This is a genomic window from Bacteroidota bacterium (genome assembly GCA_018266835.1).
Classification (GTDB): domain Bacteria; phylum Bacteroidota; class Ignavibacteria; order Tepidaquicellales; family Tepidaquicellaceae; genus JAFDZO01.
This window is the reverse complement of the sequence record JAFDZP010000003.1, coordinates 104,824-220,166: the sequence shown is the minus strand read 5'-3', so window position 1 is coordinate 220,166 and position 115,343 is coordinate 104,824. Positions and strand designations below refer to the sequence as shown.

At 34.9% G+C, this 115,343-nt stretch carries 92 protein-coding genes and 1 tRNA gene (1 of these 93 running past the window's edge); 57 read left to right on the top strand and 36 right to left on the bottom strand.

Translation table 11 applies throughout. The features are described from left to right. Positions 1 to 375 carry the beginning of an electron transfer flavoprotein subunit beta/FixA family protein gene (locus tag JST55_10370; GenBank protein ID MBS1493908.1) on the bottom strand. 375 nt of this gene lie to the left of the window's left edge, so only the first 375 of its 750 coding nucleotides appear in the window; its start codon is at positions 373 to 375; its stop codon lies beyond the left edge, outside the window. A gap of 205 nt (positions 376 to 580) precedes the next feature. Next, positions 581 to 1,132 carry a ferritin gene (locus JST55_10365; protein MBS1493907.1) on the bottom strand — a complete coding sequence of 184 codons (552 nt, stop codon included), beginning with the start codon at positions 1,130 to 1,132 and terminating at the stop codon, positions 581 to 583. A 281-nt stretch (positions 1,133 to 1,413) separates the two neighbouring features. Here JST55_10365 and JST55_10360 point away from each other — a divergent pair, with 281 nt between their 5' ends. The 4 genes from JST55_10360 to JST55_10345 all read left to right on the top strand — a co-directional run bounded on the left by JST55_10360 (position 1,414) and on the right by JST55_10345 (position 5,157). Beyond that, complete coding sequence (locus JST55_10360) at positions 1,414 to 3,216, top strand: aryl-sulfate sulfotransferase (protein MBS1493906.1); 1,803 nt, start codon at positions 1,414 to 1,416, stop codon at positions 3,214 to 3,216. Positions 3,217 to 3,350: 134 nt separating this feature from the next. Further along, positions 3,351 to 3,423, top strand: a tRNA-Met gene (locus JST55_10355). A gap of 52 nt (positions 3,424 to 3,475) precedes the next feature. Further along, on the top strand, positions 3,476 to 3,721 hold the full coding sequence (locus JST55_10350; GenBank protein ID MBS1493905.1) for a GIY-YIG nuclease family protein: 246 nt from the start codon (positions 3,476 to 3,478) through the stop codon (positions 3,719 to 3,721). Positions 3,722 to 4,299: 578 nt separating this feature from the next. Beyond that, a complete protein-coding gene (locus JST55_10345; GenBank protein ID MBS1493904.1) occupies positions 4,300 to 5,157 on the top strand; it encodes a hypothetical protein in 858 nt (285 codons plus the stop codon). A 126-nt stretch (positions 5,158 to 5,283) separates the two neighbouring features. Here JST55_10345 and JST55_10340 read toward each other — a convergent pair whose 3' ends face one another. Beyond that, complete coding sequence (locus JST55_10340) at positions 5,284 to 5,736, bottom strand: DUF4870 domain-containing protein (GenBank protein ID MBS1493903.1); 453 nt, start codon at positions 5,734 to 5,736, stop codon at positions 5,284 to 5,286. A 57-nt stretch (positions 5,737 to 5,793) separates the two neighbouring features. Here JST55_10340 and JST55_10335 point away from each other — a divergent pair, with 57 nt between their 5' ends. Then, a complete protein-coding gene (locus JST55_10335; GenBank protein ID MBS1493902.1) occupies positions 5,794 to 7,248 on the top strand; it encodes a PQQ-dependent sugar dehydrogenase in 1,455 nt (484 codons plus the stop codon). 7 nt (positions 7,249 to 7,255) lie between these two features. Here the strand turns inward: JST55_10335 and JST55_10330 are convergent, their stop codons facing one another. From JST55_10330 to JST55_10300, 7 genes are all read right to left on the bottom strand, one after another. Next, a complete protein-coding gene (locus JST55_10330; GenBank protein MBS1493901.1) occupies positions 7,256 to 7,873 on the bottom strand; it encodes an HAD family phosphatase in 618 nt (205 codons plus the stop codon). A 13-nt stretch (positions 7,874 to 7,886) separates the two neighbouring features. Then, positions 7,887 to 8,738 (bottom strand): ABC transporter permease, encoded by an 852-nt coding sequence (locus JST55_10325; protein MBS1493900.1) that lies wholly within the window; start codon positions 8,736 to 8,738, stop codon positions 7,887 to 7,889. A gap of 56 nt (positions 8,739 to 8,794) precedes the next feature. Beyond that, a complete protein-coding gene (locus JST55_10320) occupies positions 8,795 to 9,844 on the bottom strand; it encodes an ABC transporter permease (protein ID MBS1493899.1) in 1,050 nt (349 codons plus the stop codon). Continuing rightward, on the bottom strand, positions 9,834 to 11,315 hold the full coding sequence (locus JST55_10315; protein MBS1493898.1) for an ABC transporter ATP-binding protein: 1,482 nt from the start codon (positions 11,313 to 11,315) through the stop codon (positions 9,834 to 9,836). Before JST55_10315 ends, JST55_10320 begins: the two co-directional genes overlap by 11 nt. A gap of 27 nt (positions 11,316 to 11,342) precedes the next feature. After that, entirely contained in the window at positions 11,343 to 12,263 is a 921-nt protein-coding gene (gene xerD / locus JST55_10310; protein ID MBS1493897.1) for a site-specific tyrosine recombinase XerD, read from the bottom strand. A gap of 14 nt (positions 12,264 to 12,277) precedes the next feature. Further along, positions 12,278 to 14,539, bottom strand: coding sequence for an HDIG domain-containing protein (locus JST55_10305; protein ID MBS1493896.1), 2,262 nt, complete (start codon positions 14,537 to 14,539; stop codon positions 12,278 to 12,280). Between the two features lie 86 nt (positions 14,540 to 14,625). Beyond that, positions 14,626 to 14,925, bottom strand: a complete 300-nt coding sequence (locus tag JST55_10300) for a hypothetical protein (protein MBS1493895.1) — start codon at positions 14,923 to 14,925, stop codon at positions 14,626 to 14,628. Between the two features lie 213 nt (positions 14,926 to 15,138). Between JST55_10300 and JST55_10295 the strand changes: the two genes are divergently transcribed. The 3 genes from JST55_10295 to JST55_10285 all read left to right on the top strand — a co-directional run bounded on the left by JST55_10295 (position 15,139) and on the right by JST55_10285 (position 19,636). After that, positions 15,139 to 15,981: a hypothetical protein gene (locus JST55_10295; GenBank protein MBS1493894.1), complete on the top strand. Its 843-nt coding sequence runs from the start codon at positions 15,139 to 15,141 to the stop codon at positions 15,979 to 15,981. Between the two features lie 140 nt (positions 15,982 to 16,121). Further along, positions 16,122 to 18,560: a TonB-dependent receptor gene (locus tag JST55_10290; protein MBS1493893.1), complete on the top strand. Its 2,439-nt coding sequence runs from the start codon at positions 16,122 to 16,124 to the stop codon at positions 18,558 to 18,560. A gap of 164 nt (positions 18,561 to 18,724) precedes the next feature. Then, positions 18,725 to 19,636 (top strand): DUF3298 domain-containing protein, encoded by a 912-nt coding sequence (locus JST55_10285; protein ID MBS1493892.1) that lies wholly within the window; start codon positions 18,725 to 18,727, stop codon positions 19,634 to 19,636. A gap of 6 nt (positions 19,637 to 19,642) precedes the next feature. On the opposite strand, the gene JST55_10280 is transcribed toward JST55_10285, so the two are convergent. From JST55_10280 to JST55_10250, 7 genes are all read right to left on the bottom strand, one after another. Beyond that, a complete protein-coding gene (locus JST55_10280; protein MBS1493891.1) occupies positions 19,643 to 21,565 on the bottom strand; it encodes a tetratricopeptide repeat-containing sensor histidine kinase in 1,923 nt (640 codons plus the stop codon). A 77-nt stretch (positions 21,566 to 21,642) separates the two neighbouring features. Then, positions 21,643 to 22,287 carry a sterol desaturase family protein gene (locus JST55_10275; protein MBS1493890.1) on the bottom strand — a complete coding sequence of 215 codons (645 nt, stop codon included), beginning with the start codon at positions 22,285 to 22,287 and terminating at the stop codon, positions 21,643 to 21,645. A 105-nt stretch (positions 22,288 to 22,392) separates the two neighbouring features. Next, on the bottom strand, positions 22,393 to 23,148 hold the full coding sequence (locus JST55_10270; GenBank protein MBS1493889.1) for an SDR family oxidoreductase: 756 nt from the start codon (positions 23,146 to 23,148) through the stop codon (positions 22,393 to 22,395). 454 nt (positions 23,149 to 23,602) lie between these two features. After that, positions 23,603 to 24,919 (bottom strand): TolC family protein, encoded by a 1,317-nt coding sequence (locus tag JST55_10265; protein ID MBS1493888.1) that lies wholly within the window; start codon positions 24,917 to 24,919, stop codon positions 23,603 to 23,605. Between the two features lie 28 nt (positions 24,920 to 24,947). Next, positions 24,948 to 28,103 carry an efflux RND transporter permease subunit gene (locus tag JST55_10260; GenBank protein ID MBS1493887.1) on the bottom strand — a complete coding sequence of 1,052 codons (3,156 nt, stop codon included), beginning with the start codon at positions 28,101 to 28,103 and terminating at the stop codon, positions 24,948 to 24,950. 31 nt (positions 28,104 to 28,134) lie between these two features. Further along, the gene (locus tag JST55_10255) at positions 28,135 to 29,190 is read right to left on the bottom strand and encodes an efflux RND transporter periplasmic adaptor subunit (GenBank protein MBS1493886.1); all 1,056 of its coding nucleotides are present in this window, start codon (positions 29,188 to 29,190) and stop codon (positions 28,135 to 28,137) included. Between the two features lie 14 nt (positions 29,191 to 29,204). Then, positions 29,205 to 29,882, bottom strand: a complete 678-nt coding sequence (locus JST55_10250) for a TetR/AcrR family transcriptional regulator (protein ID MBS1493885.1) — start codon at positions 29,880 to 29,882, stop codon at positions 29,205 to 29,207. Positions 29,883 to 30,269: 387 nt separating this feature from the next. Between JST55_10250 and JST55_10245 the strand changes: the two genes are divergently transcribed. From JST55_10245 to JST55_10235, 3 genes are all read left to right on the top strand, one after another. Continuing rightward, a complete protein-coding gene (locus JST55_10245; GenBank protein ID MBS1493884.1) occupies positions 30,270 to 31,496 on the top strand; it encodes a T9SS type A sorting domain-containing protein in 1,227 nt (408 codons plus the stop codon). Positions 31,497 to 31,596: 100 nt separating this feature from the next. Beyond that, entirely contained in the window at positions 31,597 to 32,328 is a 732-nt protein-coding gene (locus JST55_10240; protein ID MBS1493883.1) for a hypothetical protein, read from the top strand. Between the two features lie 106 nt (positions 32,329 to 32,434). Continuing rightward, entirely contained in the window at positions 32,435 to 34,099 is a 1,665-nt protein-coding gene (locus JST55_10235) for a T9SS type A sorting domain-containing protein (GenBank protein MBS1493882.1), read from the top strand. Positions 34,100 to 34,662: 563 nt separating this feature from the next. On the opposite strand, the gene JST55_10230 is transcribed toward JST55_10235, so the two are convergent. Next, complete coding sequence (locus JST55_10230; protein MBS1493881.1) at positions 34,663 to 36,045, bottom strand: T9SS type A sorting domain-containing protein; 1,383 nt, start codon at positions 36,043 to 36,045, stop codon at positions 34,663 to 34,665. 321 nt (positions 36,046 to 36,366) lie between these two features. On the opposite strand from JST55_10230, the gene JST55_10225 reads away from it, so the two are divergent. The 7 genes from JST55_10225 (at position 36,367) to JST55_10195 (ending at position 51,394) form a co-directional block, all read left to right on the top strand. Then, positions 36,367 to 37,668, top strand: a complete 1,302-nt coding sequence (locus tag JST55_10225; GenBank protein MBS1493880.1) for a T9SS type A sorting domain-containing protein — start codon at positions 36,367 to 36,369, stop codon at positions 37,666 to 37,668. Between the two features lie 393 nt (positions 37,669 to 38,061). Then, entirely contained in the window at positions 38,062 to 40,203 is a 2,142-nt protein-coding gene (locus JST55_10220; GenBank protein MBS1493879.1) for a T9SS type A sorting domain-containing protein, read from the top strand. 21 nt (positions 40,204 to 40,224) lie between these two features. Further along, the gene (locus JST55_10215) at positions 40,225 to 41,838 is read left to right on the top strand and encodes a hypothetical protein (GenBank protein ID MBS1493878.1); all 1,614 of its coding nucleotides are present in this window, start codon (positions 40,225 to 40,227) and stop codon (positions 41,836 to 41,838) included. Positions 41,839 to 42,250: 412 nt separating this feature from the next. Beyond that, on the top strand, positions 42,251 to 42,715 hold the full coding sequence (locus JST55_10210; protein MBS1493877.1) for a hypothetical protein: 465 nt from the start codon (positions 42,251 to 42,253) through the stop codon (positions 42,713 to 42,715). Between the two features lie 237 nt (positions 42,716 to 42,952). Further along, positions 42,953 to 46,021: an LruC domain-containing protein gene (locus JST55_10205; GenBank protein ID MBS1493876.1), complete on the top strand. Its 3,069-nt coding sequence runs from the start codon at positions 42,953 to 42,955 to the stop codon at positions 46,019 to 46,021. 234 nt (positions 46,022 to 46,255) lie between these two features. Next, a complete protein-coding gene (locus JST55_10200; GenBank protein ID MBS1493875.1) occupies positions 46,256 to 49,315 on the top strand; it encodes an LruC domain-containing protein in 3,060 nt (1,019 codons plus the stop codon). A 267-nt stretch (positions 49,316 to 49,582) separates the two neighbouring features. Beyond that, positions 49,583 to 51,394 (top strand): LruC domain-containing protein, encoded by a 1,812-nt coding sequence (locus JST55_10195; GenBank protein MBS1493874.1) that lies wholly within the window; start codon positions 49,583 to 49,585, stop codon positions 51,392 to 51,394. 255 nt (positions 51,395 to 51,649) lie between these two features. Here the strand turns inward: JST55_10195 and pucL are convergent, their stop codons facing one another. Then, positions 51,650 to 52,519, bottom strand: a complete 870-nt coding sequence (gene pucL / locus JST55_10190; protein MBS1493873.1) for a urate oxidase — start codon at positions 52,517 to 52,519, stop codon at positions 51,650 to 51,652. Between the two features lie 236 nt (positions 52,520 to 52,755). Between pucL and JST55_10185 the strand changes: the two genes are divergently transcribed. The 8 genes from JST55_10185 to JST55_10150 all read left to right on the top strand — a co-directional run bounded on the left by JST55_10185 (position 52,756) and on the right by JST55_10150 (position 64,619). Further along, complete coding sequence (locus tag JST55_10185; protein MBS1493872.1) at positions 52,756 to 53,820, top strand: hypothetical protein; 1,065 nt, start codon at positions 52,756 to 52,758, stop codon at positions 53,818 to 53,820. A gap of 3 nt (positions 53,821 to 53,823) precedes the next feature. Then, complete coding sequence (gene allB, locus JST55_10180) at positions 53,824 to 55,128, top strand: allantoinase AllB (GenBank protein MBS1493871.1); 1,305 nt, start codon at positions 53,824 to 53,826, stop codon at positions 55,126 to 55,128. Further along, entirely contained in the window at positions 55,128 to 56,144 is a 1,017-nt protein-coding gene (gene alc, locus JST55_10175; protein ID MBS1493870.1) for an allantoicase, read from the top strand. The genes allB and alc overlap by 1 nt, the downstream gene beginning before the upstream one ends. Next, positions 56,141 to 56,686, top strand: coding sequence for a 2-oxo-4-hydroxy-4-carboxy-5-ureidoimidazoline decarboxylase (gene uraD / locus JST55_10170; GenBank protein ID MBS1493869.1), 546 nt, complete (start codon positions 56,141 to 56,143; stop codon positions 56,684 to 56,686). Before alc ends, uraD begins: the two co-directional genes overlap by 4 nt. Next, positions 56,683 to 57,024, top strand: a complete 342-nt coding sequence (uraH, locus tag JST55_10165; GenBank protein ID MBS1493868.1) for a hydroxyisourate hydrolase — start codon at positions 56,683 to 56,685, stop codon at positions 57,022 to 57,024. The genes uraD and uraH overlap by 4 nt, the downstream gene beginning before the upstream one ends. A 29-nt stretch (positions 57,025 to 57,053) precedes the next feature. Next, on the top strand, positions 57,054 to 58,403 hold the full coding sequence (locus tag JST55_10160; GenBank protein ID MBS1493867.1) for a phosphoenolpyruvate kinase: 1,350 nt from the start codon (positions 57,054 to 57,056) through the stop codon (positions 58,401 to 58,403). Between the two features lie 152 nt (positions 58,404 to 58,555). Beyond that, complete coding sequence (locus tag JST55_10155; GenBank protein ID MBS1493866.1) at positions 58,556 to 61,090, top strand: T9SS type A sorting domain-containing protein; 2,535 nt, start codon at positions 58,556 to 58,558, stop codon at positions 61,088 to 61,090. 142 nt (positions 61,091 to 61,232) lie between these two features. Then, positions 61,233 to 64,619: a S8 family serine peptidase gene (locus JST55_10150; GenBank protein MBS1493865.1), complete on the top strand. Its 3,387-nt coding sequence runs from the start codon at positions 61,233 to 61,235 to the stop codon at positions 64,617 to 64,619. A 31-nt stretch (positions 64,620 to 64,650) separates the two neighbouring features. On the opposite strand, the gene JST55_10145 is transcribed toward JST55_10150, so the two are convergent. From JST55_10145 to JST55_10130, 4 genes are read right to left on the bottom strand one after another with little or no spacing between them, the layout of a single operon-like run. Further along, positions 64,651 to 65,592: a DUF475 domain-containing protein gene (locus tag JST55_10145; GenBank protein MBS1493864.1), complete on the bottom strand. Its 942-nt coding sequence runs from the start codon at positions 65,590 to 65,592 to the stop codon at positions 64,651 to 64,653. 8 nt (positions 65,593 to 65,600) lie between these two features. Beyond that, positions 65,601 to 66,767 carry a tRNA 2-selenouridine(34) synthase MnmH gene (gene mnmH, locus JST55_10140; GenBank protein ID MBS1493863.1) on the bottom strand — a complete coding sequence of 389 codons (1,167 nt, stop codon included), beginning with the start codon at positions 66,765 to 66,767 and terminating at the stop codon, positions 65,601 to 65,603. Positions 66,768 to 66,778: 11 nt separating this feature from the next. Next, positions 66,779 to 67,831, bottom strand: coding sequence for a selenide, water dikinase SelD (selD, locus tag JST55_10135; GenBank protein ID MBS1493862.1), 1,053 nt, complete (start codon positions 67,829 to 67,831; stop codon positions 66,779 to 66,781). Between the two features lie 15 nt (positions 67,832 to 67,846). Beyond that, a complete protein-coding gene (locus JST55_10130) occupies positions 67,847 to 68,509 on the bottom strand; it encodes a DUF2569 family protein (GenBank protein ID MBS1493861.1) in 663 nt (220 codons plus the stop codon). 260 nt (positions 68,510 to 68,769) lie between these two features. On the opposite strand from JST55_10130, the gene JST55_10125 reads away from it, so the two are divergent. The 5 genes from JST55_10125 (at position 68,770) to JST55_10105 (ending at position 72,889) form a co-directional block, all read left to right on the top strand. Next, positions 68,770 to 68,958, top strand: a complete 189-nt coding sequence (locus JST55_10125) for a hypothetical protein (GenBank protein ID MBS1493860.1) — start codon at positions 68,770 to 68,772, stop codon at positions 68,956 to 68,958. An 81-nt stretch (positions 68,959 to 69,039) separates the two neighbouring features. Next, positions 69,040 to 69,993 carry a transketolase family protein gene (locus tag JST55_10120; protein ID MBS1493859.1) on the top strand — a complete coding sequence of 318 codons (954 nt, stop codon included), beginning with the start codon at positions 69,040 to 69,042 and terminating at the stop codon, positions 69,991 to 69,993. A gap of 76 nt (positions 69,994 to 70,069) precedes the next feature. Next, a complete protein-coding gene (locus tag JST55_10115) occupies positions 70,070 to 71,260 on the top strand; it encodes a trypsin-like peptidase domain-containing protein (GenBank protein ID MBS1493858.1) in 1,191 nt (396 codons plus the stop codon). Positions 71,261 to 71,326: 66 nt separating this feature from the next. Then, positions 71,327 to 71,710: a hypothetical protein gene (locus JST55_10110; protein ID MBS1493857.1), complete on the top strand. Its 384-nt coding sequence runs from the start codon at positions 71,327 to 71,329 to the stop codon at positions 71,708 to 71,710. Between the two features lie 12 nt (positions 71,711 to 71,722). Further along, a complete protein-coding gene (locus JST55_10105; protein MBS1493856.1) occupies positions 71,723 to 72,889 on the top strand; it encodes an aminotransferase class I/II-fold pyridoxal phosphate-dependent enzyme in 1,167 nt (388 codons plus the stop codon). 75 nt (positions 72,890 to 72,964) lie between these two features. Here the strand turns inward: JST55_10105 and JST55_10100 are convergent, their stop codons facing one another. After that, positions 72,965 to 73,330, bottom strand: a complete 366-nt coding sequence (locus JST55_10100) for a hypothetical protein (protein MBS1493855.1) — start codon at positions 73,328 to 73,330, stop codon at positions 72,965 to 72,967. A gap of 175 nt (positions 73,331 to 73,505) precedes the next feature. On the opposite strand from JST55_10100, the gene JST55_10095 reads away from it, so the two are divergent. Together JST55_10095 and JST55_10090 are read left to right on the top strand one after the other, a co-directional pair. Next, the gene (locus JST55_10095; protein MBS1493854.1) at positions 73,506 to 75,758 is read left to right on the top strand and encodes a PAS domain S-box protein; all 2,253 of its coding nucleotides are present in this window, start codon (positions 73,506 to 73,508) and stop codon (positions 75,756 to 75,758) included. Between the two features lie 11 nt (positions 75,759 to 75,769). Next, positions 75,770 to 76,180 carry a response regulator gene (locus JST55_10090; protein ID MBS1493853.1) on the top strand — a complete coding sequence of 137 codons (411 nt, stop codon included), beginning with the start codon at positions 75,770 to 75,772 and terminating at the stop codon, positions 76,178 to 76,180. Positions 76,181 to 76,182: 2 nt separating this feature from the next. On the opposite strand, the gene JST55_10085 is transcribed toward JST55_10090, so the two are convergent. Then, the gene (locus JST55_10085; protein ID MBS1493852.1) at positions 76,183 to 77,484 is read right to left on the bottom strand and encodes a hypothetical protein; all 1,302 of its coding nucleotides are present in this window, start codon (positions 77,482 to 77,484) and stop codon (positions 76,183 to 76,185) included. Positions 77,485 to 77,597: 113 nt separating this feature from the next. Here JST55_10085 and JST55_10080 point away from each other — a divergent pair, with 113 nt between their 5' ends. The 12 genes from JST55_10080 (at position 77,598) to JST55_10025 (ending at position 91,022) form a co-directional block, all read left to right on the top strand. Beyond that, entirely contained in the window at positions 77,598 to 78,995 is a 1,398-nt protein-coding gene (locus JST55_10080; protein MBS1493851.1) for an FAD-binding protein, read from the top strand. Between the two features lie 10 nt (positions 78,996 to 79,005). Next, on the top strand, positions 79,006 to 79,413 hold the full coding sequence (locus JST55_10075) for an acyl-CoA thioesterase (GenBank protein MBS1493850.1): 408 nt from the start codon (positions 79,006 to 79,008) through the stop codon (positions 79,411 to 79,413). Then, positions 79,413 to 79,583, top strand: coding sequence for a Trm112 family protein (locus JST55_10070; protein ID MBS1493849.1), 171 nt, complete (start codon positions 79,413 to 79,415; stop codon positions 79,581 to 79,583). The genes JST55_10075 and JST55_10070 overlap by 1 nt, the downstream gene beginning before the upstream one ends. A 23-nt stretch (positions 79,584 to 79,606) precedes the next feature. Beyond that, the gene (nadC, locus tag JST55_10065) at positions 79,607 to 80,443 is read left to right on the top strand and encodes a carboxylating nicotinate-nucleotide diphosphorylase (protein ID MBS1493848.1); all 837 of its coding nucleotides are present in this window, start codon (positions 79,607 to 79,609) and stop codon (positions 80,441 to 80,443) included. Between the two features lie 82 nt (positions 80,444 to 80,525). After that, positions 80,526 to 81,065 (top strand): hypothetical protein, encoded by a 540-nt coding sequence (locus tag JST55_10060; GenBank protein ID MBS1493847.1) that lies wholly within the window; start codon positions 80,526 to 80,528, stop codon positions 81,063 to 81,065. A gap of 77 nt (positions 81,066 to 81,142) precedes the next feature. Next, complete coding sequence (locus tag JST55_10055; GenBank protein MBS1493846.1) at positions 81,143 to 81,559, top strand: hypothetical protein; 417 nt, start codon at positions 81,143 to 81,145, stop codon at positions 81,557 to 81,559. Between the two features lie 108 nt (positions 81,560 to 81,667). After that, complete coding sequence (locus tag JST55_10050) at positions 81,668 to 83,155, top strand: oligosaccharide flippase family protein (GenBank protein MBS1493845.1); 1,488 nt, start codon at positions 81,668 to 81,670, stop codon at positions 83,153 to 83,155. Then, entirely contained in the window at positions 83,145 to 84,038 is an 894-nt protein-coding gene (locus tag JST55_10045) for a tyrosine recombinase XerC (GenBank protein ID MBS1493844.1), read from the top strand. Before JST55_10050 ends, JST55_10045 begins: the two co-directional genes overlap by 11 nt. A 587-nt stretch (positions 84,039 to 84,625) precedes the next feature. Then, a complete protein-coding gene (gene hutH, locus JST55_10040; protein ID MBS1493843.1) occupies positions 84,626 to 86,158 on the top strand; it encodes a histidine ammonia-lyase in 1,533 nt (510 codons plus the stop codon). Between the two features lie 7 nt (positions 86,159 to 86,165). Further along, entirely contained in the window at positions 86,166 to 87,077 is a 912-nt protein-coding gene (locus tag JST55_10035) for a YihY/virulence factor BrkB family protein (protein MBS1493842.1), read from the top strand. 28 nt (positions 87,078 to 87,105) lie between these two features. Beyond that, positions 87,106 to 88,353, top strand: coding sequence for a PP2C family protein-serine/threonine phosphatase (locus JST55_10030; GenBank protein ID MBS1493841.1), 1,248 nt, complete (start codon positions 87,106 to 87,108; stop codon positions 88,351 to 88,353). Between the two features lie 275 nt (positions 88,354 to 88,628). Beyond that, a complete protein-coding gene (locus tag JST55_10025; protein ID MBS1493840.1) occupies positions 88,629 to 91,022 on the top strand; it encodes a T9SS type A sorting domain-containing protein in 2,394 nt (797 codons plus the stop codon). A 74-nt stretch (positions 91,023 to 91,096) separates the two neighbouring features. Here the strand turns inward: JST55_10025 and JST55_10020 are convergent, their stop codons facing one another. Next, entirely contained in the window at positions 91,097 to 92,554 is a 1,458-nt protein-coding gene (locus JST55_10020) for a hypothetical protein (GenBank protein ID MBS1493839.1), read from the bottom strand. A 169-nt stretch (positions 92,555 to 92,723) separates the two neighbouring features. On the opposite strand from JST55_10020, the gene JST55_10015 reads away from it, so the two are divergent. The 5 genes from JST55_10015 (at position 92,724) to JST55_09995 (ending at position 102,295) form a co-directional block, all read left to right on the top strand. Beyond that, positions 92,724 to 95,123: a T9SS type A sorting domain-containing protein gene (locus tag JST55_10015; GenBank protein ID MBS1493838.1), complete on the top strand. Its 2,400-nt coding sequence runs from the start codon at positions 92,724 to 92,726 to the stop codon at positions 95,121 to 95,123. Positions 95,124 to 95,287: 164 nt separating this feature from the next. Next, a complete protein-coding gene (locus JST55_10010; GenBank protein MBS1493837.1) occupies positions 95,288 to 96,298 on the top strand; it encodes a hypothetical protein in 1,011 nt (336 codons plus the stop codon). Between the two features lie 269 nt (positions 96,299 to 96,567). After that, positions 96,568 to 97,989, top strand: coding sequence for a choice-of-anchor B family protein (locus tag JST55_10005; GenBank protein ID MBS1493836.1), 1,422 nt, complete (start codon positions 96,568 to 96,570; stop codon positions 97,987 to 97,989). A 130-nt stretch (positions 97,990 to 98,119) separates the two neighbouring features. Next, entirely contained in the window at positions 98,120 to 100,126 is a 2,007-nt protein-coding gene (locus JST55_10000; protein MBS1493835.1) for a T9SS type A sorting domain-containing protein, read from the top strand. Positions 100,127 to 100,282: 156 nt separating this feature from the next. Continuing rightward, positions 100,283 to 102,295 carry a T9SS type A sorting domain-containing protein gene (locus JST55_09995; GenBank protein ID MBS1493834.1) on the top strand — a complete coding sequence of 671 codons (2,013 nt, stop codon included), beginning with the start codon at positions 100,283 to 100,285 and terminating at the stop codon, positions 102,293 to 102,295. Between the two features lie 106 nt (positions 102,296 to 102,401). Here the strand turns inward: JST55_09995 and JST55_09990 are convergent, their stop codons facing one another. Continuing rightward, positions 102,402 to 103,841 (bottom strand): serine hydrolase, encoded by a 1,440-nt coding sequence (locus tag JST55_09990; GenBank protein ID MBS1493833.1) that lies wholly within the window; start codon positions 103,839 to 103,841, stop codon positions 102,402 to 102,404. 182 nt (positions 103,842 to 104,023) lie between these two features. Here JST55_09990 and pstS point away from each other — a divergent pair, with 182 nt between their 5' ends. From pstS to pstB, 4 genes are all read left to right on the top strand, one after another. Then, entirely contained in the window at positions 104,024 to 105,085 is a 1,062-nt protein-coding gene (gene pstS / locus JST55_09985; GenBank protein ID MBS1493832.1) for a phosphate ABC transporter substrate-binding protein PstS, read from the top strand. A gap of 23 nt (positions 105,086 to 105,108) precedes the next feature. Next, entirely contained in the window at positions 105,109 to 106,041 is a 933-nt protein-coding gene (gene pstC / locus JST55_09980) for a phosphate ABC transporter permease subunit PstC (protein MBS1493831.1), read from the top strand. 104 nt (positions 106,042 to 106,145) lie between these two features. Then, positions 106,146 to 106,952, top strand: coding sequence for a phosphate ABC transporter permease PstA (gene pstA / locus JST55_09975; protein ID MBS1493830.1), 807 nt, complete (start codon positions 106,146 to 106,148; stop codon positions 106,950 to 106,952). A 61-nt stretch (positions 106,953 to 107,013) separates the two neighbouring features. Continuing rightward, entirely contained in the window at positions 107,014 to 107,793 is a 780-nt protein-coding gene (gene pstB / locus JST55_09970; protein ID MBS1493829.1) for a phosphate ABC transporter ATP-binding protein, read from the top strand. Positions 107,794 to 108,013: 220 nt separating this feature from the next. Here pstB and JST55_09965 read toward each other — a convergent pair whose 3' ends face one another. The 6 genes from JST55_09965 to JST55_09940 all read right to left on the bottom strand — a co-directional run bounded on the left by JST55_09965 (position 108,014) and on the right by JST55_09940 (position 111,379). Then, the gene (locus JST55_09965) at positions 108,014 to 108,736 is read right to left on the bottom strand and encodes a 2-phosphosulfolactate phosphatase (GenBank protein MBS1493828.1); all 723 of its coding nucleotides are present in this window, start codon (positions 108,734 to 108,736) and stop codon (positions 108,014 to 108,016) included. 193 nt (positions 108,737 to 108,929) lie between these two features. After that, positions 108,930 to 109,775, bottom strand: coding sequence for an aldo/keto reductase (locus JST55_09960; protein ID MBS1493827.1), 846 nt, complete (start codon positions 109,773 to 109,775; stop codon positions 108,930 to 108,932). 101 nt (positions 109,776 to 109,876) lie between these two features. Next, positions 109,877 to 110,311: a DUF421 domain-containing protein gene (locus JST55_09955; GenBank protein MBS1493826.1), complete on the bottom strand. Its 435-nt coding sequence runs from the start codon at positions 110,309 to 110,311 to the stop codon at positions 109,877 to 109,879. A 17-nt stretch (positions 110,312 to 110,328) separates the two neighbouring features. Then, on the bottom strand, positions 110,329 to 110,706 hold the full coding sequence (locus JST55_09950; protein ID MBS1493825.1) for a hypothetical protein: 378 nt from the start codon (positions 110,704 to 110,706) through the stop codon (positions 110,329 to 110,331). A 31-nt stretch (positions 110,707 to 110,737) separates the two neighbouring features. Beyond that, positions 110,738 to 110,935: a hypothetical protein gene (locus JST55_09945; protein MBS1493824.1), complete on the bottom strand. Its 198-nt coding sequence runs from the start codon at positions 110,933 to 110,935 to the stop codon at positions 110,738 to 110,740. 126 nt (positions 110,936 to 111,061) lie between these two features. Beyond that, the gene (locus JST55_09940; GenBank protein MBS1493823.1) at positions 111,062 to 111,379 is read right to left on the bottom strand and encodes a hypothetical protein; all 318 of its coding nucleotides are present in this window, start codon (positions 111,377 to 111,379) and stop codon (positions 111,062 to 111,064) included. 154 nt (positions 111,380 to 111,533) lie between these two features. Here JST55_09940 and JST55_09935 point away from each other — a divergent pair, with 154 nt between their 5' ends. Continuing rightward, entirely contained in the window at positions 111,534 to 111,875 is a 342-nt protein-coding gene (locus JST55_09935) for a hypothetical protein (protein MBS1493822.1), read from the top strand. Positions 111,876 to 112,043: 168 nt separating this feature from the next. Here the strand turns inward: JST55_09935 and JST55_09930 are convergent, their stop codons facing one another. The 3 genes from JST55_09930 to JST55_09920 all read right to left on the bottom strand — a co-directional run bounded on the left by JST55_09930 (position 112,044) and on the right by JST55_09920 (position 113,476). Next, positions 112,044 to 112,244, bottom strand: a complete 201-nt coding sequence (locus tag JST55_09930) for a hypothetical protein (protein MBS1493821.1) — start codon at positions 112,242 to 112,244, stop codon at positions 112,044 to 112,046. Positions 112,245 to 112,780: 536 nt separating this feature from the next. Continuing rightward, the gene (locus JST55_09925; protein MBS1493820.1) at positions 112,781 to 112,999 is read right to left on the bottom strand and encodes a helix-turn-helix transcriptional regulator; all 219 of its coding nucleotides are present in this window, start codon (positions 112,997 to 112,999) and stop codon (positions 112,781 to 112,783) included. Between the two features lie 282 nt (positions 113,000 to 113,281). Next, positions 113,282 to 113,476: a hypothetical protein gene (locus tag JST55_09920; GenBank protein ID MBS1493819.1), complete on the bottom strand. Its 195-nt coding sequence runs from the start codon at positions 113,474 to 113,476 to the stop codon at positions 113,282 to 113,284. Positions 113,477 to 113,652: 176 nt separating this feature from the next. Between JST55_09920 and JST55_09915 the strand changes: the two genes are divergently transcribed. Beyond that, positions 113,653 to 114,786, top strand: a complete 1,134-nt coding sequence (locus tag JST55_09915) for a L,D-transpeptidase (GenBank protein MBS1493818.1) — start codon at positions 113,653 to 113,655, stop codon at positions 114,784 to 114,786. A gap of 30 nt (positions 114,787 to 114,816) precedes the next feature. Further along, positions 114,817 to 115,116 carry an EthD family reductase gene (locus JST55_09910; protein ID MBS1493817.1) on the top strand — a complete coding sequence of 100 codons (300 nt, stop codon included), beginning with the start codon at positions 114,817 to 114,819 and terminating at the stop codon, positions 115,114 to 115,116. Positions 115,117 to 115,343: the final 227 nt, after the last annotated feature.

Genomic DNA, 115,343 nt, shown 5'->3' with positions numbered 1-115,343 from the left:
AAGTCCGTCGAAGTCGATAGATGTTTTTCCGAATAATACTAAATCAGGACTTTGCCCTTTTATATAGTCTGCAAGATTTTTTGCAGCAGTGTAGGTATCAAAATCTGCTGTTGCCGATTTTATAAGAACGCCTTTTTCAGCGCCCATCTGGAAAGCTTTTTTGATAGCTTCTTTTGCTTTATCTGTTCCGTAGGAGATTGCAATAACTTCTCCGCCGTTTTTTTCTTTCAATTGAAGGGCTTCTTCAACTGCAAATTCATCATAAGGATTTAAAATATAGCTCACACCTGCTTCATCAATTGATTTTTTATCTGCGCCAATTTTCACTTTAGTCGTGCTATCCGGCACCAGTGATACGCCAACAATAATTTTCATTATATTATTAAAGTAATTTAAGATTTGTGTAATTATGCAAAATAATTTTTATAGCCAAGACATTCAATTTAAAAAGGAAGGGACTTTAATGTCAAAATGTTTGTAAAGTCAAAAGTTTACGATGAGACATGTTTTGGAAATGACAGAATTTAGATAAAGGGGAGGAAATTTAAAATCTTCCTCCCTGTAAAAAGCTTATTAAGTTTTACGGATTTTCAACAGTAACATCCTGCGCTAAAGTTGCATCATCCGGCTCAGTTGATAAATCCTTATCCAGTGTGTAAAGCGCTTCATTAGGAGCTTTATCACCGCCTGCGATTTTAATCTTATCCAGTAATTCCAAGGCAAGTGTTTCTTCTTCTGTCTGTTCTTTTACAAACCATTGCATAAAATTCCAGGTTGCCCAGTCTTTTTCTTCAAAGCTCATTTCAACTACTTTATAAATCGACTCAGTATTGCTTACTTCCTGTTTGAATACTTTTTCGAAGCAGTCATTTACGCTTTTGGGTTCATCACCCGGTTCAGGGATTGCAGTTACTTTAACTTTTGCGCCTCTTTTTAAGATATATTCAAGAATTTTCATCATATGATTTCTCTCTTCGTTGGCATGCCTGAAAAGAAAGTTTGCTATTCCTCCATATCCGTTACTATCAGCCCAGGCAGCATATGATAAATAAATTTGAGCTGCGTGCGCTTCTTTAGTCATTTGATTATTGAGTGCTTCGGAAATTTTGGATGATAATCTGTTTGTGTCCATTTTAAGATTTGATTTGAGTTACGGGGTTACACTAATATATTTCATTTACATTAAATAATCTCAACAAATACTTGTGCCAATTAGTGCCTGTTATATAACTCATAACATATCGTATAAATTAAGTGAATAATACATATGTAATTAGCATTGAATTAATTTCCTTATAATTCTATATTTAGACTCAGTGAGATTTTAGCGAAAAACTTCCATTAAACCTTCTCAGGTTTCACTTGTCTAAATCTATTGCCCCATAGTAGGAAATTTAAAAAGTATTCACCTTTATGAGAACAAAATTACTAGTATTCATTTTCTTTGTCTTTTCACAAGTTATTCTGGCTAAATCAGATGTTCAGTTTCTTTCACCCGTTCCAAATTCAAAATATGTAAAAGTTTCGTCTTCAATAATACTCAGGTTAAATTCTCTACCGGATAAAAGTTATCTGAAGAAGGATTTAATACAAGTAACAGGAAGTAAATCCGGATTACATGAATGTAATGTAACTCTTGGAACTGACGGTACAACAATAATTTTTAGCCCTGTAACAAATTTTCAGTTTGATGAAAAGGTTGAAGTAAAAATTAATTCTATAAAAACCAAATCCGATTATTCCGAAGTAATAAACTATTATTTTGAAACTGAGAAAGAAAATATTCTCCCTGCGTCAGTTAATGTATTTGAAAATGAATTTTCGGGTAATGATAATTTTAAATTTAAAACCTCTGCTCCTTTCATAAATAAAAAATCTATTGATTTGCCGTCCGACTTTCCTGTAGTGAATGTAAATAAATCTGTTAATCCCGGCCCGGGGTATGTATTTATAAGTAACTTTTCTCTGGCACCAATGAACACTGGATATTATTTAATGATTCTGGATAATTCAGGCTCTCCGGTATTTTACAAAAAGCTGGATACAGCAGCATATGATTTTAAAAAACAACCGAATGGAAATTTAACTTATTTTTCAGGTAAAGCTTTAAAGTTTTATGAAATGAATACCTATTATCAAATTATAGATAGCTTTGCCTGCGGAAATGGTTATTCAACTGACCTGCATGATTTAAGAGTTTACCCCAATGGTCATTCTCTTTTAATGAGCTATGACCCGCAAAGAGTTAATATGGCTGAATTAACTCCGCGGGGAGATCCCAATGCAATTGTTATTGGACTTGTTATACAGGAACTGGATGAAAATAAAAATGTAATCTTTCAGTGGAGAAGCTGGGACCACTTCAATATTCTTGATGCAACCCATGAGAATTTTACACTGCCGGTTATAGATTGCGTACATGGAAATTCTATCGAGATGTGCAAAGATGGCAATATATTAATTTCATCAAGACACTTAGATGAAGTTACAAAAATTAACAGAAACACCGGTAGTATAATCTGGAGATTAGGCGGGATTCGCAATCAGTTCAGATTTGAAAACGAAACTGTTACTTTTTCTCACCAACATGCAGTCCGGGAGCTTCCAAACGGAAATATAACTTTATTTGACAACGGTAATTACCCGTCAACTATAGTTCCTATTCATGAACAGGTACCTTTATCAAGAGCAGTTGAATACAAAATTAACGAAACTACAAAAATAGCTACTTTAGTTTGGCAGTATTCACAAGGAATATTTGGATTTGCAATGGGATACGCTGAACGCCTGCCTAACGGAAACACAATAATCGGATGGGGGATGGGAAGTCCTTCTGTTACTGAAGTAGATCCCAATGGTGAAAAAGTGTTTGAAATGACTTTACCGGACGGGCAGGTCAGTTACCGCGCACTTAAAGATTCATGGGATCCCCTTCCTAATAACGGAGTTCCTGCAACATACAAAGTATATCAGAATTACCCGAACCCATTTAATCCGAATACAACCATCAGATACGATTTGCCGGACCAGAGTGATGTCAAAATTACCGTATTCAATATGTTAGGTCAAAATGTTCAGGAAGTTGTGAAAACAAATCAAACTCCGGGAATTTATGAATACGTTTTTAACGGTTCAGGGTTAACAAGCGGAGTTTATTTCTATCGTATCAAAACCAATACATTTACTGATACAAAACGAATGGTACTGGTAAAATAAAAACAAAATTTCACTATTATAACACAAACGATAGCTTACTTCAGTAATGAAGTGAGCTATTGTTTTTTATATCAAAAATTAGCTGAAAATCGCCATTGAAGGTCTCATAAAAAATGACTATATTGTAAATACATCGCGGGATGGAGCAGTTGGTAGCTCGTCGGGCTCATAACCCGAAGGTCACAGGTTCAAGTCCTGTTCCCGCTACAAAAAGCAAAAACGGGTCAATAGACCCGTTTTTCATTTATAGAAGTTTTCTATGAAGTTTTTCTTATACCATATCAAGAGTGAAGAAGGCTATATTTATACTGGCCAAACTTCAAGCCTCGAGCAAAGATTAATTCAGCACAATTCTGGTAAATCCTTTTATACAAAACGAGGCACAAATTGGAAATTGGTTCATTTTGAAGAATTTTCAAGCCGAACTGAAGCAATGAAAAAAGAAAAATATTATAAAACAGGTAAAGGAAGAGATGAATTGCAAAAGTTACTGTCGGGCTCATAATTCGCCGCGGCGAATTCAAGTCCTGTTCCCGCTACTACGAAAGGGATTCAATGCAAATTGAGTCCCTTTTTTCATTTATATACATGCCTCTCGCTCCGACGCTCCAGCTTCGGAATGTAAAACACTCGGCATGTCATTCGTGTGAAGACGGGGTACCCTTTTGAGTCATCCAATCTGTTTAGCAACCTCTGCTGAATTTTCACTCTCGATGTTGTTTTTACAATACCCAAAATTTTATTTGATTTGAATTGACGGATTTTTGACGGATTCCTGCAAAATAAGAGTATCAAATTGTCATCCAGCACTTGATTCGGGATCCAATAAAGTAACATTATTGTCACATTCTGAGCTAATCTCAGTCTGGATTCAGAAAAATAATCTTTCACAAACTCATTGCCTAATTTAAGTAGATTATTATACAAAAAAAAGAAAATGTTTCCTGTTAGTACTAATAGGTAGAAAATATAAAATTCTTCTTGACATAAATTCATTCCTTTCTTCCTCCCAAATACGAAACCTTTCACTTAAATTGTGAGTTGAAACAAATAAGTAATATTTTTTATAAATTAACAAATGACATGTTATTAAAATCCAAGACCTTTTATGCAATTTGCCTTTCTCTGTTCTCGTTTTTTGTTTTAACTCTTTCTTCATGCAATAACACTGTTGAAAATATAATTAACACTGTTACAACTGTAGAAGTAAAAGCCACAGATAGATTAGACAGCGCTAATGCTCAGGCAACAAGAAAATACGGCGCGAGCACAAAGCTTGTCCTGATAATGGGAAGAAACGTTAATGCAAACGGTAAAACATCGCTTTCAGTCCTGAATTCATTAGCTAACCCCGATACTATAAGCGCATGGCTTTATGTTTACAGAGTGCCTTCCGATACTTCACTGAGAATTTATACTCCGAATCCGTTGATAACTGCAAATGACTGCATTGAGCTTACCGCATTCTTCAATCCGAACCAACTTATAAATCTTATACAGGATACAACTGCAAGAAATATTGTTTCGGGAGCATTAAGTGTAGTAACATCAGCTAATGTAGGAATAACAACGCCGTCATCTGTTTTAATCAATAGTGATGTTTCTTTGAATTTAGCAAACTCTACAAATCCGATCATAAAATTTAACTCAAGCTTCGTTCCCGATACCAGTCACATGAACGGAAGCGTATTTTTATCAAGCGGTACAAATCAGTCACGAAATATGTTTTTGATTCCGGCTGCAGGAACACTAAATCTGCCGGCATACATTACAAATCTTACAGGATTTCCTGCTGACTTGTGGATAGTACAATACAAGAAAACAACTACTGTTCAGCAGAGTTTGATACTTGGTACGATTGTACAGACAGGTCAGCTGATGGGAGTTCCGATAGGAATTCAGAGTGCAGTTATAAATCTTTCTAAAGATGCTAGTGAATAGTTAATTTTAAAAATAAAGTATAAAAACAAAAAGGGGTCTTTAAGACCCCTTCTTTTTTTACGATTAAATTTTTATCGTTAATTTTATCCCGAATAGAAAGTTACTCATTACCCAATACTGAGTAAATCATCTTCCATAGACTTTTCTATAAGCCCATTCGCCTACAAGAAAATATTTTTTCATTCCGCCTTCATTAGCTTTTATTCCCATATAAATCCCGTATGATATTGCAAGTATTGCGCTTGCACCTATACCCATATAAAACATTATCATCCCCATGAAAAATCCGGCACCGGAATGATTCAAGTCGTGTGAGTGGTGGATTGAAAATACTCCTGTTAATAGCATTACTATAATTAAAAAGAATACTAAAGCAAAAATGATAATCAGATACATGAGGTGAAAAAAGATTGACTGCAGCGCATGGAAGGCTACAAATTTCGATTTATCCTTCTTCACAAAATACATTATTATCGGGAGAATTATTCCTCCCAGAAATATTGAAAAATGTGAGAACATTGCAAGCAGTCTTTCATCGCTTGTCGGAACTTCCTGAGTAATTTCTGTGGTATTTTCCATAGTTTAAATTTAATAGAAAAATATTATTTTGTAAACATAACTAAAAATCCTTCCAAAATGAAAAAGTTATTACTGATTACACCCGTAATCTTCTTTCTTACTTTCTCTCTAAGTTATTCGCAGTATACGCTGCAAAATGTTTTTAGTTCTACATCTTTTGTAAACCCGCTTGAAGCAGCAATCCCGACTGACGGTACGGACAGGCTCTTTATAGTGGGGCAGCGAGGCGTAATAAAAGTTGTTTATCCGTCTTCACCTTCAACTCCGGGAAAAACATTTCTGGATATATCTGATAAAGTATATCCTTCAACTCTGGAGCCGGGGCTTCTAGGACTGGCATTTCATCCGAACTATGCAAGCAACGGTTATTTTTATGTTTACTACAATCCCGCAAGCAGCAATACAACTGAAATTATTGCGCGCTATCAGGTAAGCCCGACAAATCCTGATTCTGCATTAAAGTCATCTGAGTTTATCGTTTTGACAAATACAATGTCAGCATCATCGCATTTCGGCGGCAAGATTGCATTCGGAAGAGATAACTATCTGTATATTGCATGGGGAATGGGCACGGGACAGAATGATCCGCCGAACAATGCGCAGAACCTGGCTCTTCTTCTCGGAAAAATTTTAAGAATAAATGTTGACGTTCCTTCGGGAGGACTAAATTATTCTATTCCGCCTGATAATCCTTTTGTGGATAGCACCGGAACTCAGCGAAAAGAAATTTATGCATGGGGATTCCGCAATCCCTGGAAATTTAATTTTGATTCCACCGGAAGAATGTGGTGCGCCGATGTAGGGCAGGGTTCTTATGAGGAAATTGACATTGTGAACAAAGGAAAGAATTACGGATGGAGAATTATGGAAGGTAATCATTGCTTTAATCCCGCAACTAACTGCGATACTAACGGACTTGTAAAACCGATTTTCGAATATCCGCACAGCGACGGACTATCAATCAACGGCGGATATGTAAGCTATGGAAACTCGCTGCCTAACTTGAAAGGAAAATATATTTATGGAGACTGGAGCAGCAAAAAAGTCTGGGCGCTTACCTATGATGGCATAAATCCGACAACTACTCAATTGCTCACTACTGCGGCTGCAAATATTGCGTCATTCGGAATGGATAAAAATAAAAATATTTATGTGCTTTGTACGGGTGACAGCAAAGTGTATAAACTTGTTGATAACACTGTAAGTGCAGAGCCGTATGAGACAAATTTACCTTCGGAATATTTATTAAAACAAAATTATCCGAATCCATTTAATCCTGTCACATATATTCAGTTTAACCTTAAAGAAAAATCTTATATCAGACTGGAAGTATTTAATCTGGAAGGAAAACAAGTTGGAGTAATTTTAAATGAAAACAAAGATGCAGGGGAGTATGGAGTGAGATTCGACGCCGCTAATTATCCAAGCGGAATTTATTATTATAAACTTACTGCGCAGGGTACTTCAGGCAGCAGTTTTGTCTCAACCAAAAAGATGGTGCTTTTAAAATAAAATAGTCTTAAATTTTCATTATTTGATTTAACTCAATTCTCAATTCATTTTTCATTTGAGCCGGTGATTTAACAGTGATGGTTTTCATACCTAGCTGTTTAGCCGGCTCGATATTTTCTTCCTTATCATCTAAAAAAATTACTTCTTCAGGCTTCATTTTTAAATAAGCCAGAGCAATTAAGTATGGTTTCAACTCCGGCTTTCTCGTATTTATTTCATGGGAGGAAAATATCTTTTCAAACTGGTCCATAGTATCTTTATATTTTTTACGCCAGACTCTTTTATGAATTATATTCGTATTGGATAGAGCAATTATCCTATAATTTTTCTTCAGCTCTTTTAAAAGAGAATTTATATCATCACATTCATTTAAATATAATGCAGTAAGACCTTCATCAAAGTCTTTATCGGATAAGTTCATTCCTAAATTTTTCTGAGTGATGTTTCTGTATTCTTCTGCAGAAATATCACCACGTTCAAGCATATCAAAATGCTTATCGTTTTCAAAATATTTTTTTATTTTAGAAAAGGAGATGCCTGATAACTCTGACCAGTGTTTATAAATTAAACTGAAGTCAACATTGAATACAACGTTACCTAAATCGAATATCAGCGCTTTATACATTTTTTATCAGAAACTAATACGGCACGCCGTCAGCTGCAGGCGGTTTTGTTTTTCCTATTAATCCTATCAATACTAAAATAGTAATTAAGTAAGGAAGCATCTGAATTATCTGAGAAGGTATCGGAGTTCCCGATATCTGAATTGAGATTTGCAAAGCTTCAAAGAAAGCAAATATTAACGAAGCGAAGAATATATTTACGGGTTTCCATTTACCTATAATCATTGCGGCAAGGGCAATGTAACCACGCCCTGCTATCATTCCGTCGCTAAAAGATTTCTGCTCCGAAGCTAGCCAGATGCCCGCAAGCGATGCAAGAAATCCGCTGATTAAAATTCCGTAAACTTTGTAGTGTCTTACTTTTATCCCGAGGGATTCAGCTGCTTCGGGATTTTCACCCACGCTTCTTAATCTTAATCCGAAAGTAGTTTTGAATAAGACAAAGCTTGAAATGAATATTAAAATAATTGCAAATAAAACTATGTAGTCCGAAAGAATAGCGCCAATAACGGGTATCTGCCCTATGAAAGCATTGTCCTGAATTCCTTCGAATCTGTCCGTATTGCTTGAGCTGTGGAAAATAATCATCATTAAAAATTTCGTGAGTCCTGCAATGAGAATATTAAATCCGACACCTGTTACAATCTGATTTATTTTTAATTTCACTGTGAAGAGTGAATATAGTAGCGCGAATGCCAGATTAATTATTATTGCTAAAAAAATAGAAAGAGTTGTGTTGTTAGTAATGATGCTGAACATTGCAAATGAGAATGCGGAGAGAGTCATAAAACCTTCGATAGCAATATTTATTACGCCGCCACGCTCGGAAAAATTTGCTGCAGATGCCCCAAGATAATATGGTGTCATTAATCTGAATACCTGAGTAAGAAACGCAACCGTTAATATTGATTTTATAAGCTCCACTACCTCTTTAAATTATATTTTTTATCTACAATAGTATTGATTGAAAGTATTGTAAGAATTATCACTCCTTGCACAACTAAAACAATTTCCTTAGGCACCATATCGTTCACAGCAAGACCGCCGAAATCCAGCACTCCAAATAAAATTGAAGAGAAAATAATTCCAATGGGATTATTTCTTGCAAGCAGCGCTACGGCAATTGCAGTAAAGCCAACGTTGTTTGAAAATCCATATTCATAAAATCCCTTATATCCCATCACGAAATTTAATCCTGTTAAACTTGTTATCCCTGCGCCTATTATGAAAGTGAGAATGATTATTCTATCGGAAGATGTACCGATGTATTTAGATGCTGAAGGATTAAAACCCACAGCTCTTATTTCGTAGCCGAATTTTGTTTTATAAATTATAATATATGAAATGAATGCAAGCGCAAGCGCGATTAAGAAACAGATATTCAGAGATGAACCCTGGAAGAATGAAAACATTGAAGAAAATTTCATGAGCATTAAGTTATCTGAAATTTTCTCAGTATGCATAGATGACTTTGCTGCAAAAAAATCAACGAGGAAATAATTTATCAGAGCCATTATAATGAAGTTCATCATTATAGTAGTTATAACTTCACTAACACTTTTTTTGATTTTTATAATTGCAGGAATTAATCCGAAGAAAGCGCTTACTCCGAATGAAACAATGATGCAAACTATAATAGTTAGATACCATGGAAGCCAATCCAGCTTTAATGCAATAAGCGCCATTGTAAAGGCACCTGCGTTTAACTGGCCTTCTGCGCCGATATTAAAAATTGCTGCGTGAAAACAGAATGCAAGTCCGCATCCGCAGATTATTAACGGCGTCGCTTTAAAAAGTGTCTGACCTATACCATACCCGCTGAAAAAAACTTCGGAGAACATTGTACCAAATACAGGCAGGGGATTTTTACCTATGAGTAAAATCAAAATTACCGTTATCAGAAATGTTGCAAGAAGTGATAAAGAGATGGAAATAATATTTGCCCTGGCAGAAATTGAAAATTTACTTAGCATGCGTGTATCCTATCATTAATTGTCCGATTTCTTCCAGCAGATTATTTCTGTTATCAGTTATTAATTCGGTTTCACTGAAAGTCTTAATAAATTTTCCTTTATGCATTACACTTAACCTGTCGGATAACTTTAAGAGCTCATCCAGATCTGATGAAATGAGCAATATTGCCTTACCTGAGTTTCTTAAATTAATTATTTCCGAGTGAATAAAAGCAGTTGCATTGATATCAACCCCTCTTGTGGGATGATAAAATATCATTGTGCCTTGCTGCACTTCAATTTCCCGTGCAATGATTGCCTTCTGCTGATTGCCGCCGGATAAAGAACCAAGCGGGGTTTCAGGTGAAGGTGCGCGTACATCATACTTTTTCATTATATACTGTGATGCAGAGTCAACTGTATTTTTTGTAATTAGCCCGTTCTTTTTCTTCTTTAAAATAAGATTTTCTCCAATGGTAAATTCTTTTATCATTCCTCTCTTATATCTGTCATCAGGTACAATAGAAACTTTTTCGTCTTTCATAATTACGACGCCGTCAAAATCTTTTTCAAACTGCATAATGACATCTACCAATTCCTGCTGACCGTTGCCTTCAACTCCGCATATTCCATGAATCTCATATCGCTTCACAGATATAGAAACATCATCCAGCACCGTCACATTGTCTTTTATCAAAGACACATCTTTCAACTCGATATAATTTTTCTTGTTCTTTTCGTTGGTGAATAACTTAGGAGCTGATTCCGTTATTTCAATGTTCCCTATAATTTCATTTCCTAATTTTTGCACATCGATATTATCTTTGTCTGTTTCGTAAACTAACTGACCTCTTCTCAAAACTGAAACTTTATCAGCTAGCTCTTTAACTTCGTTGAGCTTGTGAGTGATGAAAATAATTGTCTTTCCGTCAGCCTTAAACTTCTCAACAATTTTAAAAAACTCTTTCACCTCTACAGGTGAAAGCACTGCTGTGGGTTCATCAAATATTAAAATCTCTGAGTTTCTGTAAAGTAATTTCAAAAGCTCAACTTTCTGCTCTTCACTTATGCTTATATCACAGATCTTTTTATTTATATCTAATCCAAGATTGTAATTATCTATAATTTCATTAAGGCGCGCTTTGATTTTTTTATAATCAAGTTTTCCTGCCGAACTTAATTCATTTCCTATGACAACATTCTCCCATATGGTAAAATCATCTATCAGCATGAAATGCTGATACAGCATTCCGATTTTTTCATCAATTGCATCAAGAGGGGATTTGAAATTAACTTCCTTCCCTCTGATCTTAATAGTGCCCTCATCCTGCTTATAGCTCCCGAATAAAATTTTCATCAATGTGGATTTTCCTGCGCCGTTCTCACCAAGGAGGCAATGCACAGTGTTCTCTTCCACCGAAAATGTAATTCTATCGTTAACGGTAAGCTGCCCGAAACTTTTTGTAATATTATTAAACTCTACTGCTTTCAATATTAGTTATATTTTTCTATCCTAAGGTTATCCTCTCGGATGAAAAGTTTTATGCACTTCAATTAAATAATCTCTGTTAGTATGTGTGTATATTTGTGTTGTTGCAATATCGGCGTGCCCCAGCATCTCCTGAATAATTCTTATATCTGCGCCTCCCTGTAAAAGGTGTGTTGCAAACGAATGCCTTAATGTATGCGGATGAACATCTTTCTCAATTTCTGCTTCGCGTGAGTATCTTTTTACAATATCATAAATTCCCATGCGTGAAAGCTTCTTTCCTCTGAAGTTCAGGAATAAAAAATTTTCTGAATGTGAATTTCTCAGTGATGCTCTGCTTTCGTTTATGTACTTATCGATAAATTTTAATCCCGTCTGTCCTATCGGAATAATTCTTTCTTTATTTCCTTTTCCGAAAACCCGTATAAATTCGTCTTTAAAAAAAACATTTGAAACAGTTAAATTTATCGCCTCACTTACACGCAAACCTGAGCCGTACATAGTTTCAAGCAGCGCTTTATCACGCAGCCCGAGTTTATTCGATAAATCAGGCTTACTTAAAATTTTATCAACCTCTTCAATTGAAAGATATTCAGGAATTATTCTTGCAATCTTGGGAGAGTCTATATTCTCAACAGGATTTGAATCAATATTTTTTTCCGCTTCTAGAAATTTAAAGAACGAACGAAACGTAGAAAGATATCTGCTCATTGTACGGATTGCAAATTTCTCCTCTGAATCTTCTTTGGAAGAATTTGCAAACTTGAAGAAATCAATTAAATCATCCTCACGGGTTTTTTTTACTTCTTCTATGAGCTTTACATTTATTAAATAATCAAATAATTTTTCTAAGTCTAATTTGTATGACTTAATTGTATTTTCGGATAAAGATTTTTCGTGCTTAAGATAATTTACAAACAGCTTGCGTGAAAGTTCAAAGTCCTGCGTCATTTAGTGTTATACTATTAATAAACTTTTGATTTAAACTCTAATTTCTTCTGCTCGGGATATTTTATTCTGTGATGATGAATACCCACTAATATTTTAATGAATGCCTGCTTTATTTTTGTTAAGTCTTTGAAAGTGAGTTCACATTCATCAAGCTCGCCTTCCATGAATCTTGCTTTTATCACATCGTCAATTCTATTCTCAATTTTCTGGGGAGTCGGTTCTTCAATTGCTCGTGTACTCGCTTCAATTGCATCTGCAAGCATTACAATTCCCGTTTCCTTCGTCTGCGGCTTTGGTCCGGGGTATCGGTATATATAATCTGAAATTTCCTCTGACTTTGCATTAAACTTTGCCTTATGAAAAAAATATGAAACTAATGTTGTGCCGTGATGCATTGGAATAAAATCAACTATCTCCTGAGGGAGATTATATTTTTTCGCAAGCTCAATGCCATCCTTTACGTGAGAGATAATAAGCTTAGTGCTTATATTCGGATTTAAATTCTCGTGCTTATTATGGTCAAGCTGGTTCTCTATAAAATACTGTGGCTTTAATGTTTTGCCGATATCGTGATAATAACATCCTACTCTTGCAAGGGTTGAGTTTGCTCCGATTGCCTCAGCAGCAGCTTCAGATAAATTTCCCATAACAATACTGTGATGGAACGTTCCGGGAGCTTTAGACGATAACTCTTTTAATAAGGGATGATTGAAATCGGATAATTCAAGTAATGTTAAGTCAGTTGTAATTTTAAAAGTACGCTCATAGAAAATCAAAAGTCCGTATGCAATAATAGGGGATAGCATTGAATTTATTCCGCCGAATAAAAGCTGAAGTAAAATTTTTGATGTGTCTTCTGTCTTATCAAGTCCCACTGCGAGAATGGAAATGGAATATCCTATCAGCATAAAGTAAACGGAGCGGAAAATCTGCGACCTGTTCTTTATATTCTGTACGCTGAAAATTGCAAGAACGCATCCGCAGAACGAAACGAATGCAATTGTGTAATCACCGCCGCGGATTGATGCAACAAGGAAGCAGTTAATAATTGTCATATAGAATGACAATCTTGAATCAAATAAAATTGTAAGAAGAATAGATGCAACAGATACGAAGATGAGATATTCAACCGGAGCGTTTACAGTAATTTTTAAACTTATGAATGCAAGGAAACAAACCAGAATAATAAGCGACGATAACAAAATAAGCATATTGTTATTATCGTAAATATTCTTTCGTATATAATAAAGAAAGAATGCAGTTAGTAACGCAAGAATAAGTACAGTGAGAACTTTACCTATGTACTGAACGAAATAATCTTCGACACCCAGCTTTTCAACGCGGACTTTCTTATACGAGTCCAGCTTTAACTTTGTGTTTTTATTTATCGGGTCGTGCTTGCTTACTATTCTTTCGTTTCCTTTTACGATACCGATTGTGTTCGGAATTTTTTCAATCTTGTTCTGAATCTCTAAATCGGTCAGCTCTTTATTGTAAATCAAATTTTCCCTTACAAAGGCAGAGAGTATTTTTTTTGCAATGACAGTATATGCAGAGTCTTTTACAGAATTTCTTAATCTCTCCGACATCATGTTCATCAGTTCTTTTTTATCGATGACGTTAGATTTATCCTCTGAAAGCTGAACTTTGACATTTTCTTTTTTTACTGATAACCTTGATGAACGTAGCGAATCCTTACTGATATTAATTACATTGTTGTAATAATTTTCCTGAGCGGCGTTTTCTACTGCATTTCGGAATGCATCGAATGTAATAGTCGTATTTGAATTTTCTTTTTTGTAGAGAAGATAGAGCCATGTAACATCTTCGGGAGATAAGACGGCGCTTATTTCTGCCAGCGGCTTTTCTAGTCGCGAAGATTTCAGTCCGCCCTGATTATTTTTTTCAAGCTCACTTGCATCACGGAATATGTTTGAAAGACTTCTGAAGAAAATTGATAAGCTGTCTGCAGTTGTATTGTTTTTATTCTGTTCATCGAAGACGGGATTAACACTCTGCCGTGCTTCCTGTTTTTCTTTTTCGTAATCGGCTTCATCTTTGTAAATAGGGAAGGAGAACGGCGCAATAAGATCTTCTTTAGACCAGATAGTTCCGACTTCGTATTCAGTATCAATATTTTTATAGCTTGGCAGCATGAGGGAGATAATGATAATAGTAATAATCCCAATGATGAGCTTTGCAGTTTTGCTCGTCTTGAAATTAAACCCCTCGGGTAGATGAAAAAAATTATTTCTGTTTTCGTTTATGCTTGCCATTAAATAAAAAAGGAGCATCCCATATGAGATACTCCTTGAAAATTATATCATTTTTAAATTTATAACAATTCTTTACAAAAGGCGGATTATAATTCGTATTTTGTAGAGTAAGTCACTTTTTTATCCACGATAAAGCTTTGGAAGAGTTTATCTGTCAAAGCTGTTACTTCATCGTTTTCGTTATCGTCTATTGCTTCAAACTCAATTTCAGATTCACAAAGGTAAATCTCGCTGAAATTGTTTGAGCCTTTTTTGTTTTCGTAAATTGAATAATTTTTTGTGGAGGTAGATTGTATTATCTCCGTCATTTTTTTTGCTATCTCAAGATATTCATCTCTTTTCTCAGGATAAATACTGTAATTTAACTCAAGGATTATCTTAGGCATTTAAAATATTTGATTTAGTAATTTAGATTATTAAATTTTACAAATATATTAACAGGAATTGCTAAAATAAAGATAAAATAAAAACATTTTTTAAAATATTTATAATAGCTTTTTTTATTTGGAAAGTATTTTTACATTAGGATAATGAGGAAATTGTTATTAATATTATTTTTTATAATTTTACCATTGAGTAAAAATTTTGCTAGGAATGATTTGAATTTAGAGCAAATTCAGAACCTAATTTCCGATGTAAATGATATGCTTAATTCTGATAGCATTGAAACAGGAGTTAAACTCGACTCGATAGTAAATTCACACAAACTTCATTCAGGTTATCGCGAGGAATCTTCACCTTGGTTCATCTCAAATTTTGATTTAGGCAACTATTTAGCATATAGATCACATCACTTGGACTCACGTCTTATTGTAAGCTATTCTTCATTCAGGGTAGAACCTCAAGTAGTTGAAGTCAAATTCACTTTATATTCCTACGAATCTGAAATTGATACTTCCGAATTGATTGCTTTTGCAAAAACATTAAATTTAGAAGTCTGGGGAGATTATTCTCAAATTAGCATATTTAAAACCGTTCCTAGGATACAAAATTTTTTGAGTTCATATTTTCCTAAGATTAATTTTAAAGTGAAAACAAAAAAGAAAGAGCTAATTTTTCAGACAGACTATATTAATAATTCCGTTAACCACCTTGTATATGGAATAGCTTGCAGTATCGATGGTGAAGCCCCATATGGATTATATGTTATGGCAAATTTAAATCACTATAAAGAGTATGATACTATTGAGAAACTTCTTTTCTCACCTAATCCTGTAACAAGGTTATATGCTGCTGTAACTTTAGAATATCTTGATAGAAAAAGTATTTATAAGTGGAAAGAAGATTCAAATATTCAAATGAAGTCGATTTTCGATGAAAATATTAAGATTGAAATTTGCAACGGCTGTTCCTACTCAAATATGAGTATGAAAGATGCCAAAATATTACTTCAAAGAGGTATGGAAAATCCGTTTGATTCCTTTCTTTTTTTTGATAATTAATTCCCCTGCAACCTTTTGTAAAAATACCAGTCTAATTCCTCAAGCCCCTCAATCCTTCTCTCAATTTTTTCACAACTTTTTACATTTAATAACGTACACAAACCAAAATTAAACTTTAAAAGATTTTATAAAATCCTTCAATGAGAAAAATTCTTCAATTACTGGTAATTCTCTCTTTGTTTTTTGCAGTTTACACACCCTCACAGGCGCAAAGCGATAATGGAAAGATTTCGGGAAAAGTGACCGATAAAGATAATAATAATGCTATACAGTCAGCGACTGTAAAATTGCTGAACAGCAAGGATTCTTCTTTAGTGAAAGGCACTGAAACCGATGCTAACGGCGAATTTACAATTGCTAACGTTCCTTACGGCAAATACTCGGTATTAGTTGAGCTTACAGGCTATTCAAAATCGTATGCGCGCGGTATTACAATCGATGGCAGCAATACAAGCCAGACTTTGGATTTGAAATTAAAATCTGGCACGACTACAACAGAAGAAATTGTGGTTGAATCAGAAAAAAGTGATATCGAGCTTAAACCGGATAGAAGAGTTTTCAATGTTGAAAAGAATATGAATGTCACGGGCGGTTCTGCAGTTGACGTGTTGAAAAATATTCCATCTGTTTCAGTTGATGTTGACGGAAATGTGACGCTGAGAGGAAATTCGAATGTAAAAATTATTATAGATGGCAAGCCGTTTGGAATGAACGGTTCAAACCAGAATACAATGCTTGAGCAAATCCCTGCTAACCAGATTTCTTCTGTTGAACTTATTACAAATCCCGGTGCAAAGTTTGACGCAGAAGGCGCATCAGGTATAATTAATATTGTATTGAAGAAAAATGAAGGATTCGGATACAACGGCAGCGCGACTTTAAATGCAGGAACGAAAGATAAATATAACGGCTCATTTAATCTTAATGTAAAGAATAAAGGATTAAATCTTTTCGGAAGTTATGATTACAGGCTGAATAATTTTTTTATAGAAGGCAGCAGCTTAAGAGATAATTTTCTGAATCCTGCTTATGAGTTTACAAATCAGGCAACAGACGGTAACTTCAGAAATTACTCACACTTCGGAAAAGGCGGCTTTGATTATACAATCGACGACAGAAATTCTTTAAGTCTTTCAGGAAATTATAACGACAGAAGAAGACAGCGTTCCGAAACGGGGACAGTAATTCAAACAAGTTCACAGAATGTTCAGACAGGAAACTATGTCACTTCACTTTTTGAAAAGGGTGATGGTTACAGCTACAATTTATCAGGCAACTATTCGTTAAAATTTAAAAATCCCAAGCAGAATTTATCCAGCGATATTTCATTTTTGAGATGGACAGATAATTTTACCGATAACAATATTAACAATTATTATATAAACTCGGGTATTCCACAGACAAAACGCAACCAGTATAATAATGAAGTTAACGATGAATTTAACTGGCAGGTAGACTATACTCATCCCTTCTCGGAAAATACAAAATTAGAATTGGGTTCTAAAGAAGTTTACAGAAATACCGATAAAGATTTCAGAAGCGAGGACTATAATTATACAACTAATACATTTCAGGATAATCCAAACCTGACTAACAGATTTAAATATTCTGATAACATTGTTTCAGGTTACCTGACATTTTCTTCCAAGATAAACAATACAAGCTTTATTCTTGGATTAAGAGGGGAGCAGACAAATACTGACGGCAATCTTGTTACAAACAATACGACTTTCAAAACAAATTATTTCGATTTATTCCCGAGTGCAAGCATTACACAAAAACTTGGTACGACTGAAGAGCTTTCTGCAAGCTACAGCAGAAGAATTTACAGACCGGGCACCTGGGACTTGAATCCTTTTATAAATGCAACTGACCCGCTGAATTATTTCTCGGGAAATCCTTCAGTGAAACCTGAATATACAAATTCATACGAACTCTCTTTTATAAAATATTTTTCACAGACAACCGTAACTCCGACTTTATTCTACAGAGATACATATGATAAAATTACAAGAACAAGAACACTTATTGACAGCAACAGAACTTTAACTACCGTTGATAACCTTGATAGAAGCAAATCATACGGTGCAGAGTTTGTATTGAATACAACACTATTCCAGTTCTGGAATATTAACGGAAGCGTTAGCTATTTCAAGAATGAAGTTACATCAAGCATTCCGAATACAGCTGCGCAGAACTCAACGTATTCATGGAGCGGCAGAGCAACATCATTTATGAGACTGCCGAATATACTGGATGTACAAATTTCATATTTCTATTCAGGAAAACAAATTACTACTCAGGGAAGCGTTGAACCTTTTACATCAATGGATGTTTCACTTAAAAAAGATTTTTTGGATAACCATTTAAGCGTAAGTTTCAGAGTGCAGGATGTATTCAACAATTTAAAATTCAAAGTGCTTCTTGATGACCCTAATTTCACTGAAAACTTTTTCAGGAAGAGAGATACAAGAGCAGCATTTTTAACATTAACATATAAGTTCGGCAAGGAAGATAAAAATCAAAAAAGAAGAAAGAATGACAGCGCACCGCCATCAAATGACGGAATGGGCTTCTGATTCTTTTTTATAATTATCTTATTTATTAAAATGCCAATGAAGGCGAATTCATTGGCATTTTTTTTATCACAAACAAACAATTTCGTATTGGTAAGGGGTTACTTTGAAACTTGTAAATTATTTTTATTAATAAGATTTTTATTTTTTATTAATAACCCTATCTCATGAAAAAAATAGTCTATATTACCCTTGTTTTATTTTCGGTTTCATTAGCGGCATGCACAAGAGAGTCATCAAAAACCACAGATACTAAAACCACTCCTTCTACTACTGATAAAAAGCAGGAAGATGTAAAAAACAATACAACCTCTACCGATAAAAAAACATCTGAATCAGGACAAAACTCATCAAATGAAGCTGCAGGAAATAACGGAAGTGACCTGCCGAAATTTACACAGAAAGTTTTCACCAAAAATTATAAGAATTGCATCGATACGGCTGAAGGGTGCACATATATTCAGGTTTATTATCCTGAAATGACCGACGGAAAATACAAAGATAAAGTTAACGCTTTAGTTAAAGATATGGCTTTGAGCTGTTACTCAACTGATGATGTTCACTATGCTGATTTTGATAAACTGATTAGCCAGTTTATGAAAGATTATGAAGATTTCAGAAAAGACGTTCCTGATTTCCCGGGAGGATGGACTCTAAAAGACTCTACAAGTATTGTTACTAATACAACCGATATTCTATGTTTACAGAATACTTCTGAAAGCTATTTAGGCGGTGCGCACGGCGCTTATAATGTTGCTTATACAAATTTTGATATGAGAAATGGAAACATTCTGAAGACGAAAGATATTTTTATCAAAGGATATGAAAAAACTTTGAATAAACTTATCGAGGAAAGAATAAGAAAACATTTTGAAATGAAACCGAATGAGAATTTAGTAGAAGGAGGTTTGTTCGAAAACAAGGTTTCCTTCAATGATAATTTTGCAATTAAGAAAGACGGAATAGAATTTTTATATAATCAGTATGAAATAGCGCCTTATGCAATGGGTGTTATAGAAATTAAACTTTCTTATAAAGATCTGGATGCAATATTAAATAAGGACGTTATAAAGTTTTAATAACACTTACGCTTTATTGAATTCCAGTGTGAACTTAGTTCCTTTGCCGGGTTCCGATTCCACTGCAATTGTTCCCTTCATAATCTCGGTAAGTTTTTTTACGATTGAAAGTCCGAGACCGGTTGAAAGCTCTCCTCCGGTCGGCTTAGAGCTTATCTTCGCAAATTTCTCAAACAATTTATTTAGTTCAGTAGGCTTTACTCCCTGGCCTTCATCTTCAATCTGTAATTTTATTTTCTTGTCGTTCTCAGTTATTCGCACATATACTTTCTTCCCCGGGTAAGTAAATTTTATGCCGTTGGAAATTAAGTTGCTCAAAATCTGCTCTATTGAATATTCATCAGCCTTAATATTTGCAGCCTTTGCAGAGCGCTCAAGAAGTACCTCAATATTTTTTTCTTCCGCGCTGCCTTTATACTGCCTTACAATTTCTTCTGCGATGATGTTAAGATTAACAGTATTGAAAGTGTAATTATAGCTGCCAGATTCAATTCTGTTTACGTTCAGTAAATTTTTAAGAAGTCCGAGAAGTTTTTCAGAGAGCTTAATTATTCCGTCTGAATACTCTACTATCTCACTTTCATTCAGCTTTATATTTTCTTCCCGTAGTATTTCTGCAATAGCATGGATTGAAGAAATCGGGTCTCGTAAATCATGTGAAGCAATCCCTAGAAATTCATTCTTCTGATTATTAATATCCTCAAGCCTGTCATTAAGTTTTGTAAGCTCAATGGATTTCTGCCTGTAGAATTCGGATAGTGTTCTTTCATTCTCTGTCTCGTAAACAATCTGCAGATTTTTTATTCTGGCATCGGAGTTATCAATTAAAAGCTCTTCTTTTATTTTCAGATGTTCACTCAAAAAATTATAAGCTTTTTCAAATTCCCCGGTTTTGAAATATACTTTGGAAAGAAATAAATAACATATTTCCTGCTGCGTTTTAAAATCAAATTCGTCGGCTATCTTTTTACTTTTGTCCAGGTAATCAAGTGCATCATCATATTTTTCTGATTTGAAACAAAACTCAGCTATTTCAGAAAGCGTCTCTGAAATTCCAAAGTTATACCCAAGCTCCTTCTGGATCTTTAAACATTTTCTTAAATACTTCATCGATTCCGTAAGTCCTTTTGTTGCATAAAGACTTACTCCAATGTTGTTCAGTACAAGCGCCATTCCATGTTTATCTTCCATTTCCTGACGTATCTTAAGGCACCTTTTATAGTATTCCAGCGCTTTTTCGTGCTCATCCATTTTTGAATGGGCAACACCTAAGTTCATCAGCACGTTTCCTTCAACATATTTATCTTTTGTTCTCTCTGATAAGTCCAACGCTTTTTTATAATTTTCAATGGCTATATTATAATTAGATAGACGTATATGAACAGTACCTATATTGCTGTGCGTGTTACCAATTCCATTCTCATCTTTAAGTTCAATTTTTATATTTAAGCTTTTTATATAGTACTCAAGAGCTTTGTATGACTCGCCAAGCTGCAGATAAATATTACCAATATTATTTGCTGCAATAGATTCTGCGCGATTATCTTTTAATTCTTCCGATACTGATAAAGCCTTCTGATAGAACTCCAGTGATTTTTTAAAATCACTTTTATAAAGATAAACACCACCGTAATTATTATAGCAGTGACCTACTCCGCTTTTATCTCCGATATTTTCATATACTGATAATGCTTCGTCAGTAACATTTTTTGCTTCATCATATTTGCTTGTTCTTAAATAATAATAACCGTAGATATAAAGATTTCGGGCAAGACCTTTTTTGTAAGAGATTTCTTTGGAGAGGGTATTTGCTTTATCAAGCAATTCTTTTGCAAGGTGTACATCGAAGTTTGCTGCTTTCAGAGCGTCTTCATTCAGCTTGTCAATTTCTTTGTGCAGCTCGGTATTATTGTGTTCGTTATTTTTCATTCCCCGGATAAACTAAAAAAGGTTTTCAAACACTGTGTTTAAAAACCTTTTCAAATTAAAATTATTTTAATATAAAATCAATTAGTATCGTTGCTTTCTTCAGCTTTTACATGAGGCGGTACGGTTGAAAAAATATAATCCCAGAGAGGATTACTTACTCCGTAAGCTGTATGCTCATCGTTATAATGGTGTCTAAGGTGGTACTCCTTCAAATATTTTCCTATCTTTCCTTTCATAGGCATGTGATGTGTAGCGTAGTGAATAGAATCATATGCAATATAGCCTATGATAAATCCTGAAAATGCTGCATAACTGAATGCGCCGAATGTCCATTTATAAATAAAGAAAAAGAGCAATGCAAGAGGTGCGCTGACAAGCAGCGGCATTACCAGTCTTGTCCTGTCCCGCGGATAGTCGTGGTGGATGCCATGAACTAAAAAGTGAATCCTTTTGCCCATATCGGATTTAGGATGATAATGAAATGCCCATCTGTGAAAGGCATATTCGAATATCGTCCATATAAGTACACCCGTTACGAAAAGTAAAAGAGTATTGAAAACACTTATTGTTGTGACAGAAAGATAAATGCATACAAGTGCTATCGGCAAGTAAACAACAACCGGTGTGATGGGGTGTATATGAGAGAAGTATTCAAGAAAAGAATTCTTGAACAACCTTACAGTCTCATCCCTGTTGGAAACAAATTTCCCTTTTGATCTCATTAAATTCATAGGTACAAAATAAGAAACTAATTTGAAAAAAATAATTTATAAAATTTTCCCTATTCTAATTTTTAATTAGATTACGTACAAATACTTATTTCAGATTTAAAGGTTTATGCCGCCTGAAACTTCGATTCTCTGCCCGTTTATCCAGCCTGCGTCCTCTGAGCATAAAAACGCAACAACTCCGCCGATATCTGACGCCTCTCCGACTCTTCCAAGCGCAGTTACTGTACCCAGAAAATTCTTTACATTAGGATTATTGCGTATAGCTGCGCTGTTAAAATCTGTTTCCACGGGCCCCGGAGCTACTATATTTACCGTAATGCCTCTTGCTCCGACTTCCTTTGCTACGTATCTGGTCAAAACTTCCATTGCCCCTTTCATAGATGCATAAATTGAGTATCCGGGGTTGGCAAAGCGTGTAGTTCCGCTGGATAAATTTATAATTCTTCCGCCGTCGTTCATTAAACCTAAACTTTTTTGAGTAAGGAAGTAAACACCTTTGAAGTGCACGTTCATAAATCTGTCAAAGTCATCTTCAGTAACATGAAGGAAGGGGATTGTCTGCCCCATGCCGGCATTGTTTATTAAGAAATCAAATTTATCGGTGTTCCATTTTGTTCGTAAAACAGTTTTTATTTCGGTTAAAAAATTATCAATGGATTTTATATCTCCGGCATCAAATCTTAATGCATGAGCCTTTCTTCCCATTGATTCAATTTCTTTTACAACTTCATTCGCTTCATCCTGTTTTGTAAGATAAGTTATGATTACGTCATTTCCTTTTTCGGCTAAACGCAGAGCCATGTTTTTTCCAAGCCCTCTGCTTCCGCCTGTAATAAGTGCGAGTTTTGTCATTTGCGAGATTATGTTATGTTTTTGGGAGAGGTAAAAAAGAGAGGTGCCGCTTTCCGGTTGAACCGGCATTCCACTCATCTCTCCTTTCGCAGATTTTAGTAATCCCAATCGATGTGATTAAACTTGGTCTGCTTGAGTGGAACCTGCTCATGTAAAAGAACAGAAGGGCACCTCTTGTAAATTTTACTAAATATTTTTTGTACTCATTCCCAATTAATGGGACAGTGTAAAAACTAAAGCTCCTCCCTTGAGGGAGGTGGCTCGCTGAAAGCGAGACGGTGGGTGTTTATTCAAACACCCCTCCCCGACCTCCGGTCGGACTCCCCTCAAGGGGAGAATAACGTTTATTATACTCTTCTCAATTCGTCTAGCTGAAATAGGATTTTGAAAACTTATTCCCCCTCCTTTTCAAGGAGGGGGTTAGGGGGTGGTTTTATACTTACCCCGGTATTATTTATTTTTCACTGTTCATCAATTCTTCCAAGTCAGTTCTTGCAATCAGGTAATCATAAATTGCCTGAAGGTATGCAAGTCTCGCCTGGCTTACCTGTAAGTTAGCATCAAGGACATCTATCTGATTCAAAACTCCGTTCTTAAAGCTTACGTTTGCAAGTTCAAGGCCTCTTTCAGAAAGTTTTACTGTTTCATACTGCGAACGGATTCTTTTTTTTGCATCTTCTATTCTTAATAAAACGCTTTGTGCCTGAATTTTTAATTTACTCTGAGTATCTGAAATTTGCTCAACTGTTTTTCTAACTTCAATTTCACTCTGATGAACTTTGAAATCGTTCTTGAAGAAGTTAAGACTCCATGAAAGACCTATTCCTAAATTCAGAGTATTAAAAAATCTGTACTGTCCTATTGGTCTGCCGTCATCTTCATTGGATGTAATGCCCCATTGCGCAAATCCGTAAAGCTTAGGAAGATAATTTGCCTTATCAACTTTAACCAGTTCTTCGTTAATCAGTCTGTTTACATTCAATTGCTTAATGACAATATTTTCTTTAGCAATTGTATTTAATAAGTTATCAGTTGTGCCGAAAACTTCAAGTGAATCATAAGTCAAACTTCCTGCTGCATCGTAATCTTCATCAGTTTTTGTGCCGATTGCATACTTAAGATTCTTTTTGCTAAGCAATAAATTGCTTTGTGAATTTGAAAGCGCAGGGATAAGGTTATCCACTCTTACTCTTGCTCTTAAATAATCGAACTCAGTCGCAATTCCGTTTCTGTAACGTGATTCCACCACAGTCAAGTTAGACTGCGCGTTTTCAAGACTCGCCTGATTCACGTCAATTACCTGCTTGGAAAGCAGAACTGCGTAGTAAGATTTTTTTACATTCGAAGTAACTTTTATTTCCTTTGCTTTGGTATTTTTTGCAGAAAGGTCAGAGTAATACTTCGCAATCTGAATCCCTGAAAATACCGGAGTTCCTAAAATTGGAATAGGTTCGTTCAGATCAAATGTGTTCGTAAGCGAATTATCCGTTCCGAGAAAAACCGATTGTCCTGCAAAGTTAAGAACCTGCTTCTTTATATTTCTTGTGTAGCGTGAATTTAAAGTCAGGTTCGGAACTAAGTTATCGCTGTACACCTGCGATACATATTCATTGGCTTTCATCTCATCAAGCTTTGCAATAGTCAGCTCGGAATTATTTGTCTTTGCAAGCGTAACCGCTTCAGGCAAAGTAATAGTTCTCGTCTGAGAAAAACCTGATGCAGTCATTACTGCCATCGAAACCATTACTAAAAATATTTTTAATTTATTCATGATAGATATCTATAAATATTTAAAATTGTTATGAGTTTGTTATAAGTGCTTTAGCTTCCATCTTTGCTGCTCTTTTTTCTGCTCTTCTTGCTCTGAAATTTGTAACCCAGTCTTTCCATTTATCAACTTTTACGAATATCACAGGCACTACAACCAATGTTAAGAACATAGAGCTTGTTAAACCTCCGATAATTGCCCATGCAAGACCTGATTTCCATTCGGAACCGGAATCATGTGAAAGCGCAATCGGCATCATACCGATAACCATCGAAATCGTTGTCATAAGAATCGGTCTTAATCTTGTATCACCCGCTTCAATAATTGCTTCTATAGAAGTCATTCCGTGAAGCTTTCTATCGTTAGCTCTATCCACAAGAAGAATAGCATTCTTTGCTACAAGACCCATAAGCATAATCAAACCTAAGATAGAAAATATATTCAGTGTCTTCATTGTTATAGCAAGAGCAAGCAATGCGCCGATCATAGCAACAGGCAGTGAGAACATAACTACGAACGGATAAATGAACGAGTCATACAATGCCACCATGATTAAGTACATAAATATAATAGCTGCTAAGAGAGCAAATCCAAGGCTTGAGAAACCTTCTGACTGGTTTCTTAAGTCACCGTCGTATCCGATTATAATTTCCGGCGGAAGCTTTGCAGTTGTCTTCAAAGCTGTCTGGAAGTCAGCGCCGATAGAACCTGATGGTCTTCCGTTCACCTGTGCATAAACATAGATAGTCGGGTTTCTGTCTTTACGTGTTAATTTAGTCGGACCTGTTGTCTGATAAATTTTTGCAAACTGATTCAGCTGTATCGCTCTTCCCTGAGAATTGAAAAATACCATGGAAGAAAGGTCGTGCATCTGTGACCTGTCTATCTGGTCGAATGCAATTCTTATAGTGTACTCTGTATTATTTTTGTTGTCTCTGAATTTAGAATCATCATCGCCTGAAAGTCCTATTCTTAATGCTGTACCGACTTCCGCAATTGAAAGTCCGAACGAAGCAAGCTTATCTCTGTCAATCTCAACTCTTGTTTCCGGTTTACCGTCTTCAGTGGAAAGCCTCACGTCAGCAGTACCGGGAATTCTTTTTAAAATATTAAATACTGTATCAGCCGATGTTTTTACTACGTCCATGTTTGGTCCGCTGACAATAACCTGAATAGGTGTCTGGTTAGCAACACCGAAAATACCGATGGGGTTAACTCTGATTTTTGCTCCGGGGATATCCTGAAGCTTTTTCTTTATCTGGTTTCCTACTTCATCTGTTGACATTAATCTCTCTTCTTTAGGAATAAGAGATACGTTAATTTCCGATGAGTTATTTGAAGCCTGTGAGAACAACCCTTCTGCCGATGCGCCGACGTTAACAAACATTTTTCTTACTTCAGGCATCTGTCCGATTATATTCTCAACCTTTCTTGTTACATAGTTTGTATTTTCTAATGTCGAGCCCGGATCTAATTCAAGTGTAACTGTGAACTCACCTCTGTCAGATTGTGTAATAAACTCACCGCCGATGAATCCGAATATTATCAATGAGAATGAAGAAAGGAATAATAATCCTGTAACAATAATTGTAAGCCATTGATGTCTCAGTGAGAATTTCAGCAGCCCTTCATAGTGATGTTTCACTTTGTTAAATAATGCTTCAAAGCCTCTTGAGAACGCATTCATAATTCCTTTTTTCTTCAGGTCCTGAAGCTTCGAGAATCTTGATGCAAGCATCGGAGTAACTGTGAACGATACGAACAAACTCATTAAAGTAGATGCTACTACTACAAGCGCAAACTCTTTTAAGATGTTTCCGATAAGTCCGCCTACTAAAGTAAGTGGAACGAACACCACAACGTCCACAAGTGTAATGGATAGCGCCGCAAATCCGATTTCATTCCGTCCCTTTAACGCTGCCTCTCTTTTCGGCTCGCCTTTTTCAAGATGGTGATAAATATTCTCAAGAACTACAATCGAGTCATCCACAAGAATACCCACAACAAGCGATAACGCAAGCAGTGTCATAAGATTTAGCGATAAGCCGAACATGTACATAAAAATAAATGTCGCAAGCATAGAGCATGGAATCGCAATCATAACGATAATCGAGTTTCTTATACTGTGCAGGAAGATCAACATAACAAGCGCTACAAGAATAACTGCAAGCGCTAAGTCCTTCTTAACAGCATTCGCTGCATCGAGTGTAAATGTAGAACCGTCCTGCGCAATATCAAACTTTACATTATCCTTAGCATAATCTTTCTCAATCTTAGGAATTTCGGCTCTAACCAATGCGCTTACATCAACTGAGTTAGCATCTGTTTGTTTCGATACAAGCACACCGATAGATGTTACTCCGTTAAGTCTGCTGATTTTTGTATAATCTGCCTGACCGTCCTCAACTTCCGCAATATCTCCAAGCTTTACATCGCCGCCCATTTTTGATTGTCCGACAATTAAGTTTCTCATCTCTTCCATTGACTGCACTTTACCTGCAACCCTTACTACATATTGCCTCTCGCTTCCCTTTAAGTTACCGGTAGGGAAGTCAACGTTTGCGCCTTTTATTGTTCCGACAATCCTCTGGACCGATAGTCCGAATGACTGTATCTTATCTAAATCTAAATTTACTTTAATTTCTCTTTCATCACCGCCAACAAGCTGTATTTGTCCTACGCCCGGAAGCTTTGCAAATCTTGTCTGTACCTGGTCTTTCATCAGTTGATAAAACTCTCTTGATGGCATGTTACTCGTTACACCCATACGAAGCACGGGAATTTCATCCAGCGCGATCTTCGAGAGTGTAGGAGTCTTTGCATCATCGGGAAGCCTTGATGCAACTTCGTTCACTTTTCTCTGAACGTCCTGCAATGCAATATCAATTGATGCCGATTGAATAAACTCAACCGTTACAAATGATGCTCCTTCCAATGAGGAAGCTGTTACTTTATTTATTTTATCTATGCCCGATACGGCATCTTCGATAACCTTTGTTACCGAGGTTTCAACTTCAAAAGGAGAACCTCCCGGATATATAGTAGATACTACAACTACCGGCGAAGAAATCTTAGGAAGAAGCTCGTACTTTAACTGCGCAAATAAAAAGGTTCCCACCAGAGTAATAACTGCAAATATTACTATGATGAACGAAGGTCTTTTTATGGATAATTCTGTTAATGTCATTTATATAAAAATTTTGGGTTCTTCTACTGGATTATTTTACAATTGATACTTCTGTGCCGTCTTTTAAGTTGTTGCCGCCGGTAATAACAAGCATTTCACCAACATTCAAGCCTGAAGTCACTTCAACATCTTTATCGCCCTCAAGTCCTGTTTCAATTTTCTTCAATACTGCTTTATTGTTTTCAATCACGTAAACGTGCGCATCTCTTATGCTTCCTACTATTGCTTCTCTTGGGATTGCAATGCTTGTCCTTCCTTTAATCGTGCTGAAGTCTATTCTTGCAAACATACCTGCCTTTAAAGGACTTCTCTTCGAGTTGTTTATTATTATCTCTACAGGATATGTATGCGCTTCGTCACCTTTGGGAGCGATAACAGAAATCTTTCCGTCAAATGTCTCATCAGGATAAATATCCGTTGTTACCGTTACATTATCACCGACTCTCAGTCTGAATACCTCTGTCTCCGGTACGTTCACTCTTACTTTCAGCTTCGATATATCTACCATGTTTGCTATCAAAGTACCTGGAGCAACGTAGCTGCCGACTTCAATATTTTTCGTATTTATTATTCCGCCCATCGGTGCGTTTATCTTCGTATCTTTAACATTTCTGTAAGCTGTGTTCAACGCAAGCTGCGCATTATTGAAAGCAAACAGATACTGCTCAAGCTGGCTTTGAGTTGCAGCGTCTTCTTTTACAAGCTGCTGATATCTCTCAAGGTCCTGCTTAGCTTTATTATAATTATTTTCCGCTGTTTCAACTGCTATGCTTTTAAGTTCGTTATCAAGAGTAACAAGTACGCTGCCTTGTCCTTTGAAATCGCCTTCTTTAAAGTTAACCGAACGTATTCTGCCCGGAACTTCTGTAGCAATGTTTACTTCCTTAAAAGGATTTATTACGCCTACTAAGTTAAGTGAATTTTTTATTTCCTTTTCTGAGACAGGAATTACATTCACGGGAATCTTAGTGGAAAAATCATTCGAAGTTTTTAGCTTTTCTGCTGCCTTCTTTTTGTTCTGCATCAGAGTAAAAACTATAGCTCCTATTGCTAAAATTGCAAAAACTATTACCAGTAATTTTTTCATTTATGTGTATATTATTAATTATAATTATTTTGACTTAGATTTATTTTTCCTATTTGGTTGGCGAGATTATTTTTTTCTTTCTCGTATAATTTTTTGCCCTTCTCGGTAAGTATTCCGTTGAGAAGAAGCTCCATTGTGTAGCTGAATAATTCCTTTACGTTCAGCTTTGAGTTCATCATAAAGTCTGCATTAAGCACTGCCTTCACTGTAGAGATCATGCAAGTGATAATTATTTCCACGGGATAATTTTCTATCAGCTTTTCTTTCTTGCCCTGCTCTATAAGTTTCTTCATCGTCTCTTCAATCATCTGGATTTTGAATTTATCCATTTCGCTCCAGAGCTGTGGAGTGTGTATCTGAAGGTCTCTGAACCATTTTTCGCTCATGCACAAAAATCTTTCGCGGTTAAGGTTCAGTATCTTTACAAATTTTATTACAACATTGTCATCGGTTTTCAGGAATTCGCTTATTTTATTGGAGTCGCACATCATTTTATCCATTACAATATGCTCTACAAGCTTATCCTTGCTTGCATAATATTTGTAGATTGTTTTTTTGCTTATCTGAAGCTCGCGCGCAAGCTCATCCATGGATGTTTTATAGAAGCCCTCTTTCTGGAATTTATCCTGTGCGTATCGTAGAATTCTTTCATTATCCTTCGATAGCTCTTCAGGATGTAAGTTGTTCATCATAATTTTAAAGTGTTGTTAGGAGGTGTTAAATTTGTAGTACGGAACAATTCCGGCAATGTTTCAACGGAAACCGAAATCGTTTATTGAGTTTCCAAATTAGGAAGGATGAATTTTAAAGTCAAGCACAAAAATACTGCGGAAACGAAAAATGGGAATGAGGTTTCCGGGGGAGAGCAAATAATTAATTGTAAAAAAAAGAAAAATCAACAAATAATTTACATACATATTGAAATTACAGTTGATTATTTATTGAATTTGTTTTAAGTTAGTATGAGCGGCACACCTTAAAATACCCCGGATCACTTCTTAAATACTAGGTAAGAGTATTTACGATAAGTAGTTTTTTATTGTAAATAAATTATACTTCTATAACTATATTAATTCTTCATGAAAAAAATAATTTTATATTTTATACTATTTATTTACTGCGGAGTAAATGCACAATGGGTAAACCAATACAACTCTCCCGGTACAGATTTTTATGATCTGGAATTTATAAATAATAAAACAGGATGGGTCTGCGGAACGGGAGGAACAATTATGAAGACAACTAATGCGGGAGTAAACTGGGTTCAACAGGTAACCAATGTTCCGGATAAGCCTCTTTTAGGAATACATGCCGTTAATGAAAATGTTTTGTTTTGTGTGGGATATTTCCAAACAATGTTAAAAACAACGAATGGTGGGAATAACTGGATTATTTTGGAAAACGGACCTTCCGGAATGGGAAATTCTTATACGGCGACATTCTTTATTAATGAGCAAACAGGCTGGGCTGGAGGATTCATAGGCGGATTTATTAAAAAAACAACAAATGGCGGTTTGAATTTTTTTAATCAAGAATTAAATCTCGTTACATACGATTTATATTTTAAAGATAGTTTAAACGGTATTGGTTGTAGCGGGGCAGCAACTATAGCAAGAACGAGTAACGGAGGAGAGAATTGGCAGATTGATGAATATTTTTCGCTATCTCATGGGTCGGGAAATTTTGAAAGCATGTCCTTTATAAATGATTTAACAGGTTATATTGTTGCCAGGAACAGATTGGTATATAAAACAACAAACTTTGGAGTAAACTGGGATAGTATAAGTTATGTATATAATTCTATTGAGCCATTTTGCGTAAAATTTATAAATGATTCAGTCGGATATTGCGCAGGTTCATCAGGTGAAGTATTTAAGAGTAAAGATAGAGGATTAACATGGATTAGACAAACAAACCAAATAGGAGGTTTTATTGATGATATAAATGGTTTTGGAGATTCTTTATGGGTATGCGCAAGCTTAGGAAAAATTGGGTTTACAGCCAATGGCGGAGTGTTTATACAGAATATTTCTTCTGAGATACCTTCATCATATAATTTATATCAGAATTATCCAAATCCTTTCAACGGACAGACTAATATAGAATTTGAAATAAGGAATAAAGATGTATATAGTTTTTCAGTTTTCGATATAATGGGAAGAGAAGTTTATTCGGAAAAGAAATATCTGATAGAAGGCAAATATAAAATAAATCTGAAGCTTGATAATTTTTCAACTGGAATTTACTTCTACAAACTATCTTCTGCTAAAGTAACTTTAACAAAAAAAATGACAATGATAAAATAGCCATATTAAAATAAAAAGCCCTCTGACTTCGGCAAGTCATTTAAGATAAAATCTTAAACTTTTAGAGGGCTTATTTTATTAATTTACAACAAAACAAATTATGAAAACGCTTCGTAATTTTCATTTCATTTATTTTTCTTTGTTTTTTTTATTTCTTTTACCTTCAATTCGCGCTCAGGACAATGACTGCGGAACACAGGATGAACTTACCTCCCTGGCTTCAAACGGTAATTTTATCGGAGGCTATTTGAAACCCCAGAGGACTGACCTAACTAACGGGAATCCTGCTCCCTCCAATGCTACATTTAATATTATTTTAGTTTTTATCAGGTTCAAAAATGATAATTATTATGAACCGGACTGGCCAGCCGGAAGTTCTCCATATTATATGAATAATCTTCTTGCAACTACAAAAAATATAAGTGGAGATTTCTGGAACAGGTACAGCTCAAGCACTGAATTACTTTCCGATTATTACCAGGAAGTAAGCAGGGGAACAATGCACGTAACAGGTATAGCCCGCTATATAGAAACAGACTACAATAATTCAGATTACAGGCCGACATGGAATGGCGGCTTGGGATATGACGCACTGCTTGAAGAAATTTACGGAAAACTAAAAAACGACCTGTCAATACACTGGCTAGATTTTGACCAATGGAAGCAGGGAAGTACTGATGGTAATTTTGAATATTTTCCTGATGGTCATATTGATATGATGGGATTAATTTTCAGAAGAGATTCTGCTCGTGTTTCTGCTGCACCCGGTGCTGCGGGATATGTACCTTTAGGTGGACCATCTGAATATTTAATTGATCCGAGAAAATCATAAATATATTGGTGCAATCAGAAATTTTGAAGGTTCAGGATTTGTTGCTATAGGTAATAATGGGGTAGCAATAAACAAAAATAAAGTAATTGGAGTCTGTATTCACGAAATGGGACATTATTTTTTTGGAAATAACCATTCAACATCCGGTATAATGTCCTCACGAGGAGGAATAAGTATGAATGATTTTTTTTATTCCGGTTTTGAAAGATATAAGCTTGGATACATTGACGCTCAAAATGTCACTTTTTCAACAAGTGGTTATTCAATAGAAGACGTTTCGGGTAGAGGTTCGAGTAATAATATTCTATCTCTTAGAGTACCAATAAACGGAAATGAATTTTTCCTGATAGAAAACAGGAGAAAAACATCTCAGTTTGATACATACATGCTTGGAGATACATCTCAAAATGATCCTTTCAGGAATACCGGAGATTATGGAAAAGGAGTTTACATTTATCATACTATGAATAGTTTGAATTACACAAGTAATGTAGATATTGAGTGTGCTGACGGATTATGGAATTGGGATATTGATGGTTCCCAACTTCCAGACTGGGATCCAGTAAATGCTTTGCCATTATTAAAAAGAGTATCTTTGCCAAATCCACTTTTAAACGATAACACACCAGATTTTCAAGTTTCTAACTATTATAGCAATGCAGACGGTGTTTCAGCAAGAAAAAATGGTTGGGAATGCTGGTTTAGTGTTGGGAAAAATAATTCTTCTACAGGATTATCCGGAACCGATAAAATATACACTAATTATCCGGAATATTGGACTTCAAGAGAACTTTGGGGAGACAGATTTGACGCATGGAATTTAGGTTATAATGAAATTTTTTCTCCTTACTCTAATCCTAACACGAATGATGCAAATAACTCGAATACCGGTTCAGGAGGATATGGAACGGGAATTTTCATTTACTATAATGGATTAAGCGGCAATACGGCAAATTTTAATATCTATAAAGCTACCGACCAAACTTCACTGAACTCAATTTTAGCAGCGACACCTCCATCCAAACCGATGATAATTGGAATAGAAGAATATTTTGACGGCACAACTTGTCATCCTAAAATTGTATGGAGACAAAATACAGAACCGGATATGCGCAGAAGCGGTGAAACAAAAGCAATAGTTTATAAAAAATATAACATATATAAATCGCATAAGCCTTGGGAAGGTGTTCTTCCAAATGACCAGCAGTTTTATCCTGAAAATAAATATACATTAATAGGATCAGTATTAGCCGACCCTGATGCCTTGGATGCAAATTTTGTAGATAACAGTGTTAATTTATACAGCTGCACACAATATAATACATTTCCAAACGGAACATCATACCCTGTACGTTACAGAGTACAGGCAGTAGATAATACTGACTGGGGTTCTGTTCTATCGGATTTTAGACAAACACATGGAATTGATACTGAAGAAGGGGAACCTATAGATCCTCCGGAAGGCAGACCCGGCCATGGTTCAAATGAAGAAGAAAGTTTAATGCCAAAAAAATTCGCTTTGTATCAGAATTATCCTAATCCGTTCAATCCAAAAACAAATATTCAGTACGATTTGGTAAAAGATAATTTTGTAAGTGTTAAGGTCTATGATCTACTTGGGAAAGAAGTCGCTATATTAGTTAGTGATTTCAAACAAGCAGGAAGTTATTCTGTTTCATTTGATGGAAGTAAACTGGGAAGTGGAATTTATTTTTACAGAATTGAAGCAGGCAATTTTATTGATACTAAACGAATGGTTCTTGTAAAATAAAAGAACAAAATGAAATGATATAGACGGGGCTAACGCCCCGTTTTATTTTTACAAAATTTCTCCCAATACCTACTAATAAGGAATAATTTTTTTTTTATAAATCTATTCTGTTTATATTATTACGCTTATTTCAATTAACAATTATCAGTTAACAATTATCAGAAAAAAAATCCGACATTTTTCAATTAACAATTATCAGTTAACAATTATCAGAAAAAAAATCCGGCTATTTCCCGACATTTTTAAAATTAATTTGTAACTCGTAATTTGAAACTTGTAACTGAAATTATAACCATCCCTACTAATAGGGACGAACAACTTTGAAAAAAAATTTATTCTTTATATATTTTAGAAGCTTTATTTACTAGAGCAAAACTCACCGGAAACGGTGTATAAAAATGCCAAAACACCGGTTTTAATAAAACAATATCTTAACTGAAAACTTACTAGGGGGCGTAAATTTCGCATTATGTTTTTTCAATACTTAAAGGGTTAACAAAAGGGCACAAAAAAGCCCTTTAAAATTTCTTTTAAAGGGCTCCTTTTTCTCTCTTTTAACTAATTTATTTAATCAAACTCATTTTCATTGTCTTTATAAAATCTCCCGCTGAAATACGGTAATAATAAATTCCGCTTGAGCGACCCTTCGCATCCCATGAAGTTGTATATGTTCCGGGAGCTAAATTTTCATTAACAAGCTCTTCAATTTTTCTGCCTGTTCCGTCAAAGACTTCGAGCCTTACATTACCGCTTTTTATTACGTCAAACTTTATTGTTGTTGTAGGATTGAAGGGGTTCGGGTAGTTCTGATATACGTTATATGAGTCAGGAACTCTTGTTGAAATATTATTTACAAGCACTCCGCCGTGATATGTAGAAATTACATCGGCGTTGTTGCCGACTGCCCATCCGAGATCTGCATATGGGAAGTAAATGCAATTCAGGTTATTTATGTTAGGAGTAATCTGATTAATCCAGGTATCACCTAAATCGTATGATACGTAAACAAGTCCGTTCTCGCCGCAGATAAAACCTCTGTAAGTGCTGAAGTAAGTCGGCCAGCTCATTGACTTGAACATATTAGAGTTTGTGAAAGTCTGTATAGTCCAGCTCTGTCCGCCGTTAGTTGTTTTTAAAATCTTTGCGCGGTTGCCTTCTGCTCCGCCGCCACATGCCCATCCTGTTTGTTCATTGATGAATTTTATATCGTTGATATATATTCCGTTGATAGTAGTCCCTGTAACGTTCCAGTTTACCCCCATGTTAGTAGTTTTCAGAAGGGTTGTATTGTTAGAGGAATTTGTTGCAGTTATCCAGCCTGTATTTGTATTAATAAATGATATAGCCCGGAATGTTCCGAGTGTTAAAACTGAATTATCTGTATAAGTTGTGAATGTGAATCCTGTAGCGCCCTGCCCGGCATTAGTTGTTTTATAAATTCTTCCGGCATTTACATCATCAAATCTACCGCCTACAATAAATCCTGTGAAAGCATTTATGAAGTGGAGAGTTTTAAAGTCTATATAATTGATAGTGCTGTTAGTCCATATTGTTCCGCCGTTATTTGTCTGTAAGATAACTCCTGCAGGGGGATTGCTGTTGTTTACATAACCGCATGCGTATACATAATTTTGCGAACCTTGTATTCCTTCAATTTTTTGTAAATAATTCTGATAAGAATTAGAAAGCTGAACATTCCACTGATTGCTATCGCCGCCGTTAACTGTTTTGAAAATTTTTCCATGTGTACCACAGACCCAGCCGACGGAATCGTTTGCAAAGTAAACCGAATTGTAAGTATAATTAGTATCGTTAGTGGATTGCGCATACCACATGCCTGCGGCTTGCGGATAAGAATCTGAGAAAGAGACTAAAAATAAAATCAGTAATGCCCCTGTAAATGAATACTGAAACTTACTGCTTAATTTATTATTTTTTATTTTCATGGTTGTTAATCGCAAATTACTTGGTATATAATTTGAAGTTACTCAATGTATATCAAATACTATACCGCTAAGTATTTGAGTAAATAGTAAAATTAAGACTATTTTTGGATTGTTTATTTCTGATACATAAAAAATAACATAGTGTGGATACTTCTTTAATAAACATTTTAACTATAAAAACGTTGTTAATTAAAAAATAGTTCAACACTATATTTTTTGATTGTTTATATATAATTGAGTTTCGAAAGATTGTTCAGTTTTTTCGGAGGTAGAAAATTTTAATTTGCAGATAGCAAATAAATCCTTTATTTTGCAGAGTACATGATACATTTTTACAAAAAAATATTAGTTATAATTGCTTTATTATTAACAAACTTAGCAATTATCTCTTCAAGTGTCAAGGCACAGTGGTCTATTCCCGGAACTTCGGCTGGTGATACTGTAGTCGGATATTGTATGACCTCAATTGGAAATACTCTCATATCAGGCAAACAGGGAATTGCCTACTCTACTAATTTCGGGGCACATTGGGTAATAACATTTCAGGGACTTCCATATTCAACCTGGCTGCCGGATTATTCCAAATCATTGTATACTAAAGGAAATGAAGTTTTTCTTGGAATTGATGTAAATGGTACACCTCCCGGCTCAGTAGGTGTATACAAAAGTTTAGATAGCGGAAAGTCCTGGTTTCCCAGTGCTGCCGGAATGGTTGAAGGCACACCTGTTTATTGTTTTATTACGAAAGATAATCTAATTTTTGCAGGCACTGATGACGGAGTGTATGTATCATCAAACAGCGGGCAGAACTGGACTAAACCTTCCACTTTCCTTGACGAAAAAACAATTTCATGTTTTTGTGTTAACGGTAATACTCTATTTTTAGGAATACTCGGCTCCACGGCGACAAACGGACTTGGAGTATATGCTTCTACGAATAATGGTGCGACATGGACTGCTGTAAATTATGGTTTTCCTGCATTCACTACAATTTTTTCGATGGTGAATTATAACGGTTATATTTACGGAACATCATACGACGGTCAGGTATTCAGAACAACAAACAACGGCGCTTTATGGAGCTTAGTCAATAACGGAATACCTAATTTTTATAACCCGGTTTATGCAATTGCAAAGTTCAATAATAATCTGATTGTTGGATGCAACGAAGGAATTTATATTACGACAAATCAGGGACAGCTTTGGTATCCAATCAATCAGGGAATTCCTACCGGGAGCCAGTTTCAGTTTAATGCAATTACAAAATGCGGAAATTATGTATTTGCTCCGGCAAACAATGGCATTTACAGAAGAGACTTGAATCAGGTTGGCGTACAGAATATTTCAAGCATCGTTTCAGATAGTTATATACTTTCACAAAATTATCCTAATCCTTTCAATCCCACAACAAAAATAAAATTCGAGCTGCCGAAATCTTCATTTGTTTCTCTGAAGGTTTATAATTCTGCAGGTAAAGAAATTGAATTTCTTGTTAATGAAAAACTTGGAGCAGGAGTTTATGAAGAGACTTTCAATGCTGAAAAGTTAAGCTCAGGAATTTACTTTTATAAAATCACGACAGATGATTTTGTTCAGACAAAAAAAATGCTGCTTGTGAAATAATTTTTCCTATACCTGCCAATAGGGAACATCTTCTTTTATTTTCAAAAATAATTTCTTAATTTGATTCGATTCGATTCATAAATTTTGCTTGAATCAAAACAGTCGAATTGGAAAACACATCCCGGCTGAATTTCTAAAAACTCAAATATTGTTTTTACAATACCAAGGTCTTAAAAATCCGTCAAAAACCCGTCATTTCAAAAAATATTTTCAAAAAGGAAATAAATAATAATTATTACAATCTTAATAATTGTGAATTAGATTGGTATTCAATGAATAAATCAGATTTCATGAAATCAAAAAACGAAAACTTATCCGTAAAGTTCAAAGACTTCAACCTTTTCTCTTCTATCAATAATTATTAATTTGAACTAACTTAAAGAAAAATTTGCTATGAAAAAGTTTTTACTATCCCTTTTCATTTTTAGTATAATGACTTTAAATTTTTCAGTTTCTTACTCACAATGGATTATGAGAAGTCCGTACCCGACGGTAAACGACGTTTACGATTTTTATGCATTCAGCGCAAATAATATTATCGGAGTTACATACGGAATCAGCATAGGAGAAACGATGCTTACTTTCGACGGCGGGACAACATGGCAGGTGCAGAGTGCATTACCTGAAAGACCTTTCCGCAGAGTATTCTTTGCAAACTCTCAGACAGGTTATGCTATAGGCGGAGGACCTAGCGATAAACCTTTGAAATCAACTAACGGAGGACTTAACTGGGTATCTCTTTCAACTTCAATTGATACTACTAAATACGGACTCGACTTTGCGAATGCAACTACAGGCTGGATGATGGGCTTTAATGGATTTATTCAAAAAACAACGGATGGCGGTACAACATGGATAACGCAATCAAGTGCAAGTTCTTCCTCAAAAACTATCTGGTGCACTGATGCTGTTGATGCAAACCTAATATTTGCTTCAGCCAGCGATAATACGATACTAAAATCAATAAACGGCGGAACAAACTTTACAGTCCTTCCCACAATTTTCACTCCTTCTACCGATGACTTCAGATTCATTAAATTTATAAATTCATCTACAGGTTTTGTAATGGGTGAAAGACAAAGAATTGCACGCACTACAAACGGCGGAACAACATGGGACTCTGTTTACGGAAATAACACGGGTTCAATAATTTTATACAGCGCAGATTTTAATTCCAATAATACTATAGGGCTCGCTATTGGAACATCAGGAAAAATTTTAAGAACGACTAATACAGGTCAGACCTGGGATATAATAACAACTGCTTTTACAGATGACTTCTTTTGCGTAAGGTTTTCTGATAATAATACTGCTTATATAGGCGGTAAGAGCGGAAGAATTTTAAAATCAACCGATGCAGGACTTACCTGGGCAGATATCAGCAAACGAATTTCTTCGGGTACACTGAACGGAGTATCATTTGCAAATAATACGGTTGGATTTATTTCAGGCAATTCAGGTTTTATTGCAAAGACTACTAATGAAGGAGTGACATATACACCTCAGACATCAGGAGTTACAACTCAGCTAGCAAATGTAAAAGCAGTTACCCCAAACGTTGCATACATTGCCGGATATAACGGAGTAATTCTTGCGACTACAAACGGAGGAACTAACTGGATATCGCAGACATCATCAGCAGGAACCAATGATCTTCTTGCAGTGGATTTTTTAAATACAACAACTGGATTTGTTGGTGGTGAAGGCGGAGTTGTTCTGAAAACTACAAACGGCGGAACGAACTGGACTGCTTTAACTGCTCCCGAAGCAGGATTTCTTACATGGAGTATGGATTTTCTTAATGAGAATACCGGTTACGTTTGTGGAAGTTTAAACGGGAAAGTATATAAAACAACAAACAGCGGACAGAGCTGGGCACAGCAGGTGAATGACGGAAGTATGATCGGTATGTTTGCAATTAGTTTTGCAAATGAGCTTACAGGTTTTGCATCAGGCTCAGCAGGAAAGGTGTATTCCACAACTAACGGAGGGGTGAACTGGGTGAACAGCGCTAATCTGGGGCAGTCAATATGGGGAATGGATTTTGCGAATGCATTAACTGGCATTGCAGTCGGCGGCGGAGGATATACATTTATGACAACTGACGGCGGTGCAACATGGGCAGCGCCTCCGAGAAGAAGCTTTAATCAACTGAATGCTGTGCATTTTAACGATGACGGAAATCTTGCATGGACAGTCGGTAATTTAGGACTCGTGCTAGAGTATGATAATCCTTTAGTAAGTGTTACACAAACAGGAAAAAATGTACCCGAAAAATTTACTCTGATGCAGAATTACCCGAATCCTTTTAATCCATCAACAAAAATAAATTATGAGTTACCTGTTTCAAATAATGTAACTCTCAGAGTTTATGATATGATGGGCAGGGAAGTATATGAACTTGTAAATGCAAATCAGTCAGCGGGAAGTTATTCAGTTTCATTTGATGCATCAAAATTATCCAGCGGAGTATATTATTATAAGTTAACGGCGGGAGATTTTACAGAGACTAAGAAGATGCTGCTTGTAAAGTAACGTTTTAAAAATGTGACAATAATGCTGCAAAATAAAAAATTTGTGAACCTAAATTATAAATTGAATAAAGTTTATTATGGATTAATAATTTTTATTTTATTGTTTAATTTCAATAAAGCGCAGTCTCAATATTACTTTGATGAATCCAAATTAAAACCTGAAGTAAAAGAAATTTTACTTAAACTAGCAAAAGATAATAAAATATACAGCAGCTTTATAGGTCTTGTAGGTGTTGAATCACCCACGCAAAAATCATTGGATAAATTATCCAAGCAGGATACTACTCTGCTTATTTCTTTAACACGTCACCCCAATCCTGTAATAAGGTGCTATTCATTCCGGGCGCTTACAAACAAAGGTTTTAAAAATTTCTTTCCATTATTGATTGAACATATACAGGATACTTCGAGGGTAGAATGTATGTATGCCGATGTAATATTCAGGCAAAAAGCAGGGGACTTTTTTATTGATAATGTAAAATTTGAATACACCAATGCATTTGATTACGCAATGCCGAACCAGGTATATCTGGATTCTTTACAAAAATATATTCTGGATAGTGTAATTATTTTTACTGATAATAAATTGGATTATCTTAAGAATATTCTTTTTAATAAAAATTTTAATGAAAACTATTATGACCGAATAAAGTATATTGCTTCAGAAAATATTTATGCGAACGTGGCTTTATCTAAGTATAGAAGAGAATTTGATGCAGAGATTATTTTGAAAAATTTTGAGAGGAAAAAATACGAGTATATTTACAGTAAGAACACTGATTCATATAATAATTGTTTATTTGAAGCAATCAGTATAAATCCTGATACAATTTTCTGGAGAACAGTTAAAGAAAAAATTTTAACATCAAAGATAGAACGAGGCGATAAAAATCTAGTAAAAGCTTTATTTAAGTATCAGAATGATGAATCTGAAAAATTGATTGATAGTTTGGTAAAAATCGATATAGAAGAAACCTATATTAAACATCCTTATCTGGCAATTCTTTTGTATGGATTGGAAAATTCTGCTAATGAGAATTTGCTCAAGTATAAGTTCTATATTGCAGAAAAGCACAATATAACTACACCACAAATATTTAATGAATTAGATGCCTCAGACTCAATAAGAACTTTAAAATTTGTAGAGAATTTCTTCTCCGAGTATGAAAAATTTTATTATAATTTTTCTGACTATCATTGGATAACATACAATAATTCAGAAAGAAAAATCGTAAAAAATATTTTATTGTATCGTTATAATATTGATCCAAACGGAACCTGTGACCTTATAAAAGATTTACTTATAACAAATTACCGGTATTTATTCTTTAATCATTATTTGGATGCCGCAAGATATATTAATGATGAAAGAATTAAAAATTTACTTTTAGGTATGCTTCTGAACAGGCGAAAAGTTGACGATGAATATTACTATATAATCAACGCTCTCATTTCCTATAAGGATAAAGAGCTGACAAAAAAAATGATTCTGAATTTGAAAGATAATTTATATTTGAAGTACAAGAATGATTATTCTTTAAAATACTTAATTGATTATGCCCATGAATGTGAGGAAACCATAAAAACAAAGGAAATGAATGATGTACATGATTATTTCCCCCGCGTAAACTTCTAATCCCGGGTCTGATATGTTCCTTTATAATAAAATTCATCAATGAAAAACTTTAATGCTGAATTTTAAAATTGTTAAGTATTGTTTTTACAGTATAGAGATTCTGAAAACCCGTCAAAAATCCATCAATTTTAAAAAATTTTACGTTATATTCTGAATTATAGTTTTTACTTTTTTTGATTAAATTTGAATACAAAATTAATAAAATCAATTTACGATAACTAAAAAGCAGTTATTAATTATTTTTAAGGAAAGAATAGTAGGTTTATTTTATTGTTATTATAATCTATACAGTGCTTTATTTAACGAAAATCTGTGTATTTTTTCAGGAAAACTTTTGATTATTCTTCCAGCAAATATTTTGGAAAATACTTAATTTGAAGCAAATTATTTATAAAATTAATAAAAACACTCTATGAAAATTATTATTTATCTTTTCTTAGTCACATTGTTCATTTATGCGGGTTGCAAATCTGATGATAATCCAACAACTCCATCAAATCCAACTGGAGAAGTTGAAGTAACAGCAGTATCTTTCGATTCAATTTACAGTGCATTTGGGGGCGGGCTTGTTACCCAGACAAAAAATTTTGGTACCGGGGCTTTAAACTTTACTGATAGAGACAGTACAAGAATTTCTTTTTCTTATAAAGGATTAAGTAATGCAGCTGACACATTATTATATATTACAGATACAACAAGCACAAGGCTTTACACACTTAGAGACGCTTCCGCATCTGATACATATAAGTCAGTGAACATTACAGTTCCTTCCATAAAGAAAAATTGTAATTTCTATTACACAATGAGAGCTAAAACTAACAGCGGTACAGGCTCGCCTTACTTAGTTATTAAAGATTTCAAGATGTTTAAAAAATAAAATTTCTATGTTCTCTTGCTTCATTCATTTGCGGCAAGAGAACAATCTCAAGCACCTACTGTAACCTCTTACTACCTCTGATAGTTGGTTTGCTTTTTTGTTCCTCTAAAATCCTGATCAATTCTTTAATCAAATGCTGTTAAAACAATATTTAAACCCATTCAAAATAAATGGTACAGGAATTGATATAAGGATAAGAAAATACAGACTAATTAATTTAACCATTTACTACCCCAAATGAAAAAACCATTACTAATTGTCAGCTTATTTTGCCTTCTGCTGATTTCCAACATTACATTCTCACAATCGGTGTCACCGATTATTGAAAATGTGACCAATTACGGCAACGGATATTATTTCATTTCTTACGGATACAATAATACATCCGGCTCTATAGCAAATATTCCTGTAAATAACGGAGCAGGAGTCAGAAACTTTTTTACTCCCGGAGTTATTGATAGAGGTCAGCCAACAACTTACCAGATTGGCAGACAGATTGCTGTCTGGGGTATTTGGGTTCAATACGGAACATCATTAACATGGAATCTTACTGGCAGAACTGCTACAAACGGTACCAAAAATATTACTGCAGCAATCACAGATAACAGCACGGTTATGCCTCCTATTGGGGGTCAGGTAACCTATACAATTAAATATTCAAACAATGAATCTTCAGGATTATCGAATGGAAAATTAGTCGATACAATACCTGCAGGTACTCAGTTCGTTTCTGCAACAGGCGGAGGTGTTAGTTCAGGAAATGCTGTTACCTGGAATATCGGCTCAATGAACGGGCAGACAAGCGGAACAGTAACAGTGACAATTCAGGTTGTAGCTCTTGAAGCGGCAGCAATTGGCTACAGAAATGTTGTATATTTTTCAGGTCAGTTCAACGGAGCAAATTACAGAGCATTTGGTTATGATGATAACATAGGTAACCCGACAAGAACAACTGACAGCTCATATATCGCAGCTTTTGAAGATCTGAAAGGCAGCGGCTGGAATGACTGGGATGTGAATGATTTTGTTGTAGGTATGAGAGAAAGAGTAACTTTTAATAATTCAAATCAGATCACTCAGATAGTTTTTGATTACGAAGCGCTTGCAAGAGGTTCTGCTTACGTAAATCAATTCTTACACTTTATAAAGATTCCCGGAAATTCGACTGCAACATTAGTTGTAAAAGATTCAAATGGAGTTGTGCTTCCTTCATTAGGTTATACAAATCAGAATTTTACAGACGCAGTAAACACAAGAATATTTCCCAATACATACAATGCATTACCTCCTAAACCGGGAAGAACTTTCAGCAATGTTGAAAAAGCGCAGGTCGGAATAATAAAGGGATATACTGCAACTTTAACAATAACAACTGACCCTAATTCAGTTAACTCAGGCAACTATGTAAGAGGTAACTCAAGACCTTATTTGATAAATGAAATTAATAAACAAATTGATATAGCATCACTTGCAGGAACATTGGGAAATACTCAGAACGTTGATAATAATGTTGATGCAGGTACAAGACTTTACGGTTACTTTTTAGATTTAGCATACAGACTTCCGTACAACTGGAAGTGGCCTCTTGAAGGTCCGCCAAGCGCTATATGGCGTTCATTCCCATATTTTAACAATTATATTTTAAGCTCAAAGACAGTAGCAACGGATTGGTATGTTGCTCCTGATACAAGTCTTGTCTGGAACAGAAGAGTTGTACCGGCTGACTATGCATTCAGCGGTGAAAAGAGTAAAACTTCATTCTTAAATAAATTACAAAGCATAGGATACTCAACAGATGAACTGATATTAACAGATTCAGCAGGAAGCTTCTTCAGCTCGCCAAAATTAGCTGATATAGATAACGATAACAAACTTGAAATTTTGATTGGTTCATATGATAAGAAATTCCATGCTTACAAAACAAACGGTACAGAAGTCAACGGCTTCCCTGTAACAACAACAGGTCTTATTCGTTCAACAGCAGCAGTATATTTAAATCCGAATGGAAGCAGAGTAATAGCATTCGGTTCAGATGACGGTAAGCTATATGCAGTTGATAAAAACGGAGCAAATTTACCCGGCTTCCCTGTACAAACTCCTAAAGCAATTAAATCTTCTCCGATGATTGTTGATTTAAACAATGACGGTCAAAAAGAAATAGTTGTACTTTCAGGTGACGGAAAAATGTATGCGTATTCATTTAACGGAACGGCTTTAAGCGGCTTCCCTGTACAGGTTCAAAACACAGAAGATAATTTTGGTAATATCATTATAATGCCTTCTCCGGCAGCAGTTGATCTTGACGGAAACGGCACAAAAGAAATTGTTATTGGTACATTGGATAAGACTTTGAAAGTTTTAAATTCTGACGGAAGCGTAAGATTTACGAAAACACTCGATAGTGCAGTATATTCTTCACCTTTGATTGCAAAGATTAACAGCTCTACATATAGAATTATTGTAGCAACTGCGTCAGGTTCAATTTATGTTTATGATAATGCTGGAAATCTTGTAACATCAAAAAATCTTGGCTCAGGATTTATCTCTTCTCCTGTACTTGCCGACTTAGATAAGAGCGGAACACCTCAGCTTATTGCAGCTACAATTGACGGAACGATTACCAAACTAAATGCAGTAACACTTGCAACAATGTGGGAACTACCGACGGGACAGCAGATTTATTCTTCACCGGTAATAGCTGATATAGACGGCGATAATTATTTAGATATAATCTACGGCGGACAAAACGGATTTCTTCTTCCGTTAACAAGACAAGGATACTTAGTTGATTCAACAACAATGGCAGCAGTTGAGCCTTTCGACAGCTGGATAATTTCTACCAGCGCAATCGGAGATATAGATAAGGACGGCAAGATTGATTTAGTTGCAGCTTCTATGGATAACAAGCTTAAAGCATTCAGCTTACCAGGTACTTCTGTTAATACTAAAGTATGGTGGGGCTCATTCGGAAACGACTTGGGTAATACAAGAGTAGCTGATTCATTAACATCCGTAGGTATTGTGAACAGCAGTGCTGTAGCAGACAAGTATTTGCTGGGACAGAACTATCCTAATCCGTTCAATCCAACAACAAAGATTTCATTCAGCTTGCCAAAGAACGAATTTGTAAGTGTAAAGGTATTTGATATGTCAGGAAAAGAGATAGCACAGTTAGTCAATAATGAAATGAAGACAGGAGTATATGAGTATCAGTTCGATGGCAGCAAGTTAGCAAGCGGAGTGTATTTCTATAGAATCACAACACCAAACTTTACAGAAACAAAGAAGATGACATTAGTGAAGTAATAAATTCACAGTTGATTTAACCCCAAATCCCGTTATACGAAAGTGTAGCGGGATTTTTCTGCTTCATTAGTTAATCATTTAGCGATTATGGAGCATACTTAAAAAATCAGAACGAATTATCCAAAAATTACCTATATTGTTAAAACAAAGTTTAACATCTTATAGTTTATTGGCATAGGAATTGACTATATATAACAATAATAAAACAATTTCAAACATATTTTATTTAACAAAATGAAAAAAATTCTCTTAATTCTTACCTTTTTATTTTTAGGCACCCTTGCAAATGCACAGATGGTTCAGCCGATAATAAATTATGTTACAAACTACGGTAACGGTATCTATGGAATCACTTACGGATACAACAGCACGTTTGCCACCACACAAAATTTTCCTGTTATAAATTTCGGGAACAACAAGAATTATTTCGGCACAAATCCGATTGACAGAGGACAAAACACAACGTTTCTCCCGGGAATTCACAATGAAGTCTTCAGCATATTTGTTCCTTACGGAACGTACATTACATGGAATGTAACGAGCGGGTGGGTACTGAATAACGGTACAAAAAACATAACATGCACAGTAACAAACAATGCAGGAGCAACAATGCCGGGTGTAGGAAATCAGGTCACGTATACAATTCAATACACAAATTCAGACTGGGAAAGTTTAAGCAATGTTCAGTTAGTTGATTCTCTTGGTCCCGGTGTTACGTTTGTTTCGGCTACAGGCGGCGGAACGCACAGTAACGGAGTTGTTACTTGGCCGATTGGAAGTTTTTCATCGGGTAATTCCGGAAGCAAAACTGTAACAGTACAGGTGTCATCAACAGTATCAAATTACAGAAACGTTTGTAATATTATTGCTCCCACATCAAGCACAACGTTCAGAGGTAAAGGCGTAAAAGAAAATACTCCTCCGGCTACCAGAACTACTGACAGCACTTACATAGCAGCATTCGAAGATTTAAAAGGAAGCGGATGGAATGACTGGGACGTGAACGATTTTGTAGTCGGTATGAGAGAAAGAGTTACGTACGATAATTCAAACAGAATCTCACAGATAGTTTTTGATTACGAAGCTCTTGCAAGAGGTTCTGCTTTCGTAAATAAATTTTTACATCTAGTAAAGCTTTCGGGTAACTCAACTGCAACTTTAGTTGTTAAAGATTCAAACGGAGTTACACTTCCTGCGTTAGGATTTACCAATCAGCCATTTTCAGGAAACATAAATATTCCTATTTTTCCCAATACATATAATGCTCTACCTCCAAGACCCGGACTAACTTTTACCAATGTTGAAATAGTCCAGTCGGGAGTTGTGAAAGGCTATACAGCTACGCTTACAATTACAACTGACGGCACTTCAAATACAGCAGCGAATTATCTTAGGAACAGCTCGCAGCCATATTTAATAAATGAGCTTAATAAAGAAGTAGATATCGCTTCATTAGCCGGAACACTTGGAAATACACAGAATGTTGATAACAATGTTGACCCGGGCACAGTACTTTTCGGATATTTTTTGGATTTAGGATACAGACTTCCATATAACTGGAAATGGCCGCTTGAAGGTCCGCCAAGCGCAATATGGAAAGCATTCCCGAACTTCAATAATTATATTTTAAGTTCACGAAGCACGAATACTGACTGGTACAATTCACCCGACTTATCAAAAGTCTGGACAAGAAGAGTTGTTCCTACAGATAATATAACCTTCGGCAATGCTAAAAATGAAAATGAATTTACTAAGAGATTGAAGAATTTTGCTTATAACTCGGATGAATTGATTTTAATTGATTCTGCAGGAAGTTTCTTTGCTTCACCGAAGCTAGCAGATATAGATAATGATAATAAACTGGAAATTCTTATTGGTTCATATGATAAAAAATTTCACGCTTATAAAACAAACGGAACAGAAGTAAGCGGTTTCCCTGTGACAACAGGAGGACTTATCCGTTCTACTGCAGCGGTATATTTAAATCCGAACGGAAGCAGAGTAATAGCATTCGGTTCAGACGATGGTAAGCTATATGCAGTTGATAAGAACGGAGCTAACTTATCAGGTTTCCCGGTGCAGACACCAAAGGCAATTAAATCTTCGCCAATGATTGTTGATTTAAACAATGACGGTCAGAAAGAAATAGTTGTGCTTTCAGGTGACGGAAAGATGTATGCATATTCATTTAACGGAGCGGCAATAAGCGGCTTTCCTGTACAGGTGCAGAACACTGAAGACAATTTCGGTAACATAATTATTATGCCTTCACCGGCTGCAGCTGATTTAGATGGCAATGGACAAAAAGAAATAATAATAGGAACATTAGATAAAACATTAAAAGTAATAAATCCAAACGGAACTGTGAGATTTACAAAAACATTAGACAGCGCTGTTTATTCATCTCCATTAATTTCGAAGATAAACAGTTCCACTTACAGAATTATCGTGACAACTGCTGCAGGAACTATTTATATTTATGATAACCTTGGAAATCTTGTAACGTCAAGAAATCTGGGTTCAGGGTTTGTGTCATCGCCTGTGCTTGCAGACCTGGATAAGACAGGTACACCTCAGTTAATTGCGGCAACATTAAGCGGAGAAATTTATAAACTGAACCCTCTAACGCTCGAGAATATATGGATGCTGCCTACAGGCCAGCAGATTTATTCTTCACCCGTAATTGCAGATGTTGATGGTGATAATTATTTAGATTTAGTTTACGGAGGTCAAGGGGGATACATAATGCCGATTACGAGACAGGGGTATTTGTGTGATTCAGCTACAATGGCTGCAGTTGAGCCGTTCGACAGCTGGATAATTTCAACCTGCGGAATAGGAGATATAGATAAGGATGGCAAGATTGATTTAGTTGCAGCATCAATGGATAATAAATTAAAAGCGTTCAGTCTGCCGAATACTACGGTCAACTCAAAAGTATGGTGGAGCTCATTCGGAAATGATTTGGGCAATACAAGGGTTGCGGATTCATTGACATCGGTAGGAATAGTTAACAGCGGTGCTGTAGCGGACAAGTATTCTCTTGGTCAGAACTATCCAAATCCGTTTAATCCGACTACGAAAATTTCGTTCAGTCTTCCAAAGAATGAGTTTGTAAGCATTAAAGTGTTTGATTTGACAGGAAAAGAAATCGCTGAGATAGTTAATAATGAGCTGATAGCAGGAACATATGAGTATACATTTAACGGCAGCAGTCTGGCAAGCGGAATATACTTCTACCAGATTAAGACATCAAACTTTACTGAAACGAAAAGAATGACTTTGTTGAAATAGTTTAACATTTAATACTTTTTATCAGAGGATTTTTAAATCCCTCAGTGAGATAACTTACTGAGGGATTTTTTTTTGTAAACATAAGGTCAAAAAGTGTAGTATTGACCTATATTTTAGACATTTTGTAGTAGTTTTCACACTATACATATCAAATCGCACTGGTTTGATTATACTGATATTACAACATTTACAGCCAAAAAACAAATGGCACAGCAATTGAATAGAAGTGGGCAAAATAGATAATTAAAAACACTTTATTTAACCAAAATGAAAAAAATTTTCTTACTACTTAGCTTCGTTCTTTTAAGCTCTTATTCTTATGCTGATGACAATTATGTTCAGCCTGTAATAAATTATGTGACCAATTATGGAAACGGTACTTATGGAATTACTTATGGATATAACAGCAATTATAACACAACCAAAAATTTTCCTATTGCAAGCAACGGCCAAAATAAGAATGCTTTTAATCAGGCACCGATTGACAGAGGACAGCCCACATCATTTTTACCGGGAACTGTTAATGAAGTATTCACTGTATTTACTTCTTACGGCCAGAATATCACTTGGAACCTTACAAACAAATCAGTTACAAATCAAACTAAAAATATTACCTGCCAGGTAACTAATAACGCAGGTTCAAATATGCCCGGTATTGGCGGACAAGTTACATATACATTACAATATAATATTTCAGAAGGCCAGAGTTTATTTTCTTCACAATTAATAGATACACTTCCTGCCGGCGTAACTTATGTTTCCTGCACGGGCGGCGGAGTCCACAGCAACGGAGTTGTAAAATGGACATTAGGCACATTAGGACAAGGTGCAGCAGGGAATGTAACTGTGACAGTTCAGGTAGCTTCAGTACAACCTAACTACAGAAACGTTGGCTACATTGTAGGAACAATGTCAGGAGCAACATACAGAGGCAGAGGGGCAAAGGAAAATGTGCCATCAGCTACAGTAACAACAGATAGTTCATACATTGCAGCATTTGAGGATTTAAAGCACAGCGGATGGAATGACTGGGATGTCAATGATTTTGTAGTTGGAATGAGAGAAAGAGTTACATTCGATGGATCAAACAGAGTAACAAAATTAGTATTCGATTATGAAGCTTTAGCAAGAGGTTCTGCATTTGTAAATAAATTCTATCATTTAGTAAAGCTTTCAGGAAATTCAACAGCAACATTAGTTGTAAAAGATTCAAACGGTGTAGTTCTTCCTTCATTAGGATTTACAAACCAACCATTTTCAGGAAATGTAAACGTTACAATTTTCCCAAACACATACAACGCGCTTCCCCCGCAAGCAGGACTAGCTTTCACTAACGTAGAAATTGTTCAGCATGGAGTAGTAAAAGGATATACAGCAACACTTACCATCACAACAGACGGTACATCAAATACAGCAGCAAATTATTTAAGAAACAGCTCACAGCCATATTTAATAAATGAGCTAAATAAACAAATTAACATTGCTTCATTAGCAGGTACATTAGGAAATACTCAGAACGTTGATAACAACGTTGACCCGAATACATTACTTACAGGTTACTTCTTAGATTTAGGTTACAGACTTCCTTATGATTGGAAATGGCCTTTAGAAGGACCGACAAATCCAATATGGAAATCTTTCCCGCAATTCACATCATATATTTTAAGCGGGCGTTCTACAAACACAGCATGGTATAATACACCTGACTTAAACAAAGTATGGACAAGAAGAGTTGTTACTGATAATTTCCCATTCACAGGTGAAGCTCCGGCTAAAATAGTAAAGAATACAAAGTCTGATAAAGAAGTAAGTTCAAACAAGTACGAATTATCACAGAATTATCCAAATCCTTTTAACCCTACAACAATGATTTCTTTCAATGTTCCGAATAATGAGTTTGTAAGTATAAAGGTTTTTGATATGTCAGGTAAAGAAGTAGCAGTATTGGTTAACAGTGAATTAAAAGCAGGAACATATGATTTTAATTTCAACGCAGGAAACTTATCTAGTGGAATTTATTTCTACAGAGTAAATACACCAAGCTTTTCAGATACAAAAAGAATGATTTTGGTTAAATAAAATAGTAGTTAGTAATGTTACAAAAATCCCGTACGGCGAAAGCTGAACGGGATTTTCTGTTTATATTCAAAATTGGCTTTTAAGATGTGGATAAAAAATAGTATCAATAAAAAATGTCCTTTAGAGCAAGTATATTGTGTAGTGATACGAAGGTAAACATTAACCTCCCTCTAACCCCCTCCTTAGTAAGGAGGGGGAAAGCAGGTATAAAAATATCAAAAAAATTATTAATTACCAGCGCAAGCTGGTCCCGCTTTAGCGGGATTCATTCTCAAGTATTTCTCTTCCGATGACTGCCTCAATTAATCCATGCGGTTCGTCAGTTGGAACAAAGATTTCATTTTTGTTTTCCATTCCAAAGACTCCGAGATTTATTAACAGGCAATGCTTATTCGGCATTGAGAAAGCGATTTCATCTATGTCTTCATTATTTTCAAGGAGTACTTTTCCGATTTCATAAATAGTATGCTGTACTGATAAGCTCTGATGATTTGCAAATACTTCGAGAATTGTTTGTCTTGCTTTTTCATAGTTTGAATTGTAATCAATATCTTCATCGCGGACATAATCCCATGTTGCTTTTACACTCGTTTCAAAAATTCTGTCCTTGGTTTCAGGCAGAGTTGTGTATTGTTCTCTTTTAAATCCCCAGAATTCAGAACCTGTGGTTTTCATTATAAGTAAATCCAGAATTCCCGAGCTAACATAGACATCATCTGCAGTTCTTTCTACAAGGCAGGTTCGTTTTTCATTTCCGGCGCTTACGAAAGAGTGGTTATGCGGTTCACCGTTAACAGCTATTCTATTCCAAAGTGATTGAATAATTTCAACTGAGACGTGATCTACATTATCATTATTTTTTAAATAGTGATCAGAAAGGAAAAGTGCAAACTCTTCGATTGAATTTACATCATGATCTTTCGCAAGAGCATAGACCGTGTTTTTCATAGCATCAGTTGAGAGAATTCCTGTATTATCTCCATCCATATGAATTGCATCAAAGTTGCCTTCAAGCTGCACGTTAACAAGAAATTCTTTCATTTCGTGATGCGCTCCGTCACGTTTTACTTTTACCACACGGACTTTTGATTTTCCGTAATTACTTTGAATTAGTTCTATTTTCATTTTTTATTTTTAATATATGAATATAGTTTATAAATAGCTTTTTTGTAATCCAATCAATTATTCTTCTAGGGCAAATTCAAATTCATTTTTTTACTAAAATTATTAAAATAGATACTGTTCTTATGATATTTAATTAGACATTTATTTAATCATTTGCAAATTTCTAAAAAAAGTATAAATTTAGGTAAATAGATAGTAGTAAAATATTTTACTATTAAATCAAAATAACATTAGCTATGAGAACACTTCTGTTATTCCTGGTCTTAATTATATCTATACTTATTCTTTCCTTCCCAAGATTCAATCAGCAAGATCTCTTTGGTTTAAAGAACTTTACCGGTAAAGCAGAGGAATATAATATTTCTCGCGGATACTATTTATCCGGTGATGCGGTAGATTATTTATATGCTGTTAAGTTTTATAGGGGTGAAATTGACCGAAAAGAGTTAAAGACACCTTATGTGTACAGAGTGATGGTTCCCTTTATAGCATCATTCTTGCCAATTAAAGATGCATTAACATCTCTAAATGTTCTTAATATTCTACTATACTTAACTTCAATTTTTTTCCTATATTTTTTAATATTGGATTTGGGTATAAATAAAAAATATGCATTAATTGGAATCTACTTGTTCGGAATTTCTTTTTTTCCCTTTTACTATTTAACATTCGGTAATGTAGATTCTGGAGTCATTTTGTTTGTAATAATTGGCTTGAATGCGATAATCAAAAGAAATAATTTCTTATTCTTTGTTGCATTGATTTCAGGAATATTAGTAAAGGAAACAGCATTTGTGCTTATACCTTTTTATTTTATTTTTCAATTCATATTCAGGAATACTCTTACTATTAAAAAAACTGATGTATTGTTCTATATTTTTGTTATAATTGTTCCATTTCTAGCTATGACATTTATCAGAATTGTATTTAGTGATTTACCTCAATATTTTTGGACTCCTTCAATCAATTTAATACTCAGTAACCTCGTAAGAGTTAAAGCATATTTTTCTCCTTTTTTGACATTGGGAGTTCCTGGAGGTGTTAGTATAATTTTTTTATACTTATATTTTAAAAAGAAATTAAGAATTAGATTTTCAGATTCTTTTGATAATTCCGAACAACTTAAACTGCTCAATTACTTTATATCTATATTCTCTGTTTCGTTTCTGCTGGGTATGTATGCCTACCTGGCTGCTGTAGCTGATGGTAGAGCATTTATGTCTATGTTTATAGTTTCAATAATTCTAACCGTTATTATGATTCAGCATTTTAAAGATAAAAAAGTTTTAAATTCACAATAATATTTGAATAAATTAAAAAGTAGAAAAGTTTTAATAGATGGAAAGATAATTCCAGCATCAATATTTATTGAGAATGGCAAGATTTCCGAGATAAAAGATTACAGTGAGGAAGCGGAAGACTTTGGCGAGCTTGTTATAATTCCGGGTATTGTCGATACTCATGTTCATATAAACGAACCCGGAAGAACTGAATGGGAAGGTTTTGAAACTGCAACAAAATCAGCAGCAGCGGGCGGTATTACAACTCTTGTAGATATGCCTCTGAACAGTTCACCAGTTACTACGTCTAAGAAAAATTTTGATATAAAACTTGAAGCAGCAAAAGGCAAGCTGTGGGTTGACTGCGGATTTTATGGCGGAGCAGTAAGTGATAATATAAACGAGCTGAAAGAATTATGTGATTCAGGTGTGCTGGGTATTAAATCATTTATGATTGATTCAGGACTTGATGAATTTAAATTTGTAAGTGAGAGTGATTTGAGAAATGCACTGGCAATCATGAAAGATTTTGATTTGCCATTGCTTGTTCATGCAGAAATTTTTACTAATTCTGAAAAAGGCATTGCTAATTCTTTCTCAGATTTTGTGAAGTACAGACCGCATGAGATGGAAGACGAGGCGATTAAGATTTTAATAAAGCTCTGCAAAGAGTTTAATGTTCATATACATATTGTACATTTATCCTCGGCTGATTCACTAGACCAGATAAGAAAAGCAAAGAGTGAAGGCTTAAACTTAACTGTGGAAACCTGTCCCCATTATTTATATTTTAATGCTGAGGATATTCCGCAGGACGATGCGCGATTTAAATGTACACCTCCAATTAGAAACAAAGAAAATAATGAGAAATTATGGGAAGCATTGGAAGATGGAACAATTGATATGATTGCAAGCGACCACTCACCTTGTACACATGATTTAAAAGCGAGAAAGTTCTCAGATGCATGGGGAGGAATTGCTTCCCTGCAGGTTTCATTTCCTGCTGTATGGACTAAAGCAAAAGAGAGGGGAATAGGAATAGACAAAGTTTCTGAATGGATGAGCCTTAATACATCAAAGTTAGTTGGTTTAGATAATTATATTGGCACAATTGAAAAAGGCAAGTATGCCGACTTTACCATTTTTAATTCGGAAGAAAGTTTTATAGTAGAACCTGATTCGCTTCATCACAAAAATAAAATTTCTGCATATCATCATGAAAAGCTGTTCGGAAAAGTCCATACAGTTTTCTCAAATGGTGAGAAGATTTTTAACGAAGGAAAATTTTCAGCTGAACCAAAAGGAAAAATAATTTTAAGAAATAATTAATGAATATAACTACATCATCAGCGTTTGCAGGGTTAACAGAGCTTGCATCAGAAAAGGTAAACGGAAAAGTTTTATACTGCACCGATGATTTTTTTGCAGAGAAAGAAAATCTTTTAAAAGTAAAGCCGGCAATATTTTTACCCGATGAATATACAGACCATGGTAAATGGATGGACGGATGGGAATCACGCAGAAAAAGAACAGAAGGATATGACTGGGCAGTAATCAGACTAGGTATTCCCGGTTATGTAAAAGGTGTTGATATTGACACAGCATTTTTCACGGGTAATCATCCCCCTTATGCATCGGTGTGGGGAGCAAAGCTGGAAGATGGCGCAGATGAAGATTCATTATATAAAGAAAATATGAAGTGGACGGAAATTGTTCCGAAAGTTTCGTTGAATCCCGGCTCACAAAATTTATTCGCTGCAACAAATAATAATGATTACTTCACTCACTTACGTTTAAATATTTTTCCTGACGGCGGAGTTGCCCGCTTCAGAGTTTACGGAGACGTTCATAAAAAATGGAAAGAAAGTTATGACGGGGAGTTGATTGACTTAGCGGGACTAGTAAACGGAGGCAAAGTTATTATCTGCAACGATATGTACTTCGGCTCCAAGGATAATTTAAACTCTCCTACGAAAAGTATGTACATGGGTGACGGATGGGAAACAAAGAGAAAGAGAATTCCGGGATATGACTGGTGCATATTAAAATTAGCAGAGCCCGGAAGTATTCAAAAAATAATGGTTGATACAGCTCACTTCAAAGGGAATTTCCCTGACACATGCTCAATAGAGGGAGTTAACTTACCGCATCTTGAAGATTACAAAGTAACTGACACAATGATTCAATGGAAAGAAATTTTACCGAAGGTGAAGCTGCAGGCAGATACTGAACATTTTTTTGAAGAAGAGATTGTAAGCAAAGAAGTTTTTACCCATATAAAACTGAATATTTTTCCTGACGGCGGTGTAAGCCGCTTAAGAGTTTACGGAGTATTGCCCAAATGAATAAATTTTTCTTTGTAGATAAAAATGGGGAAGGTAAGGATTCATTTTTAAAGGGAGAATTTAAAGTTTTAGACGAATCGGAGCTAAGTGAAAATTTATTGAAGTGTTGCGGAAGTGCTAATTGGGTAAAAGCAATGAGCGATAATTTTCCCAAAGAAAAAGAAAAACTATTTGAGAACGCAGAGAAAATTTGGTTTGATTTAAAAGAATCTGACTGGCTTGAAGCATTTACGCATCATCCCAAGATTGGGGACTTAGCATCACTTGAAAAAAAGTTCGGCAGTACAAAAGATTTCACAACAAATGAACAGTCTTCTGTAAATCAAGCTTCGATGGAAACACTAAAAGAACTGGCCGAATACAACGACAAATATGAAAAGAAGTTCGGGTTTATTTTTATTGTCTGCGCAACGGGTAAAACAGCGGATGAAATGCTGGCGCTTATAAAAAATAGAATAAATAACGACTATCAAACAGAGTTAAAAATAGCAATGGGGGAACAAAACAAAATTACAAAATTAAGACTGGAGAAATTATTTTGAGTCAGTTAACAACTCATATATTAGATATATCTATCGGCATGCCTGCAAAGGATGTTCCCGCTACATTAAAGTTTTTGCAAAACGAATTCCAATGGATAGATTTAGCTGAAGGGAAAACAGATTCTGACGGCAGGATAAAAAATCTTTTAGCAGATGATTTTAAAATGGAACACGGAGTATATAAATTAATTTTTAATACAGATGAGTATTTTGAGAGGGAGGGGATAGACTCATTTTATCCTGTGGTTGAAGTAATTTTCAGAATTGATTCAGATGCACATTACCATGTGCCGTTGTTATTAAGTCCTTATGGTTACTCTACATACAGAGGCAGCTAAATAAAATTTAAAATATTTAATAGAGAAATATGAAATTAAGTTTATCGGAAAAAAGTCTGGAAGATGTTTTTAAAACAATTTCCAAAGGTAATAAAGAGTATAAAAAAATATATCCGGGAGAATCAATTGAACGGCAGCCGGTAACAACTGTTTACGGCGGTGCACAGTTGTTTAAATCAAATACAACTCAGAGAATAGGCGAGCTTGGATTAAGAGCATTCAAAGAATACATTCCAAATGCAAACGTACTTGCAAATATTCTTGGATGGGAACAGAAAGATGAACTAAATGAAATTATTTATCATAAAATTGAAGAGAAACTCGGGCGTGAAGGCGTTGAGGATTTCAGAATCGATTTTGAAGACGGCTTTGGAATCCGTCCCGATGCTGAAGAAGATGAAACAGCAGTGAACTGTGCCAATGAAACCTGGAAGGGAATGCAGGAAAATACTTTATCGCCTTTTATTGGAATAAGAATAAAAACATTATCTGAGGAATTAAAATACAGAGCATTAAGAACTCTTGATATTTACATCTCAACACTTGCAAATCTTTCGGGAGGAGAGTTACCGGATAATTTTGTAGTGACGCTTCCGAAAATCACACATGAAAAACAGGTAGAGGCTTTTATCGAAGCATTGGAAATTCTTGAAAAGAAACTGAAGATGCGCAAAGGTAAAATCCAAATGGAGCTGATGGTCGAAACACCGCAGTCAATTTTTGGTTCAGATGGTAAAGCCGCATTGTTGGGATTTGTGAAAGCTTGCAAAGGCAGATGTAAAGCCGCTCACTTTGGGGTTTATGATTATACCGCATCTATGGATATTACTGCGAGGCTGCAGGCAATGGACCATACAGTATGTGATTTTGCAAGACACGTTATGAAGGTTACTTTAGCCGGAACAGGAGTGTGGTTATCAGACGGCGCAACTAATGTAATGCCGGTCGGTCCGAACAGAGGAGAATTGACAGAAGAACAAAAGCAGGAAAATATAGATACGGTAAATAAGGCATGGAAACTCGGTTATGACCATATAATGCATTCATTAAATCAAGGATTTTATCAGGGATGGGATTTGCATCCTGCGCAATTGCCAATAAGATATGCAGCATGTTATAAATTTTTCTTAGACGGATTGGATTCAGCTTCAGTGAGATTGAAAAACTTTATTGAGAAAGCTGCTCAGGCAACATTAGTAGGTGATATTTTTGATGATGCAGCTACAGGACAAGGTTTATTGAATTATTTCTTAAGAGCTTTGAATTGCGGTGCAATAAGTGAAGATGAGATTGCCAAAACAGGATTAACTTTAGAAGAAGTAAGAGGACGTTCTTTCTTAAAAATTTTAGACGGAAGAAAAAAAGGATTGAACGGCTAAAATTTAACTAAAATAAAGAATTTGTATCTTGAAGCCTTATTTATAGCATAAATAAGGCTTTTTTATTTTTAAAAAAACTTCGATTTTTGTTAGGTTTTTGTTAGGATTAAATTTAAATTTATTCATTAACTTTAAAATCAAAAAACTACTCTATGAAAAAAGCAATTTTACTTTTTTTCGTTCTGCTTGTAGCTACAAGCTTTACAAAGGCTGATTCTGTTATAATTGGTACAGGATCCTTCACTACAGCTGCCAATACTTATGGCCCTATGCGAAGTAACAATACTGCTACTACCTGGAATAGAAATGCTTATATTTATCCTGCATCACTTCTTGGGACAATGGCAAACAATGCATCAATTTCAAGTCTTGCATTCTACAGAAGTACTGGTACTAACCTAATGACTGCTGCCAACCAAAATTTTAAAATTTATATTAAAAATACTTTCATGGCAGATTTTGGTGCAAGCAATATCAACTGGCTTGATACCTCTGCAACTATGACATTGGTTTACAATAGTGATCCTTCTTCTATTGTTACAGCAAACGGTGGTTTTAAAACTTTTCCTTTTATTGCCCCATACACATACAATACTTCGAACGGTTCAAATCTTATGATTTTAGTTGAATATACTCAGACAACAGCCTTAGCAACAACAATTTTATGGGTATATGATAGTTCAGCAGGTGTTCCCGCATACACAACTAATCAGCACAAATATGTAGGCGGTACATCAGGTTCACCAACGAATACTACAAATGCTGCAAACGAAAGACATCCCTATATAACAATCAACTATACACCGTTTGCATTTGCAAATGATATGGGTGTAACTGCATCACTTTCTCCTTTAAATCTTGCATCTTTGACTACAGGCAACTCTTACGATATATATGCACGTACAAAGAATTTTGGTACCAATTCTCAATCAGGTGTCAATGTTTATTACAAAGTTGACGGCGGAACAGCAGTAGGACCGGTTACAACTACCGGTACAATGAATCAAAACGATACTCAAATGGTAGTTTTCACCGGGGCAAATGCTTACACAGCTTTAACCGGGAATCACACAATTAAGATTTACACTTCATTAGGTTCAGATGAAAGCACAGTTAATGATACTACTACAATTCAGGTTGGAGCTTCACCAATAACTTCATTCCCTTGGACTGAAACATTCACTCCAACAATAGGTTGGACTGCAACCTCCGGTTCTTTATGGGGAATTGTTACTGTAACAACACAAGCAAATGGAGCCGGCGGTCAGGCTGCCAGAGCAAACTGTTATAACGTAGCAGCAGGAGATCTTGATACTTTGATTTCACCGGTGTTAAATTTAACGGGAATAACTCATCCGGTTTTAACATTCAGTCTGGCATATTGCGGCTACAGTGCTGCAGAAGATGACGCATTGCAGGTTTTTGTATCTTCAGACGGCGGTGCAACATGGAGCGCAGCTTTGTATCAAAAATCAGCTTTAAGTTCACCTTCACTTCAGACAATACCATTTAGCACAACTCAATATAATCCACAAGCTAAAGGTGACTGGAAAAGTCAAATAGTAGATTTAGCTGCTTATGCAGGTCAATCAAATCTTAAAGTTGGCTTTTGCGCAACTTCTCAGTTTGGTAATCAGATTTGTATCGATAACATCAGTGTAATGAATTGCAATAACTATACATCTGCTTTAGTTGTTGCAACAGGTGCTCAAACACCACAATTTGAAACAACAGTGAACTTCGGAACAATAATTCCAAATGGAACATTAAGAACATCAAGATTCACAGGTGCTCCGCCTTATTCAGGAACACAGTTTGCAACAAATGCAACAGCTACAACACAAGACGGAAGTATTTTCACACCTGACAGAGTTTCTGGTGATTTCTGGTTCACAGTTGATTATGATTCAAATGCTTCTTACAGCATTTCAATTGACTTGGCAACTATGGGCGGTGTTGATAATATTAACAAGCTTTATATCTTAAAAAGAAATTTAGTAAATGATTCCTGGACAGCTTTGACAACTACTGCAGCAGGAACAGTACTTACAGCTTCTGGTTTAACATCATTCTCTGATTTTGCAATCGGCGGAGATTTAAACAATCAGCTTCCTGTTGAATTATCTTCATTCACATCTTCAGTATCAGGTAAAAATGTTCTTCTAAAATGGTCAACAACAATGGAAGAAAACAATTCAGGATTCAACATTGAAAGAAGAATCAGAAATACTGAAACATGGACAAATTCAGGTTTCGTAGCAGGTAACGGAAACAGCAATACTGTAAAAAACTATTCATTTGAAGATAAGAATTTATCAACAGGGGGATACAGTTACAGATTAAAACAAGTTGACTACAACGGAAACTACAGATATTATGATTTAACTAACGAAGTTATAGTAGGAATTCCAACTAAATTTGCAATCAGTCAGAATTATCCGAATCCGTTCAATCCTTCTACAAAAATCAATTATGAGCTTCCTTTCGACAGTAAGGTCTCAATAAAGATTTTTGACATAACAGGAAGAGAAATGGCTTCTGTAGTAAATGAAATTCAGACAGCAGGATATTACACAACAAACTTTAACGCTTCATTTTTATCAAGCGGAGTTTATTTCTACCAAATCAATGCAGATGGTGGAAATCAAAACTTTGTAAAGACTATGAAAATGATGTTAATTAAATAATATTTATAATTATTCTTCACAAATCCGGCGGACATTTTTGTTCGCCGGATTTTTTTTATCTCCCTGATACTTCTACTAATACAATTTCTTCTTTTACCTATTCCCTTTATATTTCATCTATTCATAATTAAACAAACAGATTATGAAATCCTATTTACTCGTTTTATTTTTTGTATTAAGTTATAACTATTCATTTGCTTTCAACTCTTACTATTATCAGGGTCGGAAAATTGATTTAAAAGAGCGGAACGATAAGCTTGTTGTTGTTTTAAATCAATACGGTAAATCAAAAAAATCTGTTGAAAATGAATTGAAAAATGTTATCTCAGCAGGTAGTGAACTAAAACAATCTATAGATAATATTTATGTAATAAATTATAAACAGGGTGAAGGTGATTATATTCAAAGAAGTGATATAGCTAAACTTTCATACAGAAGTGATTTGGTGAAACTGGTTACACCGGCTTATTACAGTGAAACAAGAAGATTTACAATTGTTTGTGCAGATGAATTTATTGTGAAACTTAAAAATGGCGCAGATAAATATAAACTGGATTTATTGAACGAGAGATACGGAGTAATCACAATCGGCAATATAGGAAATCAAAATTGTTTCTACTTAAAAACAATTAACGGAATTACAAAATCATCTATTCAGATTTGTGATGAATATTTGCATTCAGGATTATTTGAATACTGTGAGCCTAATTTTATTTATCCTGATTGCGAAACATTGTGTTACACTCCGAATGATACACGGTTCGGCGGACAATGGAATCTGCTTAATACCGGGCAGACTGTTAAAAGCAGTTCTTCTTCAAATGGAGACGTTGCAAGTTTTAACGGGTTGGCCGGGAGCGATATGAACCTTACACAGGCATGGGATTACACTTTGGGTTCTGCAACAGTTGAAATAGGGGTATTTGATACAGGAATTGATTCAACTCACCCGGATTTAACTGCAAATGTTTTAACAGGCTATGACGCAGTGACAAATACTTATGGAGTTCCTTATGACTCAATTTCATTCGGACATGGTACAAACTGTGCCGGAATAATAGGTGCTGTAACAAATAACAATCTGGGAGTTGCAGGAATAGCAGGAGGGTGCAGATTGAGATCATATAAAATATTTACAAGTACAGGTTCAACTTCTACTGTAATACAATCAAGAGCATTCGACAGTGCGCGAACCGCAGGCATTTCAATAATAAGCTGCAGCTGGGAAGCAAACGTTAATGCCACATTAACTACAGCTATAAACAGTTGCGCAACAAGCGGAAGGGGCGGACTTGGATGCATAATACTTTTTGCTTCCGGAAATGATGGAAGAAATGCGCCGTCTTATCCTTCTTATCTGGATAACGTTGTAAGTGTTGGCTCATCTACTCCTTATGACCAAAAGAAAGCACCGGGAACCGGTAATCAATTCAGACTTGGGGGTAATTACGGCTCTGATATAAACGGTGATGTCGACTGTGTTGCGCCAACAATAGTGCCGACCGTAGATATTCAAAGTACCGGAGGAGATAATGATTCAAACGGGACTGCCGGGAATTACAGTATGATTTTCGGAGGGACTTCAGCTTCATGCGCCAATGCTGCAGGTGTAGCTGCTCTGATATTATCTATTAATACTTCTCAAACAAGAGAAGATGTTATTAGCAGCCTGCTGAGAGGATGTGATAAAATTGATAATGTTGAATATGATCTCAAAAAAACTTACGGTTTGTGGAGTGATTATATGTCATATGGAAGAGTGAATGCATATAATTCAGTAAGATTAGCTGCAGGGGCAGATGTAACTCCTCCGTCTATCGGGCACCTCCCGGTGGAATCAGGTTCGTCAACTTATCCTACTACGTTCACTGCGGAAATAGTCGAAACTGACGGAACTCCCATTGACACTTCAGTATATAGACCACGGATATTTTATAGAACAAATAAAAACAATGCAGGTTGGAGTTCATTCGATTCAGTTTATTTTTATTCTGAAATAGGAGATGATTATTATTTTCAAATTCCCGGGTTAGGATGGGAGACACAAGTGCAATACTACATAAAAGCGAAAGACAGCCATGGCAATACTGCTTTATTTCCGAGCCATGCACCTGATACAACAAATCTTTGTTATTATGCAATCGGAAATATCCAAAGTGAGACCCAAAAAGTCTCAAGTTTTTCTCTTCCTTCAACGGGGACTGCAACATCATCCAATGTCACATTTTCGTCTTTTAAAATTTTAAAAACGAAGGTGAGAATGTACATAAGACATCAGGCAAATCTTGTTTATAAGCTTATTCTCGTTAACCCGAACTCCAATTCATCTTTCAACAGAAAATGTATATTTGCAAATAACGGTCCTTTTAATTTTACAACCGGAATAACAAATGCAACTTCGGTGGATTCAGCTTCGCAATTCTGGAGTGAAGGAACTGATCCTTTTACAAACGGGTTTTATAAACCTGAATATTTATTCAGAGGATATAATGGATTAGACGCAGGAGGAAACTGGAATATTTTGTACTATAACAATTATGATATTTATTCAGGAACTGCTGATAGTATTTTCATTACGCTATATAAAACCTCAGGTACATTAAGCGCATGTGCAAAGTTAGATAATCCGGCTGATTCAATTTTATATTTCACATCGACAAGTTCATTGGATACATTAAATTTTTATCTCAAGAATAAAGGCACCTCAAACTTAACAGTATCTGCAGCTTTATTTTCAGGTACATATGCAGGCAAGTATAGCTTGCTTTCCTCGTTGCCTGGAGCAATTGCCCCAAACGATAGTGGATTATTTCGAGTGCAGTGTAATCCATTAGCAAAACCACCAGGAAAAAATGAGAGTACATCAGATAATGTTGAAAATGCAACACTTGATATTACCACTAATGATCCTTCTAAAGGGACTTTCAAAGTATCTCTTCAAAGTGATTCACCGTTACCTGTTGAGTTGAGTAATTTCAATGCAAGTGTGAATAGGAATGATATAAGATTAAACTGGAGTACAGTAAGCGAAATTAACAATAAAGGGTTTGAGGTTCAAAAATCTTTAGATAATTTAAATTGGCAAGTTCTTACATTCGTAAATGGAAACGGAACTTCAAATCAAATTAATAATTATTCTTACGAAGAAAAAAATGTTGCAACAGGGAAATATAAGTATAGATTAAGACAAATTGATTTCAATGGCAACTTTAAATATTACAATTTAGCAAATGACGTTTATATAGGAATTCCTAACATCTTTGCTTTACAGCAAAATTATCCGAATCCTTTTAATTCCTCAACTACAATTAATTTTGATTTACCTGTGGACTCCCGAGTGACATTAAATATTTTTGATGTGACAGGAAGATTGGTTGCTGAATTATTAAACGCTGATGTTAAGGCAGGATATAACACAATAAAATTCAATGCTTCAAATTTTGCAAGCGGAGTTTATTTCTATTCTTTAACTGCTGTATCCGGTTTTAATAATTTTGTGGCTAACAAGCGGATGGTCTTAATAAAATAAATTGCAAACTTTTTTTTAAAAAAAAAAGGCTTTAAGCCCCTTTTTTACTTTGTAATCTTTCTTTACGATTAATTTCTTTCCTCGACCTGTAGAAAAAATAGCCAACAATTAAAAATGTAATAGCAGGAGAAACCCATTCGGGAATATGTAATCTGAAGCTGTCTATTATCATTATTATTCCAAGGAAAAATACGGAATATAATGCGCCGTTTTTCAGATATAAATATTGTTTTATCCTGTCAATGTTGCCGACAGTTAACTGTCTCAGCACTAATGCTCCCAATCCGTTTCCTACTAAAATCAATGGTACTGATAATGTGAAAGCAAATGCACCTAAAACTCCGTCAATAGAAAATGTTGCATCAATCAGCTCAAGATAAATTATTTTGCTTATATCAGACATACCTCTTTTCATTAATTTCTTTTCCTGTTCTTCGGCGTTTGTCTTGAATCCCGAGGTGAGGAAAAATGCCGAAGCACCCATTGCTGCTCCGAAAGCCATTACAGGATTCAGCTTAACAGAAAACCAGATCAGCCCTGATAAAATAATAGAAGCTATTGCATAAAACCAGATTCCATGTTTAGCAAAGAATTTTTCAATTTTAAATGCGTAATGCTTTTCTTCCTGAAAGAGCCAGTATAAAAATAAAAAGACAAGAAATGTACCACCGCCAATAAGTAAAACAGGGGAAGCATCATCAATGGCTTTATGAACCTGCGGGTCACTGCTGAAGGCTGCAGTTATTGCGCCGCCAAGACTTAAGTTCGGAACAGTAAAGTAAATTATTACAAGAGGAAGCAACCCGCGCACAAGAAAAACTGCGAATAGGAGTCCCCAGAACAGAAACCACTTCCGGGCTTTCTCGGACATTGTTGATAATACTTCTGCATTTATAATTGCATTATCAACGCTGCTTATTATTTCAAATAAACAAAGACCTAAGACTGTTAATACTATTGTAAATAAATCCAATTAAACTTTTATAATTTTTTATAAATTTCAATTACTTGTGATTTTGCTTCTCTGATATTATCAGAGCTTATCTCGGCAATGGGCTCTTTTGGTTTAACTTTGTAACGTTTATCATAATATTTCTCCATCATTTCGTCGGTAAATTTACTTACTTCACCCTTTTCTAAATAGTCCAATAATCTTCCGTAAACTTCTGTGCTTAACTGCGCCTTGAAAAATTTTTCACGGTCTGCGAATATTTTTTTCATTGGTTCTAACCCCCTATTATCTTCACCGAAATAATCTTTTACAATACGCCTTATTCTATTTTCAAAGCTTGAATTTATCTGGATACATGGCGTCTCTTCAATCGCTCTATATAAAGGTGCAGGGATTTCAAAATCACCGACGCGTTTACTTTCACTCTCTATTAAAAATAAAGGGGGACTCTCTAAATCATATTTTGCGAATTGTTCAAACAATGAATTTTCAAAAGCGCTTTGATTTTTAACGCGCGGAAAATTATTTATATCATACGGAATATTTCCGAATAAACTTGAATAGTGTTTTGCAGCGAATTCAAGGTCTATTACAGGTAAATCATTTTTTAAAGCATTCAGGAGTTCTGTTTTGCCTGAACCAGTCATCCCTCGCAACTCGAGTAGATTGTATTTTTGATTTTGATTTGAAAAAAAATCATTTACTCTTTTTCTGTAAGCTTTCTGTCCACCGGATAAAAACTTTACATTGTATCCCAAATCGGAAATCATTTTTGAAAGATACTTGCTTCGTCCGCCGCCTCTCCAGCAAAAAACAATTACATCTTTTTTGTTTGCTTCATTATCAGTTAGAAATTTTTGTAAAGAAACTGATTTTGGATTTGCATACTCTGTTGCCAGCCAGACTGCCGCAGACTGCGAATATTTTCTATAAAGCAAACCTACGTTATGTCTTTCGAGATTATTTAATACAGGAAAGTTTTTTGCAAAGGGCAGGGAAGATTCGTTAAATTCTTTTTCACTTCTTGCATCGATTAATAAAGTGTTTTCGCTTCTAATTTTTTTAAGCAGGTCATCTATATTAATCTGCTCAAATAAGTATTTTGAGAAAATATCTTTTAATGAAATACTTTCATCAATTCTAGCATTCTGAATAAATTCAAATAACTCTTTATCTGTTCGTATTTCGGGAATCATTTTTTCTATTCTCAATATTCTAAAATAAAAGTACCTGCAGGATATTCTTCTCGTTTATCCACATAACCTATAATTGCAGTTTTTTCATCTCCATTGTTCTTTAAATCAATGAGTAATGCTTCGGAATTTTTTTCGGGAACAGAAATTAATAGTCCTCCTGATGTCTGAGGGTCAAAAATCAGATGCTCGATAGTTTTATTAACTGTTCCTTTAGTCGAATAAAAATCTTTAGTGTATTCTCTGTTGGATTTATCTCCGCGTGTAAGAAAACTATTTTCAACGGCATTTATTGCTCCATCTAAAACAGGAAGTTTATTTGCATCTATTACAAGTTTCACATTGCTAGCTTTTGCAAGCTGCATTGCATGCCCGGCAAAACCAAATCCGGTAACATCAGTACATGCATTTGCATTTGCTCGAACCATACATTCGGAAGCATTTCTGTTCAATCGAGTCATTGAAGAAATTAGGCCCTTGTAAATTTCCGGACTTAATTCAGAAAACTTAACCATATTATTTAAAACTCCTGTACCTAATCCTTTTGTTAATATAAGCACATCACCTTTTTTTGCACCATCGTTACCTTTAATATCTTTCGGATTTATAGTCCCTGTAACTGCTAAGCCGTATAAAATATTTGTGATATCAACTGAATGCCCGCCGATAATTACACAGTTGGCTTCTCTGACTTTATCAGCACCGCCTGATAGAATTTCTTTAATAATGCTGATGTCTTCTTTCTGTGGGAAAGCAAGTATATTGAGTGCGTTTATGGGAGTTCCGCCCATTGCATAAACATCGCTTAATGCATTAGTAGCCGCAATCTGACCATAGGTATAGGGATCATCCACTACCGGAGTAAAAAAATCCGTGGTATGTATCAGCGCAAGTTCATCATTTATTTTGTAAACACCCGCATCATCTTTTCCTTCAAATCCCACTATTACATTTTCATTGGTCGGCCAGTTGATTCCCTTTAAAGCATCTGATAAAATGTGAGGAAATATTTTTGCTGCGCATCCGGCAGAAGTGACCATTTGTGTTAATCTTACTTTGTTATCCATTTAAATCTTTGAAAATTATTTTGAAAAAGCTCCGTTAATTCTTCTTGAAAGCAATATATAAAAGAAAATTATTACTGAAGCATAAATTGATTCACTCCATTGTGTAAACACTGTATAGATTATTACATGGTTAGGTTCTACTACCTGAGTGATTAAAAAATATTTTATTCCGTAAAAAATAACACTCAACGGTATATAATAGAGCATAAGAAATTTAAAGAGGCGCTTTCTATTTATAAAAAAGAATAAATTAAAAAAAGAGAAAACAACTTTAAAACTTCCGGTGAATACGATAAAATAAATAATAATACTCCACCAATTTCGTAAAAAAGTATCATTTATTTCAGTTAAAAAGAAATGAGCTTTATCCGTATACAAATATCCAAACGAACATAATTGATATAAATTTCTTATAAGATCAAAAACCAATATTGGTAGAAGTAAATATAGCAGACCGCCAAACTTTCTGAGCCTGGCATCATATTCCGAAGGATTATAATGTTTAAAATTAACTTGGCGATTATACAGTTTAATAAAAAGTACACTCAATAAGAATGAGCATACCAGTAAAACGAAAATTTGAAAAAAATTTACACTATCGGGAGTATTTAAGCTGATATTTTTGTTAATATACTCAAGAAGAAAAATGGAAAAGTCATCAGTATATATAAAATTCATTCTTTAACGCTTAATATTGTTTGAAAATTAAAAAATTATATGTATTTTTGTATGTTTATGGTTCTTTAAATACCAACTCCCAATAAACTATTCCAATCCTTACTGGGTTTTAGCAGATTACTAAATCCGGGTCGTAATCTATTCCCGCTTCCGGGAAATAAAATTTGTAATTATACAAAGTAAAGGTGAATTTTATTTTTAGTTAAATTAAAATTTAATTAAAAATTAATCTATTTAGAAAAAATTATCGTATTAAAACTATGAGCATAAATATTTATAAAAATTGGGACCCCTCAAAGGGTGATTTCGTCAATGACGATCTCGAAATGGAAAGAATCCAAAGAAAAAAAGACAGACTTAAAACGAGAATACAGTTAATAATTTTCGGAGTAATTTTTGTCGGTCTTCTTGTTTTCTCATTCTGGTACGCTTACAAGGTAAGAAGGTGATATAAGGCATTTTTATTTGATTTGAAATGCAGTTATTATTAAAGTATTTTTGTATTTTATTAATATTTGAATCATATAAAAATGTCTTTTAACATTGATAATCCTGAATTGAAAGAAACAAGACAGGGTTTTGCAGATGCTTTAATGGTTCTCGGCAAAGAGAATCCTAATGTAGTAGTCCTTGGGGGCGATGTTTCGGGCTCAGTTAAAACTAATATTTTTCGTGATGCATTCCCTGACAGATTCTTTTCTGTCGGTATAGCCGAACAGGATATGATGGGAGTAGCAGCAGGCTTAGCGCTTACCGGCAAAATTCCTTTTGCATCCACATACGGTGAGTTTGCTACAGGCAGACCATTCGACCAGATTAGACAATCCATTGCATACAGCCAGATGAATGTGAAAATTTGCGCATCGCACTGCGGTATTTCCGTAGGTCCCGACGGCGCAACACATCAGTCTCTGGAAGATGTCGGTATTATGAGAATACTTCCGCACATGACAGTAGTAACACCTTGCGATTATAATCAAACATACAGAGCCGTTTTAGAATGCGCTAAGTATGATAAACCTTTCTACATAAGATTTTATAGAGATAAGACGGCTAACTATACAGATGCTAATGCTCCGTTTGAATTCGGAAAAGCGGACACTTTAATAGATGGTTCTGATGTTACATTAATAGCAAACGGATTATTAGTCTGGGAAGCAATAATTGCATCCAATGAATTGAAAAAAGAAGGCATCAGCGCAAGAGTTGTAAATATGCACACAATAAAACCAATTGATGAAGATACTATTTTAAAATGCGCAGAAGAAACAGGTTTGATTATTACTTGCGAAGACCACCAGAAACATTGCGGACTTTACAGCGCAGTTGCTGAAGTTCTATCACTTCGCAGACCTACACAAATGGATTATGTAGCAGTTAATGATACGTTCGGCGAGAGCGGAACTATGGAACAATTAATGAGCAAATATAAAATTGACCGACATGAAATAATCCGCAAAGTTAAAAAACATTTGAAGAAGTAATACGTACATTAAAAATATTTATTAATTAAAAAGAAGAATGCAAAGTAATACATTAACAAGCCCAGCTCTTAATACAATGTCTAAATCAAAAATATTTTTAATCTCCTCAATAGCAATACTGGTTCTTTCCAGCGGAGTAATCCTTGGAAAAATTTTCTTTTCCGGAAACAATCCCGATAAAAACGTGAGATTAGTTTCCAATACTGAAAGACAGGACAATCAGAAAATCAGTGAATCACGTCAGACTGCGATAACGCGCGCAGTGGCTAAAGTATCTCCATGCATCGTTGGTATTAATGTTGAAGAAGTAAGAGAGATACAAGACCCGTTTGCGAATTTTTGGGGAAACGACCCTTTCTTCAGACAGTTTTTCGGAGACAGGGGACAGCAGGGACCTCAAAAGCAAATTGTAAGAGGCCTTGGTTCAGGATACATAATTTCTCAGGATGGATATATTTTAACCAATGACCACGTAGCAGGGAATGCAACGAAAATATCTGTCACTTTAACAACCGGTGAAACTGTTTCAGCTAAGTTAATCGGTTCTGATCCGAATACTGACGTAGCATTATTAAAAATAGATAAAGGAAATCTTCCTTATCTTCCGTTAGGAAATTCAGATGATGTAATAATCGGTGAGTGGGCAATCGCTCTTGGAAATCCTTTCGGATTATTTGAAATCAATGATAAGCCAACTGTTACAGTCGGAGTTATAAGCGCTACAAATATGAAAGTCGCCGCAGACGGCAGACGTTCATATATTAATATGATTCAGACAGATGCATCAATTAATGCAGGTAACTCAGGCGGACCGTTAGTTAACGTGGACGGTGAGGTGATTGGAATGAACACTATTATTTATACCGGCGGTAATGGAAACAACGGAAGTATAGGTGTTGGTTTTGCCATTTCCATAAATCGAGTAAGAAAAATTATGGAAGATTTAAAAGCCAACGGTAAAATCGACAGAAATTTCAATGTTGGATTTAATATACAAGCAATTGATGAAAGAATTGCAAAATACTATAACCTTGAAGATACCAAAGGTGTTATAGTTAACCAGGTTGCCAAAGGCGGTGCTGCAGATGATGCAGGATTGAAGACTGAAGACGTAATTACAAATGCAAATGGTGAACCTATTAGAAATGAACAGGATATATTATCAGTAGTGAATGATTTGAGAGTTGGTGACACTCTTAAATTAAAAATCCTGAGAAACAAATCTGAAAAAGAAATCGAAATAAAATTAAAAGCAGAAAAGAAATAAATTTCTTTTAATTAATTTTTGTAATAATTTAAAAGCCATCCTGATAAAATCCGGATGGCTTTTTTTATGAATAAAGCAATTGATGTTTTCATTGACGCACTTCCCGAAGAGGAAAAGAAAATGACGATTCAGTTGCGTGAAATTGTCCTATCGATAAATCCTTCCTTTGAAGAAAAATTTGCATACGGAGTTCCTTATTATTATTTGAAGAAAAGAGTCTGTTTTATATGGCCGACTTCAATACCAAGAAGTGGTTTAAGCGGAGGTGTTATGTTTGGAATAAGTCAGGGTGTGATTTTAAAAAAGAAGTTTGATATAATAAGATGTGGAACATGTAAAGTAGTAGGATGGATTCAGTATTTTAACTCAAAAGAAATAAAACCAAAAATAATTAAAGATATTTTAGTAGAAGCTGTAATCTTTCAGGAAATGCAAAATCTAAATTTTTAATATTTATTCAAAATGAAAAATCTTGATACAGTTGTAATTCATTCAGGTGATGAATTTAATGTTACCGGAGCAGTCGTCCCGCCTGTTTGGCAATCTGTTAACTATAAGACCAAAGATTTGCTGACAATGGCTAAAATCTCTGTTGAGGATAGACCTCTTGGGTTTTATGCCCGCTATGCTACACCTACTTTGAAGCAGCTCTCAAGAGTTTGTGCGGATTTAGAGAAGACGGAAGATTCAGTTGCCTTCGGTTCAGGCATGGCTGCCATCAGCTCTGCAATAGCTTGTACGTTGAAATCGGGGGATCATATTGTTGCGCAAAGTAATTTATACGCAACAACAATAAAATATCTGAGAGATGTTCTTCCTGCATTCGGAATTACAACTACATTTGTTGACCAGACTGATAATAAAGCATTTGAAAAAGCAGTTAGGAAAAGTACAAAACTGATTTATGTCGAGACCCCTTCAAATCCATTGATGAAAATTACTGATTTAGAATTCATAGGAAGATTATGTAAAAAGAAAAAAATAATTTCGTTAATAGATAATACATTTGCTTCTCCCATAAATCAAAATCCCGCAGATTTTGGAATTGATGTTATAATTCACAGCGCAACAAAATACCTTGGCGGCCACAGTGATGTTTTAGCTGGTGTTGTATGCGGTTCAAAAGAATTTATTTATAAGTGCTGGGATTACGGCCACGTTGTTGGTCATGTTCTCGCTCCACATGATGCATCTTTATTGTTAAGAAGTATCAAAACTTTACCAATGAGAGTAAAGAAGCAGAATGAAAATGCATTACTGATTGCACAATATTTAGAGGAGCATTTAAAAGTAAAAAAGGTTTATCATCCGGGATTAATATCTCACGCGCAATATGGACTTGCGGCTTCACAAATGAGAGGATTCGGGGGCTGTTTCAGTTTTGAACTGGACTGTACATATAAAAAAGCTGTGCAATTTGTTGAAGTTCTGAAATTATGTAAACTTGCAGTGAGTTTAGGTGGAGTTGAAACCGTTGTAACGCTTCCTGCTGCCCAATGGAAACCATTTTATACTCAGAAACAGCTTGCTGCTACCGGAATTTCTGAATCGTTAATAAGACTTGCTGTAGGGATTGAGAATCATGAAGATATAATAAAGGATTTAGAAAGAGGATTCAGAAAATTGTAATCAGAGAATAAATTTAGTACAAACAAAAAAGGCGGATATTCTCCGCCTTTTTTGTAAAACTGAATGGGATAAAAACTACTTCGTGGCTACATATGAATATGTGCCGTCGCCATTGATTTGTAATGTAATTAATTTACAAGCATCAATACCTGTGAAAGTAATATGTCCGCCTGCACCGTCCGTTATTTTCATATCGAACATACATGTTGTGCCGTAATCAGCAGGAATATTAACTGTTACTGTTGAACCGTTTTCAAACAGGTCATTTGGAAGGATATCATTTCCCCAATTTGCTGTTTCAGCAGGTGTTACATATACATCAACAAGAGTTACGCCAGTATTGTTGATAACATCAAAAGTTAAAGCCTGAGCTGAAGAATTTTTTGGGCTGAAGAATGAAAATCCTGCAGCAACTACTAACAGAAGAAGTAATTTTTTCATGTGAGAGTTTGGTTTAATTTGGTTTGAATTTAGTTAATATAAAATAAACTTAAAATGCCTTAGTTTGGCATTATGGTGTTAACTCATTATAAGAAAATTAGTTCCAAATTTTATTTACATTTTTAGAATCGGGTTTTATATATATCTTCACGAACATCCAAAGATACTATCAACAGTGAATAATTTAGATAACATTGATCTGTTAAAAGAGATCATAAATACAATCAATGAAGCTGTTGTTATCCACGACGAAAAAAATTCAATTATCCTATTTAACCGCAAAACTGAAATTCTTCTTGGGCTAACAAAAGAGCATTTACTTGGTAAAACTTCTTATGACCCTGTCTGGAAAGCTATCAAAGAGAATGGTATTCAATACACACCTGAGGAGCACCCTGCTGTTATTACAAATAAGACAGGTAATCCGTGCAAAAATATAATTATGGGTGTTGAACGCCGCGATAAATCTATTGTCTGGCTCTCAGTGAATTCACAAATCTTTATCGACCAGAATCAAAGACTCGTATTCGTTACCTTTTATGATGTCAGTGAAATAATAGAACTTAACAAAAAAATTGAACAATCCAAAAAAGAACTTGATCTGCTGGTTTCTTCTTTAGAAGATGTTGTTATTGAGGTAAACAAGAACGGGAAAATTTTAAATGCCTGGAGTTCGTATAAGAACTTACCTTTCAAGAATACAAATGAACTTACAGGGAAAAACTTTAATGACGTTTTTCCGGAGAAATGCACTGATAAATTTTTAGAAGCAATTGCCAAGGCTATTGAGAATCAGGCTTTACAGTATATCGAATGCGAAGATCCATTTGAGACTAAACAGAATGTCTGGTATGAAGCAAAAGTTTGTCCGATTTCCAGCAGGAAAGATATAGTTTCTCTTACTATTACTGACATCTCAGAAAAAAAAGAAATGGAAAGTAAAATTAGGGAAACTGAGCAACGATGGAAACTTGCATTGGAAGCTTCCGGTGATGGAATATGGGACTGGAATCCCCAGACAAACGAAGTCTTCTACTCCGATAAAACCAGAGAAATGCTGGGATATGATCCGAGTGAACTTCCAAATGATTTAGATGTCTGGAGGCAAATTATACATCCCGATGATTTGAAATATGCACATGATTGTATTCAGGAATATCTTGAGGGGAAATCAGACAGCTATCTTTCAGAAATAAGATTGAGATGCAAAGACGGCAGTTATAAATGGATACTTGCAAGAGGAACTATTACAGAATGGTCTGAAGATGGCAAGCCGTCAAGAATTGTAGGGACTCAGGCAGATATACAATCCATTAAAGATAGGGAAGGAGAAATTAATCTAAGCAATCAAAAATTTTCAAAAGCTTTTAAACATTCAGGTATCGGTAAAGCGTTAGTTTCAATTGAAGGAAAATGGATTGAAGTAAATGACGCATTGTGTGATATGCTGGGTTATACTGTGGAGGAACTTAGTAGTTTTACGTTTCAGGAAATAACACATCCCGATGATCTCGATAAGGACATGGAATTTGTTCGTAAGATGTTAAACAAAGAAATTGATTCATATCAAATGGAGAAAAGATATCTTCATAAAAATAAAAACTATGTTTGGGCTTTACTGACAGTTTCTTTAGTTTGGAATATAGACGGTTCTCCAAGATTTTTTATCTCTCAGATACAGGATATATCGGAATCGAAAAAGCTTATAGTGGATTTAGAAAACAAAAATAAGCAGCTTGTAACCACTACACTGGATTTAAACCAGAAGATACGACAGCTGGAAGAGTTTAACAGAATTGTTGCTCACAATATAAGAGGACCTGCAGGAAACATCAAAATTCTTTTAAATGAATATAATGATTCAACTGATGAAGAAGAAAAAAAGGAATACATTAATTATCTTAATGAAAGCTCTGAACAGCTTCTTCAGACATTAGCAGATTTAATGGATATAATAGAAGTAAGAATGAATAAAAATATTGAGTTCGAAAAATGTGATTTAAATAAAATAATAGAAAAGATTAAAAACCAGTTGCACGGGATTATAAAAGTCAGTGATGCGAAAATAATTCTTGACCTCGAAATAAATGAAATTTTTTATCCCAATATTTATCTCGAGAGTATATTATTCAATTTGATTAATAATTCTATAAAGTATAGAAATCCTGAAGTACCTCCCCAAATTAAAATATCTACATATAAAAACGACAGCGGAGATACATGTTTAGAAGTTAAGGATAACGGACTTGGCATTAATCTTCAGAAATACGGCAATCAGGTTTTTAAACTTCATAAAGTTTTTCACCCGGGATATGACAGTAAGGGAGTGGGATTATTTATGACTAAGAATCAGATTGAAACTTTTGGCGGCACTATTGAAATTGAAAGTACTGAAGGAGCCGGAACAATTTTTACAATTAAATTTTAAGTTTATTAATAATGATTAACGGTAAAACCGTATTTGTAGGTCTAGTTGATGATGACAAAGTGTTCCAATTTATAACAGCAAAGGTTTTAAAATCTTTAAACATTATAGACAGACTTTTTCAGTTTGAAAATGGCCAGGAGTTATTGGAATACGTGATAAAAAATTCGAACACCCCTGAAGAAATTCCTGATGTAATTTTTCTTGATATACAGATGCCGTTTATGGATGGATGGCAGTTTTTAAAGGAGTATTCTAATCTTAAAATTAATCTTCCCAAGAAAATCTGTTTTTATATTCTATCTTCTTCAATTAGTTTGATTGATAAGCAGCAGGTGAAATTATTTCCGTTTGTAAAAGACTATCTTGTGAAACCCATAGGCAGAGAAGACTATATAAAGATATTGGAATCAGTTTACAATTAATATTAACGGAGAAACGGCGGGTCTTTCCAATCCCACATTCTTTCCGGGTGAGTATCTATATCATTCGGTTTACCGTTCCATTCAATCCACACTTTCACATCAAGCGCTCCCCTGGTATGAATTAAAAAGCTTATAGTTATAAGCACGGCAAGAAGTATATCCATTGCTTTACGGTTTTTAAAAAACTCAGGATAGCTAAAGTAAGGAATTATGAAATATATTAAAATAGGCAATACATCGGAGATATACCTTGGCCCAAAGGACCAGCCATCCCACCATTTAGTTACCAATGATATTGAAATGTAATATAAAATAAAAATTGTAAGTAATATGAAATCAAGTTTGTTAAAAGATTTCATTTTAATTTTAATATAGATACCAATGGCAGAAAAGATTAACACTGGAGTAAAAATTAATAACCCTTTACCGGGGCTGAACATATTGCCTGCAAATGCTTCAAAAAAATTCGGGTGTCCTGCATCAGATAAAATGTTTACATAGTATTGATAATATGGAGAGAATATAGTTCCGTAAATAGAATAATTAAGAATAAAAAATCCTGCGAATACTGCCAAACCTGATACCAGATATATAACCGCAAACTTTTTGTTGGTAAGTATAAAATATAATAAAATGGCAAAGTAAAAAATGAGACCCGTTGGCCTTATAATAAAAGTAAAAGAGAGCATTATACCAAGCTCTATTACTCTTTTAACACTTAATTTTTCTGAAGTGAGATAATAAATTGTTATAAGCAAAAATAACATCAGCGGACCATGCATCCATAATGCTCTGCCTGCAACTGACCATAATGAAGTACAGAAGGCAAAAATAAAAGTAAGAATCATTGCATGCTTAACGTTGATAAATCTTCTCGCAATAAGAAAACAAAAGCAGGCGCACAATGCTACAATTAAAGAAGCAATAAAATACTCAACAACATAATAATAATTTGTAACATTTATTAATGTGAATCCTTTTTCCTGAAGATGTGTTTTTATATCAGGATTTATTATCAGCAAAAGCTCAAACACATATTCTCCTACAAATACAAAAGGCAATGCAAGGATAGAAACTCCGATTGGAAAGTAATTATAAACGTGCTCAGTGTTTTTCCAGATACCGTAATTTTCATGTTTCTGTATAACGTTAGAATATTCATCTAAATCAATATTGCGTTCATATATCATACTGTATGCAGTATGTATAGTCCAGCGGGAATCCCAAGCAGTTATATTTGTATTAAAAATATTCGCAGCAAATACTACGGCGAAAATTATATAAAAGAGTTTTTTGTTAGACACCTTTAAAATTTTACTGAAATTACTTCACTGAAATGTAAATTAAAACCCATTTAACAAATTATATGAAGGTATTTTTAACCTAAAATTTTCTTTTTATTTAGGTATTTTTCAAAATGTTTAATAAAGTCACACCTGAAATTATTTCAAAATTAGAATCCATCACAGGGAAAGAATGGGTATTTATCGATGCTGATTCCATTCAGAATTACTCTCACGATTATACAGAAGATTTTTCCTTTCCGCCTGAAGTTATAGTTAAACCCGGTTCGGCTGAAGAAATTTCAACTGTTCTTAAACTAGCAAATGATTATAAAATTCCCGTTGTGCCGAGAGGGGGCGGAACAGGACTTTCCGGTGGTGCACTTCCAATCTTCGGAGGCATATGTTTATCAATGGAAAGATTTAAAAAAATAATTGAGATAGACGAAGAAAATTTTCAGGCAGTTGTAGAGCCGGGAGTAATCACGCAAGTTTTCCAGGAAGAGTGCGAAAAAAGAAATTTGTTCTATCCACCCGACCCTGCTTCAAGAGGGAGCTGTTTTCTAGGCGGAAATTTAGCTGAAAGCTCGGGCGGACCTAAGGCGGTAAAATATGGAATAACTAAGGACTACGTATTAGGATTGGAATTTGTCACTGCCTCAGGTGAAATTATTAATACCGGTGCCCGTGTATTAAAAAATTCCACAGGTTATAATCTTACACAGCTAATAATCGGCAGTGAAGGCACCCTTGGAATTATTACTAAGATATATTTCAAGCTTCTTCCGCTGCCATCTAAAAAGAAAGTGATTCTTGTTGCTTATAACTCAATAAATGAATGTGCCTCATCTGTTGCAAAAATTTTTCAGTCGGGCATTACTCCTTCAGCTCTTGAAATGATGGAACGCTCTGCAATTGATGCAGCAAGAAGACAGTTAGGAAAAGAGTTTCCAAACTCACATGCTGAAGCGCAGCTGTTAATCGAAGTTGACGGCAACTACGAAGAGACTTTAGATAAGGATATTGAAAAGATAGCAGAGGTAGTTACAAACTGCGGCGCATTTGACATTGTATTGGCTGAAGATCAGAATAAGATGGCGGAGCTCTGGGCACTTAGAAGATGCATTGGCGAAGCAGTAAAATCAATTTCTGTTTACAAAGAAGAGGATACAGTAGTTCCACGCGCAAACATACCTGCACTTATAAAAGGTGTAAAAGAAATCTGCTCTGAATATGAAATCACTTCAATCTGTTACGGACATGCAGGGGATGGCAACGTGCACGTAAATATTTTAAAAGACAAAACCGATAACGAAACCTGGGAAAAAAATATTGACCCTGCAATAAGAAAAATATTTGAACTCACTGTTGCACTTGGCGGTACAATCTCAGGTGAACACGGAATAGGTTACTCACAGAAAAACTATCTTGATATAGCAATCAAGGAAAATGAATTGAATCTTATGAAAGATATTAAAAAAGTATTTGACCCTAATGGAATTATGAATCCAGGAAAAATTTTTAAAGATTAAAGAAAGAACTATGGTATCAGCAGAAACAACATTACGAGTACTTTATGCCCAGACAGATGTAATGGGAATAATGAACAACGTGCGCTACTTTGAATTTTTTGAAGCGGGCAGAAATAATCTTATGCGTGAAATGGGCTACGCATATACTGAACTTGAGAAAGAAGGATATGGACTATCTGTTGTTGAATCATATTGTAAATATATTTCCACTGCAAAGTATGATGACGTTGTAAGAATAAAGGCATTTATGGATGAAGTACCCGGAGTAAAAGTGAAAATCCATTACGAACTTTTTGTAGAAGAACGACTTATTGCAAAAGGATATACTATACTTGGTTTTATAAATTTAAAAACTATCCGACCTACAAGGCCGCCTGAAAAATTTGTCGAACTCGTAAAATCTCATATTAATAAATAATGGAAAAGATTGTAGAGAATATTGTATGCCCGGTTGATAAATCACCACTCATCAATAAGCAGGATTATTGGGAATGCACAAGGTGCGCAGTGAAATATAAAGTAACAAACGGAATTCCTAATCTTATACCAGAAGAACAAAATATTACAAACGAATCAAAAAAAGCTTAATGAATTACTATAACAATTTTGATATGAACGAAGCTTCACGTCTGATAAAAATGACGCTGAAGGAAGATATCGGTACCGGTGATATTACAACTGATAATCTTATACCTGCTAAAAATGTTTCGACAGCTAAAATTCTTTTGAAGGAAGAAGGTATAATTTCAGGTTTAAAAATATTCAAGCTTGTTTTTGATTTACTTGATAAAAATACCAAGGTAAAGTTCTTCGTAAAAGATGGTGACAAGTTAAAAAAAGGAACCGTACTTGGTGAAATTTCAGGAAGCACACGAACTTTATTAAAAGGTGAGCGAACTGCCTTAAATATTCTACAAAGAATGAGCGGCATATCTACTCTGACAAACAGGTTCATTCAAAATTTGAACAATCCCCGGGTCAGAATTCTTGATACAAGAAAAACCACACCTAACTTCCGTTTGTTTGAAAAGCTTGCTGTGAAAATCGGCGGAGGTACAAATCACAGAATCGGTCTTTATGATATGATGCTAATTAAAGATAATCACATTGAAGCAAATGGTGGAATTGAAAATACTCTTAACAGACTCACTTCTGTTAAAAAGAACTTTAAGATAGAGATTGAAGTGAAAAATCTCTTTGAGCTTATGATTGTCTGCACACTTGGCAAAGGAATAGTTGATATAATCCTGCTTGATAACTTCAATCTTAACGATGTTAAGGAAGCTGTAAAAATTATTAAAGGAGAATTCAAAATTGAAATCTCCGGCGGTATAAATTTAGAAACAATTTCTAACTATTCAAAAATTAAAGGCATAGATTTTATATCTGCAGGGGCTTTAACTCATTCATCTAAATCATTGGATATATCTCTTGACTTCATAAACTGAAAACAATAAAAAATGACTTCTGTCTTGAAAATCAGTCGTTATAAGCTTATTTTACATCAATATTCAACCTAAATCTTTTTATATGAAAAATACTTTCTACAACTTAAAATTTGTTCTGGCAATTGTTGTAAGTTTCACACTTTTAACTGCCTGCAGTAAAGTGAAAGAAATGGCAGATAAAGAAAAAGAGAAAACAGATAAAAAAGAAGAAACGACTAAAAAAGAAACAACTAAAGAAGAAACAAAAAAAGAATCCACAACTGAAAAAGAAGAAACTGCCGGCAGCAAACTTTATTTCTGCGAAGACTACAAAAACGGAAAAGAAATCGGAGTTAGCGACAGATTTACAACCGGATGGCTTACAGTAATGGTTAGAACAGATAAACCATTAGGAGTAGGCAAAGTTGAATTAAGAATGACAAAAATAAAAGATGCCGATGGCGATAAAATCAGCGAAAAAATAATTGATACAGTTCCATTTGATGTACAGGCAAACTGGGATTACACATATTTCCAGGATAAAAAGAGATTAAAATTCACTTCACCCGGTACATATAAAGTAACCATGCAAAAAATTGACGGAACACCAATTTGCAGCGGCGAAGTTGAAGTTACAAAATAAAAATTTTCTCGGGAACTTTTTTTAAACAAGTGAATTAAATAAATAATTTTTTCATAAACCAAAACGAAAGGTAATAAATGTCAAAACTTAAACTATTTTTCTGCATGGTGGCTATCGTAATCTTATTTGGAGCCAGCCACAAATCTTATGCTCAAAACGGTCCTGTAATGTATTTCTGTTCAAGCTACGGTTCATCAGGTGAAATCGATATCAGCGACAGATTCACAACAGGGTATTTAACAGTAATGGTTAAATGCAGTTACGCATTAGGTTTAAGCGATTGCCACATTCAATTTGATAAATTAAATATGAATACCGGCAAATTTGATTACTACAAAAAATTCCCTTACACAGTAAGTCCTGATATGAGTTACATATACTTTGAAGGCGAAGATTTAAGTTTCGACAAATCCGGTATATACAGAGTATTTCTACTGGACAGCAAAGACAGAACAGTTACTTCTGCTTTGATTGAGATTATTCCTAAGAAGTAATCTTAATACAGTTATTTTTTTAAAGCCGCTATCGATTCATTTCGATGCGGCTTTTTTTATATGATTATCATTTCATAAGATTTTGTAATTAAGTATTTTTGATTTACAATGCGAGACAAAATTAAATCTTTATCCAAAGACACGCTCATTTACGGCACAAGTACTGTCATTCAAAGATTTCTTGCATTTATTTTAGTCCCGCTTTACACCAATATTTTTTCTCCTTCTGAGTTCGGAATTCAGGCAAATCTTTTTGCTTACATCGCAATTCTTAATGTATTTTTTTCTATAGGATTTGAATCAGGCTACTTTAAATTTGCATCAACACTCGAAATAGGTGATAAGAAAGATAATTTCTCCTTACCATACTTTTCAATTTTTATAAACTCATTCATTCTCAGTGCTGTACTTTTCATTTTCCCTGTAAATCTTGCTCCGCTTTTTCAGTTAGCGCCTGAACGCGCGCCGATATTATTAAGATACTCTGCGCTGATTTTATTCTTTGATGCTGCCGTCTTGATTCCATTTGCTTACCTGAGATTAAGACGTAGAGCAAAAGTCTTCGGTACATTAAAGGTATTAAGCATAACTATTAATGTGAGTCTTAATATACTTTTCCTCTTAGTTTTTCGCTGGGGAATTGAGGCAATTTTTTTAGCTAATGCAATTGCATCGGGCGTAACTTTTATAATCTTTCTTCCTCTTATATTCAAAAATTTAACTTTCAGATTCAACAAACAGCTTTATAAAGAGATTCTTAAATTTTCTATTCCTCTTATTCCCGCAGGTATAGGAGCGAATTTAGTGCAGGTGATTGACAGACCAATCCTTCGATATCTTACCAATGAACAAACTGTGGGTATTTATCAGGCAAATTACCGTATGGGAATTCTGATGATGCTTTTCTGCTCGATATATGAATTTGCATGGAGACCGTTCTTTTTACAAACTGCTAAAGAGCCAAATGCAAAACAGATATTTTCAAAGATAATGACACTCTTTATTTTTGCTGCATGCGTGTTATTTTTATTCTTCAGTTTTTATATAGAGAACATTGTAAAAATTCCTTTACCGTTTAAAGGATATCTGTTGGGTAAAGCATACTGGTCGGGATTATACATTGTTCCCATTGTTCTTGCCGGATATTTATTCTATGGTATATATATAAATCTCATGGCGGGGATTTACATAGAGAAAAAAACAAAATATCTCCCGCTTATTACCGGCATTGGCGCAGCAATGAACATAATTGTAAACTTTGCTCTCATACCTAAATTCGGAATTACCGGCGCTGCTTATGCAACGCTTTTCAGTTACCTTGCAATGATGATTGGCATATATATGATTACAAAAAAGTTCTACAAAGTTGATTACGAGTTCAGTAAAATATATCTGATTTTCTTTTCCACTATAGCTACGTTTATTATTTATTCCTTTACTGCAGGAACGTTTCTCCACGAGTGGTATTTTAAAATTCTTTATATAGTACTATTTTTTGTTTTAATTTTTGCTTTTAAGATAATTACATTAAATGATATTAAAAGTTTAAGAGGTATTAAAAAACCCGCTAAACAAATTGTGCCGGATGAACTTTAATAAGTACATACAGGAATATCTCAGTTATCTTAAAGTAAGCTTAAATTACTCACCGCATACTATTACCTCCTATGAAAATGATTTAAAGCAGTTTGAAAATTTCCTTACGCTTACATTCGGAAAAAATGAATTTGATTTAAATGATATTGAGCTTCCTATTTTAAAATCATTCGTAGCTGATTTATTCGATGAAGATTATTCAAACCGAAGCATCTCAAGAAAAATCTCATTGCTGAAATCCTTCTTCAAATATCTTGCAAAGAAAAAATATATAAAGAAGAACACTGCCGCGACTCTGATATTCCCCAAGCTTGATAAAAAACTTCCTTCTTATCTTACTGAATCAGAAGCGGAAAAACTTTTTGAGCCCGAACAAACTGAAGACAGGAAACCTCTGGATGCAGCTATAATGGAATTATTTTATTCCACCGGTATCCGTCTTTCAGAATTAATAAATCTCAAAACCAGCAATATTAACTTCGCTAATAAAACGATTAAAGTTTTCGGCAAAGGCTCTAAAGAACGAATCGTTCCGTTCGGAAAAAATGCAGAGCAAAGCATTAACAAATATCTGAAAATCAGACCTGTTCCTGCAGAAGGCAACTCGGATATTTTATTTCTTAGTTCTAACGGCACCAAGTTATATCCAATGCAGGTCAATCGCATTACAAAAAAATCACTTGAAGGCATAACTGAACTCAAAAAAAAATCTCCTCATATTCTCCGCCATACATTTGCTTCTCACTTATTAGATAAGGGAGCAGATATTCGGGCAGTTAAGGACTTGCTAGGTCATGAGTCACTTTCCACAACACAGGTTTATACTCACATTTCTCCTGAAAAACTGAAGAAGGTTTATAAACAATCACATCCAAGAGCCTGATTTTGTATTAAGTATAAAGTAGAATGTATAATGTATAAAATCGTTTTATAGAGCATCTCTATCAATTATTTATAGTTAATTATAAATTGAATAAAAGTCGGGTTTTGGTCGGGTTTTTTCTTTCGGCAATCTCCAAATTCAATTTTTGAATAAAAGTCGGGAAAAGTCGGATTTTTGTTTAACAGACCTGACAGGTTTTTAATCCTGTCAGGTCTTCTTAAAACAATTTTTCCAACCTGACAGGATCTGCGAACTTGGCAGGTTTATTTAACAAAAGTAGGAAAAAAGTCGGGTTTTGAAAATCCGTTGTTGTAAAAACAATTCGCCAAGTCGAACCTTCGGTACCGATATTTTTTATATTGAAATAAGTCGGGAAAAAGTCGGGTTTTTCTGCAAAATAAAATCTGTCTTTTCAAAATTCTATATTCTGAATCTATATTGAGAAAGAACAAAAGCTGTAATTAATTTACAAACTTTTCTTTTAACCTTCCACTAAATCCTCCCCATTAGTAGTAATAAGGATTTTTAATTTTTTCTACATTTAAAATACGGGCTTATCTCTTTATATTGAATACTTTATATAAATAATGGCAAAAAACGAGTATATAATTGACGGCAGTAATCTCACAGTAGAGAATTCAATTTCTATTATTAGACAGGGCTTGAAACTGAAGCTGCACCCGGCTTCGGCAAAAAAAGTAAACGCTTCGCGAAAATTAGTTGAGGAATGGATTGCAAAAGATGAAGTTATCTATGGAATCACAACAGGATTCGGCGAGTTCAAAAACGTAAAAATTTCTGTTAAAGATATAAACATCCTTCAGCATAATCTTGTAAAATCTCATTCGGCGGGAGTCGGGAATTTAATTCCTGATGACGTTGTAAGGCTGATGATTTTATTCAGGATTAATTCTCTGGCTAAAGGATTTTCAGGTGTGCGGTTAGAACTTCTGGAATCGCTCATAAAATTTTTTAATTCAGGTTTAATTCCATTGATACCTTCGCAAGGTTCAGTCGGAAGCTCGGGAGATTTGTCTCCGCTTTCACAGCTTGCTCTTGCATTAATAGGTGAAGGAAAGTGTAAACTTAACGGAAGAGTAATTTCTTCCTCCGCTGCATTAAAAAAATGCGGACTTAAACCTGTTCAGCTTTCTGCTAAGGAAGGTCTTGCTCTTATTAATGGCACGCAGATGATGACAGCCTATGTATGTAAATCAATTTACGATGCAATAAATCTTTGCAAGCTTGCAGATATATCAGGCGCGATGTCACTTGATGCAATGAGAGGAATTGAAAATGCCTTCGATAAAAAAATTCATGAAATGCGTCCGCATGCCGGGCAAACAAAATGCGCATCTAATTTAAGAGCATTACTGAAGAACAGCGAGATAATGAAATCGCATGACCATAAAGTAAAAATTCAGGATGCATATTCGCTTAGATGTATGCCGCAGGTACATGGCGCAGTGAGAGATACTGTTAATTACTGTAAAGGAATTTTAGAGACTGAAATAAATTCAGTTACAGATAATCCTTTGATTTTTCCCGAGACAGGGGAATACATCAGCGGAGGAAATTTTCATGGCGAGCCTGTTGCATTTATTGCAGATTTTCTTGCGATTGCAATATCCGAACTGGGAAGTATTTGTGAAAGAAGAACTGCTAGAATTGTTGACGGCAGCTTAAGCGGTCTTCCAAGATTTTTAACAGATAAAGGCGGCTTACATTCAGGACTTATGATTGCGCAATACACATCAGCCGCGCTTGTAAGTGAAAACAAAGTTTTATCTCATCCTGCATCAGTTGATTCTATCCCCACAAGCGCAAATCAGGAAGACCATAATTCAATGGGTTCTATCGGCGCAAGAAAATTTTTTAATGTAACTGAGAATGTTAAAAATGTAATAGCTATTGAATTTTTATGCGCAGCGCAGGGACTTGATTTCCATCTCCCTATGAAAAGCGGCGCGGGAGTAAATGCAGCATATCAGTTAATAAGAAAAAAATCAAAACATATTTCTAACGACGGCATTTTGAATCTCGAAATTGAAAATATGAAAAGTATTATTCTTGATAACAATTTTTTACCTGCAGTAGAAAAAGTAACCGGTAAATTATAAAAGATAATTGAATTTCATTCTCGATAGAATACAGGATTTCAGAAAATATCTCAGGATAAAACGTATATATGTTACGGTCCGCTATTATGTAATAAAATTAATCAATAGATTTGAGCTGGACCATATATGGATTATGTCATCCGGCGTGGCATTTAATTTCCTGTTATGCATAGTTCCTTTTCTTTTAATTCTTTTTACAATTCTTGGATTATATTTAGACAGGTCAGTCTCAATAGAAAAGCTTAATGATAATTTAAACCATCTTATTCCGATTCCTGTAGAAATGCGTAACAGAATTACGGGGGAGCTGCTAGATAGAATACGTGAGCTTTCAAATAATACATGGATAACAGGTATAATAGGGTTAGTCGGTATGCTTTGGACTGTTAGCGGGTTATTCAGTGCCTTCAGAGATGTGCTCAGCAGAATTTATAATCTTAAGATTGAAAAAAATTATTTCATTCTGAAGATAAGAGACATAATTCTGGCTCTCTCAACAATTCTGTTATTTATATTGAGTCTGGTTGCAACATATACTGTAACCTTAGTAGAAATTGTATCAAAAGGAGTTTTCGGATTTGAAGTCAGTTTAAGCTTTCTGCAGAGTACGGTATCAGTTTTAATTGCTTATGCAATTTCATACATACTGTTTTACATAATTTACAGGTTTGTGCCATACCAGAATATTCCGAAGAAAGTCGTGCTATTTTCATCATATATTTCTGCAATACTGTTTGAGATTTTAAAGCATTTATTTTCGTTGTATATTCTGAAGTTCGCAAACTTCGGAAGAGTTTACGGAACTTATGCAGCGCTGGTTATTTTTATATTCTGGATTTATTATGTTGCGGTAATTTTTGTTGTCGGCGGTGAAATGGGAGCAATTTATCTAAACAGAAACAGACTAAAAATACTGTAAAACAATTTTGTAATAAGTAAAAACAATCATGGAACAAAGAAAACTCTACAAGACATTAGATAATATTATAAAGGAAGCGCCGAATTACGAGAAGAACGAAGAGCTGCTGCTATACGTGCTTGAACAGATAATTAAAACAGAGACCACGGAAATTATCGGAGGAAGATTGTGGAGACTCAACGAAACGAAGACGGGATATATTTTAATAGAGCAGGTCGGTGATATGGACCCGATTGAAAAAAATTATGAAATATTAGTTGCTAATTATCCAAAGTTCAAAGAGGTAGGGGCGCACCGCTCTGTAATGGCAAAAGAATCGGATACATATCTTGTTCAAAAAGGAATTCTCACGTTCTCTGCAACAGGAGTAGGGGAACGTTATAAAATAAGAAAACAGGATGAGACTTATCATCTTTACCAGTATCTTATTGCTTTCAATGCAAAGAATCTTCATGATAATCTTACCAATACACTCAATATAATAAGCACCACACTAAGCTATCTTCTGCGCTCAAGGCAAATAGAATTCAAAGTCAAAGAAGACAGAGAGGAGATGGAAAAGGCACGGGAGATACAGAAGAATATCCTGCCTGAACACGAACAGAAATTCGGAAATTATGAAATCTTCGGAATATCTTTACCTGATAAAGTCGTCGGCGGTGACTTCTTCGACTATCTTTCGCAGGAAGGTTCAGACAGATTAGGAGTTGTTATAGGGGATGCTGCCTCAAAAGGATTTTCGGCAGCTGCGCAAGCGCTTTATGTTTCCGGCGCTGTTAAGATGGGAGTAGAATACAGTATTAAAATGACAACAATGATAGGTAAGGTAAACAATTTAGTTTATGAAACTTTTCCGTTTGAAAGATTTGTTACATTATTTTATTGCGAGCTTTACGAAGATAAAAAAGGACTTTGCATGTTTGTGAATGCGGGGCACAACAGTCCGCTTTTTTATAATCATTCAAAAGATACAATTGAAGCATTGGATGCAACAGGCTCAGTGCTTGGAATTTCTTCAAATCAAAAATATTTATCGGATAGTATAAATCTTGATAAAGATGATTTTCTTGTGATGTTTACAGACGGCATAGTTGAAGCAACAGATGAAAATTTTAATTTTTTGGGAGAGGAAACTTTAAAGGACCTTCTGAGAAAATATAAAGATGAAAGCGCAAAGGAAATCTGCGAAAATATTTTAGAGTATGTGCAGAAGTTTTCTGCAAAGGCAACATACTCTGATGATAAGACTTTAGTTGTAATTAAAAGAATAAAGTAATTTTCTTGTATAAAACCGGCAGTAATTAGATTTTAAAATATAGTATAAAATATTATATTTATAAATCTCACTTCAATCTTTACCCCTTTAATAATAAAGCGAAATAATTTTTATCGGAAATTAATCATTTCTCTTATTTATTAATTTAATCCCCTGGCAGGGAATAAATAATAAATTCTTTGGTATGGTTTATGAATTATACCACATTAAATATTTAATATTGTAATAATTCTATTATAGCTAACAATTTTTTTTCTAATCTTACTTTTTATCCCATGAAAATTAAGCTATGTCTTATTTTATTTTTACTAAGTTTCACCAATCTTTTTTCCCAAACCTGGACGAAAGTACAGGAAGGAACGTTTACTTCCTTTGTTGAGCGGATGTCATTTATTAATTCCACCACCGGTTTTGCAACTTATGCTGAAAATACAGGCGGGATTGTTTACGTACTTAAAACTACAAATGCAGGAAACACATGGACAAAGATCACTACTTCATGCTCAAATGCACTTTATGATGTAAAATTTTTGAATACTACCACAGGTTATGTTGCAAGTTTCAATGGAGAAATAGCGAAAAGCACTAATGGAGGTACTAACTGGACTAACGTTTATAATAACGCAAGCGCATTTTCTCTGTATGCAATAAACTTTTTTGATGCCAATACAGGTTTTGCCGCAGGGCAGAATAATACTGTCAGAACAACAAATGCAGGCGCAAGCTGGACAACCGGAGGAGTAACTGATATAGTCTATTCATCGGCAGTACTCTCCACAACGAAAGCTATAATGTGCGGTACAAATGCAACTGATGGTTTTGTTTACACATCAACTAATGCAGGAGCAAGCTGGGTTTCAACGAATCTATCTACAGGCAATACGTTATATGATATTTTCTTTTTAGATGCCAATACAGGATTTACATGCGGAAATACCGGAGTTTGTTATAAAACAACTAACGGAGGCGGCTCCTGGTCACCATTGACTACGGGTGCAACTGTACCACTTTCAGTTGTATATTTCATTGATGCAAATACAGGATTTGTCGGGGGAAGCAATGCAAGCATCTACAAAACAACAAATGGAGGTACCAGCTTCACCCCTATAACTGCCAAACCATTAGTTACTCAGAGTAATTATGATATGTATTTCTTTGATGCGAATAACGGAATAATATCAGGAAGCAATGGAGCTTTTTATCAGACCAGCGACGGAGGAAATACGTGGATTATAAATAAGAATAATTTTACTGCTCAGTTAAATGCAGTCAGTTTTATTAATAGTACTACAGGTTTCGCCGCAGGTGTAGGGGGAGCAATGGAAAAATCAACTGACGGCGGACTGACATGGACGATACAAACGAATATTCCTGTCTCCACAAACTTTAACTGTATGAAATTTCCAACAGCTACAACAGGATATGCAGCGGGATTAAGCGGTAACCTTATAAAAACAACTGACGGTGGTTCAACCTGGAGTACGCAAACAACAGGTGTTGCTTCTGCGATTGCAGCTTTGGATTTTACTGATGCTAATACAGGTTATTTTACTGCGCCGACAGGAGTGATGAGAAAATCCACCGATGCGGGAGTTACATGGAATGCTTTAACTACAGGCCTTGCAACAAATATTACAGGTGTATCTTTCTCCAGCGCAAATACAGGTTACATAACTAGTACTGCCGGAAATATAAGAAAGACTACAAATGCAGGAACTAACTGGACCGCATTAACAACGGGCGTAGCTGTAACTATGAACGCAGTTTATTTTTTAGACGATAATACGGGATATGCAGTCGGAGCATCAGGAACAATTATTAAAACAACTAATAGCGGAACAAACTGGGTAACTCAAACATCCGGAACGACGAATGCACTTGCTGCAGTAAGATTTGGAAATACTTCAAATGGTATTGCAGTAGGTACTGCAGGTACAATACTTGTCACAACTAACGGCGGAACAAACTGGACTGCGCAGACAAGTAATACTACTGTGCCATTAAGAAATTCTTTTATTCAGCCAAACGGTAACGTTGTAACTGTAGGCGGAACCGGTACTATTCTTTATAGTAATGACCAGGTGCTGCCTGTAGAGTTATCATCTTTTACTTCATCAGTTCAGAATAAACGTAATGTAATATTGAACTGGCAGACAGTTACTGAGACAAATAATTCAGGCTTTGATATTGAGCGGGCTGTAAAATCTGAAAATCAGCAATGGAATAAAGTTGGATTTGTAGCAGGTAACGGAACGACAAGCATCCAAAGCAACTATTCATTTGAAGATAAGAATTTATCAACCGGGAATTATAATTACAGATTAAAGCAGATTGATTTCAACGGAAATTATAAATATTACGATTTAAGCGGAGAAGTCATAATTGGCAAGCCAAATTCGTTTGAGCTCTCGCAGAATTATCCTAATCCGTTTAATCCTTCAACAAAGATCTCATTTGAGATTCCGGTTGACGGATATGTATCATTAAAGATTTATGATATATCAGGAAAAGAAGTTACTTCATTGATTAATGAATTTAAAACAGCTGATTATTACACAGTAAACTTTGATGCAAAATTACTATCAAGCGGAATTTATTTCTGTAAGATATCTGCTCAGAGTGATTCAAAAGATTTTGTTAAGACGATAAAAATGATTCTATCTAAATAAAATTTATTTTTCTTTATTTATTTTTTAGCCGCGGCAGAATTCAAACACTGCTGCGGTTATGAATCTGACAAATATTACTTTAGCATTTCAATTTTATCCAGAATGTACTGCTTGTGGTAGTATCTTTTATCTGAATGTGCTTCATTGTAAATCTGCCCATCAATTTTCCTTCCTTCTTCTTCTGCTCTTATAATCTCATTAAAAAATTTAATTGCGTCCTCCATAAGTACCGAGTAAACTTCAGGAATTTCCTTATCAAGATAAAACTGTTTTATTGTCAGAAGAACGGAGAGCGCGCTTTCGTATGCTTTCATTTCAATATAGTTCATCATCATATAAAATCGTGCATTAATTTTTTCACCGATATCTTTCATTTTAAACTTGTTAAAGTAATCAAGAGATTTCTCATATTCACCCTGTTTAAAACTTAATATTCCCATTGAATAATTTATTTCGTTTTCACGAAGCTCTTCACTCAGGTAAGGGGCATATTCATTTATAAAGTTTTCAGTCCATTCGTATTTTCTTAAAATAATTGCGACAGTAAAAAAATTACGGAATAATCCGAGACTGATTTTCAGCAATGAATTCTCAGTAAATATATTCAGGCTTTGAAAGAGTTCTGCAAACTCAAATATTTCCCTTGAGAATTTTCTGTTAACGGGCAGTATTTTTTTAGTTACAAGATGAACTAAAATTGTAACAAAACTTAACTGGTCAAATTTCTTTACGGACTTTATTGTTTTAAAAATTTCAGATTTAAGTTCATAATAATTATTTTCATTAAAATCCTGAATCTGATAGTAGTACAGGAGGTATCTTATTTTTATGAAAGAAGCATACCTGTTATTCGTTGATTCAAGGTATAAAATAAATTTTCTCATATCCTGATTTTTCAAAAACTCATCTGCTACTGTATCTTTCTTTTCTGCTGGGTTATAAATATTTATATCAAAAACTTCTATACTTATATTGAGAGTTTCGGCGAGAAAAAACATTGTAAGTTTTTCAAGCACAGAGTGTACTGTATCGAGTCTTGCCTTTGAGAGATTTTTCTGCAGGTAGCCTTTATTATTAATAGAAGCGCTTCCGAGTCTGAAAAAGTAAAAGAACATTTCCATATCGAATAATGACTGCTCATAATTTTTATCATAACTTTTTTTTATAAAATTTTCAGATATACTGTAGTGTCCTCTTTTAGTAAGTCCGGCCACAATGTAACTGTCGAATTCACATCCCGAAGATTCCAGTTCTTCCATACCAATAAATTTTTTTAAAAGCATATTCAGTTCTGTGTACAAATTTCTTATAGTCTGCTCTTTGAATTCTTTTCCGGGATATATTTTCTGAAAAACACTTTTTAATTCAAAGGCTTCTTCTTTAAAATCAGGATGATGTATTCTGATAAGTTCATAAAGTTTTTCGATTGCAGGATTTGTATTGAAGTAAGGAGACTTTACAAAATTTCCTAATTTTTTGATGTCCTTTGCTGATAAAAATCTTAAAATTTCTGTAGTTTGTTTGGAAAGCATCTCAGAGGTATAAAATATCAAATTAAATATTGAATTTATTAATAATAAAGCCTACTAACAAATCAAATATGGGGGTAATGTCGGGAAATTTATTCTTGAAAATAAACTCTGTTCAAAATATTTTTGTATAATTGAAAAAGTAACATTTAATTGAAAATTCTACATTCCAATGAATCTGAAAAATTCTGTATTTCTTGTTATCCTCTTAATTGGATTTAATTCTTTAAATGCCCAGACCTGGACTACAAAACAAGTGGGCATATCGAACACTTTTATGCAGCGTATGTGGTTTACCGGTTCAACTACAGGTTATGCTACATCAGGTGATAATACCGGAGGTACCGGTTCTGTTTTGAAAACCACTAACGCCGGGCTGACATGGACTAAATATGTTACAACCTGTACCAATGCTACGTATGATGTAAATTTTCTAAACGCAAATACAGGTTTCACATGCAGCTTCAATGGTGAAATCAGCAGGTCGACCAATGCAGGTGTAAACTGGACAACGGTCTACGCAAACGGCTCAAGCAATTATTTATATACAATGGGTTTCTTAAATGCTAACACAGGTTTTGCGGGCGGCTTCTCTTACACTGTAAGAACAACAAATGGCGGAACGAACTGGACAGAAAGTTCTTTATCTGGCTTTCAATACAGCAATTCAGTTCTATCATCCACTAAAGCAATTATGTGCGGATCACAGACAGGTTCAGACGGCGGTGTATGGACTTCAACTGATGCAGGCGCCAGCTGGAATTACGTTCAAGTAACCGCTTCAAATATTTTATACGATATTTATTTCGTTGATGCAAATACGGGATATGTAGTTGGTGGCGGTGGCCTTGCATACAAAACTACTAACGGAGGTACAAGCTGGGGTTCTGCATTAACTACCGGAAGTACAAACACATTTCAATGTGTGTATTTTCAGAATGCTAACACAGGTTTTATTGCAGGAAGCGGCGGTAGTGTTTACAGAACTACTAACGGAGGAACAAATTTCACTCAATGCACAACAATTCCTAATATTTCAGGTCAGACACAATACGATATAGCATTTCTTGATGCTAATAATGCAATAATGAGCGGCTCTCAGGGAGCTTTATTTAAAACGACTGATGAAGGGTTGAACTGGACAACAGTGGGTAATAATCAGCAGTTAAATGCTATTACATTTGTTGATGCTAGTACAGGTTACGTTGCAGGAAACTCTTCATCTTTTCAAAAAACTACTGACGGAGGAAATACATGGCAGGTATATCAATCTTTTTCGGGAGCTATAACTTCTAATGCTGTGGAGTTTATTGATGCATCTACCGGCTATATTGCAGGAAATACAGGTAACCTCATTAAAACCACTAATGGCGGAGTTAACTGGACAGCATTGACTCCGGGAGTTGCAACCAATATTCTATCTCTCAAATTTCTTGATGCAAATACAGGATACTATGGCACTACAGCTGGCGGTGTGAGAATTACTACAAACGGCGGAGCAAACTGGACTGCGCTTACAACCGGAGCGGCAACAAATATCACTTCACTTTCTTTCCCGAGTGCCAATACCGGATATCTTTGCAGTACAGGTGGAATAGTAAGAAAAACAACTAATGCAGGTACTAACTGGACTTTACTTACTACAAAAATTACAGCTAATTTAAACAGTATTTATTTTCTTGACGATAATACAGGATGGGCGGTCGGCGCCAGCGGAAAAACTATAAGGACTACAAATGGCGGTTCTGTTTGGGATACAACTACTACTCCCGGCTCTACACAGGCACTTAATTCTGTAAGATTCGGAAGTGTAAATCAGGGAATTGCTGTTGGTAATACAGGAACCATAATGGTCACAAATAATGGCGGGGTTAACTGGAGCGCACAGACAAGCGGTACCACTGCAAATCTGCGAAGTGTTTATATCGGGCAGTTGGGTACAAGCTTATTTGTTTCAGGCGCCAACGGTACAATATTAAACAGTACAGATCAGGTTTTACCGGTTGAACTTTCATTTTTTAATTCTTCTGTAACCGGAAGAAATGTAAAATTATCATGGGGAACAATTTTAGAACAGAATAACTCCGGATTTACCATTGAAAGAAAAAATTCAGGCGGCGTTTGGAATGATATAGGATTTGTAAACGGTATTGCGACTACAAATCAACAGCAAAGTTATAGTTTTGATGATAGAAATCTTTCTTCAGGAAAATATAGTTACAGATTGAAGCAGATTGATTTTAATGGAAACTATAAATATTATAATCTTAGCAGTGAAGTGATAGTCGGTAAGCCAAGTTCATTTGCGCTTATGCAGAATTATCCTAATCCATTTAATCCTTCAACAAAAATTTCATTTGAAATTCCTTTAGATGGAATGGTATCATTAAAAATTTATGACGTAACTGGAAAAGAAGTGATGACGTTACTTGAAGGATATAAAACTGCAGATTATTACACCGTTAACTTTGATGCAAAAACATTAACTAGCGGGATATATTTCTGCAAACTTGCTATTCAAAATGAGTCAAGGAATTTTGTGAAGACGATAAAGATGGTATTATCTAAATAACACTTCTGAAGCTCTCTTTTCTAAAGGGAGCTTCAAAATTCCTCGCATTTCTTATTAATGCTAATTAATCTTCTATAAAATTTTAAATAACTTGCAATATTTATTTGAATTAACGTAATAAAACTAGTATTTTACTTTATTACAAAATAAAAAAATTCCAAGTTATGAAAACCCCATTTTTATTATTAACTTATGTTATCTTAATTTTCTTTATTACTGAATTGAGCTTAACTGCCCAAGTGCAAACCTCTCAGCCGTTTAACTTTATAACAAAATTATGTTTTAGAAACGCCCTTACGGGATATGCTGTAGGCGGAACCAACCAAAATGGAAGTTATGTGTTGAAAACTTTAGATGGGGGTAATAGCTGGCAAAAAGTTACTTCATCTTGTACTTCGTACTTAACGGATATTAAATTTATTAGTGATAATACAGGGTATTGTTGCAGTGTAGACGGAGAAGTTGCTGTTACTACAAATGGTGGCTCAGAATGGATAAAAATTTATCAATGCTTAAATAGCCATTCCTTTACTATAGGAATGTTTGATTCATTTTCCGGATTTTTGTGCGGCCAAGGTGCCTTTAAGAGAATATTACAAGGTGGTGCCGGCTGGTATGTCGATCCTTTAAATACACAAAGTTATATTACCGCTTCTTCTGTTCTTTCTTCAAGCAAAGCTGCAATATGCGGAATAAATGATGGGGCGGGACAACAATATGGTTTACTAATGTACACAACTAACTCAGGTATAAATTGGTTTGGCTCATCATATAATGCCGATATACCGGATATACAATTTAATGATATATCCTTTATAAATGAAAATACAGGGTATGTTGCCGGAGATAAAGGAAATTTTTTTAAAACTGTAAATGGAGGTGCTCTGTGGAATGTCTTACCTGCACCCACTACAAAGACAATTCTTTCAGTGTTTTTTATAAACAACTCATCCGGATATATAGGAGGCCAGGACTTGTTTATGCGAAGTACTGATGGAGGAGCAAATTTTAATGCAGTTAATTTAAACTCTACATCAAATAATACCATAATTAACGATATTTATTTTTCTGATGCAAATTTGGGTCTTGCAGCCGGAAATATAGACTTTTCTGCAGTAATTTTTAGGACAACTAACGGCGGCGTAAATTGGAAGCAAAATACTTTATTATTTTAATGTTTAAAAATTAACTTAATAGCCATTGCTTTTACTGCTTAATCCAGCGGAAATATAATTAAAGCTAAATAAACAATTCTAAATAATCTATTTTTTCTTCTTATTGTTTATTTGGCATTTTTATTTTCATCTCTAAGGAATACACTTTATTTTTACCTGGAAACTTTTGCTCATCATAATTCATTACCATATTATAAATATAATTGTTATATTTATCCAATTTTTCACCAATTTTAAAATAACAAAACTAATCATCTATAAACTCTAAAATGAAAAATCGTTTATACATTGTTATAGCAATTCTCATGCTGGCCGTAAGCGCAAAAGCGCAGCTTCCGAACCAGAACATGGTATTGTTAAAAAATCTCAATCAGCACGGTACTAATTACTCCGCTCTTTGGGGCTACACTGCACCTAACGGCAGAGAGTATGCTATCCTCGGCTGCAATACAGGAACTTCGTTCGTTGACATAACAGATTCTGCAAACATTCACGAAATCAAATTTTTTACAGGCGTTACCTCACAATGGAGAGAAATGAAAACATACAGCCATTATGCTTATGTTGTTTCAGAAGGCTCGCAAAGTAAAATTCAAATTTTCGATTTACAATATTTACCTGACTCAGTTCATTTTGTGAAGACAACTAACTTCCCAAGCCATTCATCAACACACTCAATTACAGATTACGGTGACGGAAGATACAAATTTCTTAACGGTTGTAATTCATCGTTTGTAGTAAATGGCGGTGTAGCAATTATGGACTGCATTGATCCTGAAAATCCCGTTATCCGCGGAAAAGCAGGTGTTGCAACAGGCGGAAATACAAACGGATATGTTCATGACTGTAAAGCAAGAAACGATACCTTATGGACATGCAACATTTATACAGGATATTGCACGATTTATAACATTGCAAATAAAGATTCGATAAAATTAATCAGAGCTTTTAAAGAATATGCTCCGGGCGGAGTTTCTACTCATACTATCGATTTCCATAAGTACAATAATAAGTATATGTATGTCTGCGATGAAATAACAGGAACTATCACAGGAAAAATGAACATTTGGGATATATCAGATCCGACAAGTTATACACAGATCGGCACATGGAATCCTACAAATATTACAACAGCTGACGTACATAATATGACTGTATATGGAAACTATGGAGTAATCGCAAATTATACTGCAGGAATCAGACTTGTTGATCTTTCAAATCCGGCTGTTCCGAATGAAATTGCATGGTATGATACATATCCATCAAATAACGCATCTGCATTTAACGGATGCTGGGAAATATTTATGTTCCCGTCTAAAAAAATTATCGGTTCAGATATTCAGACAGGACTTTATGTTGTAAAGCCGACTTTGACACTTACAGATATCGGATATAATAATTATGCAAGTTCACAAATTCCTTCATCGATTGAATTAAAACAAAATTATCCGAATCCTTTCAATCCTTCAACAAAAATAAATTTCAGTTTGCCGAAGAATTCATTTGTGTCACTAAAAGTTTATAATCTTGCAGGAAAGCAAGTTGCTGACTTAGTAAATGACAGAAGAGACGGCGGAAACTATGAAGTTAATTTTGATGCAGGAAAGTATGGCTTATCAAGCGGAGCATATTTCTATTCACTTACAGCAGACGGATATACAGAAACAAAGAAAATGATTTTAGTAAAATAATATTCTTTAAACTGCCGGAGCATCGCGCTCCGGCAGTCATTTTTACACCTTCCTTTTGACTTTTTTCATCCATAGACCTCTGTTACTTTTAATATATTCACCTTTGTTCTTTATTTTAGAAAACTACTAAATGAAAAACCTAATTTTACTTTTTATTTTGTCTTTCTGCAGTTATAATATTTACGCTCAGGCAGACGAAATGACAGGGGCTGACGCATGTTCTCAAAAGAAGATGCACCAACAATCATACTTGCACACTGAATTCGATTCTCCTAATACACCTGTTCATTCATTCAATGTTCTTGATTACAAACTGAATCTAGATATCTACAATTGTTTTATTTCTCCATACACAAAAGCTTATACAGGTACTAACCAGATAACTTTCAGAGTTGACTCAACATTAAATTCAATCAAATTAAATGCGCTAAATACTTCTATAGGTATTGATACTGTTAAAATTGGTAATACATCTTTAACCTATTCTCATGTTAGCGATGTTGTTTCGATAACACTGGATAGAACTTATAACCCGGGTGAAACAGTCGTTATGAAGATTTCTTATCACCATAACAATGTTTCTGCTAATGGTTTTTATGCAAGCAATGGAATGGTTTTTACAGATGCTGAACCTGAAGGCGCAAGAGGCTGGTTCCCATGCTGGGACAGACCATCAGATAAAGCCACATGGGATTTAACTGCAAGAACACCAACAACAGTTATCCTGGGTTCTAACGGAAGATTGGCTGATTCAACAGTAAACGGCGGAGCAATTTTTTATCATTGGGTAAGCAGAGACCCGATTGCAACATACTTAATGACAATGATTGGTAAGGTCGGATACAATCTTGATGTAGTATGGTGGCATAAACTTTCCAATCCTGCAGATAGTATTCCGATAAGATTTTACTGGAATACAGGAGAGTCAGGACTTGCAAACATCAAATCAAAAATGCCTTCTATGATGACTCGTTATTCCCAGCTTTTCTGCGAACACGTTTTTGAAAAGAATGGTTTTGCTACTGCTAACAGCCAGTTTACATGGGGCGGAATGGAAAATCAAACATTAACTATCCTTGCTCCTAATTACTGGAATGAAAATGTTGTAGCGCATGAGTTTGGTCATCAATGGTTTGGTGATTTGATATCTCCCGGAACATGGGCAGACATCTGGCTTAATGAAGGATTTGCAACGTACTGTGAAGCATTATGGAAAGAATATACTTCAGGATATGCATCATATAAGTCAGCTATCAATAGCGATGCAAGCGGATATTTATCCGGTAATCCCGGCTGGCCGATATACAATCCGTCCTGGGCAATTACTACACCTGATCAGAATACATTGTTCAACACAGCTATAACGTACGATAAAGGCGGATGTGTTCTTCATATGCTCAGATATACTTTGAACGATACAACAATGTTCTTTAATATATTAAGAAGCTATACTCAGGATACCACAAACTTTAAATTTAAAAATTCAGTAACAGCAGACTTTATTAACAAAGTGAATACAGTTTCCGGACAGGATTTGACATGGTTCTTTAATGAGTGGGTATATCAGCCAAATCATCCTGTATATGCTAACACATATAATTATTCCGGTTCAGGAACAAACTGGACTGTAAGATTTATGGCAAAGCAGACACAATCCACTCCTGCATTTTTCAAAATGCCTATTGAGGTTAAAGTCGCATTTGTAGGAGGAACAGACACTACAATAAGAGTAATGAATGATGTAAATAATCAGTTATTCACTTGGAATTTTACAAAGCAGCCGAATGCAGTCACCTTTGACCCGAATGCTAATATAGTATTGAAACAGGGAACGACAGTAATGGGAGTAGAAACAGTTTCAAACGAAATTCCATTTAAGTATGCTTTGAAACAAAATTATCCGAATCCGTTCAACCCTGTAACAAATATTAATTTTGAAATTCCGAAAGAATCATTTGTGAAGATTACAGTTTATGATAACTTAGGAAGAGTAGTAAATGTTTTAGCAAATGAAAATTATAATGCCGGGACTTACTCTGTAAGCTTTGATGCATCCAGACTTTCAAGCGGAATTTATTTCTATAAAATTGAAGCAGGTAATTTTGTTGAAACTAAGAGCATGATACTGACGAAATAATAATTGTTAATAACAATCTACTGATCTTAATAGACCTGGCAGTTTTAAAATTGCCAGGTTTTTTTATATATATATTCTCGTCTGCGTTTCCCCTTTATTTACTTTTAAAACATTCTTACTTTTTCTTTTTATTCCAGTATAAAATTATATCATCTCATGAAAATATTTACTCTTTTCTTTCTACTGTTTGTTTACGGTTTAAGCTTTGCTCAGAGATCAGAAATTTCAGGAGCATTTGAATGCTCTCACGGAAAAATGAACAGAAAATTTATTCCTCAAAGCACTGACTTATCTCCAAATTCTCCCGTTCATTCATTCAATGTGCTTGATTATAAATTGAATCTGGATATTTACAATAGCTTTATAACACCGTATCCGAAATCATTCAAAGGAACGAATCAGGTTACACTCAGGGTTGACTCAACATTGCATTCGATTCAACTTAATGCAGTGAATACTTCACTTGGAATTGATACAGTAAAAATCGGCTCGACATTACTATCCTATACACATCTTTCAAACATTGTATTAATTATGCTTGATAGAACATATAATCCGGGTGAAACCATTATCCTTTATATTGCATACCATCACAACGAAGTTTCAGATACTCATTATAATGTTTCAAACGGAATGGTTTTTACTGACTTCCCGCCTGAAGGTGCGCGTTATGTATTCCCATGCTGGGATAAGCCGGGAGATAAAGCAACATTAAATTTAACTGCGCGAGTTCCGACAAATGTTTTATTAGGCTCTAACGGCAGACTTGCAGATTCAACGGTAAGCGGAGGCGCAATTTTTTATAACTGGATAAGCAGAGATCCTATATCAACTTATCTGATAACATTTATAGGAAAGGTAAATTATAATCTAGATGTTATATGGTGGAAGAAAATTTCAAATCCTAACGACAGCATACCGTTAAGATTTTACTGGAATACAGGTGAGAGCGGACTGGCAAACATAAAATCAAAAATGCCTGGTATGATAACGCGCTATTCGCAGATGTTCGGCGAGCATGCTTTTGAAAAGAACGGATTTGCAACGGCGAACAATTTATTTCAATGGGGCGGAATGGAAAACCAAACACTCATTATTCTGACACCAAACGGCTGGCAGGAAAATTTAGTAGCACATGAGTTCGGGCATCAATGGTTTGGAGACTTGGTCTCTCCCGGTACATGGGCTGATGTCTGGCTTAATGAAGGCTTCGCAACTTATTGTGAGGCACTCTGGAAAGAAACAACAACAGGTTATGCAGCTTACAAGAGTGCAATTAACAGTAATGCTGGGGAATATCTGGGTTCAAATCCGGGATGGCCTATTTATAATCCAAGCTGGGCAGTTACAACTCCGAACATTAATACTTTATATAATACTGCAATTACCTATGATAAAGGTTCATGTGTATTGCATATGCTGAGATATGTTCTTCAGGATACGTCCGTATTTTTTAATTGCCTCCGCTCTTATGCAACTGATACAACAAATTTTAAATTTAAGAATGCAGTCACAGCAGATTTTATTACAAAGATTAATGCAGTTTCAGGGCAGGACTTAAACTGGTTCTTTGATGAATGGGTTTATCAGCCAAATCATCCCGTCTACGATAACAAATATCAGTTTATAAATAATGGAAGCAACAACTGGACAGTAAAATTTACGGCAAAGCAAATTCAGGGTCCGCCTTCTCCCGCTTATTTTAAAATGCCGGTTGAAGTTAAAATCGCATTTGTGGGTGGAACCGATACAACAATCAGAGTTATGAACGATGCTAATAATCAGCTCTTTACATGGAATTTCTCAAAGCAGCCGAGCGCATTTACATTTGACCCTAACAGTAATATCATTATCAAAAGCGGTTCGACGACAATTGGTGTTCATAATATCAGCACGGAGATTCCCGGAAAATTTTCATTGAAGCAGAATTATCCGAATCCGTTTAATCCTGTAACGAATATTAATTTCGAAATTCCAAAAGAATCATTTGTGAAGATTACAATTTATGATAACTTAGGAAGAGTTGTAGATGTTTTAGCAAATGAAAGATATAATGCAGGGAGTTATTCAGTAAATTTTGATGCATCAAAACTATCAAGCGGAATTTATTTCTATAAGCTTGAAGCTGGAAATTTTGTTGAAACGAAGAGCATGATACTGACTAAGTAATAATTAGAAATTAACAGATATAAATTGACCTGACAGGTTTTTAATCCTGTCAGGTCTTTTTTTTTTGTAAACCGGTTGAGGTTGATTATGTTAATTGCTAATTTCTTTACTTACCTTCCAATTTCTTTATCGCTTCAAGTCCGCTCGTGCTCTTTGGATTTAACTCTACTGACTTCTTATAATTTTTAAGAGCATTTTCTTTATCACCTTTTGCAAGATAAGCTTCACCTAAGCTGTCATAAACGTTAAATGAATCCGGAAATAAGTCAACATTCAGTTTTAAAACTTCAATTGCATCATCATATTTTTTATCGCCTAATAATTGATAACCGTATAAGTTTATATCTTCTTCACTGGCAGAATAATTTTTTTTGTCTTTAGCAAGTTCTTTAACTTCACTTACTGCTTCTTTTAAACCTTTAGTAGAAGCTGAAGAGATCAACACTTGCATCAATGGCTTAGCAGGTAATGAGTAAGGAAATCCAAACATAATTTTTGAAATCTCATTCGTCATTTTTCCTGATTGACCATTGAAAAAATTGCTTAAACCAATTACAACAATGTTATCATCAACTAATCTGATAATATTTGCATTGAATCCGTTTATTCCACCGCTGTGCGCTAAAACCTTTTTCTCTGTGCCGTTTACATTAATTTTTCCTGTACCCCATCCATAGGCATAGTTTTTTAAAAATGGAGTGAACATTTTTTCTTTCATATCATTTGAAAGAAGCTTTTCAGTATATAAAGCTCTATCCCATTTGTATAAATCTTCAACCGTAGAGTACATTGCACCAGCGGCATGAGGAATTGTCATATCTATATACTTAGCTGGAGTAACACCATTAAAATTATTATCATATCCTATTGCCTGGTTAGTCATTTTTACATCGTTATGTTCATACCCGCTGTTAGTCATTCCTAAAGGATTTAAAATATTTTCTTGCAGCACTTCTTCATATTTTTTACCGGTTACTTCTTCTATTATTGCGCCAAGTATAACGTAACCTGTATTGCTGTAATTCCAGCTTGTGCCCGGTTCAAACTCCAAATCTCCACTTCCATATTTTAGTATAAGTTCTTTTGGAGTCAATGGATCATTTAAGTGTTTTTGCATAAAATCTGGAATAGCAGTATAGTTAGGAATTCCCGAAGTATGTGTAAGCAGATTATGAATCGTGATTTTATCTCCCTGATCTTTTCTGTAATAAGGAAGATAATCAGAAAGCTTGCCGTCTAATTTTATCTTACCTTTTTCAACAAGCTGCATTATAAGCATAGATGTAAACTGTTTTGTAATTGAACCTACACGGAATTTTGTTTCAGGAGTATTCGGAGTTTTATTTACAAAATCCGAATAGCCATAACCTTTGGATAAAATAGTATTTCCGTTTTCCACGACCATAACGCTTCCGTTGAATAAGCCGTACTCTACATATTTATTAATGAGCTCATCAATTTTCTGAACTTTTGTTTCTGTATTATCCTGTGCATATATTTTAAATGCAAAAAATATTACAAGTGCGGTTAGAAGAATTTTTTTCATAACAAATTTAGTTTAGAATTAAAAGATTTGCGTGCGAGGAAAAATTATCAATATCTACGTTAAGATAACAAAAATGTTATAGATTAATTCAGATAAATGCTATATAAATAAAGTATTTCCAAAATTGCTTTACAATTTCTTAACACTAACTCCAATACGATTTCAGTATATTTGTATAGATTATGAGATATATTTCCATCCTTTTAATTTCACTTATCTTTTTTTCCTGTGGAGGAAAACGCAACGTCGCTTTGAACCGTTCAGGCGGTCAGCTAAATGGCGCGGGAGCAACCTTCCCATTCCCGATTTACTCAAAATGGTTTGACGAATATTATAAAGTGGATAAGAATGCAAAAATAAATTATCAGTCAATCGGCTCAGGCGGTGGAATTCGTCAGATTACGGAAGGCACAGTTGATTTCGGCGCATCGGATAGCCCTATGAATGAAACGGAAAAAAAGAAAGCAGAGGATAGGAATAATTCACGCGTGCTGCAGATTCCTACTGTTCTTGGCGCAGTTGTGCTTACATATAATTTGCCAGGTATAAATAAAAATATAAATCTCTCAGGCGAAACAATTGCCGATATTTATATGGGCAAAATAAAAAGATGGAATGATGAAAGAATAAAATCAGACAATCCCGATATAAATTTTCCTGATAAAGAAATTGTGGTTTGTTACAGAACTGACGGTAGCGGAACAACATATATTTATACTGATTATTTGAGCAAAGTCAGTCCCGAATGGAAACAAAACCATGGTACTGCTAAAGATGTTCGATTTCCTGTAGGACAGGGCGGTAAAGGAAATGAAGGTGTTACAGGAATTGTAAAACAATTAGAATATTCCATCGGGTATATTGAGTTGATTTATGCTTTGCAAAATAAACTAAGCTATGCTAATGTAAAAAATAAAGAAGGGGAGTTTATTTCTCCTTCGCTTGAATCCGTCACTAAAGCAGCAGATAATACAGTTGATGAAATGACTGAATCATTAACTTTATCAGTAACAAATGCAAAAGGAAAAGGCGCTTATCCAATAGCAAGCTATACATACTTACTAGTACTTGAAAACCAAAGGGATTTAATAAGAGGAAGGATTTTAAAAAGCTTTTTAAAATGGGCATTGACTGACGGGAAAAAATTTGCAAACGATTTAGGATATTCGTCACTGCCACAATCAGTTGTAGAAAAAGCATTAGCCAGAATAGAATTAATAAACTTTAACGGTAAACCACTTTAAATATTAGTGACGAAGCATTAAATATTGCCCCTGAAATTAAAAGCAAAAAGAAATGGTCGGATATTTTCTTTGAGAAGCTGACATTGATTTTTGCATGCTCGATTATTTTAATAGTAGCATGGATAATTATTGAAATGTTCCAGGACTCAATTGATGCGCGTGAGGCATTCGGATGGAAATTTATTTTTTCCAATGAATGGGATCCCGTAAAAGAAAAATTTGGCGCGTTGCCTTTTATCTTCGGAACAGTAGTTTCATCTATTTTAGCATTATTAATATCGTTACCTATCAGTATTGGCGTTGCAGTTTTTTTAAATGAAATTGTAAACCGTGCATTCCGCACTCCGTTAAGTTTCTTAATCGAAATTCTTGCAGCAATACCAAGCATAATCTATGGCTTCTGGGGAATATTCGTTCTTGCTCCATTTATGCGGGGAACCGTGCAGCCGTTATTACAAAGCACGTTAGGATTTTTACCATTCTTTAAAGGTACTCCATATGGAACTGGTTTACTTACAGCGGCAATAATTTTAGCTATAATGATAACGCCGATTATCACAGCAATAACAAGAGACGTTTTGAAAGCAATACCTACTGCACAGCGCGAAGCCGCATACGCATTGGGAGCAACTAAGTGGGAAGCAATAAAAATGGCACTGCTTAATGCGCGCTCAGGTATTTTAGGCGCATCGGTGCTGGGACTTGGAAGGGCAATCGGAGAAACGATGGCAGTTACAATGGTAATAGGAAACAGAGCAGAGATAAGTTCATCACTATTTGAGCCAGCATATACAATGGCTTCTGTGATTGCAAATGAGTTTGCAGAGGCATCCGGAAATTTACACGTAAGCGCACTCATTGAAGTCGGGTTAATTTTATTTGCAGTAACATTTATTATAAATTCATTTGCGCGATTATTAATATACAGTTTCACAAGAAAAACCGAAGGCAAATAGAAAAGGTAAATAAAGAAATTAAATTGGAAGAAACAGTACAACAACATACATCAGTTTTTGCAAAACCGAAAAATCTTCGCAGGAGAAAGATAGTGAACTCTACTATGCTTTTCCTTTGCGTTGTTGCTGCTATAATAAGTATTCTTCCGTTGTTCTATATTTTCTTTTATACAACTAAGTCAGGCATATCTTCACTAAACTGGGACTTCTTTACTCAGATGCCTAAACCTGTAGGGGAAAGCGGCGGAGGTATGGCGAACGGAATTGTTGGGACACTTATTCTTGTATCCCTGGGTTCATTTATCGGAATTCCTGTAGGAGTAATGGCAGGCATTTATGTGACTGAATACTCAGGCGGCTTATTTTCCAATCTTGTAAAATTTGTTACGGATGTTTTAAGCGGAGTGCCGTCAATTATCATTGGTATTTTTGCCTATGGAGTAATTGTAATTCCCATGCAGGGATTTTCAACTCTTGCGGGTAGTTTCGCTCTGGGAGTTTTAATGGTTCCCACAATTACCCGGATTACCGAAGAAATGCTTAAGCTTGTTCCGCAATCATTACGGGAAGCTTCACTTGCTTTAGGTGTTTCCCGATGGAAAACAACTTTGCAGATTGTGTTAAGAACAGCATCCGGCGGAATTATTACAGGTATTTTACTCGCTATTGCAAGAGCGGCAGGGGAGACAGCACCGTTGTTGTTCACGGCATTCGGAAACAGATTCTGGAGCACTGATTTAAATCAGCCGATTGCATCATTACCTGTACAGATTTTCAACTACGCAATATCACCTTTCGATGACTGGCACAAACAGGCATGGGCAGGTGCATTGGTTTTAATCACATTAGTATTCATTGTAAATCTCATTGTAAGAATTGTAACAAGAGATAAATTTGCAAACAAAGTATAAATTGACCGAAGAACAATTAAATATTATAAGTTTACCTGACGAGGAAGTTGACGCTCCTGCAATGGAAGTCGTTGAGAATCCGACCGATAAAGAATATGAAGTTGAGACTAAAAATCTTTCAGTGTCTTTTAATGAGCGTCCTGCTATTACCGATATAAATTTAAGCGTTCGTAAACAGACAGCGACTGCAATCATAGGACCATCGGGCTGCGGAAAATCTACCTTCCTTCGAGCATTGAATTTTATGCACGATATGATTCCGAAGTCAAAAGTCACAGGAGAAATTTTTATTAATAAACATAGTATCTCAGAATACGATACAGTTGATTTAAGAAAGAAAGTCGGAATGGTTTTTCAGAAGCCAAATCCGTTCCCGAAAATGTCCATCTATGAAAATGTTGTTTCTGGATTAAAGATGAACGGCTATAAAGATAAAAAAGCTTTGCCGGAAATCGCCGAGCGTTGTTTAAAGCTTGCGGGACTATGGGAAGAAGTTAAGGACAGATTAAAAGAGCCGGCAGTAAGTTTATCAGGCGGGCAGCAGCAGAGACTTTGTATAGCAAGAACTATTGCCGTGCAGCCGGAAATAATTTTAATGGATGAACCAACGAGCGCTCTAGACCCGATTTCAACTCAGAAAATTGAAGAGCTTATTTTCAATCTTAAAAAAGAATTTACTATCCTAGTTGTGACACACAACATGCAGCAGGCAGCGAGAGTCAGCGACCACACAGCGTTTTTTTACATGGGGAAACTTGTTGAGTACTCCAGAACCCGCAGGATGTTTACAAATCCGAAAGAGAAATTGACCGAAGAATATATTACAGGTAAGTTTGGTTAAAAACCTCATTTCCAGCCCAAAAATGCAAAAGTTACGCGAAAATTCTGAGAGGCGAAATAATTTATTGATTTATCTAAATATTATTCCCGCATTATGTAAAGTTGATTTTATTTTACTGTATTAACAGTAAAATAAGTGAACGGAAAACGGGACTTTTTTGAGAATTTTTCGCAATTTTCGATTTCTGCTGTCAGACCCATTAACGGGATGAAAATTTTTTTTATAAACTTCTAATATTCTCATACGCGCCGTTTTTTAAAAAAGGAACACATTCACTCACATTAAACTCACAGGCTAAGTTCACATCTTCCTCAAATCCTCTTTCAACTAGTTCTTTTCCTGAGGAACACTTTTTTATTTCTTCCAATAAATTCTCTTTCACACTTTGATAAACTGCCAGAGCGGATTTGCTTTCAGGTGATAAGATACCTTTTAGATAAGAAATTATAGCTCCTGCTCCAATGTAATCTTCAATTGCAAATCTTAAACTTCCGTCCTGCCATTTCTCTCCTGCGGGAATTACAGAGATACTTTTTCCAATGCTCATAGCGTACTCAGCAACTGCATTAGGATTTCTAAGCCCGCCGCAGATTGTTGTTACATTTCCTGTAGCTAATGAAAGCGTTGCTCCGTTAGGTGAAGGTAAAACTAATTTTGTACCCGGGGGAATATTCTTTAATGAGAGAGGGGAGAGTGTGAAGCCTTCAGAATTTCTATTTGCATCTGCAAGTTCAGCATTCAGAGACTTTGCATATTCAATTGCGCTTTCATCTTTATATCTGTAAGGATAAATAATTGCTCCGTGGCTTACTGCAATATCTACACATGTTGAGAAAGAAAGTATATCGACAATTATTATCACATCTGAAACAGATGTAAGCTGTTCAATGCCGTGCAAACCCCATTCAAGTTTAATATCATATTCAGATTGGTTGAATGTCATAAGATTGAATCACTGATTACACAGATTTTGAATGATGCTTACTTCCCCCTCCTTACTAAGGAGGGGGGCTGAGTGGGAGATTAAAGAATAAGAGAAAATTGAAATTTTATCTCCCATTGACCCCTCCCTAACCCTCCCCTTATTAAGGGGAGGGAATTACGTGCCGTAATAATGCAAGCTAAGTCTAATTTCTTCATGTTAACTCATTTACTTCTTCCTCTGTCAAATTTATTTTTTCCGCTTCCAGATTCTCCTTAAGATGCTCCAGTGATTTTGTACCGGGAATTAAAATAATATTAGGTGAGCGGCGCAGCAGCCATGCCAGCGCAATCTGAGCAGTTGTTGCATTATGAGCCGCGGCAATTTTACTTACTTTATCCTGCAATTTATGTGGACCCGATGCAAGCGGATACCACGGAATGAATGCCATGTTTCGCTTTGCGCAGTAATCTACTTCAGCTTCCCATTTTCGTTCATGCAGATTATAATAATTCTGAACTGACACAATAGGAACAACTTTTTCAGCTTGTTCTATTTCAGTAATTTTTACTTCAGATAATCCGACATGTTTAATTTTTCCTGCCTTCACTGCTTCTGCAACGGGTGTAAGAGTTTCTTCAACCGGAACATTCGGGTCAATTCTGTGAAGCTGCCATAAATCGATGCAGTCAACTTTCAATCGCTTTAAGCTGCCTTCAATTTCTTCTGCAATTCTTTCAGGTTTTCCATTGATAATCCATTGACCCGCAGATGGCCTATCAAAGCCGCCTTTAGTTGCGATTGTAAGTCCCGCTTTATAAGGATGTAATGCATCTGCAATAAGTCTTTCATTTGTTTCGGGACCGTATGCTTCGGCAGTATCAATAAAGTTAACGCCGTTATCAACTGCGTATTGTAAAATTTTTATTCCTATGCTTCGGTCTTCCATATCTCCGTTAACACCTTTACCTGTTAACTGCATAGCTCCGTATCCGAGTCTGTTTATTTCAATATCTTCCCCAAGAAGAAATGTTGAAGATTTTGTTTCTGATTTATTCATGATATATTATGTATTATTATAAAATTTAGAAGTGTTGTTAGTAAGCTATGGAGATTTGTTTAAAGTCTCAAGAGAGAATAAAATTATGTGATGTGTATTTTTTATTTACCTATTACGCTTATCTCCCCGCCGGTTTCAAGTATTGCCCATTTAACGTCTTGTATTTTTTCATAGCCCTGCTTTCGCAGCCCGGCAATTAATTCATCCATTGTTAATTTTTCACAGTTAAGAGCTTTTGGAAGAACATTGCCGTTTTCAATTAAAACTACAGGTTCACCAACAATTATTTTTCTTGCTTTTTTAGATTTGAATAAAATCCAGTCCATGATGTAATTTATTATTGCAAGCGTAAGTACCATTGTTATTCCTGGTCCGAGTCCTGCATCGTTATAAAGTGATTTGCTGATAAGAAGTATTAATACAAAATCCTGAAGAGCCAGCTGAGATATATCTTTTTTACCGAGCAGGCGTAATGAGATGATAATAATAAAATATAAAACAACTGCCCTGAAGGCAGCATCAACATATTCATTCATAGTTTTAAAATTATATCCTAAACTATTTTCTTCATTGCTTCATATTCATCTTCTTTTGAAATACTTGTTACAAGTGAAGCTATAATCTGCAGCAGTCCGAATATTACATGAGGCATATATACATGTCTGTAGAAATCAAAAATCCACGGCGATAGCATAAGAAATAAGCCTGCAATAAAATCATAAATCATATGCCATCTTAAAGGAATAACCCGAATTACTGCAAATCGGAATTCAGTCATAGGTGTGATAAATAAAGCAAGTAATCCGAGGCATACAGGCAGCATAGTTTCAGGACCTGCATTGTAATAATCCAGTGTAAATGGAGATGTGACTAACAATATAGCCATTATGTAATCCATGATTGCATGAAAATCAGGTGTTATGACTCTCATAAACTTTCAATAATAAAGATTAATAAATAAATCAGGCAGGTTCGTCTTTTGTACCTTTGATAAGTCCTATACCTGATACAAAAAACAAGAAACCAAGAAGACCATAAACTACTAGCAGTTTTATGTCATAAGTTGCACCTCTTGTATTCATAAATAATGTGGCAGTGTAAATTAGTCCGCCGACACCGAGAACGGTTAATAAAATTCCGAATATTCTTTTAACGCTCATATAATTATTGATAATTTTATTAAAGAACTAATATCAATAATAGCGACAAAAGCTGTTCCGAAAAATAGTGTGAAAATAGAAGATTTTGGAAGTACCAGGGGAATGTAATTGAAATGGAGTGTCTAACTATGCCAGTTCTGTCATATCTTTTAACTGTCCGTCCTGCGATAAGGTAATTTCTTCACTTATTTTTGCGAAGTAATTTTGTTCTTCATCGTGTATTTTTTTACGTGTGGAAAAATACTCGAGAAACAAATTTCTATGCAGTTTTTTACTATTCTTCTGCAATTTGTTCAGAAGATTTTCCAGACCTGCTTCCTTCGATTTGTAAATTTTAAGTAGGCTGTTTATTTCTTTTTCATCTAAAAATGTAGAATATATAAACAAATCAATCTGATTAAGCAGATGTTTCTGATCAAGCAAAAGTTCTATATTCTTTGCCATAAATATTTGAAATTTTTGATAAAATTAAAAATAGTATTTTTAATTTTCAATACTCAGAACAGTGTATTTTGAATTATTTAAGAAATTTATACTTAACTTATTGTAGGAACGCTTTTTGCATCAATTAATCCAAGTTGTAAATATAACTTTAAATATGAAAACTGCAAAAATTATAAGACACAGACATAAGTATCATCATTATATGAATGACGACTTAAAGGATGTAAAAGAAGAGACACATTTTAAAATAGTGTTTTCAGACCCAAAGGAATTGACAGAATTCTGCAAGTGGTGTGAAGAGAACGAAGGATATTATGATTACGATAAGGAGAATTCCTGTCAGCGGGGAACACTTCCAAAGCTTGAATTATTCAGAGATGAAATATGCTGGTGCGATATAATGACATATTACATTCTGGAAATAAAAAAATATAAATTTCACTCAACAATACACCCTTATAAAGGTGAAGTGTACATTAAAGATGATATTGAATAAATTCTTTTAAATATTTTAGTTAAAGGAAATACTTTTCCTGCTCTTTTGGTTATCGAAACTTCTCTGTCAGAAAATTTCAGAGGCTTTCTTTAGAAATACAAAAAGAAAGCCTGTGAAAACTTTTATACTTTTATTTTAAACTGCTTAAAACACGGTAAACAATAAAAATTACTTTCTACCGTTTGAATCTCTCTCGCTTGAATCTTTTTTATCCAGCTGCTGGCACGTTGTACAAAGCTCTAAATTATCAGGAAAATTAGAGCTCACCATCATTTTTGGATTTGGATGTTTGGGAAAATCGGGGCACTCCTTTCGCCAGTGCCAGATTTCATTGAGGCCTTCATAAAAAGGTCCGTAAAATTTGTTCATTTATTTGAGATGGTTAAATTTATGTTGGGAATAACTTTGACCTGCTTATACATTTACTAATTTTTATTTCTGAACAAAGAGTAAAAAAACTAAATTAAAATTATTATAACAGAACCGGATAAAATGAATTTATTCGATTAAAATTAATACTGTAATAAATTTTGTAAAAGGAATTAAAAGAAGAAGAGAGTACTGGGGGTATCTTTCTATTAAAAAATTATTTAACAACCGGAATTTTTTTAACAGAACAAAATAATAAATTGTCATTAATAAATCAATAAATTATTCCAGTATGATTATTTATTTACAATAGAAAACTTTATAAGTTCAGTAAGATTTTTCAAATAAATTTTGTTCATCATATTTTCCTGTGCGTTTCTACTGTTCTTACACTTATTTTCAGCTTTTAGCCATTTCCTTTTTTGTATTGCCATACGTAAGCAGTTATGAAGTTTGTAGAATTTTTACAATTTTTATAGAGTTAGAATGTTCCGTTTAACGGAGGAGAGATTGAAAATATGAATTTATACTTTAATTTAATCTAAAAACGTCAAATTATTGGCAATAGAAAATTTTATAAGCCCCGCAATATTTTTAATATTGAGCTTTTGCATTATATTTTTCCTATGCGTTTCTACAGTTCTTACACTGATGTTAAGCTTTTCTGCTGTTTCTTTATTTGTCGAGCCGTTAGAAAGAATGCTTAAAACTTCTTTTTCCCGAATTGTTAAAGTACTTAAACCGTTTTCATTCATTTTAGTAGTGTCGTTTCTTTAGGTTCGTGGCTGTACTTCTAATTGTTTACAAAACTAATTATAAGTAAGGAAAAATAAATCAGTATATTTACTTAGAAATTGAATTTCCGATATGAAATCCAACTTTAGTATAAAAAGTAGTGATTTTTAATCGGCTTGATTTGAAGCTTATAGTAGTATTTGGCGGTACGTTATATGGAGTGTTATATAATATAGAAAGAACTACATCTAAAGTATATAGTGCAAAGGATTGACTTATTAGCTATTTTGGATGTTAGTTTGTTATTTTACTGCAGAAATTTGAGTTGTGACTTCTTTTTCATTCATAGCCATGCATTTTGGGCATAGCTCGTATGTTTCAGGGAATACGGTGCTGACCATTGCCTCAGGAGATTCCCCTTGCGGGAAATCCGGACAATCTTTGTGCCAGTGCCAGACATTTTTAGAGCAGTAAAAGGGACCATACATTTTTTGCATGTGGGGAATTATTAAGAATTATTAAATTTTATTAAGATTACTAAAATAATAAAAACCGAATTAATATTTTATAGTCCAGGCGGACTAAAATTGAACCAGCCGTAATATTTTATTAAATTTAACGTGGAAAACTATTTATAGGGAATTTTTTTATAATTTTTGATATTTTACTTGATATGCAAAATTCCGACTTAGAAATAAACGAAGTTCAAATTCAGGACGAGTATTCAGGCGAATATTCTTATGAAGAAAAGCCTACGGCTCTTACTTACTTCCTTCCTTCTTTATTGATGGTTTTCATTATAGCGGGAATGTTTGAAGGCGGCGTTTTTGCGCAGGAAAATACTTTTGTAAAAAATCAGTTTCTGACGGAATCTAAACTGAGTCCCCGGATTCTGCAGAGCGGTTTCAACGTTCTCTCCGAAGAAAATTTAGCGGAAGGACTGATGGACACCGTTTACACTGATAAGGATAACTGGCTTGAGCTGAAAATTCACGAACAGATGGTTTATGTTCACTGGAGAAACGGAAAGACCGATAAATATCCCGTATCAACAGGAAATAAATTTTTAGATAAGGGACTTGAATCACGTCCGGGATTATTTGCAATATTTGTAAAAGAAGAACATCACGAGTCATCTCAGTTTGATAATGCAGATATGTATCACTTCATGCCTTTCAATCAGGGAATCGGTTTTCACTCAATAAACGGAACTGCATATTACCAGCATTTAGGCGTACGCCCATCATCACACGGCTGCATAAGAATGAAACATGAAGATGTTAAAAAGATGTTCGGCGATGTTGAGCTTGGCACTATTGTACTTGCCCACAGAGGAAAATTTGCAAGAACCGTTGCATTCGCCCCGAAAGATTACGATGTGAACCAGCAGGCTTATACTCCGCAGGAATATAAACAAATGCTTGCAGAAAATTTGTACAATGTACTTAACGGAAAATATTACGTAGCTGATAGAAAATATTTTGTTGTTGACCCTAAGATGATTCCGAAGTCAGGAGTTTACATTGGTTATGACAGGGAGATTCCCAAGAAGCAGGAAATACCTAAGCCTGAATTTATAATAAACTATCCTGAGGATAAGCTGACAGAAAATTTAACTGCAGCTGCTATTAAACAACTGGAAAGCAATCCACCTGTACAGGATAATAACGATGAGACAACGGAATTTGTAAGCAATGATAATTCGGTTAAGAAAGATATTTCGGTTTCTTCAAGCGATGAGCTTGTTAAAAAATATTTCAGCAATCCTATAGGAGTATTGCCTTACTTCCCGCCGACAAAAAAATAATTTTAAATAAATTTTCAATCATAATAAAAAATGGTAAAACTTGTAGCGCTTTACAAAGCCCCTGAAGATAAAGAGGTTTTTTTAGAAAAGTATAATAACGAACATCTTCCGCTAGCCAAGCAAATGCCGGGACTGATAAAATCTGAAGTGTATGAAATAAAAAGCCTCGGCGGAAATAAGTATTTCTTATGCGCAGAAATGTATTTTGAAAACGAAGATGCGCTTAACGCTGCAATGGGTTCAACTGAAGGAAGAGCCGCTGCAAAGAATTTAATGTCGTTCGCAAAAGATTACGTTGAAATGCACATAGCTACTCTTACAGATAAATAATTTTTTTATTTTTATTTTTAAATTTTAAGACTCCGTTTCATTAAGTTGAAACGGAGTTTTTTTATGTATAAACCTAACATAAACTTCCCCCTCCTTTACAAGGAGGGGGACTGAGGGGGTGGTTTGTATCAACACACAAATTGTTTTCATTTCCTATAGGAATAAGAATAGAAGTGTAACCACCCCCTACCCCTTCCTTGAATAGGAGGGGGGAATCGTTTAGTCTT

What these genes read in the sequence shown, in the direction of transcription:
- JST55_10155 (MBS1493866.1), top strand. Translation starts at nt 58,556, where the DNA reads ATGAAAAAAGCAATTTTACTTTTTTTCGTTCTGCTTGTAGCTACAAGC.
- JST55_10240 (MBS1493883.1), top strand. Translation starts at nt 31,597, where the DNA reads ATGAAAACGCTTCGTAATTTTCATTTCATTTATTTTTCTTTGTTTTTT.
- JST55_10015 (MBS1493838.1), top strand. Translation starts at nt 92,724, where the DNA reads ATGAATCTGAAAAATTCTGTATTTCTTGTTATCCTCTTAATTGGATTT.
- JST55_10000 (MBS1493835.1), top strand. Translation starts at nt 98,120, where the DNA reads ATGAAAAACCTAATTTTACTTTTTATTTTGTCTTTCTGCAGTTATAAT.
- JST55_10300 (MBS1493895.1), bottom strand. Translation starts at nt 14,925, where the DNA reads ATGCCTAAGATAATCCTTGAGTTAAATTACAGTATTTATCCTGAGAAA.
- JST55_09945 (MBS1493824.1), bottom strand. Translation starts at nt 110,935, where the DNA reads ATGAGCGTTAAAAGAATATTCGGAATTTTATTAACCGTTCTCGGTGTC.
- selD (MBS1493862.1), bottom strand. Translation starts at nt 67,831, where the DNA reads ATGGATAACAAAGTAAGATTAACACAAATGGTCACTTCTGCCGGATGC.
- JST55_10120 (MBS1493859.1), top strand. Translation starts at nt 69,040, where the DNA reads ATGTCTTTTAACATTGATAATCCTGAATTGAAAGAAACAAGACAGGGT.
- pstS (MBS1493832.1), top strand. Translation starts at nt 104,024, where the DNA reads ATGAGATATATTTCCATCCTTTTAATTTCACTTATCTTTTTTTCCTGT.
- JST55_10270 (MBS1493889.1), bottom strand. Translation starts at nt 23,148, where the DNA reads ATGACAAAACTCGCACTTATTACAGGCGGAAGCAGAGGGCTTGGAAAA.
- pstB (MBS1493829.1), top strand. Translation starts at nt 107,014, where the DNA reads ATGGAAGTCGTTGAGAATCCGACCGATAAAGAATATGAAGTTGAGACT.
- JST55_10250 (MBS1493885.1), bottom strand. Translation starts at nt 29,882, where the DNA reads ATGATGAACAACTTACATCCTGAAGAGCTATCGAAGGATAATGAAAGA.
- JST55_10330 (MBS1493901.1), bottom strand. Translation starts at nt 7,873, where the DNA reads ATGTATAAAGCGCTGATATTCGATTTAGGTAACGTTGTATTCAATGTT.
- JST55_09965 (MBS1493828.1), bottom strand. Translation starts at nt 108,736, where the DNA reads ATGACATTCAACCAATCTGAATATGATATTAAACTTGAATGGGGTTTG.
- JST55_10255 (MBS1493886.1), bottom strand. Translation starts at nt 29,190, where the DNA reads ATGAAAAAATTACTGGTAATAGTTTTTGCAATTTTAGCAATAGGAGCT.
- pucL (MBS1493873.1), bottom strand. Translation starts at nt 52,519, where the DNA reads ATGAAAATAGAACTAATTCAAAGTAATTACGGAAAATCAAAAGTCCGT.
- JST55_10290 (MBS1493893.1), top strand. Translation starts at nt 16,122, where the DNA reads ATGAGAAAAATTCTTCAATTACTGGTAATTCTCTCTTTGTTTTTTGCA.
- JST55_09910 (MBS1493817.1), top strand. Translation starts at nt 114,817, where the DNA reads ATGGTAAAACTTGTAGCGCTTTACAAAGCCCCTGAAGATAAAGAGGTT.
- uraD (MBS1493869.1), top strand. Translation starts at nt 56,141, where the DNA reads ATGAATAAATTTTTCTTTGTAGATAAAAATGGGGAAGGTAAGGATTCA.
- JST55_10115 (MBS1493858.1), top strand. Translation starts at nt 70,070, where the DNA reads ATGTCTAAATCAAAAATATTTTTAATCTCCTCAATAGCAATACTGGTT.
- JST55_09950 (MBS1493825.1), bottom strand. Translation starts at nt 110,706, where the DNA reads ATGAGAGTCATAACACCTGATTTTCATGCAATCATGGATTACATAATG.
- JST55_10090 (MBS1493853.1), top strand. Translation starts at nt 75,770, where the DNA reads ATGATTAACGGTAAAACCGTATTTGTAGGTCTAGTTGATGATGACAAA.
- xerD (MBS1493897.1), bottom strand. Translation starts at nt 12,263, where the DNA reads ATGACGCAGGACTTTGAACTTTCACGCAAGCTGTTTGTAAATTATCTT.
- JST55_09915 (MBS1493818.1), top strand. Translation starts at nt 113,653, where the DNA reads ATGCAAAATTCCGACTTAGAAATAAACGAAGTTCAAATTCAGGACGAG.
- nadC (MBS1493848.1), top strand. Translation starts at nt 79,607, where the DNA reads ATGAACGAAGCTTCACGTCTGATAAAAATGACGCTGAAGGAAGATATC.
- JST55_10075 (MBS1493850.1), top strand. Translation starts at nt 79,006, where the DNA reads ATGGTATCAGCAGAAACAACATTACGAGTACTTTATGCCCAGACAGAT.
- JST55_10365 (MBS1493907.1), bottom strand. Translation starts at nt 1,132, where the DNA reads ATGGACACAAACAGATTATCATCCAAAATTTCCGAAGCACTCAATAAT.
- JST55_10025 (MBS1493840.1), top strand. Translation starts at nt 88,629, where the DNA reads ATGAAAATTAAGCTATGTCTTATTTTATTTTTACTAAGTTTCACCAAT.
- JST55_10150 (MBS1493865.1), top strand. Translation starts at nt 61,233, where the DNA reads ATGAAATCCTATTTACTCGTTTTATTTTTTGTATTAAGTTATAACTAT.
- JST55_10205 (MBS1493876.1), top strand. Translation starts at nt 42,953, where the DNA reads ATGAAAAAACCATTACTAATTGTCAGCTTATTTTGCCTTCTGCTGATT.
- JST55_09960 (MBS1493827.1), bottom strand. Translation starts at nt 109,775, where the DNA reads ATGAATAAATCAGAAACAAAATCTTCAACATTTCTTCTTGGGGAAGAT.
- JST55_10030 (MBS1493841.1), top strand. Translation starts at nt 87,106, where the DNA reads ATGGAACAAAGAAAACTCTACAAGACATTAGATAATATTATAAAGGAA.
- JST55_09990 (MBS1493833.1), bottom strand. Translation starts at nt 103,841, where the DNA reads ATGAAAAAAATTCTTCTAACCGCACTTGTAATATTTTTTGCATTTAAA.
- JST55_10215 (MBS1493878.1), top strand. Translation starts at nt 40,225, where the DNA reads ATGCTGCAAAATAAAAAATTTGTGAACCTAAATTATAAATTGAATAAA.
- JST55_09925 (MBS1493820.1), bottom strand. Translation starts at nt 112,999, where the DNA reads ATGAATGAAAACGGTTTAAGTACTTTAACAATTCGGGAAAAAGAAGTT.
- pstA (MBS1493830.1), top strand. Translation starts at nt 106,146, where the DNA reads ATGCTTTTCCTTTGCGTTGTTGCTGCTATAATAAGTATTCTTCCGTTG.
- JST55_10275 (MBS1493890.1), bottom strand. Translation starts at nt 22,287, where the DNA reads ATGAGATCAAAAGGGAAATTTGTTTCCAACAGGGATGAGACTGTAAGG.
- JST55_10350 (MBS1493905.1), top strand. Translation starts at nt 3,476, where the DNA reads ATGAAGTTTTTCTTATACCATATCAAGAGTGAAGAAGGCTATATTTAT.
- JST55_10265 (MBS1493888.1), bottom strand. Translation starts at nt 24,919, where the DNA reads ATGAATAAATTAAAAATATTTTTAGTAATGGTTTCGATGGCAGTAATG.
- JST55_10225 (MBS1493880.1), top strand. Translation starts at nt 36,367, where the DNA reads ATGATACATTTTTACAAAAAAATATTAGTTATAATTGCTTTATTATTA.
- mnmH (MBS1493863.1), bottom strand. Translation starts at nt 66,767, where the DNA reads ATGATTCCCGAAATACGAACAGATAAAGAGTTATTTGAATTTATTCAG.
- JST55_10080 (MBS1493851.1), top strand. Translation starts at nt 77,598, where the DNA reads ATGTTTAATAAAGTCACACCTGAAATTATTTCAAAATTAGAATCCATC.
- JST55_10220 (MBS1493879.1), top strand. Translation starts at nt 38,062, where the DNA reads ATGAAAAAGTTTTTACTATCCCTTTTCATTTTTAGTATAATGACTTTA.
- JST55_10055 (MBS1493846.1), top strand. Translation starts at nt 81,143, where the DNA reads ATGTCAAAACTTAAACTATTTTTCTGCATGGTGGCTATCGTAATCTTA.
- JST55_10100 (MBS1493855.1), bottom strand. Translation starts at nt 73,330, where the DNA reads ATGAAAAAATTACTTCTTCTGTTAGTAGTTGCTGCAGGATTTTCATTC.
- JST55_09995 (MBS1493834.1), top strand. Translation starts at nt 100,283, where the DNA reads ATGAAAATATTTACTCTTTTCTTTCTACTGTTTGTTTACGGTTTAAGC.
- JST55_10010 (MBS1493837.1), top strand. Translation starts at nt 95,288, where the DNA reads ATGAAAACCCCATTTTTATTATTAACTTATGTTATCTTAATTTTCTTT.
- JST55_10185 (MBS1493872.1), top strand. Translation starts at nt 52,756, where the DNA reads ATGAGAACACTTCTGTTATTCCTGGTCTTAATTATATCTATACTTATT.
- JST55_10260 (MBS1493887.1), bottom strand. Translation starts at nt 28,103, where the DNA reads ATGACATTAACAGAATTATCCATAAAAAGACCTTCGTTCATCATAGTA.
- JST55_09920 (MBS1493819.1), bottom strand. Translation starts at nt 113,476, where the DNA reads ATGCAAAAAATGTATGGTCCCTTTTACTGCTCTAAAAATGTCTGGCAC.
- JST55_09930 (MBS1493821.1), bottom strand. Translation starts at nt 112,244, where the DNA reads ATGAACAAATTTTACGGACCTTTTTATGAAGGCCTCAATGAAATCTGG.
- JST55_10195 (MBS1493874.1), top strand. Translation starts at nt 49,583, where the DNA reads ATGAAAAAAATTTTCTTACTACTTAGCTTCGTTCTTTTAAGCTCTTAT.
- JST55_10045 (MBS1493844.1), top strand. Translation starts at nt 83,145, where the DNA reads ATGAACTTTAATAAGTACATACAGGAATATCTCAGTTATCTTAAAGTA.
- JST55_10305 (MBS1493896.1), bottom strand. Translation starts at nt 14,539, where the DNA reads ATGGCAAGCATAAACGAAAACAGAAATAATTTTTTTCATCTACCCGAG.
- JST55_10230 (MBS1493881.1), bottom strand. Translation starts at nt 36,045, where the DNA reads ATGAAAATAAAAAATAATAAATTAAGCAGTAAGTTTCAGTATTCATTT.
- JST55_10050 (MBS1493845.1), top strand. Translation starts at nt 81,668, where the DNA reads ATGCGAGACAAAATTAAATCTTTATCCAAAGACACGCTCATTTACGGC.
- JST55_10020 (MBS1493839.1), bottom strand. Translation starts at nt 92,554, where the DNA reads ATGCTTTCCAAACAAACTACAGAAATTTTAAGATTTTTATCAGCAAAG.
- JST55_10060 (MBS1493847.1), top strand. Translation starts at nt 80,526, where the DNA reads ATGAAAAATACTTTCTACAACTTAAAATTTGTTCTGGCAATTGTTGTA.
- JST55_10110 (MBS1493857.1), top strand. Translation starts at nt 71,327, where the DNA reads ATGAATAAAGCAATTGATGTTTTCATTGACGCACTTCCCGAAGAGGAA.
- JST55_10210 (MBS1493877.1), top strand. Translation starts at nt 42,251, where the DNA reads ATGAAAATTATTATTTATCTTTTCTTAGTCACATTGTTCATTTATGCG.
- JST55_10320 (MBS1493899.1), bottom strand. Translation starts at nt 9,844, where the DNA reads ATGCTAAGTAAATTTTCAATTTCTGCCAGGGCAAATATTATTTCCATC.
- JST55_09955 (MBS1493826.1), bottom strand. Translation starts at nt 110,311, where the DNA reads ATGAATGAATATGTTGATGCTGCCTTCAGGGCAGTTGTTTTATATTTT.
- JST55_10200 (MBS1493875.1), top strand. Translation starts at nt 46,256, where the DNA reads ATGAAAAAAATTCTCTTAATTCTTACCTTTTTATTTTTAGGCACCCTT.
- JST55_10285 (MBS1493892.1), top strand. Translation starts at nt 18,725, where the DNA reads ATGAAAAAAATAGTCTATATTACCCTTGTTTTATTTTCGGTTTCATTA.
- JST55_10105 (MBS1493856.1), top strand. Translation starts at nt 71,723, where the DNA reads ATGAAAAATCTTGATACAGTTGTAATTCATTCAGGTGATGAATTTAAT.
- JST55_10325 (MBS1493900.1), bottom strand. Translation starts at nt 8,738, where the DNA reads ATGACACCATATTATCTTGGGGCATCTGCAGCAAATTTTTCCGAGCGT.
- JST55_10360 (MBS1493906.1), top strand. Translation starts at nt 1,414, where the DNA reads ATGAGAACAAAATTACTAGTATTCATTTTCTTTGTCTTTTCACAAGTT.
- JST55_10130 (MBS1493861.1), bottom strand. Translation starts at nt 68,509, where the DNA reads ATGAATTTTATATATACTGATGACTTTTCCATTTTTCTTCTTGAGTAT.
- JST55_10125 (MBS1493860.1), top strand. Translation starts at nt 68,770, where the DNA reads ATGAGCATAAATATTTATAAAAATTGGGACCCCTCAAAGGGTGATTTC.
- alc (MBS1493870.1), top strand. Translation starts at nt 55,128, where the DNA reads ATGAATATAACTACATCATCAGCGTTTGCAGGGTTAACAGAGCTTGCA.
- JST55_10335 (MBS1493902.1), top strand. Translation starts at nt 5,794, where the DNA reads ATGAAAAAGTTATTACTGATTACACCCGTAATCTTCTTTCTTACTTTC.
- JST55_10235 (MBS1493882.1), top strand. Translation starts at nt 32,435, where the DNA reads ATGGGACATTATTTTTTTGGAAATAACCATTCAACATCCGGTATAATG.
- JST55_10345 (MBS1493904.1), top strand. Translation starts at nt 4,300, where the DNA reads ATGTTATTAAAATCCAAGACCTTTTATGCAATTTGCCTTTCTCTGTTC.
- JST55_10340 (MBS1493903.1), bottom strand. Translation starts at nt 5,736, where the DNA reads ATGGAAAATACCACAGAAATTACTCAGGAAGTTCCGACAAGCGATGAA.
- JST55_10160 (MBS1493867.1), top strand. Translation starts at nt 57,054, where the DNA reads ATGAAATTAAGTTTATCGGAAAAAAGTCTGGAAGATGTTTTTAAAACA.
- JST55_10070 (MBS1493849.1), top strand. Translation starts at nt 79,413, where the DNA reads ATGGAAAAGATTGTAGAGAATATTGTATGCCCGGTTGATAAATCACCA.
- hutH (MBS1493843.1), top strand. Translation starts at nt 84,626, where the DNA reads ATGGCAAAAAACGAGTATATAATTGACGGCAGTAATCTCACAGTAGAG.
- JST55_10280 (MBS1493891.1), bottom strand. Translation starts at nt 21,565, where the DNA reads ATGAAAAATAACGAACACAATAATACCGAGCTGCACAAAGAAATTGAC.
- JST55_10245 (MBS1493884.1), top strand. Translation starts at nt 30,270, where the DNA reads ATGAAAAAAATAATTTTATATTTTATACTATTTATTTACTGCGGAGTA.
- JST55_09940 (MBS1493823.1), bottom strand. Translation starts at nt 111,379, where the DNA reads ATGGCAAAGAATATAGAACTTTTGCTTGATCAGAAACATCTGCTTAAT.
- JST55_09935 (MBS1493822.1), top strand. Translation starts at nt 111,534, where the DNA reads ATGAAAACTGCAAAAATTATAAGACACAGACATAAGTATCATCATTAT.
- JST55_10005 (MBS1493836.1), top strand. Translation starts at nt 96,568, where the DNA reads ATGAAAAATCGTTTATACATTGTTATAGCAATTCTCATGCTGGCCGTA.